The sequence below is a fragment of the Nocardia higoensis NBRC 100133 genome, assembly GCF_000308595.1.
In the GTDB taxonomy this organism is placed as follows: Bacteria; Actinomycetota; Actinomycetes; order Mycobacteriales; family Mycobacteriaceae; genus Nocardia; species Nocardia higoensis.
On sequence record NZ_BAGA01000058.1, the window covers coordinates 56,369 to 171,711 of the forward strand.

Annotated in this window: 82 protein-coding genes and 1 other RNA gene (2 of these 83 running past the window's edge); 36 read left to right on the forward strand and 47 right to left on the reverse strand. The window is 69.0% G+C overall.

What is annotated here, in order from left to right; translation table 11 throughout:
• The 3 genes from ON26_RS07430 to ON26_RS07440 all read left to right on the forward strand — a co-directional run.
• Positions 1 to 310: the final stretch of a zinc ribbon domain-containing protein gene (locus ON26_RS07430; protein WP_040795245.1), read on the forward strand. Its footprint begins 428 nt before the window's first position; 310 of the gene's 738 nt are visible here — the last part of the coding sequence; its start codon lies off the left edge, out of view; the stop codon is at positions 308 to 310.
• Positions 311 to 314: 4 nt separating this feature from the next.
• The gene (locus ON26_RS07435) at positions 315 to 1,598 is read left to right on the forward strand and encodes a bifunctional RNase H/acid phosphatase (RefSeq protein ID WP_083883852.1); all 1,284 of its coding nucleotides are present in this window, start codon (positions 315 to 317) and stop codon (positions 1,596 to 1,598) included.
• 194 nt (positions 1,599 to 1,792) lie between these two features.
• Complete coding sequence (locus ON26_RS07440; protein WP_040795246.1) at positions 1,793 to 2,482, forward strand: S1 family peptidase; 690 nt, start codon at positions 1,793 to 1,795, stop codon at positions 2,480 to 2,482.
• A 77-nt stretch (positions 2,483 to 2,559) separates the two neighbouring features.
• On the opposite strand, the gene ON26_RS07445 is transcribed toward ON26_RS07440, so the two are convergent.
• The gene (locus ON26_RS07445) at positions 2,560 to 3,447 is read right to left on the reverse strand and encodes an alpha/beta hydrolase (protein ID WP_040795247.1); all 888 of its coding nucleotides are present in this window, start codon (positions 3,445 to 3,447) and stop codon (positions 2,560 to 2,562) included.
• An 84-nt stretch (positions 3,448 to 3,531) separates the two neighbouring features.
• Between ON26_RS07445 and rnpB the strand changes: the two genes are divergently transcribed.
• Positions 3,532 to 3,947, forward strand: an RNA gene (gene rnpB / locus ON26_RS31530) — RNase P RNA component class A.
• A 25-nt stretch (positions 3,948 to 3,972) separates the two neighbouring features.
• Here the strand turns inward: rnpB and ON26_RS07450 are convergent.
• Positions 3,973 to 4,341 (reverse strand): hypothetical protein, encoded by a 369-nt coding sequence (locus ON26_RS07450; RefSeq protein WP_040795248.1) that lies wholly within the window; start codon positions 4,339 to 4,341, stop codon positions 3,973 to 3,975.
• A 435-nt stretch (positions 4,342 to 4,776) separates the two neighbouring features.
• On the opposite strand from ON26_RS07450, the gene ON26_RS07455 reads away from it, so the two are divergent.
• Together ON26_RS07455 and ON26_RS07460 are read left to right on the forward strand one after the other, a co-directional pair.
• Positions 4,777 to 5,109, forward strand: coding sequence for a hypothetical protein (locus tag ON26_RS07455; protein ID WP_040795249.1), 333 nt, complete (start codon positions 4,777 to 4,779; stop codon positions 5,107 to 5,109).
• A 25-nt stretch (positions 5,110 to 5,134) separates the two neighbouring features.
• Positions 5,135 to 6,568 (forward strand): RNB domain-containing ribonuclease, encoded by a 1,434-nt coding sequence (locus ON26_RS07460; RefSeq protein WP_040795250.1) that lies wholly within the window; start codon positions 5,135 to 5,137, stop codon positions 6,566 to 6,568.
• A 153-nt stretch (positions 6,569 to 6,721) separates the two neighbouring features.
• On the opposite strand, the gene ON26_RS07465 is transcribed toward ON26_RS07460, so the two are convergent.
• From ON26_RS07465 to panB, 4 genes are all read right to left on the reverse strand, one after another.
• Positions 6,722 to 7,600: a CHAD domain-containing protein gene (locus ON26_RS07465; protein WP_040795251.1), complete on the reverse strand. Its 879-nt coding sequence runs from the start codon at positions 7,598 to 7,600 to the stop codon at positions 6,722 to 6,724.
• Positions 7,597 to 8,526 (reverse strand): prolyl aminopeptidase, encoded by a 930-nt coding sequence (gene pip, locus ON26_RS07470; RefSeq protein ID WP_051026802.1) that lies wholly within the window; start codon positions 8,524 to 8,526, stop codon positions 7,597 to 7,599. The genes ON26_RS07465 and pip overlap by 4 nt, the downstream gene beginning before the upstream one ends.
• 90 nt (positions 8,527 to 8,616) lie before the next feature.
• Entirely contained in the window at positions 8,617 to 9,060 is a 444-nt protein-coding gene (locus ON26_RS07475; protein WP_040795253.1) for a hypothetical protein, read from the reverse strand.
• Between the two features lie 110 nt (positions 9,061 to 9,170).
• Positions 9,171 to 10,022 carry a 3-methyl-2-oxobutanoate hydroxymethyltransferase gene (gene panB, locus ON26_RS07480; protein WP_040795254.1) on the reverse strand — a complete coding sequence of 284 codons (852 nt, stop codon included), beginning with the start codon at positions 10,020 to 10,022 and terminating at the stop codon, positions 9,171 to 9,173.
• Between the two features lie 319 nt (positions 10,023 to 10,341).
• Here panB and ybiA point away from each other — a divergent pair, with 319 nt between their 5' ends.
• The 3 genes from ybiA to ON26_RS07495 all read left to right on the forward strand — a co-directional run bounded on the left by ybiA (position 10,342) and on the right by ON26_RS07495 (position 12,479).
• On the forward strand, positions 10,342 to 10,923 hold the full coding sequence (ybiA, locus tag ON26_RS07485) for a riboflavin biosynthesis intermediates N-glycosidase (protein WP_040795255.1): 582 nt from the start codon (positions 10,342 to 10,344) through the stop codon (positions 10,921 to 10,923).
• Between the two features lie 36 nt (positions 10,924 to 10,959).
• Positions 10,960 to 11,766 (forward strand): acyl-CoA thioesterase domain-containing protein, encoded by an 807-nt coding sequence (locus ON26_RS07490; protein WP_040795256.1) that lies wholly within the window; start codon positions 10,960 to 10,962, stop codon positions 11,764 to 11,766.
• Positions 11,767 to 11,894: 128 nt separating this feature from the next.
• Positions 11,895 to 12,479, forward strand: a complete 585-nt coding sequence (locus ON26_RS07495; protein ID WP_040795257.1) for an NAD-dependent epimerase/dehydratase family protein — start codon at positions 11,895 to 11,897, stop codon at positions 12,477 to 12,479.
• Positions 12,480 to 12,486: 7 nt separating this feature from the next.
• Here ON26_RS07495 and ON26_RS07500 read toward each other — a convergent pair whose 3' ends face one another.
• From ON26_RS07500 to ON26_RS07510, 3 genes are read right to left on the reverse strand one after another with little or no spacing between them, the layout of a single operon-like run.
• Positions 12,487 to 13,755, reverse strand: coding sequence for a CaiB/BaiF CoA transferase family protein (locus tag ON26_RS07500; RefSeq protein ID WP_083883879.1), 1,269 nt, complete (start codon positions 13,753 to 13,755; stop codon positions 12,487 to 12,489).
• A 12-nt stretch (positions 13,756 to 13,767) separates the two neighbouring features.
• Entirely contained in the window at positions 13,768 to 14,940 is a 1,173-nt protein-coding gene (locus ON26_RS07505) for an alpha/beta fold hydrolase (RefSeq protein WP_040795258.1), read from the reverse strand.
• A gap of 41 nt (positions 14,941 to 14,981) precedes the next feature.
• Complete coding sequence (locus tag ON26_RS07510; RefSeq protein ID WP_040795259.1) at positions 14,982 to 16,073, reverse strand: homogentisate 1,2-dioxygenase; 1,092 nt, start codon at positions 16,071 to 16,073, stop codon at positions 14,982 to 14,984.
• Between the two features lie 187 nt (positions 16,074 to 16,260).
• Here ON26_RS07510 and ON26_RS07515 point away from each other — a divergent pair, with 187 nt between their 5' ends.
• The 5 genes from ON26_RS07515 (at position 16,261) to ON26_RS07535 (ending at position 23,737) form a co-directional block, all read left to right on the forward strand.
• Positions 16,261 to 17,034 (forward strand): TetR/AcrR family transcriptional regulator, encoded by a 774-nt coding sequence (locus tag ON26_RS07515; protein WP_245545760.1) that lies wholly within the window; start codon positions 16,261 to 16,263, stop codon positions 17,032 to 17,034.
• Between the two features lie 9 nt (positions 17,035 to 17,043).
• Complete coding sequence (locus ON26_RS07520) at positions 17,044 to 17,607, forward strand: TetR/AcrR family transcriptional regulator (RefSeq protein ID WP_040795260.1); 564 nt, start codon at positions 17,044 to 17,046, stop codon at positions 17,605 to 17,607.
• Between the two features lie 125 nt (positions 17,608 to 17,732).
• Positions 17,733 to 19,265 (forward strand): alpha/beta hydrolase, encoded by a 1,533-nt coding sequence (locus ON26_RS07525; RefSeq protein WP_051026786.1) that lies wholly within the window; start codon positions 17,733 to 17,735, stop codon positions 19,263 to 19,265.
• A gap of 98 nt (positions 19,266 to 19,363) precedes the next feature.
• Positions 19,364 to 20,704 (forward strand): type I glutamate--ammonia ligase, encoded by a 1,341-nt coding sequence (gene glnA, locus ON26_RS07530; RefSeq protein WP_040795261.1) that lies wholly within the window; start codon positions 19,364 to 19,366, stop codon positions 20,702 to 20,704.
• Between the two features lie 18 nt (positions 20,705 to 20,722).
• Positions 20,723 to 23,737 carry a bifunctional [glutamine synthetase] adenylyltransferase/[glutamine synthetase]-adenylyl-L-tyrosine phosphorylase gene (locus ON26_RS07535; protein WP_040795262.1) on the forward strand — a complete coding sequence of 1,005 codons (3,015 nt, stop codon included), beginning with the start codon at positions 20,723 to 20,725 and terminating at the stop codon, positions 23,735 to 23,737.
• Here ON26_RS07535 and ON26_RS07540 read toward each other — a convergent pair.
• Positions 23,680 to 24,006 (reverse strand): hypothetical protein, encoded by a 327-nt coding sequence (locus ON26_RS07540; protein ID WP_157171810.1) that lies wholly within the window; start codon positions 24,004 to 24,006, stop codon positions 23,680 to 23,682. The genes ON26_RS07535 and ON26_RS07540 overlap by 58 nt on opposite strands.
• A gap of 103 nt (positions 24,007 to 24,109) precedes the next feature.
• Between ON26_RS07540 and ON26_RS07545 the strand changes: the two genes are divergently transcribed.
• On the forward strand, positions 24,110 to 25,048 hold the full coding sequence (locus tag ON26_RS07545; RefSeq protein ID WP_040795264.1) for an endonuclease/exonuclease/phosphatase family protein: 939 nt from the start codon (positions 24,110 to 24,112) through the stop codon (positions 25,046 to 25,048).
• 168 nt (positions 25,049 to 25,216) lie between these two features.
• On the opposite strand, the gene ON26_RS07550 is transcribed toward ON26_RS07545, so the two are convergent.
• The 6 genes from ON26_RS07550 to ON26_RS07575 form a co-directional block, all read right to left on the reverse strand.
• Positions 25,217 to 25,678, reverse strand: coding sequence for a 6,7-dimethyl-8-ribityllumazine synthase (locus tag ON26_RS07550; RefSeq protein ID WP_040795265.1), 462 nt, complete (start codon positions 25,676 to 25,678; stop codon positions 25,217 to 25,219).
• A 9-nt stretch (positions 25,679 to 25,687) separates the two neighbouring features.
• Positions 25,688 to 26,527, reverse strand: coding sequence for an alpha/beta hydrolase (locus ON26_RS07555; protein ID WP_040795266.1), 840 nt, complete (start codon positions 26,525 to 26,527; stop codon positions 25,688 to 25,690).
• Positions 26,524 to 27,921, reverse strand: coding sequence for a M20/M25/M40 family metallo-hydrolase (locus tag ON26_RS07560; RefSeq protein ID WP_051026805.1), 1,398 nt, complete (start codon positions 27,919 to 27,921; stop codon positions 26,524 to 26,526). Before ON26_RS07560 ends, ON26_RS07555 begins: the two co-directional genes overlap by 4 nt.
• Positions 27,922 to 28,115: 194 nt before the next feature.
• A complete protein-coding gene (locus tag ON26_RS07565; protein WP_083883854.1) occupies positions 28,116 to 29,687 on the reverse strand; it encodes an MFS transporter in 1,572 nt (523 codons plus the stop codon).
• Positions 29,688 to 30,006: 319 nt separating this feature from the next.
• A complete protein-coding gene (locus ON26_RS07570; RefSeq protein ID WP_083883856.1) occupies positions 30,007 to 34,467 on the reverse strand; it encodes an HAD-IC family P-type ATPase in 4,461 nt (1,486 codons plus the stop codon).
• 196 nt (positions 34,468 to 34,663) lie between these two features.
• Positions 34,664 to 34,969 carry a DoxX family protein gene (locus ON26_RS07575; RefSeq protein WP_245545761.1) on the reverse strand — a complete coding sequence of 102 codons (306 nt, stop codon included), beginning with the start codon at positions 34,967 to 34,969 and terminating at the stop codon, positions 34,664 to 34,666.
• A 119-nt stretch (positions 34,970 to 35,088) separates the two neighbouring features.
• On the opposite strand from ON26_RS07575, the gene ON26_RS34885 reads away from it, so the two are divergent.
• A complete protein-coding gene (locus ON26_RS34885) occupies positions 35,089 to 35,220 on the forward strand; it encodes a hypothetical protein (protein ID WP_281032373.1) in 132 nt (43 codons plus the stop codon).
• 130 nt (positions 35,221 to 35,350) lie between these two features.
• Here the strand turns inward: ON26_RS34885 and ON26_RS31510 are convergent, their stop codons facing one another.
• From ON26_RS31510 to glnA (ON26_RS07590), 3 genes are all read right to left on the reverse strand, one after another.
• Complete coding sequence (locus ON26_RS31510; RefSeq protein ID WP_169333690.1) at positions 35,351 to 36,040, reverse strand: hypothetical protein; 690 nt, start codon at positions 36,038 to 36,040, stop codon at positions 35,351 to 35,353.
• A 259-nt stretch (positions 36,041 to 36,299) separates the two neighbouring features.
• Positions 36,300 to 36,827 carry a hypothetical protein gene (locus tag ON26_RS07585; protein ID WP_245545762.1) on the reverse strand — a complete coding sequence of 176 codons (528 nt, stop codon included), beginning with the start codon at positions 36,825 to 36,827 and terminating at the stop codon, positions 36,300 to 36,302.
• Between the two features lie 489 nt (positions 36,828 to 37,316).
• Positions 37,317 to 38,753: a type I glutamate--ammonia ligase gene (gene glnA / locus ON26_RS07590; RefSeq protein ID WP_040795269.1), complete on the reverse strand. Its 1,437-nt coding sequence runs from the start codon at positions 38,751 to 38,753 to the stop codon at positions 37,317 to 37,319.
• A 297-nt stretch (positions 38,754 to 39,050) separates the two neighbouring features.
• On the opposite strand from glnA (ON26_RS07590), the gene ON26_RS07595 reads away from it, so the two are divergent.
• A complete protein-coding gene (locus ON26_RS07595; RefSeq protein WP_040795270.1) occupies positions 39,051 to 39,500 on the forward strand; it encodes an RDD family protein in 450 nt (149 codons plus the stop codon).
• 85 nt (positions 39,501 to 39,585) lie between these two features.
• Here ON26_RS07595 and ON26_RS07600 read toward each other — a convergent pair whose 3' ends face one another.
• The 4 genes from ON26_RS07600 to ON26_RS07615 all read right to left on the reverse strand — a co-directional run bounded on the left by ON26_RS07600 (position 39,586) and on the right by ON26_RS07615 (position 43,498).
• Positions 39,586 to 40,332, reverse strand: a complete 747-nt coding sequence (locus tag ON26_RS07600) for a DUF4191 domain-containing protein (RefSeq protein WP_040795271.1) — start codon at positions 40,330 to 40,332, stop codon at positions 39,586 to 39,588.
• Between the two features lie 19 nt (positions 40,333 to 40,351).
• Positions 40,352 to 42,532 (reverse strand): elongation factor G-like protein EF-G2, encoded by a 2,181-nt coding sequence (locus tag ON26_RS07605; RefSeq protein ID WP_040795272.1) that lies wholly within the window; start codon positions 42,530 to 42,532, stop codon positions 40,352 to 40,354.
• 119 nt (positions 42,533 to 42,651) lie between these two features.
• Positions 42,652 to 43,101, reverse strand: a complete 450-nt coding sequence (locus tag ON26_RS07610) for a hypothetical protein (RefSeq protein WP_040795273.1) — start codon at positions 43,099 to 43,101, stop codon at positions 42,652 to 42,654.
• Between the two features lie 142 nt (positions 43,102 to 43,243).
• Positions 43,244 to 43,498, reverse strand: coding sequence for an excalibur calcium-binding domain-containing protein (locus tag ON26_RS07615; protein WP_040795274.1), 255 nt, complete (start codon positions 43,496 to 43,498; stop codon positions 43,244 to 43,246).
• A gap of 209 nt (positions 43,499 to 43,707) precedes the next feature.
• On the opposite strand from ON26_RS07615, the gene ON26_RS07620 reads away from it, so the two are divergent.
• The 4 genes from ON26_RS07620 to ON26_RS07635 all read left to right on the forward strand — a co-directional run bounded on the left by ON26_RS07620 (position 43,708) and on the right by ON26_RS07635 (position 49,813).
• Entirely contained in the window at positions 43,708 to 45,990 is a 2,283-nt protein-coding gene (locus ON26_RS07620) for a hypothetical protein (RefSeq protein WP_040795275.1), read from the forward strand.
• A gap of 336 nt (positions 45,991 to 46,326) precedes the next feature.
• Positions 46,327 to 48,459, forward strand: coding sequence for an ATP-binding protein (locus tag ON26_RS07625; RefSeq protein WP_051026790.1), 2,133 nt, complete (start codon positions 46,327 to 46,329; stop codon positions 48,457 to 48,459).
• An 8-nt stretch (positions 48,460 to 48,467) separates the two neighbouring features.
• Positions 48,468 to 49,016: a DUF742 domain-containing protein gene (locus ON26_RS32135; RefSeq protein WP_083883862.1), complete on the forward strand. Its 549-nt coding sequence runs from the start codon at positions 48,468 to 48,470 to the stop codon at positions 49,014 to 49,016.
• A gap of 38 nt (positions 49,017 to 49,054) precedes the next feature.
• Positions 49,055 to 49,813, forward strand: coding sequence for an MHYT domain-containing protein (locus ON26_RS07635; RefSeq protein WP_040795276.1), 759 nt, complete (start codon positions 49,055 to 49,057; stop codon positions 49,811 to 49,813).
• Positions 49,814 to 49,924: 111 nt separating this feature from the next.
• Here the strand turns inward: ON26_RS07635 and ON26_RS07640 are convergent, their stop codons facing one another.
• The 9 genes from ON26_RS07640 to ON26_RS07680 all read right to left on the reverse strand — a co-directional run bounded on the left by ON26_RS07640 (position 49,925) and on the right by ON26_RS07680 (position 70,746).
• A complete protein-coding gene (locus ON26_RS07640) occupies positions 49,925 to 51,832 on the reverse strand; it encodes a TerD family protein (protein ID WP_085998963.1) in 1,908 nt (635 codons plus the stop codon).
• Between the two features lie 210 nt (positions 51,833 to 52,042).
• Positions 52,043 to 54,256 carry a 3'-5' exonuclease gene (locus tag ON26_RS07645; protein ID WP_040795278.1) on the reverse strand — a complete coding sequence of 738 codons (2,214 nt, stop codon included), beginning with the start codon at positions 54,254 to 54,256 and terminating at the stop codon, positions 52,043 to 52,045.
• Positions 54,256 to 60,603, reverse strand: a complete 6,348-nt coding sequence (locus ON26_RS07650; RefSeq protein WP_040795279.1) for a DEAD/DEAH box helicase — start codon at positions 60,601 to 60,603, stop codon at positions 54,256 to 54,258. Before ON26_RS07650 ends, ON26_RS07645 begins: the two co-directional genes overlap by 1 nt.
• A gap of 341 nt (positions 60,604 to 60,944) precedes the next feature.
• Entirely contained in the window at positions 60,945 to 61,835 is an 891-nt protein-coding gene (locus tag ON26_RS31515; RefSeq protein ID WP_051026791.1) for a hypothetical protein, read from the reverse strand.
• The gene (locus ON26_RS07660) at positions 61,825 to 67,317 is read right to left on the reverse strand and encodes a WXG100-like domain-containing protein (RefSeq protein ID WP_040795280.1); all 5,493 of its coding nucleotides are present in this window, start codon (positions 67,315 to 67,317) and stop codon (positions 61,825 to 61,827) included. Before ON26_RS07660 ends, ON26_RS31515 begins: the two co-directional genes overlap by 11 nt.
• Positions 67,318 to 67,702: 385 nt before the next feature.
• Positions 67,703 to 68,233 (reverse strand): DUF3558 family protein, encoded by a 531-nt coding sequence (locus tag ON26_RS07665; protein WP_040795281.1) that lies wholly within the window; start codon positions 68,231 to 68,233, stop codon positions 67,703 to 67,705.
• A complete protein-coding gene (locus ON26_RS07670; RefSeq protein WP_051026792.1) occupies positions 68,230 to 68,685 on the reverse strand; it encodes a hypothetical protein in 456 nt (151 codons plus the stop codon). Before ON26_RS07670 ends, ON26_RS07665 begins: the two co-directional genes overlap by 4 nt.
• On the reverse strand, positions 68,682 to 69,917 hold the full coding sequence (locus ON26_RS07675; RefSeq protein WP_040795283.1) for a hypothetical protein: 1,236 nt from the start codon (positions 69,915 to 69,917) through the stop codon (positions 68,682 to 68,684). The genes ON26_RS07670 and ON26_RS07675 overlap by 4 nt, the downstream gene beginning before the upstream one ends.
• A 19-nt stretch (positions 69,918 to 69,936) precedes the next feature.
• Complete coding sequence (locus tag ON26_RS07680) at positions 69,937 to 70,746, reverse strand: DUF8017 domain-containing protein (protein WP_157171812.1); 810 nt, start codon at positions 70,744 to 70,746, stop codon at positions 69,937 to 69,939.
• A gap of 482 nt (positions 70,747 to 71,228) precedes the next feature.
• On the opposite strand from ON26_RS07680, the gene ON26_RS07685 reads away from it, so the two are divergent.
• Positions 71,229 to 71,774, forward strand: coding sequence for a DUF3558 domain-containing protein (locus tag ON26_RS07685; protein WP_040795285.1), 546 nt, complete (start codon positions 71,229 to 71,231; stop codon positions 71,772 to 71,774).
• 21 nt (positions 71,775 to 71,795) lie between these two features.
• Positions 71,796 to 72,200: a hypothetical protein gene (locus ON26_RS07690; protein ID WP_040795286.1), complete on the forward strand. Its 405-nt coding sequence runs from the start codon at positions 71,796 to 71,798 to the stop codon at positions 72,198 to 72,200.
• On the opposite strand, the gene ON26_RS07695 is transcribed toward ON26_RS07690, so the two are convergent.
• Positions 72,193 to 72,483: a hypothetical protein gene (locus tag ON26_RS07695; RefSeq protein WP_040795287.1), complete on the reverse strand. Its 291-nt coding sequence runs from the start codon at positions 72,481 to 72,483 to the stop codon at positions 72,193 to 72,195. The genes ON26_RS07690 and ON26_RS07695 overlap by 8 nt on opposite strands.
• 31 nt (positions 72,484 to 72,514) lie before the next feature.
• On the reverse strand, positions 72,515 to 72,712 hold the full coding sequence (locus tag ON26_RS07700) for a hypothetical protein (RefSeq protein ID WP_040795288.1): 198 nt from the start codon (positions 72,710 to 72,712) through the stop codon (positions 72,515 to 72,517).
• A gap of 191 nt (positions 72,713 to 72,903) precedes the next feature.
• Between ON26_RS07700 and ON26_RS07705 the strand changes: the two genes are divergently transcribed.
• The 6 genes from ON26_RS07705 (at position 72,904) to ON26_RS33200 (ending at position 76,674) form a co-directional block, all read left to right on the forward strand.
• Positions 72,904 to 73,890: a helix-turn-helix domain-containing protein gene (locus tag ON26_RS07705; RefSeq protein ID WP_051026794.1), complete on the forward strand. Its 987-nt coding sequence runs from the start codon at positions 72,904 to 72,906 to the stop codon at positions 73,888 to 73,890.
• The gene (locus ON26_RS32140; RefSeq protein ID WP_083883864.1) at positions 73,880 to 74,086 is read left to right on the forward strand and encodes a DUF397 domain-containing protein; all 207 of its coding nucleotides are present in this window, start codon (positions 73,880 to 73,882) and stop codon (positions 74,084 to 74,086) included. The genes ON26_RS07705 and ON26_RS32140 overlap by 11 nt, the downstream gene beginning before the upstream one ends.
• A 171-nt stretch (positions 74,087 to 74,257) precedes the next feature.
• Positions 74,258 to 74,608: a YbaB/EbfC family nucleoid-associated protein gene (locus tag ON26_RS32145; protein ID WP_083883866.1), complete on the forward strand. Its 351-nt coding sequence runs from the start codon at positions 74,258 to 74,260 to the stop codon at positions 74,606 to 74,608.
• 16 nt (positions 74,609 to 74,624) lie between these two features.
• On the forward strand, positions 74,625 to 74,885 hold the full coding sequence (locus ON26_RS35065) for a hypothetical protein (protein ID WP_373280928.1): 261 nt from the start codon (positions 74,625 to 74,627) through the stop codon (positions 74,883 to 74,885).
• Positions 74,886 to 74,914: 29 nt separating this feature from the next.
• A complete protein-coding gene (locus tag ON26_RS31520) occupies positions 74,915 to 76,123 on the forward strand; it encodes a DUF6973 domain-containing protein (protein ID WP_157171813.1) in 1,209 nt (402 codons plus the stop codon).
• Between the two features lie 2 nt (positions 76,124 to 76,125).
• On the forward strand, positions 76,126 to 76,674 hold the full coding sequence (locus tag ON26_RS33200) for a hypothetical protein (protein WP_157171814.1): 549 nt from the start codon (positions 76,126 to 76,128) through the stop codon (positions 76,672 to 76,674).
• A gap of 139 nt (positions 76,675 to 76,813) precedes the next feature.
• On the opposite strand, the gene ON26_RS33205 is transcribed toward ON26_RS33200, so the two are convergent.
• From ON26_RS33205 to ON26_RS07725, 4 genes are all read right to left on the reverse strand, one after another.
• Complete coding sequence (locus ON26_RS33205) at positions 76,814 to 77,500, reverse strand: hypothetical protein (protein ID WP_157171815.1); 687 nt, start codon at positions 77,498 to 77,500, stop codon at positions 76,814 to 76,816.
• A 445-nt stretch (positions 77,501 to 77,945) separates the two neighbouring features.
• Positions 77,946 to 82,556: an Eco57I restriction-modification methylase domain-containing protein gene (locus ON26_RS07715; protein ID WP_040795337.1), complete on the reverse strand. Its 4,611-nt coding sequence runs from the start codon at positions 82,554 to 82,556 to the stop codon at positions 77,946 to 77,948.
• A 2-nt stretch (positions 82,557 to 82,558) separates the two neighbouring features.
• Positions 82,559 to 85,447: a helicase-related protein gene (locus tag ON26_RS07720; RefSeq protein ID WP_040795289.1), complete on the reverse strand. Its 2,889-nt coding sequence runs from the start codon at positions 85,445 to 85,447 to the stop codon at positions 82,559 to 82,561.
• Between the two features lie 189 nt (positions 85,448 to 85,636).
• Positions 85,637 to 86,077 carry a DUF732 domain-containing protein gene (locus ON26_RS07725; protein ID WP_040795290.1) on the reverse strand — a complete coding sequence of 147 codons (441 nt, stop codon included), beginning with the start codon at positions 86,075 to 86,077 and terminating at the stop codon, positions 85,637 to 85,639.
• 225 nt (positions 86,078 to 86,302) lie between these two features.
• Here ON26_RS07725 and ON26_RS07730 point away from each other — a divergent pair, with 225 nt between their 5' ends.
• The 3 genes from ON26_RS07730 (at position 86,303) to ON26_RS07740 (ending at position 94,219) form a co-directional block, all read left to right on the forward strand.
• Positions 86,303 to 87,406 carry a hypothetical protein gene (locus ON26_RS07730; RefSeq protein ID WP_051026796.1) on the forward strand — a complete coding sequence of 368 codons (1,104 nt, stop codon included), beginning with the start codon at positions 86,303 to 86,305 and terminating at the stop codon, positions 87,404 to 87,406.
• 32 nt (positions 87,407 to 87,438) lie between these two features.
• The gene (locus tag ON26_RS07735) at positions 87,439 to 88,884 is read left to right on the forward strand and encodes a serine/threonine-protein kinase (protein WP_245545763.1); all 1,446 of its coding nucleotides are present in this window, start codon (positions 87,439 to 87,441) and stop codon (positions 88,882 to 88,884) included.
• 169 nt (positions 88,885 to 89,053) lie between these two features.
• Positions 89,054 to 94,219 carry a PDDEXK-like endonuclease domain-containing protein gene (locus tag ON26_RS07740; RefSeq protein WP_051026797.1) on the forward strand — a complete coding sequence of 1,722 codons (5,166 nt, stop codon included), beginning with the start codon at positions 89,054 to 89,056 and terminating at the stop codon, positions 94,217 to 94,219.
• A 74-nt stretch (positions 94,220 to 94,293) separates the two neighbouring features.
• On the opposite strand, the gene ON26_RS07745 is transcribed toward ON26_RS07740, so the two are convergent.
• Positions 94,294 to 96,558 carry a DEAD/DEAH box helicase family protein gene (locus tag ON26_RS07745; protein ID WP_157171817.1) on the reverse strand — a complete coding sequence of 755 codons (2,265 nt, stop codon included), beginning with the start codon at positions 96,556 to 96,558 and terminating at the stop codon, positions 94,294 to 94,296.
• A 223-nt stretch (positions 96,559 to 96,781) separates the two neighbouring features.
• Between ON26_RS07745 and ON26_RS07750 the strand changes: the two genes are divergently transcribed.
• Both ON26_RS07750 and ON26_RS07755 read left to right on the forward strand, forming a co-directional pair.
• Complete coding sequence (locus tag ON26_RS07750; protein ID WP_040795292.1) at positions 96,782 to 100,141, forward strand: hypothetical protein; 3,360 nt, start codon at positions 96,782 to 96,784, stop codon at positions 100,139 to 100,141.
• Positions 100,138 to 105,054: a DEAD/DEAH box helicase family protein gene (locus ON26_RS07755; protein WP_040795293.1), complete on the forward strand. Its 4,917-nt coding sequence runs from the start codon at positions 100,138 to 100,140 to the stop codon at positions 105,052 to 105,054. The genes ON26_RS07750 and ON26_RS07755 overlap by 4 nt, the downstream gene beginning before the upstream one ends.
• A gap of 27 nt (positions 105,055 to 105,081) precedes the next feature.
• On the opposite strand, the gene ON26_RS07760 is transcribed toward ON26_RS07755, so the two are convergent.
• Positions 105,082 to 107,319 (reverse strand): 3'-5' exonuclease, encoded by a 2,238-nt coding sequence (locus ON26_RS07760; protein ID WP_040795294.1) that lies wholly within the window; start codon positions 107,317 to 107,319, stop codon positions 105,082 to 105,084.
• A gap of 352 nt (positions 107,320 to 107,671) precedes the next feature.
• On the opposite strand from ON26_RS07760, the gene ON26_RS07765 reads away from it, so the two are divergent.
• Together ON26_RS07765 and ON26_RS07770 are read left to right on the forward strand one after the other, a co-directional pair.
• Positions 107,672 to 108,043 carry a YciI family protein gene (locus tag ON26_RS07765; RefSeq protein ID WP_040795295.1) on the forward strand — a complete coding sequence of 124 codons (372 nt, stop codon included), beginning with the start codon at positions 107,672 to 107,674 and terminating at the stop codon, positions 108,041 to 108,043.
• Positions 108,031 to 109,422 carry an RNA polymerase sigma factor gene (locus tag ON26_RS07770; RefSeq protein ID WP_083883870.1) on the forward strand — a complete coding sequence of 464 codons (1,392 nt, stop codon included), beginning with the start codon at positions 108,031 to 108,033 and terminating at the stop codon, positions 109,420 to 109,422. The genes ON26_RS07765 and ON26_RS07770 overlap by 13 nt, the downstream gene beginning before the upstream one ends.
• 92 nt (positions 109,423 to 109,514) lie before the next feature.
• Here the strand turns inward: ON26_RS07770 and ON26_RS07775 are convergent, their stop codons facing one another.
• The 7 genes from ON26_RS07775 to ON26_RS07805 all read right to left on the reverse strand — a co-directional run.
• On the reverse strand, positions 109,515 to 109,907 hold the full coding sequence (locus tag ON26_RS07775) for an SRPBCC family protein (RefSeq protein WP_051026798.1): 393 nt from the start codon (positions 109,905 to 109,907) through the stop codon (positions 109,515 to 109,517).
• Positions 109,908 to 110,019: 112 nt separating this feature from the next.
• Entirely contained in the window at positions 110,020 to 110,694 is a 675-nt protein-coding gene (locus ON26_RS31525) for a TetR/AcrR family transcriptional regulator (RefSeq protein WP_157171818.1), read from the reverse strand.
• 60 nt (positions 110,695 to 110,754) lie between these two features.
• Positions 110,755 to 111,099, reverse strand: a complete 345-nt coding sequence (locus ON26_RS07785; protein WP_040795296.1) for a hypothetical protein — start codon at positions 111,097 to 111,099, stop codon at positions 110,755 to 110,757.
• A gap of 330 nt (positions 111,100 to 111,429) precedes the next feature.
• On the reverse strand, positions 111,430 to 112,737 hold the full coding sequence (locus ON26_RS34890) for an AAA domain-containing protein (RefSeq protein ID WP_040795297.1): 1,308 nt from the start codon (positions 112,735 to 112,737) through the stop codon (positions 111,430 to 111,432).
• The gene (locus tag ON26_RS07795; protein WP_040795298.1) at positions 112,734 to 114,212 is read right to left on the reverse strand and encodes a hypothetical protein; all 1,479 of its coding nucleotides are present in this window, start codon (positions 114,210 to 114,212) and stop codon (positions 112,734 to 112,736) included. The genes ON26_RS34890 and ON26_RS07795 overlap by 4 nt, the downstream gene beginning before the upstream one ends.
• Positions 114,209 to 115,297: a hypothetical protein gene (locus ON26_RS07800; protein ID WP_040795299.1), complete on the reverse strand. Its 1,089-nt coding sequence runs from the start codon at positions 115,295 to 115,297 to the stop codon at positions 114,209 to 114,211. The genes ON26_RS07795 and ON26_RS07800 overlap by 4 nt, the downstream gene beginning before the upstream one ends.
• Positions 115,294 to 115,343 carry the final stretch of a hypothetical protein gene (locus ON26_RS07805; RefSeq protein ID WP_051026800.1) on the reverse strand. 772 nt of this gene lie beyond the right edge of the window, so the window shows 50 of its 822 coding nt (coding positions 773–822); its start codon lies off the right edge, out of view; it ends in the stop codon at positions 115,294 to 115,296. Before ON26_RS07805 ends, ON26_RS07800 begins: the two co-directional genes overlap by 4 nt.

The window sequence follows — 115,343 nt, forward strand, 5'->3', positions numbered from 1 at the left end:
CGAGCTGGCCGAGGCGCAGCGGATGCGCGAGGAGGCGCTGGCCGATCTGGACGTCGCGCAGAACCGCTGCGAGAACGATCGCGCGGCGTTGCTCGGCGCCTTCCCGGCCGAGCTGCTGGCGATCTACGACCGCCAGCGCGCCCAGCAGGGCGTGGGCGCGGCGCTGTTGCAGGCGCGCCGGTGCGGCGCCTGCCGGATCGAGCTGGATCGCGGCGAGATCGCCCGGATCGCGAAGGCCGCGCCCGAGGCCGTGGTGCGCTGCCCCGAATGCGGTGCTGTCCTGGTGCGCACCAAGGAATCCGGTTTGTGAGGCCATGTCTCACAAGAAGGTGATCGTCGAAGCCGACGGCGGGTCGAGGGGCAACCCCGGCCCGGCCGGCTACGGCGCGGTCGTGTTCGACGCCGACCGGACGGTGCTGGCGGAACGGCGCGAGGGCATCGGTATCGCGACCAACAATGTCGCCGAATACCGGGGGCTGATCGCCGGTCTGGAGGCGGCCGCCGAACTCGGCGCCCGCACCGTGGACGTGCGGATGGACTCCAAGCTGGTGGTCGAGCAGATGTCGGGCCGCTGGAAGGTCAAGCACGCGGCGATGATTCCGCTGGCCGACCGCGCCCGCAGGCTGGTCGCCGGCTTCGACCGGGTCACGTTCACCTGGATCCCGCGTGAGCGCAATAAGCACGCCGACCAGCTGGCGAACGAGGCCATGGACGACGCGACCCTCGTGAGCGAGGTCCGGGCGGCCCGCGCCGACGGACATGCCGCGACCGCTCTCGGCGCGAGCCGCGGTGCGCAGTCCGCTCGCGAACGCTCGGGCGGCGGTGCCGAGCAGAGCGCCCCGCGTCCGGGGGCGGGCGAGGGGTCAGGCAGCGGGATCGCCGACAGCAGCGCGCCTACCGCGGGCAGTGGGAAGGCGGGTGGCACCGAAGCGACGCGACGTCAGGAGGCCGCGCACTCCGCACCCGGCTGGACCGGCGCCCTCGGCCGCCCCACCCGGCTGCTCCTGCTGCGCCACGGCCAGACCGAGCTGTCGGTCCAGCGCCGCTACTCCGGCCGCGGCAACCCGCCGCTGACCGAGCTGGGCCGCGAACAGGCCACGCGGGCGGCGAAGATGCTGGCAGCCAAAGGCGGTGTCGAAGCGGTGATCACCTCGCCGCTGACCCGCGCCGTCCAGACCGCCGAGGCCGCCGCGACGGCGCTCGGCGTGCCGATGCAGACCGACCACGGCCTGATCGAGACCGATTTCGGCGAATGGGAAGGCTTGACCTTCGCCGAGGCGGCCGAGCGTGATCCCGAGCTGCATTCGTCCTGGATGGGCGATCCCTCGCTGCCGCCGCCGGGCGGGGAGAGCTTCGACGCGGTGCGGACCAGAGTGGACGCGGCGCGGCGCGATCTGTGCGCGCTGTACCCGGGACGCAATCTGGTGATCGTCAGCCACGTGACGCCGATCAAGACGCTGCTGCAGCTCGCGCTGGGCGTGGGCCCCTCGCTGCTGTACCGGTTGCACCTGGATCTGGCCTCGCTGTCGATCGCGGAGTTCTACCCCGACGGCGGCGCCTCGGTGCGGCTGGTCAACGACACGTCGTATCTGAGCTGACAGGTCGTATCCGAGCTGAGCCACCGCTCGGTCTCGGTCGGAAGTTTCATGCGATTCGGCTACCGGTCGCGGCCGTCTCGTGACAAGGTGGACGCCATCGTGGTGGGGCGGTTCGTACCGGGTGTGGGTCCGGCGCGAATCCGCCCTTCGTCGTTCGGGATTCGAGAGGAAGTACTGCTTTGAGGTTCAGGTGGATGGCGGCAGCGGCGGCCGTCGTCGCAGGTGTGGGCTCAGCCGTCGCGGGGACGGCGCAGGCGGCGCCGGAGGCCGCGGTGCTCGGGGGTGGTTCGGGACTGGTGTTCGACAACAATTCGGCGTGCTCGCTGACCGCCATCGGTCACGACAACGCGGGCAGGCTGGTCGGGCTGACCGCGGGGCATTGCGCCCCGACCGGCTCCCGGCTGGCCGCGGAGGCGTCGCTGCAGCTGGGCGTGATCGGCACGGTTGCCTACTCCGACAACGGCAAGGGGCTGGATTTCGCTGTGCTGCAGCTGGATCCGGAGAAGGTGAACCCGGTCCGCACGGTCGGCCGGACGACCATCAACGGTGTCGGGGCGACCCCGAGCCCCGGCACCACGGTCTGCTTCAACGGCCGCACCAGCGGCGGCGGCTGCGGAGTGGTGTGGGGGAATCTGGACGAGACCCTCACGTTGAATCAGGCCTGCTCCAAGCCCGGTGATTCCGGCGGCCCGGTGACCGTCGGCGACCGCCTGGTCGGCATGAACCAGGGCAGACTGACCGGCATGGCGGGCATCCCGTTCGATCTGCCGTGCGCGGATGCCGCCAACCCGATCCACTCGCCCGCCTACTTCGCCCCGATCGATGTCATCCTGACCGCCGTCGACGCCATCGGCGGCGTGGGCGCGGGCTTCCATACGATCTGAACGCCGTTCTCCGGAGAATTCACCGCCGCACCCGCCCGAAGGGGAGCGGCGGTGATTTTCGTTCGCGGACAGGCCGATCAGGGGCGAAGGACCGAGACCAGGAATTCGGTCTGGTCGTAGACGACCTGCTCGAAGACCTCGTCGAAGTACATGTCGAAATGCCCGACCGGATAGCGCTTGACGACCGGATGCTTGGTGCGCTCGGCGGCTTTGAGTGTGGGCCCGACCGGGGTGACCGTGTCGTTGTCGGCGATCGCGTAGAACACCGGGGTCTTGATCGCCTTGGCGTGCTTGCCCGGTGCGTCGAACAACAGCGAGAATGCCGCCCGCGCGGGCATTTTCGGCTGGTAGGTCTCGCTCTCCTCGGTCAGCCTGCCGAAGCCCTCCGGGACGTCGGGCGCGCTCATCAGCGCGGCGGACCTCTTGCGCCCGGCCACCCGCACGCGCACCGGCTTGCGGCGCAGCGGGCCGAACAACAGGTCGGCCACCGCGATGATGGTGACCTTGGCCAGGCTGATCGGGCCTTTCGCCCTGGCCGAGGCCCAGCCGCTGGTGAACGGCACCTGGGCCACGACGGCGGCGATGTAGTCGTCCTCCGGGGCGACGCTGAGTACGTGACCGCCGCCGAGGGAGGTGCCCCACAGCGCGATGCGGGTCTTGTCGATGCCGCGCAGGGTGCGGGCGTAGGCGATGGCGGCGCGCCAGTCGTCGCGCTGGCGGGAGATGTTCAGCAACTGTCTCGGCTCACCCTCGCTGGTGCCGAAATGCCGGTAGTCGAACACCAATACGGCCATGCCCGCCGCGGCGAATCGGCGGGCATATCTGTCCAGACCCATGTCCCGCGTGCCCCCCAGGCCGTGCCCCATCACCACGAGCGGGCGGGGCTTGGGGACGCCTGCGGGAGGATACAGCCAGGCGGCGCACTGGCGTCCACCTGAGGGAAAACTGACCTCGAGACGTTCCATGAGGCATAACCGTACTGGCGTGTCCGGCCGAACAGGGGACCTGCCCGGCCCTCCCCGCCCGAGCAGGTACTCTGTTCGGGCGGACGAGTTGGTCGGGCGGCCGCGGCGAAGGGAACGGGCACGTCGGTGTCGCCGCCCTTCGCCGAGGAAAGTCCGGACTCCACAGAGCAGGGCGGTTGCTAACGGCAACCCGGGGTGACCCGCGGGACAGTGCCACAGAAAACAGACCGCCCACGGCCTTTCGGGGTCGTGCGGTGAGGGTGAAACGGTGCGGTAAGAGCGCACCAGCGCCCCGGGTGACCGGGGCGGCTCGGTAAACCCCGCCCGGAGCAAGGTCGAAGGTCGCATTCGCGAGAGTGCGGCTGCGCAGGTGTTCGAGGGTTGCTCGCCCGAGCCTGCGGGTTGACCGCTCGAGGTACCCGGCGACGGTGTGCCCAGATGGATGGTCGCCACCCGGTGCGAACCGGGGACAGGATCCGGCTTACAGACCGACTCGTCCGCCCCGCCGGGCACACCCGCCGCGGTTCAGCACATGTAGCGGGCGGTCGCGTAGATCGCCAGCGCTTCGTCGGTGGTCGCCGCGGAATCGGTGCGCTTCACGATATCGGCGACGACGGCGTCCTGCGATTCACCCGCCGCGATGCCCCCGCAGATGGCGCCGAACAAATCGGCGATCTCGCTGTCCGCTCGCCCCTCTGTCAGGGCGGGGAATGCGTTTCGATAACTGACCACGAACATGCCCGCCTTGACATTGTCGACGGCGCCGGTCGGGGCGGTGGAAGTGGTTGTGGCTGCGTTTTGTCCGGAATCGCCGGAATCATCGCCTCCGCAACCGGTGAGCAACAACGCGAGAACGGTGGAGCCTGCCGCGAGGGCGGCGGAGAATCTGGTCACGAAGCGCGATCGTAGCGCCGTGCAAACGAAGCCGCCTCCCGTGCGGAGTGAACGGAAGGCGACATTCCGATGACCTCGAACGAGGAGGTCAGGAGGGTTCGACCAGGAGAACCTGCGCCCAGTAGGCGGCCTGCTCCGGGCCGACCAGAGGCATCAGGTAATCGAAGATGATCGATGACATCAGTGCGGTACTCCAATTGTTCGACGTAGTGGGAGCTGACGGAAACGGGGCGAAATTTTACGGCCCGCACCGGAATCGAACATTAGCAGTGCGGAAAGGTCGCTGCCGAGGCCCTTGTGAAACCGCTGAGGAATTTGTGCCTGGCTGGCACGAATGGTGATCGACATCATAGAGTGGTCGCCGTTGGCAAGTGCCCCGGCGCAGGGCAGTTCCGGGGCACTCGGACATCGATGCGGAAGCAGGTCTCAACACATATGCGGGTAGTTCGTTCCCTGGTCGCCGGTGCACTCGTCGCCGGAGCCGCTTCAGTTCTCGCCGTGCTCGGTGCGGGCTCCGCGAGCGCGGTGGCCGTCACTCCGCTGCCGGGCGGCGTGCAGGTCGACCTCAGCCCCAGCGACACCAGGTGGGTCGCCGACACCGGTTTCGGCCGGGTCGTCGCCGGCCTTCCTCATCAGTCGGCGCCGTCGTTCGGCGAGGCGCTCGACGCCGCCGCCCAGTTGTCCGCGCAGTATCCGAACGGCCGGGTGACCTTCACCGTCTTCGGTCCGCTCGACCAGCTCAACGGCACCATGCTGGCGCTGCAGTAATTCCCACTCCAGTAACCTCCGGGTTGTGGAATTACACCAGCGGATCATCTCGGCGCCGGTCGACTTCGGCGCCATCCGATCCGAATTCGCGTTGGCCTCGGCGTATCCCGCCGCGGCCGTCGCCGAAGCCCGCGACGCGGTCGACGCGTTCGCGGGCACTCGGGTGGATCGCACCGATATCGAACTGGTCACCATCGATCCGCCCGGCTCGCTCGACCTCGATCAAGCTCTCTGCCTGCGACGCACCGCATCGGGCTTTCTGCTCCACTACGCCATCGCCGACCTCGGCGCCGTGATTTCCCCCGGCGGCGCGCTGGCGAAAGAGGCCGGAGTGCGCGGCCAAACCTATTACCTGCCGGACGGTTCCGTGCCGCTGCACCCGCCGATCCTGTCCGAGGACTCCGCCAGCCTGTTGCCCGGCCGCACCCGTCCCGCCGCGCTGTGGACCATCGAACTCGACGCGGCCGCCGAACCGGTGCGCTTCGAGGTGGTCCGGGCGTCGGTCCGCTCCCGCGCCCGCTTCGACTACGCCGGTGTGCAGGCCGACGCCGACGCGGGCAGGCTGCATCCCTCGATCGCGGCATTGCCGGAATTCGGTGCGCTGCGTATCGCCGCGGGCCTCGAACGCGGCGCGATCGGGCTGCGCCTGCCGGCGCAGAGCGTCGTCGGCGACGGCGCTCCCGACGGCCACTGGCGGCTGGTGCTGGAACCGCGCACCGCCGCCGACGACTGGAACGAACAGGTCTCCCTGCTCACCGGCATGTGCGCGGCCAGGCTCATGCTCGACGCACCGGCGAGCGAGCGCACCGGCCTGCTGCGCACCATGCCGCCGCCGCAGGACTCGGCGATCGAGTCGCTGCGCCGCACCGCGGCCGCGATGGCGGTGGACTGGCCGGCGGACCTGCCCGTCGGCCGGATGCTGGCGGCACTGGACGCCAACAGTCCCGCCGGGCTGGTCCTGATGTCGGAAGCCACCGGCCTGCTGCGCGGCGCCGACTACACCGTGCTGACCGGCGCCGACGACGAGAAGAACCTGCATCACAGCGCCATCGGCGCCCCCTACGCGCACGCCACCGCGCCGCTGCGCCGCCTGTCGGACCGGTTCACCCTGGAGATCTGCCTGGCGCTGTGCGCGGGCGTCCCGGTGCCGGGGTGGGCGCGCGCGAGCCTGCCCGAAGTCGCCGAGACGATGAAGCGCTCCGGCTCCGTCGCAGGCAAGGTGGATCGCGCGTGCGTCGACCTCACCGAGGCGACACTGCTGTCCGAGCGGCTCGGCGCGGTCTTCGACGCCGTCGTCCTGCGCGAGGCCGAGGGGAAACGTCCCGCCGAGATCTTCGTCGCCGAACCGCCGCTGCTCGGCCCGTGCGACGGGGACCCGCCGGAAGGCAAGCATCTCCAGGTCCGCCTGACGACGGCGGATCCCGCCGAGCGCAGAATCGGCTTCACCCACCCGGTCTGAGGGCCGCCCTGTCGACCGGGGCGGTCGGCGTAGCCCGGCGATGTCGCCGAGGCAGGGACCTCATCGAGGCGACACCGCTGTCCGAATGGCTCGCCGCGGTCTTCGACGCCACCGTGATGCGAGGCCGAGGGGAAGCGTTCCGCCGCTTCCGGCTCACTCCGTGAACGCGCGCGCCGCTTCCGGATAGCGGGTGAGCTCCTGTTCGCCGGAAGCTTCCTCGGCGGCGGCCAGCCGTACGTAGATGTCGGTGTCCGGGTGTGTGCCGGTGCCTTCCGATTCGGTCGCCGAGGCGAGAATCACCCGGGCCGCTTCGATGGCGTCGCGATGATCGCCCAGCACCGATTGCACCCGCTTGGCCTGGGCGCGCAGTTCGTCGGCGTGGTCGCCGAGGACACCGACCGCCGCTTCGGCGCTGTAGCGCAAACGTTTGGCAGCCTTGCGGATATCGTGCAGCGCCTCCAGCCGTTCGTCGGCCGTGTGATCGTGTTCGGCGAGTTCGTGTTCGGTGCGGATCCGGGTTCGCAGCCGTTCGGTGTCACCCTCGAGCACCGCGCGGAAGACTTTTTCGGCCGATTCGCGGCCGCGCTTGCCGCGCACGGGCGGGTCGGTCCGCCAGCGCTCGACCGTCTCGCGCAGGGCGGCACAGCGATCCGAATCGAGCGCTTCCAGCACGGCCGTGTGCGCCTGCGCGTAGGCGGCCCGCTGCGCTTCGGCCAGCCGGTTCACCACGGCCGCCGACGCCTCGTCGCCGCGGTCGCCGGCGGGCAGTGCGGCGAACCGTTCGGCCCGCACTTCGGCGTCGCGGGCGACACCGAGCAGCCCGGCCAGCCACTTCAACTCGGCGTTGAGCTCCGCGGCTTCGGACTTGCGGAACAGCTTCCGGTAGGAGCGCAGCAGGCTGCGCAACCGCCGGGTCGCCACCCGCATCTGATGTACCGAGTCCTCGGCGTCTGCCCGCACGTCCGGCTCGACCGCGAGCATCCGGTCGATGTTCTCGGCGAGGCCCGCGGTGACGGCTTCCCTGGCTTTCACGGCCTGCTCCCCGCCTGGGCGAACTCGTCGGCGGCCTCGACGAGACGATGCACGATGCCCGGCTCGTCGGCCGCGTGCCCGGCGTCGTCGACGATGTGCAGCCTCGACCCCGGCCACGCCTTGTGCAGATCCCACGCGCTGACCGCTGGGCACACGATGTCGTGCCTGCCCTGCACGATCACCGCGGGCAGATGGGTGATCCGGTCGATGTCACGCAGCAGCTGCCCTTCCGCCAGGAAGCCGCCGTTGCGGAAGTAGTGGTTCTCGATACGCGCGAACGCCGTGGCGAAGCGGGGATCGGCGTTCTCGGCGACGCGTTCCGGGCGCGGTAGCAGCGCACTCGTCGAGCCCTCCCAGACCGACCACGCCACCGCCGCGGCCTCGACCACCGCGGGATCGGGGGAGTGCAGCAACCGGTGGTAGGCCGCCACCAGATCGCCGTCGCGTTCCTCCACCGGGATCGGTGCCAGGTACTTCTCCCACTCGTCGGGATAGACGTAGCCTGCGGGGCCGTTGTAGTACCAGTCGATCTCCTTGCGCCGCAACAGGAAGATGCCGCGCAACACCATTTCGGTGACCCGCTCGGGATGGCTCTGCGCGTAGGCCAGCGCCAGCGTCGAACCCCAGGAGCCGCCGAACACCTGCCAGCGTCGGACACCCAGGTGCTCGCGCAGCTTCTCGATGTCGGCGACCAGATGCCAGGTGGTGTTCACCGCCAGGTCCGCGCCGTCGGCGATGTGCGGGGTGGAACGCCCGCAGCCGCGCTGGTCGAAGAGCACGATCTTGTAGGCGGCCGGGTCGAAGAACCGCCGGTGCATCGGCGAGGTCCCGCCGCCGGGCCCGCCGTGCAGGAACACCACCGGCTTGCCGTCGGGGTTTCCGCTGATCTCCCAATACACCGACTGCCCGTCGCCCACGTCGAGCATGCCCGACTCGTACGGTTCGATCGGCGGATACAGTTCGCGTCGCGTCACCCCATCACCATGACACAACCGCGACCGTCGGGCGGCCGGCCGTCACCGGCCGACGATCACCGTCGCGAGGTCGGGGACCTCCAGCGCCTCGATGGCCTCCTGACGCACCTCGGGGCAGGTCGCGGTGGTGACGGTGTCGACCACGGTCTTGTTGTTGAGCACGTCGATGCCGTTCTGCAGGCCCCACGGGTGCACGATCAGATTCATCCCCACCCGGCCCAGCGTCGGACCCTGCACCCGGAAGTTCGACAGCTCGGAGCGGATCGCATCGCACAGGCTCTGCGCGGCCGCGTCGCCGACCGCGGGCTCGGCCTCGGCCGTGGTGGTCGGTGTCGCGGTGGTGGTGGCCGTCGCCGAGGGTGACGTGCCGGTGTGGGCGGTGTGGTCGGGCTCGCCGGACGAGCCGCAGGCGCTCAGCGTGCCTGCGATCGCCAAGGCGGCGGCAAGCACGAGGGGGCGGCGGGAGAACCAACGGCTGTGCGGCATCGATTACCTCTGGTCGAGTCGAGAGTGTCGATTCCGAGTCTGCCACTGCGCCGCGAGTGCGGTGCATCTCCGGTGCCGGGCCGGGCCGAGGCCCCGCCCGGCGGCGTCGATCAGAAGCTGTGCTCGGGAGCCGGGAAGGTGCCCGCACTCACCTCGGCGGCGTAGGCGGCTGCGGCCGAACGCAACTCGTCGCCGACATTGCCGAAGCGCTTGACGAACTTCGCCGTCTTACCGCTGGTGTAGCCGGCCATGTCCTGCCACACCAGCACCTGCGCGTCGCAATCCGGACCGGCGCCGATGCCGACCGTGGGAATGGTGAGCTTCCGGGTGACCTGCCCCGCCAGTTGCGCGGGCACCATCTCCATGACCACCGAGAACGCGCCCGCCTCCTGCACCGCGATCGCGTCCGCGATGAGCTGCTCGGCGCCGTCGCCGCGGCCCTGCACCCGGAATCCGCCCAGGGTGTTCACGCTCTGCGGGGTGAACCCGATATGGGCCATCACCGGGATACCGGCCGCGGTGACCAGCGCGATCTGCTCGGCGACCCGCTCGCCACCCTCCAGCTTCACCGCGTGCGCGCCGCCCTCCTTCATGAAGCGGGTGGCCGTGGCCAGCGCCTGCTGCGCCGATCCCTCATAGCTGCCGAACGGCAGATCCGCGACGACAAGCGCGTTCGGCGCACCGCGCACCACGCCGCGCACCAGCGGGATCAGCTCGTCCACCGTCACCGGCACGGTGGTGTCGTAGCCGTAGACGACATTGGCCGCCGAGTCGCCGACGAGCAGCACCGGGATGCCCGCCTCCTCGAACAACCGCGCCGAGGAGTAGTCGTAGGCGGTGAGCATCGCCCAGCGCTCACCGGCGGTCTTCATCTGCTGGAGGTGCGGGATGCGGGTCTTGCGTCGTGCCTGCGCGGGTTGCGCCGCACCGTAGGCAGGGGTTTCCGAATCGGATACGGACATCGTCGTCCCTTTCGTGTGGTCTCCTCGAGGCCGCTGTCGGGTCCCCGGGTGCACTGACGCCCTCCAGTGTGCCACCCGCCGTCGCGCCCGAGACAGGGGCGGCGGCCGGTGCGATTGGTCACAACACCTGCCCCGGTGCCCGCCACACACGTATCGGCAGGCACCGGCTTCGGCCGCCGAAGCCCGTCACCGGGCACGGAAATTCCCTCGATCGTGTCGGAGCCCACCGATACGCTCCTCGTGACGGGGCCGCCGAAGCGGCGATCGCGATCGTGCACGGGTTCTCCGCCGTCGGGAGGATCTGTTCGGGGAGGGAATCATGTATTCGAAGCAATGGCTGCTCGACGAGCTCGCGCGCGGTGAACAGGTGAAGTACCAGTTCTTCTGGGGGCATCAGCCGAAGCCGAATCGGAGTGTGGGGCAGGAGTGCCTGAGCCAGTGGTGGCCGTCGGCGTTCGAGGTCGACGGGTTCTGCTTCCGGACGGCGGAGCACTTCATGATGTGGAGCAAGGCACGCATGTTCGGCGACGAGCGGGCCGCCGAGCTGGTGCTGGCGGCCGAACACCCCGGCGAGGCGAAGAAGATCGGGCGCATGATCGCCGGCTTCGACGAAAAGCTGTGGGAGGAGCGGCGGTTCGAGGTGGTCGTCGCCGGTAGCGTCGCGAAGTTCGGGAGCGACGACCAGTTGTCCGCCTATCTGACCGGGACACGCGATCGGGTGCTGGTGGAGGCGAGCCCGGTCGATTCGATCTGGGGTATCGGGCTGGCGGCGAACGATCCCGCGGTCGCCGAGCCCGCCGCGTGGCCGGGGCTGAACCTGCTCGGGTTCGCGTTGATGGCGGCGCGCGACGTGCTCGCCGGTCGTGCCGAACCACCCGCGCGGGCCGAACTCAGCGCATAGCCTTGCCACACAGCAAGATCGACGGAGGTGCGCGGGGTGCTCGGATTCTTCACCAGGCAGGGCGAGGAATTCCTGCCCACGGAACTGTCGGTCAGCTGGTGGTCGCCGAATCAGTTGAGCGGGGTGCCGGTCTGCGGGCTGCTGGGGCTGGGGCTCGAGCAGCACTGCCCGGCGGGCTTCGTGCCCGCGCGGATGACGGTGGATCTGTATCAGCCGGTGTTCGACGCGCCGACCCGCGTGCGGACCGTCGTGGTGCGGCAGGGTTCGCGCATCGTGGTCGCCGACGCCTGGATCGTGCAGGACGGACAGGACCGGGTGCGGGCCTCGGCGGTCTTCCTGCGCACCGGGGAACAACCGCCGGGCGCGGTGTGGTCACCGACGCTCGACCTGCCGGTGCCGCCGGAGGGGTGCGTGTCGCCGGACGGCGCGCGCCCGCTGTTCAAGAGTGGTGACGGCGACTGGACCAGCGATTTCGCCGTCACCCAGAACGCCGAGCGCAAGGCGGCCTGGCACAGCATGCCGCCACTGGTCGCAGGCGAGCGGATGACGCCGTTCCAGCGTGCGGCGATCACGGCGGACACGACCAATCAGGTATGCCACTGGGGAACCGCGGGTGCGGGCTACATCAACGCCGACGTGACGTTGACCCTGTCGCGGCTGCCGGTCGGCTACGAGGTTGGTATGAAGGCCGACAACACCTTCGCCGACAACGGCATCTCCGTCGGCACCGCGGTGATGTACGACCGGTCCGGGCCGCTCGGGACCTGCACCGTGACGACGCTGTCCAACGCCAAGCGGCAGATCGACTTCGCCGCGTCCGAGAACCGCATCATCCTGAAATGATCGAGTTCGATGCTTTGGCGCCGGGTGCACAGCGTGGCGACCGACGCCGTTGGTGACCTCGTCGCGCATGTGGATCGCACGCCACGACGACGGCCCGTTCGGCTGCCGGATCGCGTTAGGGTGGTCCGATGCGCATCTTCCTCGCCGGCGCCACCGGCGTCATCGGGATCCGCCTGCTCCCGCTGCTGACCGCGGCAGGTCATCAGGTCGCGGGCATGACCCGGTCGGCGGGGCGCAGCGCGGCGATCGTGGCGGCGGGCGCGCAGCCCGTGGTCTGCGATGTCTACGACCGCGGCGCACTGACGGCGGCGGTGGTGGACTTCCACCCCGACCTGGTGATGCACCAGCTCACCGACCTGCCCGACGATGCCGCCCAGCTGGCCGAGCGGGCCGCGGCGAACGCCAGGATCCGCACCGAGGGCACGGCCAATTTGATCGCCGCCGCGAAGGAGGCCCGGGCGCCACGGTTCCTGGCGCAGAGCATCGCGTGGGTGCCCGCGGGGCGCGCCGAAACAATCGCCGGATACGAGCGGGCCGTACTCGACATCGGGGGAGTGGTGGTCAGGTACGGGCAGTTCTACGGGCCCGGCACCTATTACGAAACCGAACCGCCCGGGCACCCGCGCATCCATGTGGACGACGCGGCGGCCCGGACGGTCCCGTTGCTCGACGCCCCCAGCGGCGTGGTGGTGCTGGCCGAACCGCAGGAGTGAGCGCGGGCTAGAGCACGCCCGCCGCGCGCAGCTTCTCGATCTCGTCTTCGCTCTTGCCGAGCAGGCCCTGGTAGACCTCCTCGTTGTGCTGCCCGGGCCGCGCCGAGCCCGCGTTGCGGATCGCGCCCGGCGTCTCGGAGAGCACCGGAATGATGCCGGGGCCGAGCACATTTCGGCCGATGCGCTCGTCGTAGTGCTCGGCGATCATGCCGCGCGCCCGCAGCTGCGGATCCTCGACCACCTCGGCGACGGTGTTGATCGGCCCGCTGATGACACCGGCCTCGTTGAGCGTGGCGATGATGTCGCCGGGCTGCCGGGCGGCCGCCCATTCGGCGATGATCGCGTCCAGCTCGTCCTGGTTCCGGCCGCGTGCGAGGTGATCGGCGAACCGCTCGTCCTCGGCCAGTCCGGGCTGCCCCATCGCCGCGCACAGGCGGCGGAACACGGTGTCCTGGTTGGCGGCGATCACCACCCAGCTGCCGTCGGCGCTGCGGTAGATATTGGACGGCGCGATGCCTTCCAGCCGGGTGCCCGACGGCCCGCGCACCACGCCGCCGATGTCGTAATCGGGGATGGTGGATTCCTGGATCGCCAGGCAGGCCTCGGTCAGCGCGGCATCGACGATCTGGCCCTCGCCGGTCACCGAGCGGCGGTAGAGCGCGGCCAGCGCGCCCTGCGCGGCGAACATGCCCGCCAGGCTGTCGCCGAGCGAGAGCGCCAACCGGGGAGCGGGCCCGCCGGGGAAGCCGTTCATGTACCGCAGGCCGCTGGCCGCCTCGGCGACCGAGGCGTAGCCGGCCTTGTTCGCGTCCGGGCCGGTCTGGCCGTATCCGGACACCCGCACCAGGATGATCCCGCGATTGCGTTCGCGCAGGGTCTCGTAACCCAGGCCCCACTTCTCCAGCGTCCCGGGGCGGAAGTTCTCGACGATGATGTCGGAGCGCTCCACCAGTTCCAGGAACAGGTCGCGGCCCTGCGGTTCACGCAGGTTCAGCGTGACGGCCTTCTTGTTGCGGGCCGCGACCGTCCAGTAGAAGTGGTGGCCGTCGAGTTCGGCCTGACCCCAGGTGCGCAGCGGATCGGGCCGGTCGGGCAGCTCGATCTTGAGCACCTCGGCGCCCATGTCGCCCAGCAGGCGGGCGGCGAAGGGCCCGGAGATCAACGTGCCGACCTCCAGGACGCGAATGCCGTCGAGAGCGCCGATCGGCGCCGACTCGGGGGTGGCCGAGTCGGGAGCGGCCGAATCTGGGGTGGCTGATCCTGGTGTGTGGGTCATGTCCGAATTCATTCAGGTAGTGGGAGCCAGTTGGTGCTTCGCGAGCCAGTCGCCGATGATCCGCACCGCTTCGGTGAGGGGTTCGCGCTGGTCCGGTCCCAGATAGTAGTGGTTGGCTCCGGCGATCTCGTGCAGTTCCTTGTCCTCGGTGCCGATGGCTCCGAAGATGGCGTGCGCGTGGCTCGGGGTGCAGATGTTGTCGGCGGCGTTGAAGATCACCAGCGTCGGCACCGCGATGTCGGGACCGCAGTCGACGATGTCGCCGCGGGCGTCGTCGTAGCTCCACTGCGACAGCCAGCTGCGCAGCGTGGTGAAGCGGGCCAGCCCGAACGGGCCCTGGTTCACCTCCTGCGGATCACCCAGGTAGGACTCGCCGGGGTTGCGGTCGTTGGCGTCGATGGTGGGATCGAGCCAGCGCGGGTCGGCCATGGTGCCGTGCACGACGAAACCGAACTCGTCGTTCGGGCGACCGGCGGCCTTCAGCTCGGCCAGCTTGTCCTTGACCCACGCGGTGATCTTGCGGTTGCGCGCGATCTGGGCCTGCCGGTAGCGCTCCAGGAACTCGGCGCTGTAGGGCGGCTGGTTCGGGTTGTCCGGGTTGTAGAGATCGAGCTCCGGATCGCGCTTCGTCGGATCGGACTCGTCGAGGATGGAGGCGTCCATCGATTCGGTGAGCGTGTGGTGGCGGCTGATGTGCGCGGCCACCAGGGCGATGCCGTCCACGGGCGGCAGATCGGCCTTGGTGAGGTCGGGGCCGTCGCCGGACGGGCTTGCGGTGAGCGTCGGCTTCGCGGCCTGCTGCTGGTAGAACACCGACAGCGAGCCGCCGCCGGACCAGCCCAGCAGCACGACCTTCCGGTAGCCGAGCCGGTTCTTGGCATCGCGGATGGTTTCACCGAGGTCCTGGACGACCTTCTCCATCAGCAGCGCGGCGTCGGCGCCGCGGTAACGGCTGTTGCCGACGATGACGTGGTGGCCGGCCTTGGCCAGCGAGCCCACGATCGGCAGGTAGGTGCCGCTGGACACCGGGTGCATGAGCACCAGCACGGTGTCGGACTCGTGGTCGCGTGGCTTGATCAGCTGGGATTCGAGGGTGACCCATTCGGTCAGCCCGCCGTAGGCGTCGCGGCCGCCGGTGGTGTTCGCGAAGGCGACGACGTGCGGGATGCGCTCGGTACGAGACATGATGCCTGCCTTGATGTTTCGGTGGGTGTGCCGGAGGGCGATCAGTGGGCGCCGAGGTCGTTGGCGAGGTACTCCGGCGAGGGGATCAGCCTGCGGCGGGTATCGATGGCGATGGTCGTCCAGCCGATGCGGGGGAATTCCTCGCGCTTGCGGCGGGAGCGCTCGCGCATCTTCTCCGGCGCGCCGTGGTGCACGCCCTGCGGCGCGTGCGAGATCAGGCCGGGCGGCATCGGCACGCCGTACATCTCGCCGCCGTGGAAGAAGGCGATCTCGTCGTAGTCGACATTGCGGTGGTACCACGGGATGGTCTCGGTGCCGGGCGCGGATTCGGCGAGTTTGGGCAGGAAGTTCATCACGTAGACGCCGGTGGCCTCCATGAACAGGTGCACCGTCGGGGGCAGGTGCACGCTCTCGGAGAGGATCACGTTGTAGTCGGCGATATTGAAGGTGAACGGGAAGCTGTCGCCGCGCCAGCCCTCCACGTCGAGCGGGTGGTGCCGGTAGTACAGCTTGGTCGGGCCGCCCTCGTGGAACAGCACGATCTCGTAGCTCTCGCGGCCGTCGTCGTCGTGCGCGGCGGGCTCGGGGATGGTCACCAGGCCGGGATCGAAGGGGAAGTGCCTGCCCAGGTAGCCGGCCTCGGGGACGCGGAACTCCTCGGTGGCCTCGATCATCAGCAGCGTGGTCTCGGCCTCGGGCACCTGGCGGAACGTGCAGCCCTTGGGGATGTAGATCCAGTCGCCCTCGCGGTAGTTCAGCGGGCCGAATTCCGTCTCCAGCAGACCGGAGCCGGTGTGCACGAAGGAGAGCACGTCGCCGTCGACATAGCGCACGAAGTGCGGCATCTCCTCGCCGCGGCGGCTGAGCAGGATGCGGCAGTCGGCGTTGTGGAACAACCGCAGCGGCGCGCCGGCGGGGTCGGTCGCGTCGGAGGGCGTCAGCGAGCTCGCCAGCACGTCGGTGGGACGCAGCGGGCCGACCGCCTTGTACTGGGTCGGATCGTTGCGTCGGTAGAGGCTGGCGGTGCGGCCGGTGAAGCCGCCGCGGCCGAGCTCGTCGTCCTTGAGGCCGTCCAGATCGGCGTGCAGGCGACGGGGAGTAGTGCCTTTACGCAGGTGCACAAACGATTCCATGTCAGCTTCCAGTCCTCGTGCGGGGCCACGTCGATCCGCCACCGCGAAGCGTCTTGATGGCAGTCAGAGTTTCAGATAAATTGATTGCCGTCAATATCTTTTGGGCAGTTCCGAGGCAATTCTCGGACGGGCCGCCGGACAGCTGTCCGGCCGTCGCCCGGCGGGTAGCGCAGTAGTGGAGGACACCGTGGAATCCGTGCAGGCCCAGCCCGCCTCCCCGGCCGCTCCGGAGCCGGCCCGGCCCAGGAAGTCGCGCGGCAGGCCGCCCGCAGGCGGCTCGCCCGCCTCGACCGACGAGATCATGGCCGCCGCGCTGCGGATCTTCGCCCGCGACGGATTCGCCGGCGCGTCGGTGGCCGAGATCAACCGGGAACTCGGCGTCAGCCACAACCTGATCCACCAGCGCTTCGGGTCCAAGGAGGGGCTGTGGTTCGCGGTGGTGGACTGGGTCTTCGGGCACGCCGCCGCGCTGGTCGCCGAGGGCGCCGCCGCGGAACTGCCGCCGCTGGAGGAATTCCGGCGCGGCATCGTGCGCTTCCTGATCCTGCAGGCCGACTACCCCGACGCCGTGCGTCTGGTCAGCATGGAATCGGCGATCGAGGGCCCGCGCCTGGCCTACCTCTACGAGCGTCACATCGAGCCGATCCTGATGCGGCTGGCCGAGCCGCTGCTGCCGCTGGTCCGCCGGAAAGTGCTCAGCCGCAACGATCTGCGTTCCATCCACTTCCTCATCGCCCACGGCGCGACCGCACCGTTCTCGGCGCTGCCACTGGCCAGGCGGATGGCGCCCGGCGACCCGCTCTCGGCGCAGGCGGTGCGGCGGCACGCGCGCTTCGTCGCGGACATGATCGTCGCGGGTGTGCAGGCCAGGGCGGCCGCGCACCGGGACGGCGAAGCGGCCGACGAACAGGGCGAACCGGCCGGTCCGCGGAGCGCGGAAGACGAGCGATCGCGCCGCTAAGCTGAGCCGGTGGCGCGGGCGCGGGGTGCCGTCCAGTTGACGGTGGACGACTGGTTGCAGGCCGGATACACGGTGCTGGCCGAAGAGGGTTTCCGCGCGCTCAAGATCGATGTGCTGTGCACTCGACTCGGTGTCACCAAAGGCAGCTTCTACCACCACTTCCAGGACATCACCGCGTTCAAGAACGCGCTGGTCGACTCCTGGGGACAGTGGAGCGATGTCGATCACCAGCGCATGGACGCCCTGGCCGCCAAGCCGCCGCGCGAACGGCTGATCACCATGATCGGCCTGCTGGTCAGCCCGCGGCACTGGACGCTGGAACGCGCGATGCGGGAGTGGGCCCGCTCCGACCCGCGCGCGGCCGCGAGTGTGCGGGCCTCGGACAAACACGCCAGGCACGCCGTGCGCCGGGCCTTCGCCGATCACGGCTTCGATCCGGAGACGGCCGCCCGGCGCGCCGAATGGACCTTCGCGCTCGGCATCGGCGCGCTGCACCTGTCGAATACGGCGCGCGGCGGGCGGCCCTCGCCCGCCGAACGCGAGGAACTCGTCGACTTCCTGCTCCGGCCCTGAGCCGTCGCCGCAGTGCCGCGAGTGTCGACCCGTGCACCGGTCGTGATCGCGGCCCCGATCGCGGAGGTGGCGGTCTGGCGTGCCGGACGTCCGGGGCCGGCATCGGTGCTGGCAGGATCGTAGGTATGGGTGTGCGGCGGTGGTGTGGGATAGCGGCGGCGGTGTCGATCGTGCTGGCGTCGGCGGGCTGCGGCGTCGACGGGAACGAGCCGGCCGCCGCGATGCCGCCCGCGCCCGACGGACTGTCCCGCTTCTACGAACAGACTCCGCAGTGGACCGACTGCGCGGAGATCGCCGGGGAGGGCGTCGGCCTGCCGCCGATCGCGGAGTGCGCCAGGGTCGAGGTGCCGATCGACTACGCCGACCCAGGCGGGCTCACCGCGCAGCTCGCGCTGTCCCGTATTCCCGCGAGCGGAGCGAAAATCGGCTCGCTGCTCATCAATCCAGGTGGACCGGGAGTGTCGGGCCTGGACACCGTGCTGGTCGGCAATCAGACCCCGCTCGCGCAGCGTTTCGACCGGGTCGGCTTCGACCCGCGTGGTGTGGGGGCCTCCACCCCCGCCGTCACCTGCCTGACCGCGGCCGAGGCGGACGCCGAGCGCGCCGAGCCGCCCGAGGACAGCACGCCCGAGGGGATCGCGGCCACCGAGGCCGAGAATCGCGATTACGCGGCCAAGTGCGCCGAGCGCAGTGGAAAAGAGCTGCTCGAGCACATCGGCACCCGTGAGGTCGTGCAGGACATGGACGTCATCCGCGCCGTGCTGGGCGATTCGAAGCTGACCTATCTCGGCTACTCCTACGGCACCAAGATCGGCGCGCTGTATGCCGAGAAGTTCCCCGACCGGGTGCGCGCGATGGTGCTCGACGGCGCCGTCGACGCCTCGGTGGACCCGGTGCAGGAGGCCCTGCGCCAGGCCGTTGGATTCCAGCGCGCCTTCGACGCCTACGCCGCCGAGTGCGCGCAGGACGCCGACTGCCCGCTCGGCACCGATCCCGCCCGGGCCGTCGCCCGGTTCCGCGAGCTGGTCGACCCGCTCTGGCACACCCCCGCCGCCACCACCGACCCGCGCGGCCTCGGCTACAACGACGCCATGACCGGCGTGACCCAGACTCTCTACGCCGACGAGCTGTGGCCGCGCCTCACCCTCGGCCTGCAGGAATTGAAGGAGGGCCGCGGCGACACCCTGCTGTACCTGGCCGACATCTACGACGGCCGCAACGACGACGGCACCTACAGCAATATCCAGGACGCGTTCAACGCCATCCGCTGCGTGGACGATCCCCGCGTCACCGATCCGGCCGTCGCCGCCCAGCTCGACGCCGAATACCGCAAGGCCGCGCCCTTCCTCGACGACGGGCGCGGCACCGGCGCCGCGGCGCTGGAACTGTGCGCCAGCTGGCCGGTGCCCAATTCCGGTGAGCCGCACACCATCGCGGTCGACGGGCTGCCCACCACGGTCGTGGTCTCCACCACCGACGACCCGGCCACGCCGTATCAGGCGGGCGTCGATCTGGCGGCCCAGCTCGACGCCGCCCTGGTCACCTTCCAGGGCAACCGGCACACCGCCGCCCTGGTGGCGGGGGACCAGTGCCTGGATTCCGTCGTGGTCGCCTACCTCGTCGACCTCGTCGAGCCCCCGCGGGACCTCACGTGCTGAGTCCGGCGTCTGTGCGATACATCACCGCAAGATCACCGCAAAAATTTGATGCGCCTCATGTAACACAGATTTAACTCCGACTGACTACGGTCGCGCGTATGGATCGCCAGAAGGAATTCGTGCTGCGGACGCTCGAAGAGCGGGACATCCGCTTCGTGCGTCTCTGGTTCACCGACGTCTTGGGCTACCTGAAGTCCGTCGCCATCGCACCCGCCGAGCTGGAAGGCGCGTTCGAAGAGGGCATCGGCTTCGACGGGTCGGCCATCGAGGGCTTTGCCCGGGTATCCGAGGCCGATATGGTCGCCCGGCCCGATCCTTCGACCTTCCAGGTGCTGCCGTGGGCCTCGAGTAAAGGCCACCAGCACTCCGCGCGCATGTTCTGCGACATCACCATGCCCGACGGCTCGCCGTCCTGGGCCGACCCGCGCCACGTGCTGCGGCGTCAGCTCAACAAGGCGGGCGATGTCGGGTTCAGCTGCTACGTGCACCCCGAGATCGAGTTCTTCCTGCTGAAGAACGGCCCGAACGACGGCACCCCGCCGGTGCCCGCCGATTCCGGCGGCTTCTTCGACCAGGCCGTGCACGACTCGGCGCCGAACTTCCGCAGGCATGCCATCGACGCGCTGGAATCCATGGGCATCTCGGTGGAGTTCAGCCACCACGAGGGCGCGCCCGGCCAGCAGGAGATCGACCTGCGTTACGCCGACGCGCTGTCCATGGCCGACAACGTGATGACCTTCCGTTACCTGATCAAGGAAGTGGCCATCGACGAGGGCGTGCGCGCGACGTTCATGCCCAAGCCGTTCGCCGAATACCCGGGCTCGGCGATGCATACGCACATGAGCCTGTTCGAGGGCGAGACCAACGCCTTCCACGATCCCGACGACCCGCAGAACCTCTCGGCGACCGCGCGCGCGTTCATCGCGGGCATTCTCGAGCACGCCCCGGAGATCAGCGCGGTCACCAACCAGTGGGTGAACTCCTACAAGCGCCTGATCCACGGCGGCGAGGCCCCGACGGCCGCCTCGTGGGGCCGGTCCAACCGGTCGGCGCTGGTCCGGGTGCCGATGTACACCCCGAACAAGTCCTCCTCGCGGCGCGTCGAGATCCGCAGCCCTGATTCGGCCTGCAATCCGTACCTGACCTTCGCGGTGCTGCTCGCCGCCGGTATGCGCGGCATCGAGAAGGGCTACACCCTGCCGCCGGAGGCCGAGGACGACGTGTGGTCGCTGACCTCGGCCGAGCGCAGGGCGATGGGCTTCCGCGAACTGCCCGGAACCCTGGACGAGGCGCTGGGCGCGATGGAACGGTCCGAGCTGGTCGCCGAGGCGCTCGGCGAGCACGTCTTCGACTTCTTCCTGCGCAACAAGCGCCGGGAGTGGGCCGGCTACCGCAGCCAGGTCACCCCGTACGAGCTGAAGGAATATCTGGGGCTGTAACACGGTAAGTTCAGGTCTATGGTTCGGCCCCCTACCGCTCGTTCCGCTGTGCCCGGTGTCGGACGGCTCGGCTTGCTCGATCCGTCCGCCCCCGCCTCGCTGCGCACTCTGGGCTGGGACAATGTCGAGAGCATCCCGGTGCTGTGGTCGCTGTCGCGCGCGCCGGACCCCGACCTGGCGCTCAGCGCGATCATCCGGCTGAGGGATGCGCTGGGATCCGAATGGGCGCAGGTCGATTCGGCGATCCGCACCGATACCTCGCTGCGCGGACGGCTGTTCGCGCTGCTGGGATCCTCCTCGGCGCTCGGCGACCACCTGATCGCCGAGCCGTCGACCTGGGAACAGCTGCGCCGCGACAGCCTGCCGGACAAGGACGAACTGGTCGCCGACCTGCTCGCCGTGGTCTCGGCGGTGCCCGAGGAGGGGCCGAACGCGAGCCCGGCGCTCTACCGTGCCGGCCTGTTCGGTCCCGACGTGGTGGCCTTGCTCCGCCGCCGCTATCGCGATCACCTCATGCTGCTGGCCGCCCTGGACCTGGCCGCCACGGTCGAGAACGAGCCGGTGCTGCCCTATCGGGTCGTCGGCAGGCAACTGGCGGACCTGGCCGACGCGGCGCTGACCGCCGCACTGGCGGTGGCGGTGGCCAGGGTGTGCAAGGACAAGCCGTGTCCGGTGCGCCTCGCCGTCATCGCGATGGGTAAGTGCGGCGCGCGCGAACTGAACTACGTCAGCGATGTCGACGTGGTGTTCGTCGCCGAGCCCGCCGACGCGACCGCGACCAGGCTCGCCGCCGAGATGATGAGCATCGGCAGCCAGGCCTTCTTCGAGGTCGACGCGGCGCTGCGCCCGGAGGGCAAGGCGGGCGCGCTGGTGCGCACGCTGGATTCGCACCTGGCCTACTACAAGCGCTGGGCGCGCACCTGGGAGTTCCAGGCGCTGCTGAAGAACCGCCCGATGACCGGCGATCTGGAGCTGGGCCGCCGGTACCGCGACGCCGTCATGCCGATGGTGTGGACGGCTTCCCAGCGTCCCGACTTCGTCTCCGACGTGCAGGGCATGCGCCGCCGGGTCGAGGATCTGGTGCCCGCCGAATTGCAGGAGCGCGAGCTCAAACTGGGTCGCGGCAGCCTGCGCGACATCGAATTCGCCGTCCAGCTCCTGCAATTGGTGCACGGCCGGGTCGACGAGACGCTGCACGTGGCCAGTACCGTGGACGCGTTGACCGCGCTGGCCGCAGGCGGTTACGTCGGCCGCGACGACGCCGGGAATCTCACCGCCTCCTACGAGTTCCTGCGGTTGCTCGAGCACCGCCTGCAGATGCAGCGCCTCATACGCACCCACACGCTGCCCGCCGAAGAGGACGAAGAGGGCCTGCGCTGGCTGGCCCGGGCCGCCCACATCCGCCCGGACGGCAGGCAGGACGCGGTCGGCGTGCTGCGCTCGGAGATCCGCCGCAACGCGGTGCGGATCCGCCGCCTGCACACCAAGCTCTTCTACCGGCCGCTGCTGGAATCGGTCGTCAAGATGGACCCGGACGCGCTGCGCCTGAGCCCCGACGCCGCGATCCGTCAGCTGGCCGCCCTCGGCTACGTCGCCCCGGAGAACGCCCTCGGCCACCTCAAGGCTCTGACCGGGGGAGTCTCACGCAAGGGCCGCATCCAGGCGCTGCTGCTGCCGACGCTGCTGCAATGGCTCGGCGAGACACCGAATCCCGACGCGGGCCTGCTCGCCTATCGCAGGCTCTCCGAGGCGCTCGACGACCAGATCTGGTTCCTGCGCGAACTGCGCGACGAGGGCGCGATCGCCGAACGGCTGATGATCGTGCTCGGTTCCTCGGAGTACCTGCCCGATCTGCTGATCAACGCCCCCGAAACCATCCGGATGTACGCCGACGGCCCCAGCGGCCCGGCGCTGCTCGGTCCGCAACCCGAGGACGTCGCGCGCGGCATCCTCACCGCGGCCGCCCGCTACGACGACCCGACCCGCGCGGTCGCCGCGGCGCGCTCGCTGCGCAGGCACGAACTCGCCCGCGTCGCCTCGGCCGACCTGCTCGGCCTGCTCGATGTGCCGCAGGTGTGCCTGGCGCTGTCCTCGGTGTGGGTGGCGGTGCTGGACGCCTCGCTGGCCGCGGTGATCCGGGCGAGCGAGGCCGAGACCGGTGAACCCGCGCCCGCCGATTTCGCGGTCATCGGCATGGGCAGGCTCGGCGGCATGGAGCTGGGCTACGGCTCCGACGCCGACGTGCTGTTCGTCTGCGATCCCCGGCCCGGTGTGGACGAGACCAAGGCCGTGAAGTGGGCCAACGGCATCGCCGAACAGGTGCAGCGATTATTGGGCGCGCCGAGCACCGACCCGCCGCTGCACGTCGACGCCGGCCTGCGCCCGGAGGGCCGCAGCGGCCCGCTGGTCCGCACGCTGGCCTCCTACGAGGCCTACTACGAGCAGTGGTCGCAAGCGTGGGAGATGCAGGCGCTGCTGCGCGCGCACCAGGTGGCGGGCGATCAGGACCTGGGCGTGCGCTTCCTGCACGCCATCGACAAGGTCCGCTACCCGGCGGGCGGCGTCTCCGAGGAGGCGGTCCGCGAGATCCGCCGTATCAAGGCCAGGGTCGATTCCGAGCGGCTGCCGCGCGGCGCCGACCCGGCGACCCACACCAAGCTCGGCCGCGGCGGCCTGGCCGACATCGAGTGGACCGTGCAGCTGCTGCAACTGCGCCACGCCCACGAGATCCCCGGTCTGCACAACACCTCGACCCTGGAGGCGCTGGAGGTCATCGAGAAATCCGAACTGCTCTCCGCCGAAGATGTCGCCCTGCTGCGCGATTCCTGGCTGACCGCCACCAAGGCCCGCAATGCGCTGGTCCTGGTGCGCGGCAAGGCGATCGATCAGCTCCCCGCCCCCGGCAGCCTGCTCTCGGCGGTGGCCGCGGTCGCGGGATGGCCGAACAACGACGGCGGCGCGGAGTTCCTCGACAACTACCTGCGGATCACCCGCCGTGCGAAGGTGGTGGTGCAGCGCGTGTTCGGCGGCTGACCGGCCCCGATCCCGCCGAAGCGCGCGGCGAACGCCCGCAGCGCCGCGCGCTCGGATTCCCGATCGGGACCTTCGACCGTCACCGACACGAGGTCGCCCTCGGCCACGGGCAACTCGTCGCGGCAGAACGGCAGCACGAGGGCATGCACGCTGCGCTCGTGGCAGCTGAGCGTGACGCGGCAGGGCCGGTGGCTGCCCGCGACAGCGGCAAGGTCGTGCGCGTCGCCCTCGGTCATCGGCCCGGCTGCCCGCAAGTGTTCGACATGCATGTGCGCACCTCTCGTGTGGATGCCGATCAGTGTAGGGCCGGCCCGCGGGGCATGGACCCGCTCGCACGCGATCGGTGAGCGGGGCTCGAATAGGGTTGATTCCATGCGTGAATGGATGATGCGGGCGCTCCTGGCACTGGGGTGGTGCGGCCTGCTGGTGGGGATCGCCGGAATCGTATTGCACACGAGGGGATGGCGGTCGCAGACCTTCTCCCTCGTCGCCTCGGGTGCGTCCTACTTCATGCTGGCGGCGTTGGTCTCGCTGTTGCTGTTCCTGCTCGCGCGCGGCTGGCGTAGCGCGGTGGCGGCCGGAATCGTGGTGGCGGCGGTGGCGTGGACGCAGCTGCCGATCTTCGTTCCCGACGGCAACGCGGCGGGCGGGCCGGAACTTCGGGTGCTGCAGTCCAATCTGCTCTTCGGCGGGGCCGACGTGATCTCGGTGGCCCACCACGTCGAAGCACGCGACGCCGACGTCCTGACCGTGCAGGAACTGACACCCGACGTCGAACCCCGGCTGACCGCGGCACTCGCCGCCGAGCTGCCCCACCACTACCTCGAACCCATGCACGGGGGCGGCGGCACCGGCATCTACAGCCGCTACCCCCTGCGCGACGCCGTGAAGTTCGACGGCTTCCTGCTGACCAACCTCGCGGTCACCATGGATCACCCCGAGCGCGGCGCGGTCACCGTACTGAACTTCCACCCGGTGCCGCCGACCGCGAACTTCCCGGCGTGGAGTTCGGAGATGCGCCGGGTCCGCGAGATCCTCGCGGCGCAGACCGGACCCGCCGTGGTCGGCGCGGACTTCAACGCCACCCGCGATCACGCCCTGTTCCGTGACCTGCTGCGCGGCCGGTTCGCCTCGGCCGCCGAACTCGCCGGCGCCGGGCCGATGCCGACCTGGCCCGACGACCGCGCGTGGGGGCCGGTGATCGGCATCGACCATGTCCTGGTCGCCGACGGCAGCGCCGAGCACGCGGAGAGCATCCGGATTCCCGGCTCGGACCACCGCGCGGTCTTCGCGGTACTGCACCTGGCCTGAGCCGGACCCCGGGCGGCGGCGAGCACGCGGGCCGCCGCCGCGCCTCAGGGAACGAGCTGCCACGCCACGGTCCGGAGCCCTCGCGGCATTCCCTCCGGCCGCTGTTCGACAGCATCCGAGTCCGGCGTGCTGTGGCACCGCCGACCCGAGCGACGGTCGCCGAGGGCGTCAGGCGGTGGGCAGCGTGCTCAGCGAGGCGAGCGTGCCCGACACCGCGCGGGCCGCTTCGGCGCCCTTCTTCACGAAGTGCTCGGTGTAGTAGTCGACGTGCTCGCTGTGCTCGTGGAAGTGATGGGGGGTGAGCACCACCGAGAACACCGGCACATCGGTGTCGAGCTGCACCCGCATCAGTCCGTCGACCACCGCGGAGGCCACGAAATCGTGCCGGTAGATACCGCCGTCGACCACCAGCGCCGCCGCGACGACCGCCGAGTAGCGGCCCGTGCGGGCCAGGCGCTGGGCGTGCAGCGGGATCTCGAACGCGCCGGGCACCTCGAAGACGTCGATGCCCTCGGCGTCGAAACCGAGCCGGGCGAATTCGGCGGTGAAGCCCTCCAACGCCTTGCCGACGATGCCGCTGTGCCAGGACGCGCGGACGAACGCGACCGATGCGTTGGATGTCGAAGCCATGTCGTGAGCTTACTGGGCGGGCAGATGCGCCTGAATCCACCGTTGGACGTCGGCGAGCACGGTGTCGCGCTCGGGCTCGTTGAAGACCTCGTGGTAGAGACCGTCGTAGCGGATCACCGTGAGATCCTTCGCGCCCGCGCCGCGCTCGAGCATGTCCGAGCTGGACGGCGCGGCGAGGGTGTCGGAACTGCCGTGCAGTACCAGCGTCGGCACGGTCAGCGCGGCCAGCCTGCCCTTCACCGTGCCGGTGGCGGCCAGGATCTCGGCGCCGGTGCGCGCGGGCAGCTTGCCGCGGAACACCAGCGGATCGTTGTCGTAGGCGGCCACCACGGCCGGATCACGGCTGATCGTCGACGAATCGAGCTGGAGCACACCGAGATTCGGGGTCAGCTTCGACAGCACCGGCGCGAACAGCCGTTGCAGCGGGTTGCCGACCGGGATGTCCAGCGGCGGCGCGGAGACGATGATCCCGGCCACGTCGATCGGCGCGCGGGTCGCCAGGTACAGCACGATGAGGCTGCCCATGGAATGCCCGAGCAGGAACACCGGGACGTCGGGATGTTGCTGCCGGGCGATCGCTCGCAACTGTTCGACATTGTCCGCGGCACCGTCGACGGAGTCCAGATTCGCCGGGTGGCCGCCGGACCTGCCGTGCCCGATGTGGTCGAGCGCGTACACCGCATACCCGGCCCCGGCCAGCGTCTCGCCCACGTATTCGTACCGGCCCGAGTGCTCGGCGACGCCGTGCACCAGGACGGTCACCGCGCGGGCCGATCCCTCGGGAAGCCGAGCCCGCCAGAAGATCCGGCCGCCCCGGCCCTCGAACGCGTCTTCCCTGGTCTGGCTCACCGCAGTTCCTCTCCGATCGGACCGGCCGCGAGCTCCTCGATCAGTCGCCGGTCGAATTCGATGAGGCGAGCGTAGTTGAGTCGCGAGATCCGTTCATCGGTTCCGTGGATCGTCGCGAGGTCGGCCTCGGTGAGCACGATGGGCGCGAAATTGCAGCGCGTCGCCGCCAGCCCGTCGTAGTGCCTCGAGTCCGTCGCGCCCGGCACCAGACCGCTGGTGGCCGCGGCGCCGGGGACCACCTCGCGGGCCAGTCGCGCGACGAGCTCGAACGCCGGACCCGGGCTCTCGGTGCGCGACGGCTCCGAGGACATGCCCGCCAGCTCGACGGTCACACCGGGATCGCCGATCACCCGGCGGCAGTGTTCGAGCACCCCGGCCACCGAATCACCGGGCAGGATACGGAAATTGATCAACGCCTCGGCGTGCTGGGGCAGCACATTGGCCTTCACGCCCCCGCGGATCACCGTGGGGGCGGTGGTGGTGCGGACCATCGCCTCGGTCTGCGGCCGCGCGGCCATCACCCGCGTGATCAGCGGTCGCGCCGCTCCCGCCGCGCCGAGCAGCAGCCGTCGCGCCGGCGGCAGCACCCCGCGCAGCCGGGCCAGCATGTCGGCGGTGACCGGCGGGACCCGCAACGGCATCGGCCGGTCCTGCACCCGCGCCACCGCCCGGGCGAGCCGCCCCACCGCCGTCTGCTTGCCCGGCATCGACGAATGCCCGCCGAGCTCGCGCACCGACAACCGCACGGTGGCATAACCCTTTTCGCCCACCATGATCGAGGCCACCGGGACGTGCACGCCGTCGGCGATGCCCTCGGTGATCACCCCGCCTTCGTCGAGCAGCAGATCCGCCCGCACTCCCGCCTCACGCAGGTGCTCGGCCATCCGGACCGCGCCCGCGTCGCCGAACACCTCTTCATCGTGCCCGAAGGCCAGGTACACCGTGTGCTTCGGCCCGATACCGGCCTCGAGCGCGCCCTCGACGGCTTCCAGCAGGGCGATCATCCGGCTCTTGTCGTCGATCGCGCCGCGACCCCAGATGAACTCCTCGTCGACGACACCGGCGAACGGAGGACGCGACCACCCCTCGCCCACCGGCACCACGTCCTGGTGCGCGAGCAGAATCGCCGATACCCGCTCCGGCTCGGCGCCCGCCCAGCGGTAGAGCCTGCTGTGCCCGAACGTCCGCAATTCCAGTTCGGCGTGCACACGCGGGAAGGAAGCCTCGAGGTGGGCGGCCAGCCGGACGAATTCCCCGTCGGCGCTCTCGTCGGGTTCCTCACCGATCCCGGAGACGGTCGCGCACCGCAACGCGGCGGCCAAGCGCTCGGCGACCGCGTCGTCGACCGCTTCGAGAGTCCGGGGGTTCCCCGTCCCCGATGCCTGCGCTGTCATCGCCACATCCCGTCCAGGTCGCCCGCCGTCCACTGCCTCGTTCATACCGCACCGGACACGTCTGCGGGGGAGATCAGGTCGGCCCGAGCGCGCCGCGGACGCCCGGCCGGCGCGCGGTTCCCGAGATCGACCCGGCAGGACGATCGGATCGACGGGGTTCCGGTTCCGGTGACCCTGGGGAATATCGGAACGGACTACCCGGCCCCGTGGTGGCCGGACCGGCGAGGAGAGCGACGGCGTCCCCGGTGGAACGACGCCGAGACAGACAAGGCCGCCGCGGCGACGAGGAGCGGCAGGATGCTGACCGTCAGCATGGTGAGCCGCAGCGCGTCCGCGAAATCCTGCCCGAGGTGCAGTCCGGACGCCTGCCGAATGAGGTTCGGATCGAATCCGCCGCTACCCGGGCTGAGTGCCAGGCTGTTGCGCACGGCGTCCACCGTCCGTTCGGCCTCGGTCGCCGACAGCCCGCGTGATTCGGCGTCGGCCAGCCACTCCTGCCGGAAGAAGATCCGCAGCAGGAGCAGGTAGACGGTGGGCCCCAGCGCGTAGCCGGTCATCCCCGAGGCCAGTTGCGCCGAAGCCACCGCGCCGGAATGCCCGGGTGGTGCTTCGGCGAGGACCGTCTCCGACACCGCGGTCGAGGTGACCAGTGCGCCCAGATTGCACAGCCAGATGGCCGCGACCAGCAACCAGAGCGCCATCGTCGGGCTGACCGTCCCCGCCATCAGCAGCCCGCTCACCGCCAGCACCACCAGACCGGTGACCAGAACCGGTGCCGGGCTGTGCTTTTCGATCACGCGCCCGGCCAGGATCAGCGCGCCGGCGATCAGCAGGGTACCGGGCAGGTACAACAGGCCGATCGATTCGGGTGAGAGCGCGAGCACCACGCTGCCGAACTGCCCAAGGGCGATGCCAAGCCCGGCGGCCAGGAAGTTCAGCGTGAGGGTCGCCACGAGCGCCACGCTGAACGCGCGGCTGCCGAACAATGCCGGATCCAACGCCGGTTCGGGGGTGCGGCGTTCATGGCGCACGAAGAGCACGGCGGCCACCACGGCGATCACCATCGGCAGCACGGTCTGGGGCCGCGATATGCCGTTCTGCGCCGCCGCGAGGCCGATGACCAGGGCGAGCAGAGCCGCTCCGACCAGGATCACGCCGGCCACGTCGAGCCGGCCGCGTTGTTGCGCCGGAGCCTCGGGAACATACCGGGAGGTCAGCCACAACGACATCACGCACAGCAGCGGGGCGAGCAGGAACAGCACCCGCCAGCCCGCCGCCGCCACCGCCCAGCCGGTCACCGCGGGGGTCACCCCGCACAGGACCATCTCGACGGCCATGAACGCGCCGATGGCCGCGGGTCTCTTCTGCTCCGGCACCGAGGTTTTGAGCAGCGCCAGCGGCACACCGAGCAGCGCCGTCATCCCGACTCCGGCCAGCAGGCGCATCACCAGCAGGAAGCCCAGGCCCGGCGAGAACACCGACAGCAGGTCGGCGATCATGACGACGACCAGCCCCCACCTCAGCAACCGCTTCAGCCCGAAGGCGTCCCCGAGATTGCCCGCGGCCAGGACCGCGGCAGCCATCACCAGCGTCGCCGCACCTCCCAGCACCCCGATTAGCTGCGCCGGGACGTCCAGCGCCCGGCTCACCGCGGGCAGATTCAGGTTGAGCACCAAGGGGTCGACGACGGTGATGGTGAAGGCGATGGCGAGCGCGAGGACGATCGGCGTCGTCTTCGCATCGCCGCGCGACCTGATCGCGGGCACCGTGCGCCTCCTGTCCCGTCCGAGCCGGAGGTGGCGGCGTCGGCGCCGTCACCGGAGCGTGGGGTGTTCACCCCGGCCCGAATGTCACCACCAGAACGTCGCGATATGTGGTCCGGGGCGAGCGCGTCCCAGTGGGCATGGAACCGCTCCCAGATGTCGTCCGTCGCGCCGAGCAACGATGTCGTGACAGCCGCGGGGACGAGATGGACGCCGCGGGTCACCAGATCCCCGCGCACCGTCGCCACCCGCCGATCCGGGTTTGCGGCTTCGGGAGCCGCCGCGGCCTTCGGCGCCGCCGGCGAGCCGCTGGTCGTGCCGTTCATGGAAGCGCGCCGTCCACCGCGCGCCCGGCGACATCGAGGCCGGGCATCCGGGCCAGCAGCCCGGGGGCGAGTCCGGCGGCGGCGGTCGCGGCGGCGGCCGATCCCAGCGCCAGGGCCCAGCCGACCGGGCCGACGGGCACGCAGCCGAGGAAGTGGCTGATCCCGGGGGTGCTGATCAGCACGCCCATGACGACGAGGGATCCCGCGGCGGTCGAGACGACGAGCGGGCTGCGGGAGTCGATGAGCGTTTGGCCGAGCTGGCTGCCGACGAGCGCGATCAGGGCGACGGTGGACGCCCGTCGCGGCCGTCCGGTGAGCCGTGCCGCAGCCCACGCCGCGGTGGCTCCGGCAGCGGTGGCGGTGCCGCGGATGGCGATGGTGCGCAGGAGTGCGGACTGGTCCGTTGCGTGCGCGGCGCCCGCCGCGTAGTGGTTCCCGTTGTGGTCCTGGGCGTTGTGCTCCGGGGAGGCGACGGCGAGGGCAGCCGCGGGCAGCGCGTCGGTCAACATGTTCACCAGGATCAGTTGCCGCGCGTTGAGCGGCGAGTGTCCGGTGATCAGGCTGCCCAGCAACGCGAAAGCCACTTCGCCCGCGTTTCCTCCGAGTAGCACGGCCACGGCGGCCTCCACCCGGCGCCACAACTGGCGGCCCTCGTCCAGCCCGTCGAGCAGGGCGCCCACCCGGCCGTCGAGCAGGACGATATCGGCGGCGCCGCGGGCCGGGTCGCTGCCGCGGGAGGCGACCCCGATGCCCACGCTGGCCGCGCGGATGGCGGCGGCGTCGTTGGCGCCGTCGCCGACCATCGCGGTCACCCGTCCGGTCCGCTCCAGGGTCTGCACGATCTGCACCTTGTTCTCCGGAGACATCCGGGCGAAGACCAGGTAGTCCGTGACGGCGTGTTCTTGTTCGGTCTTCGACAGCGTGTCCCACTCGGCTCCGCTGATCACCTGGTCCGGGGTGATCGGCATGCCGAGTTCCCCGGCGATGGCGAACGCGGTGACGGGATGATCTCCGGTGATCAGGCGGACCGCGATGTTCTGCTCGCGCAGAGCCGGGATCAATCCGATGGCGTCGGCGCGCGGCGTGTCGGACAACCCGAGCAGGCCGACCGGTTGTAGCCGATGCTCCGCCAGTTCGCCGAGGATGCCCGGGTCGGCGGCCGATGCCTCGGCGTGACGAGCCGTGATCTCGCGTTGGCCGACAGCGATGACCCGCAGTCCGGCGGCGGCCATCGACCGCACCCGCGCGGCGATGCCGGGATCCGGATCGGTGTAGGCGGCGAGCACGGCTTCGGGGGCGCCCTTGACGGCGAGATGCGTCCCGGCGATCGCCGCCGCGTAGGAGCGGCCCGACCGGAACGGCAGGTACGCCTCCCGCCGACCTTCCTCGTCCTGCACGTTCGCCGCGTCGGCGGCTTCGACGATCGCGATATCGGTGGCGTGGTCGGGCGGACCGCCGTTCTCCGACCGTGCTGTACGCGCCGCGTAGGCCAGCACCTGTTCCCGGGAGAACCCGGGCGCGGGTTCGACCGCCGAGACGCGCAGCCGGTTCTCGCTCAGGGTTCCGGTCTTGTCGAAGCACACCACCTCCACGCGGCCGAGTGCCTCGATCGAGCGCGGTTTGCGGACGAGGGTGGCGGACCTGGTGAGCCGGCGCGCGGCCGACGCCTGTGCCAGGGTGGCCACCAGTGGCAGACCCTCCGGCACCGCGGCGACGGTGATCGCGACACCGCTGATCACCGCGGCCCGTAATCCGGTTCCGCGGAGCAGGCCGAGTGCGGTCACCAAGGCGCCGCCGCCGAAACTGATCGGCAGCGAGCGCCGGGTCAACACGCTCAGCTGTGACTGCAATCCCACCTCGCGCACCTCGGCCGGGGCCATGGCGGTGGCCCGCCGCGTCTCGGTGGCCTGCCCCACGGAGGTCACCAGAACCGTTGCCGTGCCGGTCAACACCGTGGTGCCCGCGTAGAGCATGCAACTGCGTTCGGCCGGCGGCGCACCCGGCGTCGGCTCGGTCTGCTTGGTCACCGGCAATGATTCGCCGGTCAGCGACGACTCGTCCACTTCGACGCCCGGCGCCTCGAGCAACCGGCCGTCCACCGGGGCCACCTCACCCGGCCGGACTTCGATCACGTCGCCCGGCCGCAGCGCCGCGGCGGCGACATCGCGGTAGCGATCCGGGCCGATGATCCGCCGGGCGGGTGGATCCTGCACGGCGAGAAGTCTTTTCAGCACCCGTTCGGCACGCAGTCGTTGCGTGGCCGAGATCGACGCGTCGAGCATCAGTACCGAACCCACCAGCACCGCGTCCAGCGGCGACCCCAGCACGGCGCTCGCCGCGGCGCAGGTCGCCAGCACCGGGGTCAGTGGATCGGAGAGTTCGCCGCGCACCGCGCGGACGAAGTCCCTGGTCGACATCACCGGGCGGCTGCCGAGCAGCCGCGTCATCGGTGCGGTGACCAGTGCGACGGGGCTCGCGCCTTTGGCGGCCGAGTCGGCCTCCGGCGGGGTGGGGAGCAGTCGGCGGGCTTCGGAGATGGGCATCGCGTGCCACTCGTGACCCGACCGCGATACGGGAAGCGGTGCGTCGAGCACAGCGCGGGCCAGTGCGTATCCGGCCCACAGTCCGCCCGCCGCGCCGACGGTCACCGACTCCGCCCCGGTGCCGGGCACCCCGGGCAGCATCAGCAAGGTGCCGAGCAGGGACGCGTTCAGCGAGGCCTCGACGCCGCGTCGGCTCGCCGACCGGGCGGCCGGAAGCGCTCGCAGTACCCGCCAGACGCCGGTCAGGTCCGCGGCCAGCAGGTGCGCTCCCCACGCCGGGGCGAGTCCGTCACGGGCGACTCCGATGCCGACGTCGGCCAGCGCGAGTGCGCGCGGCGCGTCCGCCGCCACCACGGCGACGGTGGCGCCGTCGCGTCGGAGTTCCGCCACCACCTCGCTCAGCGTCCGATCGAGCGACTCACCGAGTGGACGCAGATCGTCGAAGCCGTTGCGCAGGGAGCGGAGCGCGTCGTCGTCGACCGAGATCACCTTGACGCCCGCCCGGCGAGCCTCGGCGATCACCGCCGAGGCGTATCGGTCGTGGACGGAGCTGACCAGGATTCGCGCGTCGCCGTCGGCCTCCTGCGGGGCGCCGGGCACCGCGGAGATCGGATGCCAGCCGGGCCCCAGCGCGTCGCACGCCACCGAACGACGCGCGGTTTCCCACACCAGGGTGCGGTTGTGCTCGGGAACACCGAGAACACGGCTGACACCGAGTCTCGCGGTGTACAGGGCTCGCGGGTCGATCACCACCGTGTCCACCCGGTCGAGGCGTCGCAGCGCGGCCGGTCGCAGTGTCAGCACACCGTGCCGCTCGTTCAGGCCGCGTCCGAGGGTGGCGGCGAACAATTCACGTGCCGAGCGAGTCGCCCTCGGTGCGGCCACCATCGCCGCGGTGCCCGCGGTCACCGGGTTGCGGGAGAGTGCGCCGAGCCCGGCCGCGGCGGCGAACCCCGCTCGGCCGGCTCGATCCGCATAATGCTCGACCAGGCCTTCCGGCCCCGCGTCGGAGCGGACCGGCGGCGGGTATTGCTCGGCGGGCACCCACGGCGCGAAGGTCGGCTCGAGCTCCCGCCATGCCCGCCGACCGGAGAGCGCCTCTGTCAGCAGTGCCACCCGAGTCGTCGCGTCCACGGCCAGCGACGCCGGTGACAGGCTCAGGGTGTACACCGCCGCGCTCGCGACCGCGAAGACCACGTCGGCTGCGTCCGTGCCGATCGCGTGCTCGACGACGGCCCGTACCCGTGGTTGGTAGTCGGCCGCGATCACCGGGGCGGCCACGGCTCCCGGCAGGTGCGGCAGCCGCAGCAACCGCCCGCCGAGAGTTGCCCACAGCGCGGCGAGCGTGGTGCCCGCGGCGATCAGGTGACCGGCCAGGATGACGTCGTCACCGGGCAGGTTGCGTGGTCCGCCACCCGAACCGCGCGCGCCGCAGGACTTTTCGGCATCGTCGATGATTCGGCACAGCGCCTCGGGGGTGGGGCCGGATCCATCGGAGGTCACCACGATTCGCGACCACGGCCGGTGCAGTTCGGCTCGTCGGACCCCCGGCGTCGAACGGACCGTCTCGAGCACCCGCTCGCCCAGTGCACGCCCGTCGGAGCTGTCCAGGCCGCGCACTTCGACCCACGTGCTGTTCCTGCCGGACCCATATCGTCGTGCGGGCGCACCTCCGACGGACTCGCGCGCAAGGCCCGCCAGCGGGCGGACGACGTCGGGTGGCAAGGCTGCGGCTGCCGCGACAACCCCGGTCGGTGAGCGCAGCAGGGCCCTGCTCACACCGGCCACCGTCCCGGCACCGATGAGCGTGGTGTCGACGGTGATCGCCACTCCGGCGGTGGCGGCCCGCGCGCCGGTGCGTACGCATCGTGCCGGCAGTGACGCGATTTCCGATATCAGGTGCCCTGCGATCATGGTCGCCCGCCCTACCTGTCCGAATCCCGTATCCGAAGCTCTGCGCCCGGCGCCGATGCGTCTCCGGCACCCTGGGATGGATCTCGCGGTGTTCTTCATGCCCCCGACGACGCCGTCGATGGCGTCACGGGCGGGCCGTTACTCGATATCGATACCGCCGGTTGTCGTAGCGGTGACGACTCTTCGAATGTACCGGTCAGGACTGCCGGTCGGCGGTGGAGGCCATGGCCGCCGTCGGCTCGGACTCCGAGTCGGGCGCGGGTTGCTGCTCCGGCTTCGCGGCAGCGGCCCGAGCACCGTCGGGGGAGGACTTGGCGTGTTCGGTGATCAGGAGTTGACCGACGCCGATCGCCACGGCGGCCGGCCATTCGAGCAGACCCGCCGCCACCAGCGCGCCGAGCCCGACGAAGTAGGCCATCTGCTCGGGCCGGGGAATTCCGACGTGGCCCATGCCAGGGAGGCGTAACGCGAAGCGTTCGGCGTCGCGGGCCAGGTCCGACATGGTGCGGTGTGATGAAATGGGCTGGTTCGATCGCGGGAGAGATTGTTCTTCGGCCATGGTTTCCCCTTTCGTAAACTGCGCGTCTCCCGGGGCCTACTCGAGCATTTTAGTGTCGAGTCATGTCGAATCCCATGGCCGTTGCCGGTCCGGACGCGGTCGTCGGGGCCGTGGTCAAGCTGCTCACTCCACCGCTGTGCGAGCTGTACGCCGTGCTGATGCGCGTCGGCGTCGTGGTTGTCCTCGACGATTGAGCCGGACGTCCGGCGCGCTGGAGGCAGCGCTTCGACCACCGCCGGGCGCCGCGCCGTGGGAAGGTCATGTGGTCGGGCGCGGCCACGGATCGCCCGCCGCCTGCCGCGCCGGGCGGATCCGCGGGAAGGCTCAGGGCAGCGCGCGCGTGCAGAGCGACAGGACGTCGAGTCCTGTCGAGGCGCGTTCGGGCACCTCGATCGAGTAGACCAGCTCGGTTTCCGGATGGTGCATGGCGCAGAAGGCCTCGCCGATGGCCATCCACGTCGTGGCGAGCACGCGTGCCGACGCGCGCGGGTCGTCGCACGCCACCTTGTCGAGCACCGGCGCGATACGGCTCTCGTCCGGACCGCGCAGATCGCGCAGGCAGTCGCCCGGCAGCAGCCACCCGGCGGTGGACGAGGCGGTGGCCACCTCGACGGTCAAGCCGTTCGCCGTCACCCGGGAACTGCGGGGTTGGGCCGCGCTCGTCGCGGCGCCTTCGCGTTCCTGGCGGTCCGCGAGGTCGGTCTCCGGCATCAATCCGGTGAGAACGGCCCCGGTCGCGATGATCACCGGCATCACCATGCCGATGATCTGCGGGCGGTGGGTCAGCGGCTTCCCCGGATCGAGCGGCGGGTGCGGCGCGCCGGGTACCGGCGCGGGTAATGCCGCGACCGTCGTGCGCTCGCCGAGATTGCCCAGCAGGATGATCGGGTTGACGATCACCGACAGCGCGCTCCACCAGCCCTGCCACAGGCTGTCGCCCTGCATCGCGCGGAAGGTCGCCGTGCCGCAGTCCCGGCAGAACAGCCCAGCGTGCTTGCCGAACCGCATGCCCACGAGGAATCCCTGATGTCTGCGGAAAGTGGCGAACACGGCGGGCGTCGACCCGCACACCCAGCAGTAGAGACCGTTCCCCGTGGCGCCGGCGGGAGCCGCTCCCGCCGGCCGCGACCGATCCGTCACGCGCGCACCTGACTACTCTCTTCGAACCGCGAACTGATCATGGAAGCACAGCATTGCGCACGCGGCGCGAAATTGCTTGATCAGCAAGCCGATTCAGGGTAGCCGAGGGAAATGTCGCGGTCCGGACGTCCGGTCAGGAGGGGCAGTGGACGGTGTAGGTCCAGACGGTGTCGTCCAGGCCGGTGACGCGGACCAGCACCGAACTCGCCGTGCCCGCGGGCAGGTGGACCACCACCGATCCGGTGCCCTCGTTGGTGTTGTCGCCGACGTACCCGGTGTCGGCGACCTGCGTGCCCTGGTAGAACACCTGGATGCGGTCGGGGACGTTCTCGGTCTCGTAGCTGAGCACGAACGAGGTCGGGCCGCTGGTGCCGAGCTGATGAACGGTCTCGGTGACCCCCTCGCCACCGGATTCGGTCGACTGGTTGCACTGCTGGGTCTGCGGCGCTCCGTTGCCGAAGCTGCCGCTTCCACTGCCGAGCACACTGCTGCCGAAGTCCAGCACACTACTGCCCAACCCGATGCCCGTGTCGATCACGGTGCTGCCGGTGCTGCTCCCCGGCGCCGCCGCCGCGACAGCCCCGCCCGCCATCGTGGCCGCCAGCGCCACCGCGGCACTCGCCGCGACGAACCGTCCCTGAATCATCCTCGTGCCCAACACTTTCGACCTCCACTGATCACCGCACGAATATCGTCCCTCGATGATTTCAGTGGGCGAGGCCGTTGTATGTCCGCCGTCCGCACGACAGCACTTCTTGTGACACAGAGGGATTCGCCCGAGCCGGGCGGACCGGGTCAGTCGCGCGGCAGGACGACCGCGAATCCGAGCGGGGCCGCGCTCTCCGTCATTCGGGAAGCCCGAGCGCGAAACCGACGGTGATGATCAAGCAGCTGACGAGCGCGACGATTGCGATAATCCACATGCCGCGAACACTACGAGCTGTAGTAGACGTCGATCAATCTTGAAACGGCGTAAATGACCAGGTCAGGGACTAAAGAGGCCGCTGGTCCCACCGGCTGTCGACCTTGGAAATCGAAGAGCTGATGACCCGGGGCCCTACCGCGCGCGCTTGCGTCTCCTGCTCCGGAAAGGGCCGAGCCCTCCCCGTGCGAACACGGGAAGGGCTCGGAAACCGGGCGCTACGACGATTTACACGTCGAAGTAGAGCTCGAACTCGTAGGGGTGCGGACGCAGGTTGACCGGGGCGATCTCCTGGGTGCGCTTGATGTCGATCCAGGTCTCGATCAGGTCGGGGGTGAAGACGTTGCCCTCGGTCAGGTAGTCGTGATCCTGCTCGAGACGGTCGATGACCGACGCCAGGCTGGTGGGAGCCTGCGGGATGTTCTTGGCCTCCTCCGGCGGGAGCTCGTAGAGGTCCTTGTCGACGGGGGCGTGCGGCTCGATCTTCTTCTTGATGCCGTCCAGGCCGGCCATCAGCATGGCGGCGAAGGCCAGGTACGGGTTGCCCGAGGAGTCCGGCGCGCGGAACTCGATGCGCTTGGCCTTCGGGTTGTTGCCGGTGATCGGGATGCGGACCGCGGCCGAGCGATTGCGCTGCGAGTACACCAGGTTGATGGGGGCCTCGTAGCCCGGCACCAGACGGTGGTAGGAGTTCACGGTCGGGTTGGTGAACGCCAGCAGCGACGGCGCGTGGTGCAGGATGCCGCCGATGTAGTGGCGGGCGATGTCGGACAGGCCACCGTAGCCGGCCTCGTCGTGGAACAGCGGCTTGCCGTCCTTCCACAGCGACTGGTGGGCGTGCATGCCCGAGCCGTTGTCACCGAAGAGCGGCTTCGGCATGAAGGTGACGGTCTTGCCTTCCTGCCACGCGGTGTTCTTCACGATGTACTTGAACAGCTGCAGGTCGTCGGCAGCGCCGAGCAGGGTGTTGAACTTGTAGTTGATCTCGGCCTGACCGGCGGTGCCGACCTCGTGGTGGCCGCGCTCGAGCTCGAAGCCCGCGTTCTGCAGGTTGGTCGAGATCTTGTCGCGCAGGTCGACGTAGTGGTCGTAGGGCGCGACGGGGAAGTAGCCGCCCTTGTTGCGCACCTTGTAGCCGCGGTTGAGGGTGCCGTCCGGGTTGAACTCGGCGCCGGTGTTCCACGAGCCGGAGATGGACTCGATCTCGTAGAAGGAGCCGTTCATGGACGAGTCGTAGCGGATCGAGTCGAAGATGTAGAACTCCGCCTCGGCGCCGAAGTACGCGGTGTCGGCGATGCCGGTGGAGCGCAGGTACTCCTCGGCCTTGCGCGCGATGTTGCGGGGGTCGCGGGAGTAGGCCTCGCGGGTCAGCGGGTCGTGGACGAAGAAGTTCATGTTCAGCGTCTTGGCGGCCCGGAAGGGGTCGATCCGTGCGGTGGAGAAGTCGGGGAGCAGGAGCATGTCCGACTCGTCGATCGACTGGAACCCACGGACGGAAGATCCGTCGAAGGCCAGGCCCTCTTCGGCGAGGTCGGCGGTGAAGGCCTTGGCGGGGATCGAGAAGTGCTGCTGCACACCGGGAAGATCGCTGAAGCGGATATCGACGTACTCGATGTCCTCTTCCTTGATGTACTGGATGACCTCGTCGGCCGTGCTGAACGTCACTTGTTCTCCTTACGGATCGGTCCCAGCCAGTATGGATTGCGTGGGTTCGAGAGCAGACGCTAAGGATGCGGTGTTTCCCAGCAATCAAGGCTGTGTTTCGCCGGTGTTACACGTGCGGAGGTGGGTGTGAGGTCTCCCTCCAGTCACCGGATAGGTCTTCATCCTGCCACTGCCCGGTCGGGGCCGCGACAGCGGGGACCCGTGCGCAAACGACCGGCATGCCGGATTGCCGGAAGGTAGCCGGGGCGGATCGGGCCGGGTGCGACGACGACCGCTGCCGCCGCCTATCCTGAGGTCATGGCACGTATCACCGGCTCCTGGCTCACCGGACCCGAGGCCGACGGCGATCCGTCGGCCTCCGAGTACCCGGGCGAGTTGCTCGGTCTGCCCCGGGAGGGCGCCGGGTCGCTGGCCTCGATGATGCGTCGCATCGCCGCGCTGTTCGTGGACTGGATGATCTGCGTCGGCATCACCGCGCTGATCGTGCAGGGCGTGAACGCGAACCTGACCCTGCTGATCTGGTTCCTGATCGGCGTGATCTCGGTGACGCTGTTCGGCTTCACCCCCGGCCAGTACTTCCTGCACGTGCGGGTGGCACGTATCGACGTGGCCGCGCCGGTCGGATTCGTGCGGGCGCTGGCCAGGCAGGTACTGCTGGTCTTCGTCATCCCGGCGCTGTTCACCGACGGCGACGGCCGCGGCATGCACGACCGCGCCACCGGGACAGCGCTGATCAACGCCCGCTGATCGCGCCGCTGCGCGCCGGCCGCGACACCCGCTGACGCGAACAGCCCGGGACAGGTCCCGGGCTGTTCGGTGTATCGGCATTCGGTCAGCGGCGGCGGATGGTGCGCTGCATGCCCTTCATCTTCGCGCCGGCGGGCATCGGACCCTTCGGCAGCGCGGGGCCGGTGCGCTTGCTCAGCGCCGACAGCCTGCCCTCGATCAGATCCATGCGCTTGGCGTCGATGTTGGGCGGCAGCTTGGTGAGACGCTTCTGCAGATCCTTGAGCGGAATCTGGCCCTCGTCGTTGCCGATCACGAAGTCGTAGATCGGAGTGTCGCCGATCAGGCGCGCGGTGCGCTTCTTCTCCTGGGCGATCAGCGGCTTGAGACGCTGCGGCGAGCCCTCACCGATGAGGATCACACCCGGGCGCCCGATCACGCGATGCACCGCGTCGAGCTGGGTGGTGGCGGCGACGCCGTTGCTCACCCGCCACTTGCCCTGCAGGTTGTCGAGCACCCACGCGGCCGCGCCGGCCTGGCCCTCGGCCTTGGCATAGACATTGGCCTGCACGCGGCGGCCGAAGATGATGAACGCCACCAGCACGCCGAGCAGCAGGCCGATCGGCACCAGGAAGAACCAGCTGATGCCGAAGATCAGGCTGATCGCCAGGAACACCACGGTGATGCCGACGAGCGCGCCGATCATCAGCGGCAGCAGGAGCTTGTCTTCCTTGCGCTGCATCTGGAACGCCTGCCAGAGCTGCTGACGACGCTCCTTCGACGCCTGCTTGCGTGCCGCCTTCGCCGCGGCCTTCGCTTCCTTCGACGGTTTACCGCCCTTACCTGCTGCCATGGCACTCAGGATAGTGGGCTCATGTCGCGGCCTCGTCGAGCACCGTCCGCGAGACCGGTGCGGGCATCGGCTCGTGGCGGAGATAGCCGCGGTGGAACTCGCCGGTTCCGCGTGCGAGCGAACGCAGGTCGACGGCGTAACTGCGCAACTCCCGCTCAGGCACCTCGGCGTCCACTCTGGTGCGACCGGAACCGTGCGGTCCGGTTCCCAGAACGCGCCCGCGCTTGCCCGACAGATCACCGAGCACAGCGCCCAGATAATCGTCGGCAACCACGATCGACACCTCGTCGATCGGCTCGAGCAGCACCACCCCGGCCGAGGCCGCCGCCTCCCGCAGCGCCAACGCCCCCGCGGTCTGGAACGCGGCGTCGGAGGAATCCACCGAATGCGCCTTGCCGTCGACCAGCGTCACCCGGACATCGACCAGCGGATATCCGGCCACCACCCCCCGCGCGGCCTGGGCGCGCACGCCCTTCTCCACCGATCCGATGAACTGCCGGGGCACCGCACCGCCCACCACCGCGTCCACGAACTCCAGCCCCGACCCGGTCGGCAGCGGCCTGACCTCGATCTCGCACACCGCGAACTGCCCGTGCCCGCCGGACTGTTTGACGTGCCTGCCGCGTGCCCGCGCGGGCCTGGCCAGGGTCTCCCGCAGCGCCAGCCGGTACTCCTCGATGTCGACGGTGACGCCGAAGCGGGTGCGCAGCCGTTCCAGCGCGACATCGCGATGCGCTTCGCCCAGGCACCACAGCACCAGCTGCCCGGTGTCGCGATTGTGCTCGGCGCGCAGCGTCGGATCCTCGGCGGTGAGCCGGGCCAGACCGGCGGAGAGTTTGTCCTCGTCGGACTTGGCGTGCGCGCGAACGGCGACGGGCAGCAGCGGTTCCGGCAGCGGCCACGGCTCGATGAGCAGCGGGGTGCCGGTGGCCGAGAGCGTGTCGCCGGTCTCGGCGTGGGCGAGTTTGGTGACGCAGGCGATATCGCCCGCGATGGCCTGGCCGAGCGGACGCTGCTGCTTGCCGAACGGCGCGGTCACCGAGCCGACCCGTTCGTCGGCGTCGTGCTCGGGATGGCTCGGGTCGCCGGGGGCGGCCAGGCCGTGTCCGCGCACGTGCACGGTGTCGTCGGCGTGCAGGGTGCCGGAGAACACCCGCACCAGCGAGACCCGACCCACATAGGAGTCCGAGGACGTGCGGATCACCTCCGCGGCCAAGTCGGCCTCCGGATCGCAGGCCAGTGGCCGGGCGGAGCTGCCGTTGCCGCCGGGCGCCGCGGCGACCACGTGTTCGGCCGGGGTGGGGAAGCCGCCGACGATCAGGTCGAGCAGCTCCACCGTGCCGAGCCCGTTCCGCGCGCCCTCCGGTGCGGACGCGCCGATCAGCACCGGGTGGAAACCGGCCCGTGCCACCGCCCGTTCCAGGTCGGCGGTCAGGGTGTCCGGGTCGATCTCGGCGCCCTCGAGATAGCGCTCCATGAGCGACTCGTCCTCGCTGCCCGCGATGACGGCCTCGATCAACCGGCCGCGCCCCTGCTCGGCGAGGCGAGCCTGCTCCTCGGCCGGTTCCCGTGGCGTGGGATCCCCGCTCGTGTAGTCGATCACGCGGTCCGACAGCAGGTCGATCAGCCCGGTCACCGGCCGGTGACCGTCCGCGCCCGCCGGGCCGTGTACCGGAATATGCAGCGGCAGAACAGATTCGGATGCGCCGTCGCCGAGGAAGAGCGCGCAGGCGTGCACCATCTCGTCGAAGTCGGCGCGCGCGGCATCGAGGTGGGTGAGCACGATCGCGCGCGGCATGCCCGCCGCTTCGCACTCGTCCCAGACCGCTCGCGTCGCGCCGCCGACCCCGGCCGGGCCGTCGGCCGCCGAGATCACGAACAGCGCGGCGTCGGCTGCGCGCAAGCCGGCCCGGAGCTCGCCGACGAAATCCGCGTAGCCGGGGGTGTCGATCAGATTGATCTTCGTCTCGCCCCACCCCACCGGCACCACCGAGACCTGCACGGACCGGTGCTTGCGCTGCTCGATCTCGTCGTAGTCGGACAGGCTGGTGCCGTCCTCCACCCGCCCCGCGCGATTCAGTGCGCCGGTGGCCAGCGCAAGAGCCTCCACCAGCGTCGTCTTGCCCGCTCCGCTGTGCCCGACCAGCGCCACGTTCCGAATGCGCTCCGGTCGGTCAACGGTCACCACACCGTCGGCCATGTCACGCTTCCTCGCCTCGACATCGCGGTATATCGAGCTTCCCACCATCGCCGCCGCAAGTCCACGTTCCCGGCGGGGAGGGCGGCCCGGGCGGCCGGCCGTGGCGCGTCAGTCGCCGGTCAGGCCGTGATCCGCCCCGACCACATGGTGAAACCGCGACCGCCTGCGGTGCAGCCGAACGAGCCGTGGAATCCGACGGCACAGTTCACGCCCGCGTATTCGATGATCGGGCCCCACTGTCCGTCGCTGGTCCTCACCTCCGACAGCGGCGGGTTTCCGCCGGGAAGTGTGTAGGCGGCGCCCGGGGTGAAGGTGGGGTGTGCGGGCAGCCAGGGCAGGTCGATCACGATCTCGCTGACCGGAAAGCTGAACGGCAGCTGCCCGTAGGTCAGCGGCGTGGGGGAGGGCAGGTCGCATCCGACGGTGCCGTTGCCGAAGATGGCGCACTGCACCGAACCCACCGAGAAGTGCTTGGTCGCCGGTTCGGCGCTCGCGCTCGCGGCGAAGAGAACGGGGACCGCGCACGCGACCCCCAGTATCCCGGCCACTCGCGTCGTGTTTCGCTTCATCCGAACTCCTCACCTGTCGAGATGTCGAGGGCGACAGTGATGCCGAAAGCATCATCACTGTCGCACAGACCGTCGTAGGGGCTGTCGGAACGAGGCGTTATTTCGTTTCCGCGCGTGGCATTCTGCGTGCCCGCTCGGCGCGTTACTCGCAGCCGATGCCGTCGCCGTCGCGGTCCAGGCCGTATTCGTCGGGGCCGATGACCGTCACGCGGCCGGTGTAGACGGGACCGTTGCCGCTGCCGCCCGCACAGTCGACATCACTGGTGATCGGCAGGCACGGGGTGTAGGAGGGATGGCACTCGGCCGGCTCGGCGGTGGCCGCGGGGGAGGCGGGCGAGGTCAGGACGAATGCCGCGGCGGCGAGGGCGGATACGCCGAGCGAGAAAGCGAAACGCATGGTGCTCCTATCTGGGTACAGCTTCGCTAGTGTGCCACGAGTTCGCCCGCTCGACCAACGCTGCCGCGAGCGGCGCGGGCACGCTGCCCGGCGACCGCCTCGCCGCCGCCAATACCCCGCTGTTACAGTGCCTTTCGGCGATACGGAGCCACGGCGACGGCCTACCGTTGAGCCCGTCGATAGTGGGACGGCGATGGAGGGCGGCCGCGATGCTGGTCATCGACGAGGCGACTGCGGTCGCGTATTCCGAACAGCGAGTTGTCGACTGGATGCGCGCCTGGTCCGGCCAGTTCATCATCGTCGGCCTGGCGATCTCCGGCGCTCGCCTGGGCGGTCACGAGCACACCGACCTCGTCGTTCTCACCCCGCGCGCCACCCTGGTGATGGAAGTGCGCGGGACGGTCCCCGAAGCGAGGGACGGCGTGCTGTCGGTGCGCTCGGACGGTCGCTGGAAGCTGTCCGGCTTCGACGGCGACCCGCTCGAAGACTTCGAAACCCTCGACGATAGAAGGCCTTTCGATCGGGTATCGAGCAGCATCTCCGCGCTGGCCGAGACGGTGCGCGGCCACAACCCCGACGCGCACGTCGAGGGCCTGATGGTGGTGGTGCCGCCCGGCGAAGCCGACATCACCGTTCGTGGCGGCGCGGGGCGCCCGCGCTGCGGCGTGGTGGTCGCCGAGTCCGCCGCCGACCTGCGCGCCTGGTTCCACCGCACCGCCAACCGGCCCGTCGTCTGGAGTGCGGAGGGCGCGCACGACCTGCTCACCGCACTCGGCGTCGGGGAGCGGGTGTCGGTCGAGGATCTGCTCGCGGAAGGCTTCCCGTCCCGCGCCCGCCTGGAATACCTGGCCAGTCCCGAATACGTGGCCGCGGTGTCGGCGGCGCGCCGGTACACCGAGGAGCGCAAGCAGGCTCGTGCCGAACCGGAAGGGCCCGACGGTGTGCGGAACGGCGATCTGCGGGCCGGGGAGGAGATGGTGCCCGCGGCGTTCACGGTCGGCGCGCCGCCCGCGGCCCGCGCCCGCCTCCTCGGCCGGGAGCGGGATCTCGCCGACCGGGATCGCGATGCCCTGTCATCGGGAGCGAGCATCTCCGAGCGAGTCTCCACCGCACCGGATTCCGTCCCGATCGCCGCGTCGGCCGTTGCGTCGCCCGCCCTCTCACCGGCAGCCGCGCCGATCATCGAACCGCCTGCGCCACCGATCGCCGCGCCGATCGCCTCGCCACCGGCCCCGCCGGGCGCCGCGTCGACAGCTACCCCGCGAAGTGCCGGGGCGGCCCCCGAGTCGCCTGCCGCGCCGATCGCTTCGCGGTCTGCGTCGCCGACGGTTGGGTCGGCTGATGCTTCGCGCAGTGTCGCGGCGCCTACCGCGTCGACCGTCGCGCCGATCGCTTCGCGGTCTGCGTCGCCGACGGTTGCGTCGACTGACACTTCGCGCAGTGTCGCGGCGGCTGCCGCCTCGACCGTCGCGCCGATCGCTTCGCGGTCTGCGTCGCCGACGGTTGGGTCGGCTGATGCTTCGCGCAGTGTCGCGGCGCCTACCGCGTCGACCGTCGCGCCGATCGCTTCGCGGTCTGCGTCGCCGGCGGTTGGGTCGGCTGATGCTTCGCGCAGTGCCGGGGCGGCCGCCGAGTCGCCTGCCGGGTCGACCGTCGCGCCGAGCGCTTCCCCGCCGGGTGTCGGGGCGGTTGCCGCGCAGGCCGCCGATCCGTCGCAGGCGTCCGGGCTTCTCGGCATCGGCGCGACCACGGTCGAACCCGGCTCGACGTCGATGGCGCCCGCTGCGGCGCCGATGTCGGCTGTCACGACCGCGAGGGCACCGGAACCCCGCGGGTCCGAAGGGCACCGGCCCGAACGCCCGCATGGCGGCGTGGTGGTCGGAGATCCGTTGCCCGACGCCGACGGCGAGTCCTCCTTCACCGACGACTGGTCGTCCTGGATCGGCCCGCAACGACTTCGATTCCGGCACACCGAGATCCTGCGGCCGACGTGGCTCGACGATGCCGCAGCCGCCGAACCCGCCGCCGGCCTCTCGGCCGCGTTCGCCCCGCCACCTGTCCGACCGGTCACCGGCCGGGACACGAGGACGGGCGGACGGCTCGGGCAAGGACTCGGCGATGCCACCCATCGCGTGCTGAGCACCGGGTCCGCGCGGGTGCGCGAGACCACGCAGCGTTGGCTTGCGAACGCATCTTCGCGTTCCCGGCCGGTGCGGTCACGCGGAGTACCCGCGTCGCTCGGGATCGGCGAACCGGCCGCGCCCAACGCGCACCGGCGTCAGCAGATGGTGGCGCTGACGCTGATCGCGGTGCTGCTCACCACTTTCTGGGTACTGGCCACGGCGTGCTCGACACCGCATCGCAATGCGGAGAACACCCGCGGCCTCGACGTCGCCGTCGTGTCGGAGTGGGATGCCCGATCGTGTTCGCCGAATCCCGGTCGCCACTGTGCGTGCCCGCCCGGCGAACTTGGACTGCTGACCAATTACTGAGCGGGAAAGGTGAATTCGCCCGGAGCGGTCCCGCGCCTCGACTCCGGACCTTCATCGGCCGCCCTTTAATCGACTTCAACGTTCAACACTTCCGGTGGTTTATCTTTGAAGAAGGAAATCCGTACTAATTATTCGAAATGTCGACCGCGGGTAGCTGCGCGTTCTCGACCGCTTCGCCGGGATACTCATATCTACTGCTCATCTATAGTGACTCATATCACGATTCAGTGAGGCGCACTCGGTTGAGCTGCTGATCTTGGGCGGTTATGGTGCAAGCGCCGGCATTTCAGTTGCTGGCAGATTGCTTGTTTTTCTCGAACCATGCGGAGTGCTCTCGTGGAAGATCAGAAGCGCAAGAGCCCTCCAGGCGCGCTCGGTGGCATTGTCGATCTGCTCGGCCGATGGCGTCTGCGTCGGAAAGTCGCGGCCGTTCTCGCGCTACCGGTGTGTATTGCCGCGGTGCTCGCGGCGAGCCGTATCCAATACCAATTGGCCGAGGCCGCCGACTTCCGTTCGGCCGTCGAGGCCGCCCGCATCGTGCCCGTCGCGGTCGAAACCGGCTCGGCCATCGACACCCTGGCCGTCACCCGGATCTCCGGCGGCGACACGACCCGCGAGCGGGCGGCGGCCGACGACGCGATCGCCGGCCTGACCCGCCTGCTCGACGGATCGGCCCACGCGCGAGCAGAATTCGAACCCGCGCTCACGGCGATGGGGGAGCTGCGCGACCGGCTGCTCATCGCCGAGCCGCCCACCGACCTCGCCGACCGGGTCGAATCGGTGCATGTGGCGCTGCTGGCCGCGCTGACCAGGGCCGCGAGCAGCGGCACCGACCTGAATGTCGATCAGTTCACCGCGCAGTTCAACAGCGCCTGGGAAGCCCGCCGCGCGTTGACCAGCCAGCGCATCCTCTTCGACGCTGTCACAGACATCGCGGACAACGCGGATGCCGTGGTCCGCGTGACCTTCCCGATGGGCGCCGAAGCCGCGGCCATCGACCGCCTGGTGAGCGCAGGCGTCGAATCCCCCGATCTCACCCTGGTGGCCACCTCGAACGACCTGCGCCGGGAGCTGTTCCTCGGCCGGTCCGTCGCCGAGCAGACCGACCTGCTGCGCGACGCGCTGACCGCCTCCGCCGAGAACTACGACGCGCTGCTCGGCCAGCTCGCCGCCGATCTGGTCGACCGCGCCCAGGTCAGGGCCGGTGACGCCGAGGCCGCCGCCCTGCGCGACACCGCTTGGGTCATCGGCGCGCTGCTGGCGGCGCTCACCTTCGCGCTGCTGGTCGCCCAATCGCTGATCGTCCCGGTCCGCCGCCTGCGGGAGGGTGCGCTGCGCACCGCGCGCCGCGAACTGCCCGCCGCCCTCGAACGCATCCGGACCGGCGAGTCCGGTCCCGAGCAGGAGGCGAAAGCCAGTGTCGCGCTGGGAACCGGTGAGGAACTCGACGAACTCGCCCAGGCCATCGACCAATTGCACGGCCAGGCGATCCGGTTGGCCGGTGAACAGGCCGAGACCCGTCGCCAGGTCAACGATATGTTCGAGACCCTCTCACGGCGCAACCGCGCGCTGATCGACCAGCAGCTCGGCCTCATCGAGGAACTCGAACGCGACGAAGCCGATCCCACCCGCCTGCGCAGCCTGTTCCGTCTCGACCACCTGGTCACCCGGATGCGCCGCAACGGCAACAATCTGCTGGTGCTCGCCGGTACCAAGGTGCGTCGCAACCGCACGGCTCCGGTGGACCTGGCCGAGGTGCTGCAGGCCGCCATGTCCGAGGTCGAGGACTTCCATCGCGTGCGGCTGCGCTCGGGCACCGAGATCGACATCGTCGGCACCGTCGCCCCCGATGTCGTGCACCTGCTCGCCGAACTGCTGGACAACGCCCTGCGGTTCTCCTCGCCGGAGAGCCGCGTGGACCTCACCGTCGCCGACGCCACCACCGGCGGCCTGGTCCTCGAGATCGTCGACTCCGGGATCGGCATGGCCGATGCCGACATGGCCCATGCCAACCGCACCCTGGCCACCGGCGGATCCATCGGTGTCGAAACCGCCCGCCGGATGGGCTTGTTCGTGGTCGGCAGGCTCGCCAACCGGCATCGGATCAGCGTGACCCTGCGCCGCACCGACCCCGAGACCGTGCGCGGTGGGGTGACCGCCGCCGTGCGCATCCCGATCGGGGTGCTGGTGCTCCGTCCGGTCGCTCAGAACGCACGAGCCCACGGAGCGGGCATGGCGGTCCTGCGCCCCGCGGGTGTGGAGCACGTCGCCAGGAATCACGGGCCCCGCCCGACCCTGCCGCGCCGGGTGCGCAACGGTGAACCGCAGCCGGAGCCCGCGGTCTCCGATCGTCCGGCCCGCGTCCGCGACCCCGAACACATTCGCAGCGGCCTCACCCAGCTGCGCTCCGGCGTCGACCGGGCCCGGCAGCGCGGCGGCTACGACGACTCCACCGGTCCCGGTCGCTGAGTACCGACATGTCCGACTCTTTCGGCGAGAATGCGTTCGGCAGCAACGTTTTCCGCGGCGGCGCCCATGACGCCGCCCATGACGCCGCCTACGACAGCGGGCCTCACGACAGCGGGCCCTACGACAGCGGGCCCTACGACAGCGGGGCTTACGGCGGCGGTCCCTATGACGACGGCGCCTACGGCGGGTCCTACGAGGACGACGCCTTCGACGACGATTTCAGCCCGCGCCTGGCCCGCCCCTATGCCGTGACCGGCGGACGCACGGAAGCGGCCGTCGACCTGCCGGTGGAAGCGCTGATCGAAACGATCGCCGACGTGCACTTCGACGCCTTCCAGCAGTCCCAGGCCCGCATCGCCGACCTCTGCCACACCCCGCTGTCGGTCGCGGAGATCGCCTCGGCCCTCGGTATCGCCCTCGGCGTAGCCCGGGTCCTGATCGGAGACCTCATCCTCGACGGCGTCGTCCGCAGGCACCAGACTCTCTCGCCGGACGCCGACCGCGACCAGTGGAGAAGTCTGCTCGAGCGTACTCTCGCCGGACTACGCGCCCTCTGACCTTCCCAGCAAACCTCGATTTCCAGGAGATCCATCCGATGCACCACCAGGTCCACGACGTCCATCACTTCGAAATGGGCGCATGGCTGATGTGGCTCGCCTACGTCGTGTCGGTCATCGGCTCCTTCGTCGGCCTGGCCGCCGCGCGCCGCTCGGTCGGCGCCCGCACCGAAGGGCAGCGGCAGGGCTGGCTGGCCATGTCGGCCGTCGCCATCGGCGGCGTCGCCATCTGGCTGATGCACTTCATCGCCATGCTCGGCTTCGCCGTCCCCGGCGTCCCGCTGCGCTACGACATGACCTGGACCGCGGGCTCGGCGATGCTCGCCATCGTCGCCGTCTACGTCGGCCTGAACGTCGTCGGCAAGTCCGTCGTCCCGGTCCGCCTGCTCGCCGGCGGCCTCATCACCGGCCTGGCCGTCAACGCCATGCACTACGCGGGCATGAGCGCCATCCGCTTCCAGGGCGAAATCCATTACGACGCATGGCTGGTCGTGCTCTCGATCATCATCGCCGTGGTCGCGGCCACCGTGGCGCTGCTGTTCACCGTCATCCTCGACTCGCCCGTGTTGCGGCTGCTCGGCGGCCTGATCATGGGCATCGCCGTGGTCGGCATGCACTACACCGGTATGGCCGCGGTCAGCGTCACCGTCGACCAGACCTTCCCCTCACCCGACGGCGTCGAGGTCTTCTCGTTCCTGTTCCCGGTGTTCGTCATGGGCCTGCTCGGTCTGGCCGTCCCCATCACGGTGCTGCTGATCAGCGACCCGGACGAGCCGGCGCGGGTCACGGCCGGGTAGGTCCGGTCAGAGGTTTCCGGGGGCGGATCCGCCCCTGGAGGGTGGTCAGGTGCGCAGGGGGCACCTGGTCCCACCACAGCGGGAGTTTTCAGGCTACTGACCGCTACAAAGTCATTCGAGTCGCCGCCAGGCGGTAGCGACCTGGATGTGCGTGCCGTGCCTGCTGATCTCGGACCACTGGGCGAAGTCTCCGAAGGGAAGATCCACCGCGGTTCCTTCTGTGACCGTCGTGTACCAGTCGCCCTCCACGCGGCCGCAATCATCGATGTTGACCGCGGCCAGGTAGACCGCGCCGATCGTGAATCGCACAACGGCCTTGCACTCGCACACGCGTGTGTCGCCCTGCGCGGCAACGGGAGCCCACTCGGTGGCGATCTCGAACGTGCGGACCCGTGGCGCCAGGTTCTGCCACGTCATCACGTCCTCGATCGAGCCCGTGCTGCTCGACGTGGTCTCCCAGTGATTTCCACGCCGGACGGCGACATAGGTGTAATGGCCACCCATCGTGAACCGGACGACGGAGCCGTCCGGTGGTTCGACCGGAATGGGCCTGGGTGGTGGAGGAGGTACCACAGGCAGGGGAGCGAGGTGGGCTCGCAGAGCGGTCAGGTCGTAGGCCAGTGGGTCGTGCAGCGCGGGCCGGAGCGCGGGGATGGTGACCGGCGGTCCGTCCAGGACCTCGGGGCTCGCCTCGTTGGCCTTGATCGCATCGATGCGGACCTCCGCGGCAACCGCCGACCCGGTGATGTCGCCCCAGCACGACGTGACCAGTCCGCGTGCCTCCAGATGCCGGATCATCGGCAGGAAACGCTGACTCATCTGTGGGGTCAACTGCCCGATCCGCTCCCCGTCGATGCGTACTTCGACGTGTGGCTTGCCCCGGCTGCCCGCTGCCTCGTTCTCGTGCAGGGTGGCGAAGAGCAGCCCTGTCCCGCCCTCGGGCACGAACTTCAGCAGCACGTCGAAGTGCTCGTTTTCCTTGGTCACCTGCACGATCCCCGAGCGCGGCAGCATCGTGTACGCGACGGAAGGCGGATCGTTGATCGGGACGGCCAGTGCCGGCTCTTCCAAGCCGATCACCACGTTCGCCCGGAGTTCGGTTCCGCCCTCCCAGTTGTCGAATTCGTGGGCCCAGATCTTGGCTGCTGTGGTCGGGACGAACCCCGACGCCACGATTCGCCGGAGCACTCCTGCCCACTTCCTGGCCTCCTCGGCATCGAGATACCCGATGGTCCTGTCCCGAGCCCGAACCGATACCGCCCACTTCCCGCGCGGCCCGTCCGGCTCCGGGACCAGCTGCACCTCCGGTGTCAGGGCGATGCCGCGTTCGGGAAGGGGCTCCGGATACAGGCTGCGAACCGCAGGCAGGAACTCCTGCTCGACGGTGAGTTCGTGTCCGAGCCAGCTCCTGTTCTGCCCCCACAGCCGATAGGCCGAGCCGACCGGATGCGCCGACGGCCCGGTCTCCGTGCCCGCGGTCTCCGTGCCCGCGTCGATCGTCACGCCGAAATCCGTTGCCAGACCAGCGAGCCCGGAATTCCAGCCTTGACCGACAGCACGAACCTTCCAGTCGTCGCCCCGCCGGTAGACCTCGCCGAACAGGAACGCGGACTCCGTGGTCGCGTCGGAGGTGACGAACTCGGCCAGCGTCCGGCCCGCGTCGTCGCGGATAGTCAGCGAGAGTTTGCCGAGCGCCCCGAAACCGCCGGTGTCGATGCTGCCCACGAGGGCCACGGTGTGCACCTTCTCCGGCACCGCCGCCAATTCCACGGTGATCCGCGCCCGGCGTCCCGCGCCCGCGTCACCGACACTGTGGAACCGCACGGACCCGTCCGGCGATCGCGGCTGGTTGTAGAAGACGAAATTCGCGTCCGACTCGACCTTCTGGTCGGCTCCGAGCAGCAGCGCCGAGGCATCCACTTCGACCACCGACTCCGCCCAGCCGATGACGGCCTCTATGCGGGACGTGCCCGCGGGCAGGGTGATGTTCTCACCGCGTGACAGCATCGGACCAGCCACAGTGCCGAACCTTCCCGAGTCGACGAAATACGTTGTCCAGGAAGGATGCAAGGAGTTCCCGGCGACCGCCAGAGTCGATTCGCACTACACGGGACGGTCAGCCGGCCCGGCCCTCCGGCGCGTTCGTCGCTCCGACGTCGGTCGAATCGCTGTTCGCGCACCCCGCGAGCCCGAACAGCGACCCCGCAGCTCGGGCCGAGCGGCCGGGGCTCATTTCCCGAGCAGCTCCGATCTGCGTCCACTCCACGTGACCACCACCTGATCCCGCGCCCGGCTCGCCGCCACGTACAGCAGCGACCGCTCGCGCAGCCGCGCCTCGTCGAGCTCCTCCTCGGGCACCCCGTTCAAACTCGCCTTGGCGGGCACGCGGTTCTCGTCGACACCGGCGAGAATCACGCGGGAGAACTCCATCCCCTTGGACCGGTGCATGGTCAGCACCTGGACGTGGCCGGGCACCGCCTGGTTGTCGTCGAGCGCGCGGGCGCTGATCCGGCGCTCGGCCAGCGCCCGGACGAACTGGCTGCGCTCCCCGAGACCCCGGGTGAGCACGGCGATCGTGGAGGGTTCGATCGCGGGATCGGCGAGCCAGCCGTTGACGAACCGGGCGACGACCTCGAGTTCCGCGGCGACCGAGTCGCACTGACGCAGCACGGGTTTCGGCCCGGTGCGGGCGGAGCGGTACTGCTCGACGGCGAATTCCCGGCCCTCCTCCAGATCCTGGTAGTCCGCGCCGCTGAGCACGCCGACGGCGAAGTCGAGGTTCTGGGCGGTGGTGCGGTAGTTGAGCGTCAGCCGCCGGGAGCGGCCGACGATCTTGATGCCCAGCCGGCCTAGGACCACCGGCTGGCCGTAGATGCGCTGGTGCGAGTCCTCGGCGATGAACAGGTCGTTGGGCCCTTCGGCGACCAGGGCGCGCAGCATCAGCCAGTGCGTGGCATGCAGGTCTTGGGCCTCGTCGACGATGACGTGATCGGCGAGGCGGGCGGCGTTCACGGCGGCGCGCTGTTGCAGGTGTTCGGCGGCGATGGCGAGAACCTCGGGGAAGCTGAGGGTTTCGTCCATGCGGCTGCGCCTGCGATAGGCCTCGACGAGTTTCCAGATCGCGAGCCGCTGCTGGCGTGACAGCCGCACGCCGCGACCGGCCCTGGCGACCCGCGCGTACCGCTCGACGGTGGTCACCTTGTTGGCGAGCACCACCGAGGTGTACTCGGTGTCGAGGAACCACGGAGTGGCCAGGCGCGGTTCGAGGCCGTGGTCGATGGTGTCGACCAGTTCCCGCCACACCTGATCCTTGGTGCGCGCGGACGGCACCTCGGTGCGCGTGCCGAGCACGGCTTCGGTGGCGGGGCCGATGTCCTCGGCCGCGCGCACGATGTCGCTGGCGAGTTTGTCGATGCCCGCGACGTAGACGCCCGGCAGGCCGGGCCTGGGAGCGATCCGGATGTCGGGATCCAGCGCGCGCAGATCGGTTTCGAGGTTCTTGGCCAGCGTCTTGTTGAACGTGGTCAAGACGATCCTGGCCTCGGGATTGCGGGCGAGCAGGTTGCGCGCGCGATGGATCGCCACGACGGTCTTGCCGGTGCCCGCGCCGCCGGAGAGCCGGAACGGTCCGCTGTAGTCCTTCTCGGCGTATTCGCGCTGTTCGGGATGCAGGAACACGCGCCAGGCGGCGAAGTCGCCGCCTTCGATGACGCGGCGCAGTTCCTCGCTGCCGTCGATGTAGGTGAACTGGATCTTGGAGGCCGGATGTTCCAGCGCCTCGATGATCCGGTCGTCCTCGTCGGCGCCGGTGTCGACGGGCACCTCGGTGAACCGGTACTTCTCCCGGATCTCGTCGATGCTCACCCCGCAACCCAATTCGAGCAGGGCGTCGGCCTGCCAGCCGGTCACGCCCGCGGCGATGTCATTGAGTTCGAAGTCGTCGGCGGCCGCCAGCGCGCGCTTGGCGATCGTGGCGTCCATGCCGAGCTGGTCGGTGAGCTCGGCGAGGGTGAAACCGGCCTCGGCCAGGAACCCGCGCGTGGTCTGCTCCGGCGCGGTCGGCCGCGAGGCGGCGGGCTCCGGCGTGGCGGGCTCGGCGACGGGGTCGCCGATGATTCCCTCGAGGATGCCGTTGACCGGATTCACCCGCAGGATGGCGCGTTCGGCGATGGAGTTGGCGACGTCGTGCTTCCAGGTGCCGAGGTAGACGTAGGTGGTGCCGCCTTCGTTGGGGTCGACGCGGAACAGCACGGCGCGATGGTTGAGGTCGACCCGACCGGTGCGCACGCGACGGTCCACCGCGCCCTTCATCGGCTCGATGTGCAGGCCGGCGGCGGTGTCGTCGGCCTGCAGTTTCGCCAGGAAGCTGTAGACGCGGGTGACGATCGAGCCGTCCACGGCGGCGAGCGACTTGTTCTGATTGGTCATGACGATATTCGCCACTACATCACTCCGTTCGCGGTCAGGGCGGCGATGATCGAGGCCGTCTCCGGCGGGCAGACGGTCCACCCTTGGTCGGCAAGCGTATGGGTCGCCTCGGCGCCGTCGTCGAACAGCACCCCGACGCGGGCGCCGGGCCAGGCGATGTCGACGACCTCGCCGTCATCGGTCTCGTGGCCCTGGGCGGGCAGCGGCGTTCCCGCCTCGGCCAGCGCGAGGACCAGGCTGCGTTCGGCCTCGGAGATGCTCTCGTCGTAGAGGGCCTGCCACTGCGCGCTCAGCTCGGCGCTCGAACCGGCTTCGACACGAGGTCCGGGGGCGGCCGGTTCGCCCGCGAGCAGGCTGCGCGTGGTCACCAGATGGGTATCGCGCAGGCCGAACCAGTTCGACAGGCGCAGCCATTCCCGCCAGCCGTCGCCGTCCCGGGCGTCGAGGGCCTCGTCGCGGTCGTCGAGGACGAGGACCGCCGACACGGTCTTGGTCTCCGGCCGCAACGCCACGGTGACGGCCAGCGGCCCGTCGATGTAATAGGCGCAGGCGTGGTTGCCGGGCGGAAGAGTGGTCTCGTGGCCGTCGAGCAGCGCCAGCGCCCAGTCGGCGAGCGCGGGGTTGTCGGCCCGGAAGCGCTTGTCGCGGAGGAACATCAACGGCAGCCAGTGTCCGACCTTCGCCCATTCCTCGAAGTCGGGGTCTTGTACGAAGGCGAACAGTTGGGTGATCGGATCGCGGGTCAGCTGGTCGAGGACAGGCCGGCGCAGGTCGCCCTGTTTCAAGACCAACTGGCGCATCTTCTCCGTATGCCACGAGGGCCCGACGAATGTGTTCGCCTCGAAACGCTCCAGATCCTGATGGCTGAACGACCACACCATGACCCCGCCGGAACGCAGGATCGCCCGCTTGCGCGCGTCGTCGGCGACCCGGTTGTGCTCCGGTGACGCGTGGTACCTGCGCCCGTCGGCGAAAATCGCGATGACCGGGATCTCCGGGTCCAGCGTCTTCAGCTCGAAGTCCGGCACGCAGTTGCCCATCTGCATCTGCGGCGTCAGCGTCCAGCGACGAATCCTGGTGCCCGGCACGGTGATCGTCGCCTTGTTGGCATAGGTGCCCGGTGTCTCCTTGATCGTCGCACCGAGGGTGCGCAGCCGATCGAGGAACGCCTTGTAGAAGCGACGCTCGAGCGGCGACTCCTTGGTGACGACCCCGTTGTCCGGCTCTTCCTCCACGATCGACTCCGACCACCGCGTCCACGACGGCTCGGAGTCCTTGGCGTCGAGGATCGCGTCGAGAATCTTCGACGCGGTCTTGCGCGACACCTTGTCCAGTTCGTGCGGCGGCGTGAACGGCAACAGGCAGTTGTGGCAGGCCAGCCGCGACTCCTCCGCGCACGAGCAGTGCCGCAGCACCTCCCGCGCCGCGGCCAGTACCGACCACACCTTGTTCGGATCGGCGAACTCGGCGAGATACCCGGTGCCGCCGGGCACGGTGTCGTGGATGAGCAACGCCTGCTGGTCCGGCGCGTGTAGTGCGTCGGGAACGGCGACGACGTCGAGATGCTCCGGCGCGCCGCCGATCACCTGCCGCAACCCGAGCAGCACCGCCGCGCCGAGGCTCGGATAGGCGTAGGTGTCGTAGCGCAGTTCCGGCGGCACGTGCAGCAACACGGCCTGGGTCCGCAGCGTACGTGCCAGCGCGATATCGCGGACATGGCGTTCATCGGTGGCCTTGCGGTACTTGCACCAGGTGCGGTGCTCGTAGGCCTCGTTGCGCCCGGCCACCTTGTCGAGCTGGCCGCAGCCCGAGCACACCCGGAACAGCCCCGTGGTCACCTCGGTGCCCGCGATGGTGCGCTTGCCGCCCTGCGAGGTGCGCTTGCCCATGTTGAGCCAGCGAATGTCCACGTGGCGCAGGTACTCCGCGCCGAAGTCGTGGCCCGCGGCGAACCAGCGCCGGGTCACATTGCCCTGATCGATATCGGCGGCGGTCACCACCGAATAGATCTCCCGATGCCGTTCGTCGCGGGAATCGGTGATGGCCGCTTCGTCGCGGCGCACCTCGGCCGAGACCTTCGACATCTCCACCACCCGCACCTGCTGGCTGACATCGGCGATGGCGGACTCGTTGCAGCGCGGGCAGTTCCCGCGATGTCGCGGCGCCTCCCCGCCCGCGCTGATGTCGGCCCACCCGCAGCGCGGACACAGCCGCCAGGTCTGGATGGCGGCCGCACCCGCGCCGAGATCCACCGCGTCGATCCGCACGGCCAAACCCTGTGCGTAGAAGGTGGATCCGGGCGCCAGCTCGGTGAGCGCGACACGGGCGCCGCGCTGATAGGTCTCGGTGTCGCCGTGGTACTCGTTGGTCTCCGGGTCGATCCAGGTGATGCCGACGTCCAGCGTCACCGAGTCGTCGAGCAGCGTGTAGTTCGGCAGCACGCCGTAGCGTTCCAGCACGCCGACCCAGTGTTCGTTGGTGAGGTCGCTGATGTGCTTGCCGAGCAGACGCAGCGTGCCGCGCGCGGAGCGCAGGTTGCGGCGGTCGTCGTCGGTGGCGGCGGGGGAGTTGGCGCGCTGCTCGAACTCCGGCAGGGCGGCGTCGACCGCGGTGCGCCGCTCGCTCAGTTCGGTGACGTCGCGGTTCCAGCGGTGCACCGCCTCGCGCAGTTGCCGCACCATCGCGCCGGGCTCACCGTCGTCGCCGGGGCTCGCCCAGGTGCGCAGTCCGTCGAGGGTGGCCTTGTCGAGCAGCTCGCCGAACTGACCGGCGAACCCGTCGAGCAGCTCCTCGGCCTCGGTCTCGGCGGTCTCGATCAGCCGGGCCATCCAGGTGCCTTCGTCGAAACCGCCCAGCACCGCGCGCGCGTCGACGGGATCCTGCGCGCCGGGCCTGCGCGCCAGCCGGTCGATGATGTGCGCGACGTACTGGCGCTGCAGGATCTCCTCGGCCGTCAGGAAGGTGGCGGGTGGTCGCACCTCGCCGGAGATCACCGAGAGCGGATCGTAGAGCTTCGGCAGGTGCTCGCCGCGCCCGCGCACGAAGGCCAGCACCAGCGAGTTCCCGGTGAGACGTCCCGCGCGGCCGACCCGTTGCAGGTAGGAGGCCACGGTGCGCGGCATGGAGCCGAGCATGACCGTGGACAGGTCGCCGATATCGATGCCCATCTCCAGCGTGGGCGTGGCGACCAGGACGTTCGGCGCGGTCGGGTCAGCGCCGGCCGACTTGAACTTCGTCTCGTATTCCAGCCGCGTCGTGGTCGGCAGCAGCGAGGTGTGCTCGCGCGCCACCACCCGTTTCATCTCCGAGCGGTCGTAGAGGCGGCGATAGAAGTTGTCGGCCTTGTGCGCCCGGTGCAGCGTGCCCGGGCAGCGGGTGAGCAGGCACGGCGCACCGTCGAGCTGATCGACCACGGCGGCGCTGCCGGGATTCTGCGTCTGGCACACCCCGCACACCAGCAGATGCCTGCCCGCCTCCAGATCGGCCTTGTCCGGCGCGCCGACGAGCACCCCGTCCTCGCTCAATTGGTAAGCGGTCAACGACTTCTCGGTGCTCACCGAGGTGAGGATCCGCTCCTCGGCCAGCACGGCGAACAGCGATCGCGCCAGGAACCCGCCCTCGAACGGCGAGACCCCCAGGCAGCGCGACGCCCACCGCGCATACCACGAGGACGGCGCGGTGATCGGGTCGAACCCCTCCGGAACGGTGCGCGCGCCCAACGCCGGAAAGGCCGGAGCCGGACGGCCTTTCGGGAACGCTGGCATGCCTTCCCCGCGCGGCCGTCCGCCCCACACCCAGCGCCGGTTGGCGTCGCGCTGCACGAAGCGGTCCAGCCACACGTGCCGGATCGCGCCCTGCGTGCGCATCCGCTCCACCGTCCCGCGCACCCACTGCGTGACCGCCGCGGCATCGGGCTCGGAGAACGCCATCTGATGTTCGGCCCCGTCCAGGGCCTGCCTGCCCAAGCTCGCGACCCGCTCCGGCGAGCCGAGCGCGACCTCGGCGACGACACTGCCGGTCAGCTCCAGCGTGCGACCCAGCCGCGACTGCAACCCGAACTCGAGGTCGATGTCGAACTGCACCCGCCGGGCGACCTTGCGTTGCGCTGCCTTGCGCTGCGCCGCGGGCTTGTCGGCCTGCCAGTAGGCGGTGAACTCCTCGCGTTCGACGATATCGGGCGCGAGCAGGTGATAGCGCCGGACCGGGTCGTCGCCGGCCCGGTCGAGCACCGCCTCGCACAACTCGGTCAGAGTCAGCATCGACGTGCCGGAGGTCTTCGCGCCCAGCGCATTACGCAGCGTGGAGCGCAGACTGAGGGTGTGGGAGCGCGCCTGCACGAACCCGGCCCGGTGGGCGGCGTCCTGCACGCTGTCGGTGAACATCAACGCCTTCTTCTCGTCGGCGTCGAGATCGGCGTCGCCGAACATGTTCGACAGCGCCACCGACAGCTGCGTGGCGATCGCGCTGCCGAGGAAGCGGATCCCGTCGGCGGAATTACACGCCGGGCACACGTCCTTCTGGGAGTCCTCCTCGGCATTGGGCCCGTGTAGGACCAGAACCGGCAGCGCGCGGCCCTCCAGGATCTCCGGGCTGTCGGGGGCAGGCGTCTCGTCGCCGAGTTCCCGATCCTCGAGGCGCAGCCAGCGCAAACCGTCGACGGGGAGGTCGAGCTGGGCCTCCAACGGCGCGGAGATCAGCGCGCGAATCCGCGTGTCCCCGGTGACGTGCAGGGTGCGCACCGAATCCTGATCAGGATCGAGCACACTGCCGGTCGGCGCCATCCGCACGCCCCATCCCGAACGCCCGCAGTGCCGGCAGTAGAGAGCGGGCTGGTACTCGATCTCGACGCTCTCGTCGGCCCCGTCGTCGGCCCACCGGAACTGCGTGGCCACATCCAGCGCCCGGTCGATCCGCGACAACTCCCGAACCCACAGGTGCACATCCACATTCAACGCCGAGCGGCCGATCTCGGCCCGCAGATGCGACAGCGCCGCGAACACGAAATCCAGATACCGATGCCGCGTCGCCCGCGCCCGCGGATTGTCGCGCTCACCCGTCGGCGCGGGCAGCACCGCCGAGGCCAGCTCCGCCAGCGACACCGCCTCCGCCGACCGCCGCACCAGCTGCACGAACAGGTGGTGCCGCTTCAGCAGGTCCAGCTGCTCGCCGTCGTCGAGCCGCCGCAACTCCGCGGCCAGCGCGCCGAAGCCCGGATCGTGCTCGCCCCTGCGCTCGAACAACGTCGCCAGCACCGCGGCCGTGAGATGAGCGTTGCTCACCGACGACTTCTTCAGCCCGTCGAGAAACCCGACAGCCTCCTCCACGCTCGGCGCGACCGGCTCGTACAGCCGATCCAGCTCGGCGCTGCGATCACCCAGCCACTCCTCCAGCCCCCGCCGCGTCTCCCCGACCAGTGACTCCGGGGCGAACTCCTCCCCGAACACCGTGTGCGCGAAATCCAGCATCGCCGTCGGCTCACCGCCGCCGCCCAGCGTCGCCGAGGTCGCCACCGGCGTGATCCGTCCCAGCGGCCGCGCCCGGTCGTCCTCGCTCACCCGCGTCGATTCGGTCCAGTACGACTTCACCGCCAGCCCGAGCCGCCGCAACAGCATCGCCACATCCGTGCCCTGCGCGCCGTCGTAGGTGTGGAACTCGTCGAGCACCACGTACTGCAACGACTCCGCCGACTGCCGCCACATGGCCGCCCGATCCGGCCGTAACAGCAGGTGATCGAGCATCTTGTAGTTGGTGAGCAGGATGTCCGGCGGCGAATCGTGCATCAGCCGTCGATCGGTGATCAGCCCGTCCGCCGACACCATGGTCCGGCCGCCCGAGCGCTGCTCACCGGTGTAGAGGCCCGCGGTCACCCCCGACAGCTCCGGATGCTCGACGATCATCCGCGCCAACCGCTGCTCCTGGTCGTTGGCCAGCGCGTTCATCGGGTAGATGATCAGCGCCTTCATCCCCGCCACGCCCTCCCGCTTGGCGCGCAGCACGTGGTCGAGGATCGGGATCAGGAACGACTCGGTCTTACCCGAGCCGGTACCCGTGGTGACCAGCGTCGGCAGCGGCCGCTCCTGGAACTTGGTCGACAGCCGCTCGAAGGCTTTGGCCTGGTGGCCGTAGGGGACGAAGCTCTTCGGCAGCCAGTCCAGGTGCATGCCCCAGTTGCCGCGGGCGGGAGCGAAGGGCAAGCGGAGCCGGACATAGGGGCCCTTGAACATGCCCTCCTGCGGGTGCCCGACGAAATCCGTCAGCGCCGCCTGGGTGTCGGGGTCGGTGAGCGCGAAGGTCGTCGCGAGGTAGTCGGTCAGGCCTTCGCGCAGGTGGTCCGCCTGCAGGGTCGGCAGGAGTGCCCCCATGTGTTCTGTGCTCCTCGGCTGGTGGTCCGATCACCCGGTAGTGCTGGTCGGTCGACCCCTGGACGCTATCGCACAGCTATGACGGGGGGCATCGTCCGCTGGATCGACAGCGGGGTTCGGGGCGGGACGCACCGGGCCGAGTCGTCATGGCGCGAGATTCGTCGAGATTTCAGAAGTGCGGGCGGCTCTGCAGGGGACAGTGCCAACCCGTCCCTCCTCACTGGCCTTTTCGGCAGCTCTGACAATTTCTTCGACGAAATTTGTGTCGTTGGCGGGGTCGGGACCACCTCGGCTTTCCAGCGAAATCGGGGTGGAGAGAGCGTTGGCGTCCGGCGCGTCGGTTACCGCAGCAGATCCGTCATCCACTCCGGCGTGTATTCCGGTGTGCGCGGATACAACTCGAACTCTCGGCGGAGGTCTGCCGCGGCTGCCGGTGGCTCGAGTGGCTCTGTTCCGCGGACGTAACCGACCGAGTAGTGAGAAGGGAAGGTCAGTGTGTAATCGACGGACAGCCAGGTCCCTCGATCGGGGTGCGACATCGCGTGTTTGAGGTACGCGAACAATTGGGATATTTCGTCGGGTGCGTTCCATGTGTACGGCAATGTCGCACCATGATAGAAAAGGAAGCCGCGACAGCCGCCGTAATCGTTGTCGCCGATTTTGCTGTAGCGCAAGCGTAATTCCTGCCAGCACGGTGGGCCGACGGCCAGTATTCTGGTTGCGATCAATTCCAGGATCTGTCCCTGGGCTTCCGGACCTGCGGGTGCGTTGAACATCTGATCAGCCCTGTCGCCGGCCGTCTGAATTCCGAGTAGTTGCCGAAGCCATAACGGAACATGGCGTTCTTCCCGGGGGAATTCTTGCAGATCGCGGACCCATTCGGCGGGATCGATGCCGACCTCGAATCGCGGGTCGTTGTCGTAATCGTAAACTGCCGTGTGCGTCATGTCCGCGTCGAGATAGAGCCGGAGTTGGAACCACGTGCCCGCGCCCGGCCGGTACATGATTCTGCGCATTTCCTTCAAAGTCTCACCGAGCGCGGTGGGAATGCTCTCGATCGCTCGGATGTCCCCACCCGGCCAGGCTCCGTTGAACCATTGTTCGACGGTATCGCCCACGGTCAGAAAGAGGAGGTCGAGTCTTTCCCACCCGTCCGGAGCCGTCTCCGCCAATATCCGGCACACCTCCCGGGTGAGATCGTCGGCGCGCACGCTGTGGGCCTCATGGGACATTGCGGAAGCTCCTCACATCGATGACTTTCTCGTCTGTGCCGTTCTGAGCGGATGGTCTGGTCACGACGTACCTTACGTGCAGGAGATCCGGGGTGACGATGTCGGGAGTCAGCCGTTCGGCGAAGACGTCGATGCGGTCGATTCCGGTCCCGGCAGCCCTGCCGATGGCTGCTTGATCGCTTTCCATGCGACGCCAGGAGTCGCTGGTCGGGCGTTCGTCCAGTCGCCATCCGCTGTTCTCGTATGCCCATTGCGGAACATGATTGATGCGCTCGCCCGGCCCGCCGGCTTCGAAAGGGATCAGGTGGCCGCCGGCGAAACGGTAGAGTTCCGGATTGTTCGGATGTCCGCTCGGATCGTATTCGCCGGGGATATAAGTGCCGTGCCGGTCCCGGCCACCACCGGCGATATTGCCCACGTCGGTCTGGAGGTCCGTGGAGCCGCCCAGACCGCGGCGTGGGCCGAAATGGTCCTCGGCCCGTGTGCCGGGTGGCGAGTAGCTCGGAAGTCCCGATGCGGCGATGGTGTCGCCATGCTCATCGGTACGGAACATCTGACGCGGTTGTTGTGGGTCGAGCCCGAGGGCCGAGAGATGCCGGGGGCCCACAGCGAATGTGGTGTTCGGCGCCGGTACTCGTAGACCGGCGTCCCACGTTTCTCCGGTGCCCAGTTCGGGATTGAAGCCGTGTCTCTGGTTGCCGGACCAGGTCTGAATGTGTGAGAAATGACCGTCCGCGTCCGTGTAGAAAGTTCCGTGCCAGTGTCCTTCTGTGTCGTAGACGTCGTACCGGGTGTGCGGCTCCCTGGGCCCGGTCAGTGAGAACGGACCGTCGGCGCCGGGGGAAGGATCGTAGTCTCTGATCGGCGGGGCATTGTGGTACATGCCGTCGCTGTCCCCAGGCGGGTTCCAGTCGACCGCCGGCGCGACGGGCCCGCCTTGGAACTCGTGGAAACGCTGCGTGGGCACACGTTCCGGTTGCTGCGTGGCGGGCTGATCGGCTTGCGTGTCCGCCTGTGCGGGCTGTTGAGGTGCGGCCTGGTGTCCGGCGTAGGTGTGTTCCGCGGTGACCTGAGGGTGACCTGGCGCGGCGAGCCAAGGACCGATGACCCGATAGGTCACGCCCGGTTCCGGTCGGGCGATGTCGGGGGCGGCAGTCCCGATCGAACTGGCGGAACGACCATGTCCGCTGTTGACTGCGACGAGGTCGGCGTGCGTGATCCTGCGCTGGTCGTCGGTGTAGAAGGTGCCGATGAGGCGACCGCTCGAGTCGGTGAACACCATCGCCGAATTCGGTTCCAGCTGTGGTGTTCCGCTGAGATCCATGACGCGATGGCCCACCGGAATGGTTCGTGGGACGACAGGAAGCGGACTGCCGTCAGGGTTCGCGGGCGGATTCCAGTCGGCACTCTGTTGCGGTGAGGGGTTCCGCTCCGCGGAATCCGAGCGTGGCGGGACCGGTCGAGCTCGGTCCACGGAACTTTCGCTGTCGATGTTGCCGGACGTTCGGGTACCCGGTGGGTTGGCGTCGGGTCCGGTGGGTGTGGTTGTTCCGTTGGGGTGGTGGGTTTGCCATTGTCCGTCGGGTGGGATGCGGGGGTTGCGGGTGCCGTCGGGGTTGGTGACGGGCGTGGAGCTGAAGATGTTCCCGTTGGTGTCGGTCCAGGCGGCGTGGGTGGGGGCGAGGACGTCGACGCCGAGTTCTTGGGCGAGTTGTTGGGCGAAGCCGTTGGTGGAGGCGTCGCAGCCGATGAGGCGGATGGGGGTGACGCCGTCCCAGCCGGAACGGCGTAGTAGTTCGGCGTATTGCTGGGGGGTGAGGGTGTGGTTGCCGATGCGGGCCATGCCGTCGGGGGTGATGTGGGTGTCGGCGGTGAAGTGGTTGGGGTCTGGGGGGACTCGGTGGGGGAGGTCGCCCATGGTGGGGTCGCCGCGGTGGTGGGAGATGCCTGCGGGGGTGTGTTCGGCGTGTTGGTTGTGGATGGCGTCGAGGTCGATGGGTGTGTCGGTGTCGACGGTGGGTGTGGGGTCGACGTCGGTGTCCGGGGTGCTCGGGGTGTGTTGGTCGGCCCAGGTGGGGTGGGTGTCGCGGGCGAGGTTGGCTCGGTCGATGTCGCTGCCGATGCGGACGACGTCGGTGGGGGTGAGGGCGGGGTTGGCTCGGGGTGGGAGGCCGAGGTGGGTGCGGATGGTGTTGGCGATATCGGTGAGGGTGGGGTTCGTGGCTGCGTCGATGGTGAGGTCGGCGGTGGTGGGGTCGGTGGTGGGGACGATGTCGACCATGAGCCAGTCGCCGGTGGGGAATTGGTTGCCTTGGTTGAAGGTGAGGTCGGTGGCGAGCTGGGTGCTCTCGGTGACCGTGCGAACCGTGGCCGGTGGCGTGTTCGGTGAAGGCGTGACGGCGGTGGTGACCCGGACGACCTGGACCGGTTGGACGAGGGCGTGGGGGTAGTTGGCGGTGAGGTAGGGGCGTCCGGTGGGCGGTGTCACCCGCAGGGTCTGGGCCGGGGCGATGGGGCGCAGGGATTCGCGGGCGTGCCGGGCGCGGTTGGCGTTGTCGATGTCCAGCGGGGTGAGAGGAGAACCCGTGGTCGGGTGTGTGGCCGGGCGCTGGGACGGCGGAGTGTTCGGCTGGGTCGCGGGGGTGGTGGGGTTCGGCGTCCCGTTCTGCGGTGTCGGGATGTCGATCGGCACAGACGGATTGGCCGTCGGGTTGGTGGGTGTCGCCGGCGTCGGGGAGGTGTTGCCGGTCGGCACGTCGGGGCGACTGCTGATGGGCGGAGGGGGTGTCGTCGGCGTGGTCGAATCGGCGAGCCTCGGGATCGGCTGCGCGGGCGGTCCTTGCGGTGCTTGCGGTGCCGGCGTGCGCGGAGGTGGCGACGGTTGTGCGGTATTCGGAGTGGAGGGCGAGGCGGCCGTCGGCGCGGAGGGCGCGGCGGCTGTCGGCGCGGCGGTGGGCGGGACCACGCCGGAGACCGGGCCGGCGGGCGGCGCCGGGGTTACCGGGGTTGCGGAGGTGGCCGCGGGTGTCGCTGCGGCCGGTGGGGATGCGAGGGTGGACCCGGGCGTCGCAGCCGCCGTCGTGGTGTCGGTGGACTGAGGCTGCCGGTCGGCGGGCTGCTGGACGGTCGGGGGGCCCGCCGGGGTCGATGGCGTGCCGGTGCTGGCCGGTGGTGTCGTGCCGGGGGACGTTGTGCCGGGCGAGGCGGGGGTCGACGTGGTGCCGGGAGAGGTGGGGGTCGAGGTCGTGCCGGGCGAGGTGGTCGAGGACTGGTCGTTCGCCGGGGTGGCTGTGGTGGTTCCGGGGTTGCTCGGAGTCGTCGGATTCGGCTCTGTAGCAGTGGAATCCGCTGGCGTCGGCTGCGCGGGATCCGATGCGGTGGGGTTGGATCCGGCGGGGGTCGCGTCCGCGGGGCCGGAGTCCGCGGAGGTGGCCGGTGGTGTGTCGACCGGCGGCAGGTCCAGGGAGGACGGGTTCGGGGTCGACGGTGTGGTCGGCGTCGGCTGTCCGGACTGGTCGTCGGCGGGCGCGCTCGCGGGTGACGCCGGGGTGCCGGGGTTGCTCGGCGTCGACGGGCCGGTGTCGGCCGGTGAAGACGGGGTGGTGTCGGCCGGTGAAGACGGGGTGGTGTCGGCCGGTGAAGACGGGGTGGTGTCGGCCGGTGAAGACGGGGTGGTGTCGGCCGGTGAAGACGGGGTGGTGTCGGCCGGTGAAGACGGAGTGGTGTTGGTCGGTGAAGACGGGGTGGTGCCGCTCGGGCTGGACGGAGACGAGTCGCTAGGACTCGCGGGGGCCGGACTGTTGTGCGCTGCCGGTGTTTCGGTGCCTGTCGGCTGACTCGGCGAGGCCGGGCTACCCGGCGAACCGGGGGCGTCGGTGTTCGTCGGATTGCTCTGTGGCGCCGAAGTGTCAGCGTTGGTAGGCGCTTCGGTGGCGGAAGGACCTGCCGGTGCGGACGGTGTCGAGGGCGTGCTCGGGCCGGCGTCGCCGGGAGTGCTCGGAGCAGAGGAGCTGTCGGCGGGCGCGGACGGAGTGCCGGCCGGGGCCGTGGGCGTGCTGGGGGAGCTGTCGTCGGGACTGCTCGGCGCGGACGGCTCGCCGGGCGAGCTGTTCGAAGCGGGAGAGCTGGGCTGACCAGGACCGGAATCGCTGGGTGCGCCGGAATCCGGCGTGCTCGAGCCGGGGTTCTGTGAACTCGGGGTGCGCTCGCCCGGTGTTGCGGAGTCCGTGGCGTTGTCGCCGGGGGCGTTCGTGTCGGAGCTGGAGTTCGGGCTCGGTGCGCCCGCCGGTTGGGTTCGGCTGTCGCCGGGCGCCGATGGCGTGCCGGTGTCGTTCGACGGTGCCTCGGAGGAGGGTGTGTTCGATGCCGGTGTGGTGGAGCCGGGATCTCCGGTGTCGCCGGGGGAACTCGGTGTGTCCTGTCCGGGGGAATCGGGGCTGTCGGGGTTCGAGCTTCCCGGGTCTCCGCTCGTACCCGCGGGATTGGTGGGGGTGTCGGTTCCGTTGGGGAGGTTGCCGAGGTCGGGGACGTCGGGTGCCGGGCCGTTGTTGCTGTTGTGGCTGCCGGATTCGGCGGCGTTCTGTATGCCGCCGAATCCGGCGCTGGTGAAGGTGTCGGTGCCGATGTCGAGTTTGAATTCTTCGCCGGTGACCATCGAGTTCAGTCCGGTGGCTGCGACCTGGGCGGAGAGGTCGGCGGCGAGTTCGGTGCCGGTGCCGGTGACGGCGTTGGTGACGAACTTCGACACCGGTTTGGTCGCGAGGTCGCCGAGTTCGTTGAGTGGTCCGCCGAGCCCGCCGCCGACGAGGCCGCCGACCGCGCCGCCGGAGGTGGCCAGTCCGAGGTCGTACCAGCCGAAGTCGTCCATCGAGCGGTCGCCTTTGGCGACTTGGATGACGCGGGCGGCGGCGTCGATGCCGCCTTCTTCGAGGGCTTCGAAGAAGGCGCCTTTCAATGCCATCCGGGCGAGGGCTTTGGCGGCGCCGCGGGTGAGCATGCGGGTGATGAGTTGTCGGATGGCGACGCGGACGGCGACTTGGGCGGCCACCCGTGCGGCGACTCCGGCGGCGGCGCCGACTCCGGTCCAGGAGGTGGCGATCGCGGCGCCGATTTCGACGGCGGCGACGATCATGGTGCCGATGATGACGAGTTTGGTGTGTTCGATGTCGTTGGCGCCGTCTTCGAGGATTTCGGCTTGTTTCTCGCACCATTTGCGGATGGCGGTGAAGGCGGCTTGGTCGCCGGAGAGCAGTTTGTCGCGGTAGACGGTGATGGCGTCGTGGGTTTCGCCGGCCGAGAGGGCGGTGAGGGCGGCGTTGAGGGCGGTTGCGGCGGCGTCGTCGACGGTGTCGAGGGCGTTGGCCATGGCGGTCCAGCCGTCGGCGAGGCGGCGCATGGCGGTTTCGTCGCCTTCGGGCCAGTCACCGGCGCCGAGGATGTATTTCGCGACCCATTGCAGCGATTCGGGGATCTCGATGCCCATGCGCGGCGGCCCCTACGTCCCGAGCGAGGTCTCGCACGGCACGCTGTGTGCTGACGCCACTGTCCAAAGCCGCTCGGCCACTCTGCATCCCGCCACTGAAGAAGAAACTGACGAGAGGTTGGACGCAGGCGGAAGGCAGGAGGGTTCCCCGTGTGCCATAGATCGCAAATGTGGATGCAGAGCTATAGGTCTGCGGCTCTCGGTCAGGTGATGCCTCAGCGCTGAACGAATCGGTTGCCCTGCATGGTCAGCGGCTGACCCGTGGCAGCAGCGTCAGATCCGCACGGCTGCGAGTGGGGGGCGCCGTCCGGGTCCGGAGCCGCTCCCACAGCGAATGTCGCTTCGGCAGGTGCCGCACCCGATGCGGATGGGATCGGGCGAGCGGTCAGCCCGTGAACAAGGGCAGCAGTGGTTCCGCGATGCGCTGCAACTCGTCGCAAGGCGCGGCGTCGGACCCCGGCCCACCCGGCACGATCCGCGTCCACATGAGCACGACTTGCGACTCCAGATCGACAGCCGCGTAGCAGCGTTCGGCCGTGTCGGGATCCAGGGCGTCGGCGATGGTGGTGGCCTCGCTGCCGGCAACGGTCGTCGACCCCGTGGCGGAGTAGTCCCGGTACCGATCCTGCGTGAGCATCGCATCGGTCGACTCCGCACCGACATATACGGCGAAATCCACCGCGCCGCCTGCTACCCGCCAGATGCAGCCCTTCCAGTCGCTGAACTCGACGCCGACGGTCCCGGACTGATAGGGCGGCGAAGTCAAGCCCGCACTTGTCAGCTCCGTGTCCGGAACGGCGCAGGGGTCCGCCCGCACGATGGCAGGATCTATCACCGGCTCGCTGGAATCGGTGCCGCAGGCCGCGACGGTCGACGCCAGGGCAGCAGCCGCGACGAGTGTCCGAATCTTGTTCATACCAACCACGACCTCTGCGTAGGGTAGTCCTCGTAATCGTCGGGCCAATCGCTCGGCCCGACCACCCCGGACTGCTGTATCCGATACTCCGACTGCGCCGGCGGTGCAGTCGGAGTCGTCCATACCCACGTGTAGCGGGGAGATGTCTTCAATTCCGCCACTTCTGGTGGAACCGGGCGCGCGCTGGTTTCGATCTCCGACCATGTGCATTCGCCTCGATCTACGCGCGCTGCGAACGCTTTCAGCTCCATGGAAGCGATCGGCATGGCGGCAAGGCGCCGCATCAACTCGTCGGTCACCAGGCTGGGTTCGGCCTGTAGCTCGTCAAGGTTCGTACGCTCGACCCGCAGACCGACGGTCTCCAGATCCGCCACAGCGGAGAGGACTCGGCGAGCCATCGCCTCGACATGCGGGTCCAGGTATGGATCGGAAATGGACTTTCGCGTGGTCACCCATTCTCCCATGGTTGAGCGCCGCTGCCGACTTCGAAGGCTTCTTTGGGCCGCTCCCGCGTGTCGTTCACATCGGCTATCTTTCTCACATCGTTCGCCTGCGCCGCCTTGGCGGCGGCATCCTCCACCCGGCTCGTGAAGGGTTCGAGCTTCTCCTCGACCCACCCCTGCGCGGTGACGAACGGGTCGGCGATGAATTCCAGGAACTCCATCACCCGATTCCTGAGATCCGTGATCTTTTCGACTATTCCGGTAGCGAGGTCGACGACCTCCCAGATCGTCTTCGCCAGGTTGAAGATCTCGACGGCGGTGCCGATGCCTGGGATCTTCTTCACCAACTGCTTGAAGACTGCCTTCGTGCTACGGAAGTCGACGAAAGAAGCCACGAAATCACGTAGCAGCTCGCACACACGCCGCACACCGTTCCTGATCTCGTTGGCAACCTCGGTGAGGATGTCCGAGATGATGCGCCCGACGGGACCTTCCCACTTCAACGCCTCGCTCTGGCGGCGTGCCCAGTCCTCGAATGAGATCGCGGCCTTGCCGTCCCAGTGGGGGCCGAGCTGTCCGAGGGCGGCTTCGAGATCGTTCCCGCTCTGCTCCATGGCGTTACCCGCCACCTTGTAGCACTCCCCGATCCGGCGCAGCTCGTTCCAGTTCGCGGTGATGGGGGTGAGCGCTTTCTCGAGTACGTTGACCTCGTTACCCGCCATACGGGTGACGTTCTTGATCGCTTCGTTCACGTCGCCCACCGCGCCGCTGGCCTCGGCGATCAGATCGGCAATTTCCGGAGGTGCCGCGGAAGGCGGATCCAGGTTCGGTGCGGCAACATTCAGCGCTACCGGGGCGGGGTAGTCGGCGACCAGGCCGAGGTTCTCACGGTTGGGGTCGACATCGACCGGCTGTCCGGTGACCAGATCGGTCGTCGCACGATTCAACGCTTCGTAGGACTGTCGGTCCTGCTCGTGGTAGAGCCACGCGGCGCGGTTGAGTTCGTCGCCGGTGTTCTTCGTGACATCGGAGATGTTGCGAAATCTGTCACGGGTCCGATCGGCCGCGATCCGGAACGGAGTGGTGAGTGGATCCAGGATGGCGCCACCGAATCCCTCCGGTGCCACCGGGCAATGCTGATCGACAAAGCTCGCGATGTCGCCGGTATTGCTTCCGATGTTTTCCGTCGCGACTCCCATGCCTGCGATCCAGCTGGGATCTGCCTTGAACAGGTCGGTCATGGCGTGTGTCCTCGAGTTTCTATGAAGATTGCCTCAGAGACTGAATGATTTCTTCGACGGCTTCGTCGGTCAGCGAATCCGGATGCCCGGTTCGGTATTCGACGACCAGGACCGTCACTTCCGCGGATATGGACGATTCGACTGCAAGGACGTCGAGTCGCGCCGTATCGGGCACACATGCCGGTGTGCCCGGAATATCGCGAACTTCAGCCTTGTAGCGCACGGCCGCCATGCCACTGATACTCATGTGGTGCGGACCGGACCGATCGACTCGGGGGAGTTCTCCCGGGCCGTTTCCGAACATCTTCTCGGCGGTGGATGCGATCTCGGCTGCGGCATCCTCGGGGGTTGTGCCGTTTCTACCCGTCACCCCGACCATCGCAAGCGATTCGGAATCTTCTTCGGCGCAATAGCCGTAGTTGTAGTCGCTGACCGCGCCGATACCCAGGATCAATCCCTCGTCGTCGTTCCAGCCGGCCACGGCGGAGTTGGACGCCCGCCATTCCGGCGTGTTGGGGACGGAATAAGTGATGCCGTACCTGGTGGGGACCGGTTGATCAGTATCGGCCGACACCACGGGCATCGGTGGCGGAAACTCCATCGTCGGAAACCCCTGCGGCAACGGTGCCTGGGGTTTCGCTCGGGGGAGAGAAGGCATCGTCCAGGCCGCGGTCGCGTCGGAGGAGGATTTGTCGACAGTGCGTCCACCGTCGAACCACGCCACCCCATACATTAAAATGCCCACACCCACGAGGAGAACCCCGATTTTGGCGAGTTGCGCAAGAAGATTCGATCGGCGGAGGAGCGAAATAACGCGGTCGATCGGCATCACAGAGTTACCGCACGACCGAAGGGCTCATCTAGATCTCCGACCGCAACTCCGGCTGGGCAGCGAAGAAAATTCATCGAATCCCCCGTTTTTCATCCATGGCCCGGTCGGTCGAAGAGTTTGGTCGGTCGGTCGCGGCATGTCAAGCCGGCTGAAAATCATCGCCCAGTGCTCGAACCTCGTCGACGGCAACCTCGAGGTGGGCATCGTGAAACTCGACGAAGCCCACAGCATCCCCGGAATCGACGTCGCGAACAACAACTATCAGGTCGCCCTCGCCTGCTCGCAGGGGCAAGCCGCTTTCGAGGGCACGATCGCTGATACCTCGAACGGGACTGCCGCCAGATCTCTCGTCGTGTGTACGTCGTCTTCGAGCACACCGCGGTCTTCCCGAAGCCGGGACTCCGAGGCCGTCGACTGGGGACCCCGGCCTCTGCGTAGCGTCCTATATCGTGGACGGGCTGTCGGAAACAGGGAGGGACATGCGCGCCATCAATGCCGCACGCACTGTGATCGCGGGGGTAGCCGTTCTCGGGCTGGTCACCGGGTGCTCGGACATCGGTCTCGGTGGGTCCGAGGCGGGGACGCCAACCGCGGCGACGCCGGAGATGGACAACCTGCTCGATCCTTGTACCGATATCCCTGACGAGTGGCTCATCGAGACCGGTCTCGACCCGTCGACCGAGCAGAACATCGTCAACCCGGACAAGATCTCGTCCTGGCGGATCTGTGGCTGGGAACCCTCGACGCACACCTATCGGATGGACGTGCTGTCGACCAGTCGCACCATCGAGGAAGCCCGCGCCAACCCAACGGTGGTAACCCTACGTGAAATCACCATCGGCGACCGACACGGAGTCGTGAATAAGAACGACCTCGAGACCGGCAGGATCTGTTACGTCAATCTGCCCGCAGAGCAGGGCATGTTTGTGATCGGTGTCGGTTGGTACGGGAGTCGGACGGCGGAAGACGGATGCGACCAGGCGGTCAAGCACGCCACCGACCTCGAGCCTCACCTACCGAATTAGCTGAAATTGCTGGGGGACAACATGACTGACAACACAGAAGCACAGCTGAAGACCTGGCAGACCTTCAAAGAGCAGGGCATCAACGGCCAGTTCAAATTGGAGACCGCAGTCGGCGAGGCCTTGGTCGGCCACTGTGATGCTTTTTTGCTGGAGCTGGAGCGCATGAGAGGTAATGTCGAGAATATCCGGTTGCTCGCCGGGTACGGCGGTTTACCCTCCGCAATCGATCTGAAAACGAAGTTCGAGCAGAAGGCCGTGGGTGGTGGGACGCATGATCCCAATGACAACGCCCTCGCCCGCATCGACCAGCACATCGAGATCGTCACCACGATGCGCGATGCGTACAAGGCCGCGATCGGCAAACTCGAGGCAGTCGACCAGGAGACCGGCCAGACTGTGACGAACCAGGGCGACCAGATCAATTGAGCGCCTGTCGTCGACCAGGCTGTTCTTCGCTCGGCCGCCACCGCGTCAACACCGCACACCCCACCGCGAACTCCTCGACATCGCGAATAGCCCGCCCCGCAACGAGGTCCAGCTCGAACGAGCTCCCACCGCCCCCGGTCATCGCCGCGATCATCTGCCGCGCGGTGGCCCGGATCGCGGCCTTGTCACCGGTCACCGTCCACCGGTCCACGGCCGGCACGTGGATGAGCCACTGCGGCCCGCAGCAGTGCACTTTGACGTAGTACTGGCGCACGTCGTTCACGATCTCCTCGCTCGGGTGGGCCGGTGCCGGGTCATTCGGCCCATGACAGGGCTTCGGTGAGGGTCACCGGAGGCGGGGGAGGTGTCGGCACCCCGCCCCCGGGACGTTCGGGTGTGTCGGCCCACCGCCGCAGCGCGCGGGCGTAGCGCTCGAGCACGGGCAGCGGCACGGCCTTGTACGGGGCGCGTGGCCGGGGGAACGGAACCCGGTGCGGTAGTGCGTTGGTCATGTGTCCTCCCGCTGGTCGAGTGGCGGCGAACGGGGAGTCTCGCCGCGCCGATCACCCGCTCAGTGGAGCACCGGACGCGGGCGGTGTGAACATTCCCGCGAGAACTCGCGACAGAAACCGGCAAACGCCCTGGACACCTTCCAGCGACCCTGCACAATGGATTCCATACGGTCGAAATATGGTCTTCCACAATGTATTTCAGGATCTTCCAGTCAGCGCGTGCGGACATTCCACAGAAGGGAGCAAACGGTATGGGGGAGAGGGTTTCGAGCGCCGACGATCGGCAGCTCAAGGGCGACATTCGCGGGACAGGGGGCGTTCCACACCGCAGCCTCGGCCGCTGTCTGCGGGGGATGCGGCAGGAGGCGGGACTGTCGATCGAGGTAGCGGCGCGGGCGATCGGGCGCGGGGCGGGAACGTTGCATCGGTTGGAGACCGGTGCGCCGAACGTGGTCGTGCGGGATGAGGACCTGCGGCGGCTGTGCAAGCTGTATCAGCGGGTGGATATGTTGCCAGTGTTGAAATCGCTTGCTGCGCAGGGCAAGACACCCGCGTGGCTGGACGAGTTCTCCGACCAGGTGCATCCGACGTTCAACGCCTACCTGCAGATGGAGACAGCGGCTTCTCGTCTTACCGGCTATCGACCCGATCTGCTGCCAGGGCTCTTCCAGATCCCGGAGTACGCGCGGGCACTGGATCGGACCTACTTTCCGATGGACACCGCTGAGGAGATCGAGCGCCGAGTGCGAATCCGGCGCAATCGGCAAAGGCTGATCACCCGCGACGTGGCGCCGATGACAGCGGTACTCGTACTGGACGAAGCGGTGATCCGACGAGTTGTCGGCGATCCCAGAGTCATGGCGGCGCAACTGCGGCACTTGGCGGACCTGCCGCCGAACGTCCGGGTGCAGGTCCTTCCGTTCGGCGCGGGGTTCCCGCTGGGAACCTCCACTGGCCCGTTCACGATCCTGGACTTCGCGAGCGACGGGGACGGGCGGGTGTTGGAGCCGCCGGTCGTCTACGTCGAGAGCTACGCGGGCGACATCTACCTCGAACGCGAAGCCGCTGTACAGAGGTATCGAGCTGGAATGGAGGTCATGCGGCGGGTAGCGTTGGACGTTCCGAATAGCAAGCGGCTGCTGCGGCAGGTGGCGAAGGAGTTCGACTGTGTCCGTTGATCTATCCGGAGCGCGCTGGTTCAAGAGCACTCGTAGTTCCGCTGGCAAAGACTGCGTCGAAGTTGCGCACTTGGACGGTGGGCACGTAGGGGTCCGGGACTCAAAGGATCCTGGCGGTGGGGTGCTGGTGTTCACGCCCTCGGAGTGGGATGCGTTCCTGGTGGCGGCACGGGATGGAGAGTTCGATCGTCCCTGATGGCTGATCTGTGCGGCGCTTACCGAATCAGACCCACGTATGGCGCGCCTCATCGCTGGATACAGCGCCTGAACGGACGCCTGCGGCAATCGCGATGCGAACCAAGACGGAGGTGGCTCGAAGAACCCGCGGCTCCAGCACGGAAACCGGTTGCCGCGCTGCTGTCCTCATATGCTCAATGGTATCGTCGGGTCGACGCCGACATTCGGGCTGTGGATTGCTTCAACGGGGGAAAATACAGTGCCAGATCATCATCCGTCGCAAGATATCCAGAGGATCAACGAAAAGCTCGCAGCCATCCGAGGATCGGCGCGATCCCAGGATGGCAGCGTGATAATCGAAACTGATGTAGGTGGCCGCATCACGGATCTGTGGATTGCAGATTGGGCAATGGAACAGCATGGTCCGCAACGGCTGGCAGCGCTCATTATGAATAGGCATAAGGAAGCCCTGGCCGGTGCGCTGGATTCTGCAGCGCAAGCATTCGACGGGATCGGGGGAACAAATGCCACCGAATTTTAACGTCGACCCGGCAAAAATGCGGGAGCTTGCGCGGGGTCTCCGCAATCACGCGAGTTCAACCTCTGTGATTCAGCCGGTCGCGAAGGTAAGTCGAGACCTGGCGCGGAAAAATATGACTGATTCAAATTTCGCAGTCAAAGTAGAAGAGTCGTTGAAGGCGCTGGATTCAGTGATCCAGTACCATGTCCGCCGCATGAACGAGCATAGTGACGCGATTGATACTTCCGCGACCACGTACGAACAGGCTGACGATACCTGGGCCAATGGATTCAGATAGCGGGGAGAATTGTGCCTGAGTCTCTGACTGTGTCGACGGTACTCGGATGGGACCTCCGATACTTCGGTCAATGTATCGACATCATGCTTGCGGCGGCAAATACATTAGAGACCGAAGCGGGGGGCGCTGGCGGTAAAGTTGAGCAGTCCGAATCGTACTTCGAAAGCGTCGCTGGCGACGCTTCACGGAAGCGTGGTGCGGACGACAAGTCCGACGCTTTGGCAACTGCTGCGGTGCTCGAAGCGCTAGGTAACAGCCTGAAGTTCTACGCAGGCGAACTGGAATCCAATATCTCGACGATTCGTGAACAGAAGAAGCAGGCAGAGGACTCCATCTGGGATCTTTATGTCACCGAAGATGGGCATGTCATATCGCGAAAGTCGAATTGGGAGACATACAATGATTACGGGCTCTTCGGTAGTGCTGCGGTCGCAGCCAAAGAATTCTGGACACGGCGGTACGACAACCTGATTTCCGCTGCCCTGACATGGATCCAGCGTGTTGACCAAGAGGGTGCAGAGATCTACATTCGGAATATTGAGGGCCTGTCCGACAGGGTGAAAGAGGCGATGACGCCGGTGTCAGATGATCCCGAGCTGGCCAGGATTCTCAAGGAGTATCAGACAAGTTCATCGACTGAGCCTCCTCGGCTCTGGCCGGTCGGTCTGATCGCCGATCTTCTGAAGGAGAATGGTGTAGAAATTGATCCCTCTCTGTTCACGGCGGAGGAGATTGCCGCCATGGAGCAGTTATATCGAACTCAGGGAATCAATGCGGTAGGGCAGGCGCTGCAGATGCCGGAATTGGCGAATGCTGCATCGCTTGCGTATTCCCCTGAGACCAAGTCGGACGGTCACGGCGACGCGTTCCGTCACATGTACTGGAATGCCTTGATGTCCCAGAAATTCGGTGAAGAATGGACGGAGACCTACGCCACAGCGCATGAAAAATCGGGTGGCAATAATGCTCAGCGTGAGGCGATGGACTTATGGAACAATGAGCTCGGCAGGAAGATCGGCGCAGCCAATCCAAACGCCACTCCTGAGCAACTGCAGGAGTTGGTTCGTCAAGAGATCGAAGGTGAGAACGGCCGTGCGATCGTGATCACCGGGGCGGACGAGTCCGGTAAACCATTTACGTCTGATCAGGACAAAAAGATTTCATGGAGCACATCGACAGATCCTGGGCGGACCGGATCGCCAGCTGGTGTCGGTATCCCGCTGCCCGGAAGCAAGTAAGAATGCGCGTACTGCCGAAGATCGTCGGGCTGCAAATAGCCATCGTGCTTGCAGTCTCGATGTTGGCATCGGGATGCGGTGGTGATCGACCGAAAGCGAAGCCGGAATGTCCCGTATCGTTCGATTTCAAGTCGCCCCGAAAGCCTCTTGGTGACGGATCGGGACTGCTGACCTCCGCGAGAACGCACGCACTGGGCTCGGAGCCTGTGGCGATGAAAGCAGTCGTCACTGGTGGAGGATTGAGGGGGGATTGGGACCGGATGGTGGTCATCTTTCCTGGAACCACTATCGCCGACCTGAATGCCAACGCTGGCACGACGCAGGTTTGCTGGGAAAATTTACCTCGCTCCTATATCGATGATGTCCCGCTTAGGGCCTATTACCTGTTCCTCAAGTCAGGTGAGCCCCTTCAGGCTGTTTCGTGGTTCTATCCGAATGATCATGAACTGAATTTCAGGTCTTCCAAGACTATGGCAGTCTACCCGGATACTATGATGACCCCAGTCAATGGCCCGGGAGTGGATCCGTATCTTATATTGACTGCGGAGTAGGCGCTTCCGAGTAGGTAGTATTGTGTCAGGACGCGGCGATATACCGCAGCCGCTTTGGTGAACGTAATCGGGATGGGCAACGAATTCGGCGACGTTCCATGTGTGTGGTGTGGCAGTTGCTCTGCGTTGTTGTAGCTCGCTACTCGACTAACCAGTCTTGCGCCTGTATGGCATTTGTCCAGCTTGTTTGGAAGATGGATCCGTCTGGAAACATAACTACTTCGCGTTCGCGAGCGGTATCCAGTATTTCCAAAACGCGCTCGCCGAAGCCAACTGGATCGTTTGCTGGGGTCTCTCTTGTAAGTTCGGCAATTCCGCTCAAGAGTCCCAGCTGTACGCCGAAATCGCCAAAAGTACTCATCTCGAACGGCATGTCAAGAGCATGGATGGTGCCGGCCTCCCTGCCAGTTGCATAGGTGCCGGCTCCGAGCGCTTCAATGAAGGGTAGATAGTAGGCGTACAGGTAGCGGTCTCGCGTGAGATCATCGAGTCGGATCGCGTTCTCGTCTGGTGTTTCGGGGTCAAACGCATCGACTACCAGATCGCCGTTGGGGAAGGATGCTACGCATCCCAATGCAAGCCATGGCGGCGCGCCTTCGATCGACAGTACGGTGCGTTTCTGTTCGATGAGCTTTCCTCGAAGCTTAGGCTCCATGGCGCGTGAGCGTCCTTTGGCCTCAGCTACCACCCATCCTTTGGGAGCCTGGCCGATCAGGTCGGCGCGCTTACGGCCGTTCGCGAACGCGACCCCGAACGTCGCAGCGTATCGATCGATATGGAGTAGGTGACTTACATCCAACACTTGGTTGCAGAAGATCGTTGTCATCGCCATTCCGAGGGCATAGGACAGACTGACGAGTTCTGATCGATCGAGATTGTTCGTCAGAGTGGAACGAACTAGGGCGCCGCGGGGGCGGCGCCGAATATATGCGGGGATGATTGACGTGCGGTGCAGCCATTCCCATGTCGAAGATCTGCCATAGCGGTGTTGATCGCCTGGGGCTCGGCCGGTAGTGAAAAGCGCGTGTGCGAGTTCGTCTGTTCGAAAACTCAACTGACCGTATTTTCCTACTGATGCTGGGAATCTGTATGCGCGATAGTCCACCTCGAATGACGGCGAAATCGGTATTGTTACCATGCTTTTCTAGACTCGCAATCTTAGTGCATTTCAATCCCGAACGGACATAGGGTGTCGTCCGGTAGTTCTCTTACCTGCGGGCTATACGATCAATGCGATTTATTGCCTGGGTGGGCAGGTGTCTCGGGTGACACTACGGTGACATCTGCGTCGGGGGCAGCGAGCTGCTGCTGCGGTCACGGCAAACGTTGTGGAAAGCAAGTAGCGTGTCGCGCTCGCGGTCTACGGCGGAAAAGGGGGCAGCGTAAGTGATGCCGTCGACGGTGATGTCGGTGCGGCCGAGTCTGGGGTCCTTCCGGAGTTCGGAGGCGATCTTGGTTGGGAGTTGGTGGCCGTTGACGTCGTAGCGGGCTTCGTGTTCGTAGCGTTGGAGAACAGGGAATTGGGTGCGGTAGATGGTGAGGAGTTCTTCGGCGGTGATGCCGAGCATGACGGCGACGATAGCGTCGATCTCTATCAGAGCCTTCCGGCGGTCGGCAGCCCTGCGGAGGGGAGTGCGGACGTTCCAGGTCGGGGCGATATCGCCGAGAGAGGTAGTAGCATTCTTGCCTAGCTCCGGCGTCCACGAGTCGTACTGCCAGGACTCTTGATACAGCGAGTTCCACAGGTCAGCAAAGGGGTTGACCAGGCAGTTCAGCCGTAGCGTTCTGAGGATCAGGCGATCCTCGAGTGGGTGCCCGGTCGGGCAAGGAAACTGAAGCCATGTAGAGGCTTTGATGTGCGCGTTGCCGATGACCTTGATCATGAAGTCAGCGATGAGGGAGTGGCTAACGCCGGCAAGTACGACGAGTCGTCTGTTGTCGCCGCCAGTCATTAGGCTGTGTACCGCGTGGACGTGGGTGGGACCTGGCGGTAACAGTGCGGATTGGAGTGTGCGCACAGTCGCGGTGTCGCACATCTCCCGCCAGGCCAATCGGTAGAAGCTTGAGCTCGGCTCCCCATCCCATCGCGGGTACGCCGCCAGATACTCGGCCGAGGGACGCGCCACCTGGTAGTTCGTTTGGGGAATGAAATCTCCGGGCAAAGTTTCTAGCTCGACTTGTGAGTAGTCTGCATTGCTGCGCATCGTGGGGTTGCCCTGCTGGTAGATCGGGGTGGCAACGGTGAAATGCGGCCCTTGTAGAATTGCATCGGCCCAGCGGATGGGGGCCGCAGATCGGACTTCGAAGTAGCCGAGTTTGCGATCCGCCGATTCGTGCCAGCCGGCAGTCCAATGGAAGCCTGTCGCTGGGATCCGGGGCGCCGCGGCGATCTTCTCCAGCACTTCGGCGCTGGCACGGTTTACCGGGTACAACATGCGGGCCTCGGCGGCAGGGGTACCCGGAGCATCCAGGAGATCTGCCCAGCGACCGAGTGCGGATTCGTCCACCTTGATAATTCGTTCGCGATGTGGACGGGTGTCCCAGTCATCGTTATAGCGAATTCCGGGCGAATCACCGCTTCCGTCGTGCACAAGCGAGCGTTCCACAACAGCGGGTTGGAAGATGGAGCCAGCGTGGAGAAAATTGATCTTGTCGCGTAGGCGGCCGGACACGTGTACACCGAACACCACTTTGTGACTGATTTCCCGGAAGACGTACGCGTTGTTCTTGAATCCCCAGTGCCTGCGCAGTCTGTGGTAGGTCTCCCGACGCAGAGTTTTCGCCCGCGCCTCGGTGAAGTGACTTTCTGGATGGATCAACGACACGATCCCATCCCGGGCTGCCGAACGCCAGGTCCGCTCCATGAAGCACCGGTACAGATCAGGCTGCAGCCCGGCCAGCACAGACCGGTCGATCCCTGATCCCAGATGTGCACTGAGTCCCGCCTGCTTCGACCGTTCGTTCAGGAACACCGTGCGCGCGTCCAGTAGAACCAGTGTCGAAACGAGTTTGTCCCTCTTGACTGATTCCGATGGCTTGTTCGCCAACTGCCACCACGGGTCGAAGTCAGCGAGCACCGCTGCTTCGTCCCAGTCCGGCCGTACCCACGGCGGATTACCGACCTGGAGATCGAAGCCACCGCGCTCGAACACCGGGGCGAAGTCGAGTTCCCAGTGATGGAAACCCTGGTCTTTCGCGATCTCGGCGGCGATCCTCAGCCAAGGGAATGCAGTAAATGCCTTGTCGATCGGCAGCGCTTGGGCGAACATGCGGTCGGTGTGCTCGGCGACATCGAGGTCGTACCAGTTCAGGTCACCAGCAATGCTGATCTGCCCATGCTTCTCGTACTTGCCGGCCTTGGGCGGGGTGCCGAGCAGTGCCTCCAACCCGCCCACCCAGAGATCCCAGTCCGGCGCAGGTACATCGATGGTCACCGACCAGGACCACAGCGCACACCAAGCATCCATCGCCCGTCGAAGACGTCGATACGCCCCATTTTCGTCGTACAGCACCGCCTCGATCTGCTCTCGCGTAACAGCAGGCCCAGCCTCGACAGCCTCCCCACCCCACAAATGCAGATCCCGCCGAATAGCCGACTCCGCAATCGTCAACCGCCGAAGAGTCAACTCCCACAACGTCTCCACCCGCTGCGCCAGCCCAGCAAGCCGCTTCACGATGTCCTTCGACGGCGACTTCCGAATCTCGTTCCGCCACAGCCGCAGCTCTTCCCGCTTCTCCGGCGCATACGTCTTCGCCTCGGCGGTATCGACCACCGCCCCCCACCCCTCGGCAGGCAGCAGGAAGTGATGAATCCCCGCCCCGACCTCCTCCCCGAGCGGCACATCCTTCGGCACGGTCTTCAACCACGCCTTCTTCGCCAGCTGCCCCGGCTGATACACCGCCCGCCGCGCCCCGATGAGTGAGTTGCCACGCCGCAGGTGCAGGCCGAACCACGGCGCTTGCAACCCGGCGACCATGGTGTCCAGCCACAGCGAGATCTCGGCGAGTTCGACTGCGGTGGCGTTCAGGTCGACGCCGTAGACCTGGTGAAGGGCGATGTGCGCCTTCACCTTCTGCAGTTCCACGGGGTACTGGTCGGCTTCGATGAGTTCGCCGAGGTCTTCCTGTTTGCGCTTCAAATACTCCCCGGCGAGCTGGCGGACGGCTTCGATGGCGAAGGCGCCGGAGCCGAGGGCGGGTTCGCAGATGGTGAGCTGGAGGATTTCCTCGGGGGTGGTGCGGTGGTCGTTCTGGTCGAGCAGTTCCTCGAGGGCTTGGGAGACGACGAACTTGGTGAGGACTTCGGGGGTGTAGTACGAGGCGGATTGCTGGCGTTCGCGGCCGGCGAGGCGGAAGACGAAGGTGCCCTTGCGGTGGACGACGGGGCGCATTTCGTGGGTATCGGGGTCTTCCTTGCGCACGAAGTCGGTTTCGGCGAGGTGGTCGGCGCGGTCGACGGGGACCACCCAGGAGCCCTTTTCCGGGTTGCCGTCCTTGGCGACCTCGTAGAGGTCTTCTTCGGCGAAGAAGCCGGTGTAGGACATCAGGCCCTCGTAGACGGCGCCGAGCTGGTTGATGCCGAGTTCGGCGTAGCTGATGAAGCCGCGGTCGGCGCCTTTGCGGCCTTTGCTCTCCTTACTGAGCAGCAGGTGTTCGAGGACCTGCTGGGTGGCTTCGTTGCCGAGGCCGACGTCGTCGATGAGGGCAGTCGCCTTGGGGGAGAACAGGTCGGCGCGCAGGGGGTTGAACTCGAGGCCGGGGGCGGGGTCGTCGGTGATGTTCTCGCGGGTGGCGGGGGTGTGGCCCTGGTCGACGAGGTCGAACAGTTTCTTCAGCGACTCATACAGGTGGGTGCCGGTGCGGGCGCGGTGGGAGACGAGTTCGGTGAGGGTGAGTTCGCGCAGGCGGTCGAGGCCGTAGCCCTCTTCGTATTCGGCGGCGCCGGTGGGCAGCACCTGCATTTCGGGGGAGGCTTCGGCGTAGAGGAGGAACAGGATGCGGTAGAGGAAGCGCAGGGACTGTTTGGCGAGGTCGTTGCCGTCGATGCCGTCCATGGTGTTGCCTTTGTCGAGGCGGCGGCGCACCACTTCGTTGGCGATGATCTCGATGGACAGGCGGATGCCTTCGCGCAGGTCCTTGGAGACGCCGACGGTGTGTTTGACCGAGTCCTCCAGCACGCCGGTCCACCAGAGGTTGCCGTCGGCGTCGGGGCGCAGGGCCTGGTGGCCGAAGATGGCGCAGGTGCGGTCGACTTCGCCGCCGCGGGCCTCGTGTTTGCGTTCGGCGACGACGAGCAGGTCGACGGCCAGGTAGCGGCCCTCGGCCCAGCGTTCGGCCTCGGCGAGCAGATGCCACTGGCCCGCCTGCACCACCACGAAGGCGGGCGGGGTGTCGGAGCGGAAGGCGGCGGAGACGGCCTTGGACACCGACTCGACCGGCTTGCCGTCCTCGGTGGCGGGGGTGAGGAGCAGGCCGGTCTCGGGGGCCAGCAGGTCTTCCAGCGCGGACACCGGGTTCGCTTGCAGGAACAGCACATTCGCGGTGTCGGGGAGCTGGGCGTCGGGGATGGACACCTCCGAGCCTGCGCGTTCGGCGGTGAAGGCGGACAGCTCGCCCGCGAAACCGAAGACCTCGCGGACCTGGGCGTGGGCCTTGGGGGCGGCTTCGGGGTCCTCGGCGAGGGCGGCCAGGGCGGTCTGCAGGTCGCGGGCGGCGGCGAGGAAGCGGCTGCGGACGGTCGGTCGGCCTTCCTTGGCTTCGGCGTCCCAGGATTTGCGCAGTTCCATGACCTTGCCGTGGAAGGACTCCTTCACCGAATCGGTGGTGAAGTAGTGCTCGCTGATCCAGTCCTCGCCGACGACGATGGAGTCGAAAGAAGGCATGGTCATTGATCCTTTTCGGGGACGATCACCAGCAGCGGGCGCACCAGCTGCTGGGTGGGGGCGAGGGATTCGGCGAGGCGCTGTTCTTCGGCGATGCGGCGGGAGAGCTTGTCCACCTTAATTTTCTGGCTGCCGAGCAGGTCGAGCTGGTCGGCGGCGGCATACCAGCGGTCGGCGCGGGCGCGCCACTGGGTGAGGCGTTCGGTGGCGGTGCGCTCCTGCTGGTCGAGGACGATGCTCATCGCGTGGGCGGCCTGGTCGACGGCGCGGGGGATGAGCGGGCGCAGGGATGCGACGTCGGCGAGCGGGCCGGGGTTGGCGGTGCCGGGCTGCAAACCGGTGTCGGTGAGCAGGAAGTCGAGATCCTGGTGGGTTTCGACCAGGGAGAACGACGGGTTCTCCGGCATCGGGAAGACGACGGTGGCGAAGACGCGGGAGACGAGCTGGCCGCGGCGGTTCATGAGGGTGCCCATGAGCAGGACGGTCGGCGCGTCCAGACTGCCTCGAATGGCGAAGACCTGGTTGCGGCCCAGAGCGCTGAGGGCGCGGTCGCCGGCCCAGTCGAGCACGGGGTGCAGGGGGCCGAGGAAGTGGGCTTCGGGCCAGGTGGTGTTGTCGACGCCCTTGCCCTGTTTGGCGGCGCGCAGCTGGGCGTCGCCCACCTGCGGGGTGGTGGCGAGTTTGAGGCGTTCGAGGACGCCGCCGTGCTGGAGGTAGTTCTGGGGGAGCTGGGCGAGGCGCTGTTTGAGATCTTTCGGGGGGACGAGTTCGGCGATGCCGTGGTTGGGATGGACGGTCCAGCCGACGCCGCCCGCGCCGGGGTCGGCGTGCGGGACGTCGTCGAAGGCGGCGGCCAGGGCCTCGTCGAGGAAGGTGAGGTCGTCGGGGTAGAGGCTCTGGCGAGGGAGTTCGGGCAGGTCGGGGGTCTGCTCGTCGAGGGCGTCGAGGGCGTCGAGTTCGGCGAAGAAGGCGTCGATGTCGTCGCCGGCGAGCACCTCGTCGAGGGTGCGGACCTCCTCGTCCAGGGTGGTCTTGCGGGCCAGCACGTCGCGGATGGCCGATTCCTCCTCGCTCACACTGTGTTTGCCCATCAGTGAGGCCACGTCGCCGAGGGCGGAGTGGGCCTCGTTCTCCTTCTCCAGCAGGCGCGAGAGGACGCGCAGGTCGCCGGAGAAGTCGGGGTCGGAGGGTTCGAGGATCAGGGAGGAGATCACGGGGGGCTTGCGCTGGCCGTAGCGGTCGATGCGGCCGTTGCGCTGTTCGATGCGGATCAGTGACCACGGGATGTCGTAGTGGATCAGGTGGTGGCACTGGGCGTGCAGGTTCACGCCTTCGGAGGCGACGTCGCCGGTGACCAGCACGCGGATGGGGGAGGTCTCCAATTTGAAGCTGTCGACGATCTCCTGCTGCTCCACATCCGAGAGGCCGCCGTGCAGCATGACGACGTTCTCCTGCTTCAGGCCCAGGGCGGGCGGGAGTTGTTCGGTGAGCCACTTCAGGGTGGCGATGCGTTCGGCGAAGACGACGGCGCGCAGGTCCGACTCGGGGCCGACGCCGATCTCGGTCAACCGCTCCACCAGCGCGGCCTGCTTGCCCGCGGCCTCGGTGAAGGCCTTGTCGTTGAGGTCGGCGAGGGTGTTCAGCGCTTCGAGTTCGACGCGCTGTTCGGGGGTCTGCGAGCTGCCCCTGAGCTTCGCCCGGCGCTGGTCGACGGATTCGCGCAGCGCGGCGGGGGAGGAGAGGAACGCCTTGGCCAGCGTCCACGGGAACAGGGCCTTGGTCTCGCCGGAATACGGGGAGGAGCCGGTCTCGGGATGCAGCCACACCTGCGAGAGTTCGCGCGCCACAGCGTCTTCCGTCGCCGAGGGCTGGACCAGGCGATGGACGGGCTCGGCGCGTTCGGCCCAGTCGCTGCCGACCTCGGCGGCCACCTCGTCGTGATGGCGGTGGCGGCGGATCAGCAGGCCCTGCACGTCCTGCTTGTCGAACGAGCCGTCCGGGGCGACCGCCGTGGGGTCGAGCAGGCGCAGCAGTTCGGCGAAGGATTCCTCGCGGCCGTTGTGGGGCGTGGCGGAGGCCAGGATCAGGGCCTCGGTGTTGGGGGCCAGGACGCGGGCGAGTTCGTTGTTCTGGGTGCCGACATTGGTGAGGTTGTGGGATTCGTCGATCACCACGGCGTCCCAGTGCTGGCGTTCGAGGTGGGCCTTGTAGCGGGGGCTCTTGAGGGTGTCGATGGAGATGATGGCGCGCTTGTAGTAGGTGAAGGGGTTGCGGGTGGCGGGGAGTTTCTGGCGCACCTTCTGAATGCCCGCGGAGTCCAGGCGGACGAACGGCAGGGCGAAGCGGCACCACAGTTCGTGCTGCATCTGCTCGAGCACGTGGCGGGGGGTGACGATGAGGATGCGTTCGCCGCGGCCCCGGCGCACCAGCTCCGACAGGATCATGCCGATCTCGAGGGTCTTGCCCAGGCCCACCGCGTCGGCGAGCAGGATGCGCGGGCGGATCAGCCGGGGATCGAGGGCTTTGGCGACGGCGGCGCGCTGGTAGCCGAGGGAGTCGGCGAGCATGCGGGTGGAGACGGTGAGGGTCTGGTCGCCGTAGGGGAAGGGGGTCTTGCGGAGCAGGGCTTCGAGCCAGAGGCGGGAGTCGCGATAGCCGGAGGAGCCGTCGGCGACGATCTCGGCGGCCGACGGGTCCTGCACTTCGATCTCGTCGAGGCTGGAGTAGAAGGTGGCGGTGGTGTCCGCGACCAGCTCGGACAAGCCGCGCACCCGCAGCAGCCAGCCGTCGGAGCCCTGTTCGGCGGAGGTGACCAGCCATTCCTCGTCGCGGACGACGACGATCGAACCGGGGGCGACGTTGAGGTCGGCACGCGGGGGCGCGGAGGTCATCGACGGGGCTCCTGCTGTGTGGGCGGTGGATCGAACCAACTTAGTACCGCTCGGGAACAGTGCGGCGTTTCGCTCCGTCATCTGTTCGGACCACTCACCGGCCACAGCGGCGTGTCGGAGGCGAGGCTGCCGGTGAATTCGAGTGCTCTGCCGATGCGCCGACGCGTTCGTCGGAGAAGGCGATGAGGGTCAGCGCGCGTTGTGCGGGCAGTAGGCGAGAGTGGCGGCGCGGACGAAGGTGTGCGGATAGTCGAGGGTGTCGCTCAGTTCGTCGGCCAGGATCAGGCGGTTGCGCGCGGTGCCGCCGTAGGTGTCGAGCCAGGTGCAGCTGCGGTGCGCGAGCTGGATGGCCGAGTCCTGCACGCTGCAGGACTCTTCGTCGAAGTGGGAGTCCTCGAGGAAGCGGTAGTCGGCGCCGGAGCGCGGGCCGCAGCCGCTGGAGGAGGAGCCGCCCGCCGAGCCGGTCGACGGTGCGGCGGTGGCGGCGGGCGCGGCGGCGAAGGTGGCGGCGGCGCCGAGGGCGAGCAGGGACGTGAGTGTGCGCAGGGCGATGGGCATGGTTTCCCCCGGGTGGGTTGGGGCTGCCCGGAAGGCGGTGATCGCGGTCGGGCGGCTGATGGTGTCACGCAAGCGAATTGGTTGCGCTGTACGTCGGAACCATAGCTGTGCGATGAAATCATTGTCAATCGTTGATCTGCTTTAGTTGTTGAACAATGTAAGCTGCTGCCCTGAGACCTGAGGCCGTGAGCTCTCCGCCGATCGGCGCCTCGGGGGCGGGCCCACGACCCGCGTGCTCGCCGGCGGCGCGCTGTTAGCGTGTCGCGGATGTGCCGATCGACCTGAGGAGGTGCCGAGGTGTGGCACGACTTCGCCGAGCAGACCTTCGGCGCGACGCTCTACGACCCCGGGTACTACGGGGACGACGGTGATCGGCGGTGGGGGTCGGCCGAGGGGGCGCAGGCGTGGGTGCTCCAATGCCTCTCGCAGGCTTCGGAATCGGGGGCGGTGGTGGTGCTCATGCCGACCGCGGCCATCGCGAGCGCGCAGGCCCGGCCGTTGCGGTCGGTGTTGTTGCGCGGGGGAGTCTTGCGCGCGATCGTGACCGGGCTGGCTGCCGAGCGCGACCTGTGGGTGCTCGCCGAATCCGATGGTGAACGGCCGGAGCATGTCTTGCTGCTGGATGCGGGCGGGGATCGCGCGCTGGTGGCTTCCGTCTGGGGAGCGTTCCGGTCCGATCCGGGGCATCCGGCGGCCGCGCGGTATGTGGTGCGCGCGATCGATCGGCTCGACGAGCGGGTCGATCTGAGCCCGGAGGACGCCCGCGTTCTCGAACTCGATCGCTACCCGGCGCTGCGGAGTGCGCTGGTCGATCGGCCCGGGGATCGGCCGCCGGTGCTCGAACCGGTGGAAGTCGTTGCGGCGGGGGCGGTCACGCTGGGCGAGCTGGCCGAGGCGGGGATGGTGGGCTTCCATCAGTCGCCGCCGACCGTTGGGGCCGCGGGCAGCGCGCCGATGTGGACGGCCAAGGATGTCCGGCTGGGGCGGGCGCCGTCTCGGCAGGGCGACGCGGCGGCGAGCGGGGCGGTGATCTGCCGGGCCGGGGACGTGGTGGTGGTTGCCGAGGACGCGGTCGTGCGGGTGTGCGGGGCGGACGGCGCGTTGCTCGGGCCCGGCATCGAGTTGGTGCGGGTGGAGTCGGAGGCGCTGATCCCGGACTTCCTCGCCGGCGTGCTGCGCGCCGCGATCGAGGCGCGCGGCTCCGATGGCATCGATCTCTATCGGGTGGCGGTGCCCCGCCTTTCGGCCGCAGACCAGCGCGAGTACGCGCGGGCTTTCGAGCGGCTGCGTAAGCTCGAGGACGGCTGGCAGCAGCGTCGTGCGGCCATCGAGCAGGTGGTTCGCCTCGGGTATCTGGGTTTGGCGACCGCCCGATTGCGGCCGGTCGAGACCGGCGAATAGTGTTTCGGTTCGAGATTCACGGAGGTGGCCGGGTGCAGGTCGTCGGGGGCCGTTACGACCTCATCCGGCAGGTCGGCGCCGGGGGAATGGGCGAGGTCCACGAAGGGTTCGACCGCAACCTCAAGCGCCGGATCGCCGTCAAGTTCACCCACGCCAGCCTCGACTCCGATCCGGAATGGACCAAACGCTTTCTGCGGGAAGCGGAGTTGATGGCCGCGGTCAACCATCCGGGCACGCCCGCGATCTACGACGCCGGGATCACCGACACCGATCCGATCCGTCCCTACCTGGTGATGGAGTTCGTCGACGGCGTGAGCTTCGAGGACCTGCTCGCCCGGCGCGGGCCGCTGCCGATCGGGATCGTCGCCGCTCTCGGCGCGCAGATCGCCGCCGTGCTGGCCGCCACCCATCGCCACCGGATCTACCATCGCGACCTCAAGCCGTCGAATCTGATGCTGTGCGGGAACGGGACGGTGAAGGTGCTGGACTTCGGGCTGGCCATCGCCCTGGACGTCGACCGCAGCCGCTACACCGCCACCGGGCAGACCATCGGCACCCCCGCCTTCATGGCCCCGGAGCAGATCGAATCCCGCGACGTGACTCCGCAGACCGATCTGTATGCGCTCGGCCTGATCCTGCACGAGCTGCTCACCGGCGAACGGGTCGTCACCGGCACGAACGCGTTCACGGTGTGGTCGAAGCAGGTCTCCGACCCCGCCCCCGACATCCGCGCCGGGCGGCCGGACATTCCCGCGGACATGGCGGGGCTGATCATGTGCATGCTCGAGAAGAAGCCGGAGAGCAGGCCCGCGGGGGCGGCCGCCGTGCACGCGGTGCTGATGCGGCACGCCACCGATGTCGCCGAGCTGATCGACGATGTGCACAGCCCGGCGCGGATGTATGCGCTGGCGGTCGGCGCGCCCGCGCGATCCCGGATGGCGGAAACGGTGCTCGCGCCCGGCCGGGCGGCGGAAACCGTGCTCGCGGAGACGCGCTCGGCCGGGGACGCCGACGCGGCCGCGGGCGGGGTCGTGCCCTCCGACGACCACAGTCGCGGCGACCTGCATCGCGCGGTGGAGAAGGCCCGCCACCTCGCCGACGAATCCCGCTATCACCCGGCCGTGCGGCACCTGCATCGCGCGGTCCACGCGGCGGTCCCGTTGCTGGGCGCGCGCGACGCCGATGTGGTGGACGCCAGGATCCAGCTGGCCGGTCTGCGCTTCGAATCGCAGGGCTACGAGGAGGCGGGCGAGCTGTATCGCGCTCTCATCGACGACCTCACCGCCGAGCGCGGCCCCTATGACGACCAGGTGATGTTCTGTCAGCGCCGGCTGGCCGAGTGCGTGCTGCACCTCGGGCACACCGGGGAGGCCGTCGATCGGTTCCAGCGGTTGAAGGCGCAGCTGGAGGCCAGGTTCGGGCCCGCGGACCGGCGGGTGGCCGAGGTGAAAGGCATTCTGGCGGATCTGCGGCGGTGAGCATCGGCGGAGCACGGTGCGCTGGCCGGTAGCCCGGGCAGCCGCGGGCCGGGGGCGGTAGCGTGCCGGGCAGCCGCGGCGACAGTTCTCGGTGAGCCGGGTCGAACGACCGGTCGAAGTCACGGGGCGAACCAGCCGGGTCGAGGTAGGAGGAAGGGCGTTGTCAGAAGTGCAGGGTGGGGGAGCGCCGCTGGCCGATCGCGGTGCCCGGCTGTTCGAATACCTGGCTCGCGTGCAGGCGATCGGCACCACGCGGGTGACCGAGGTCGAGAATCTCGGCTCGGTGATCTGGATGTCGGACCTGCCCGCCCACCAGGTCGTGCGCTACGAGCCGGAAGCCGCGGGCGGACCGTTCCTCGTGGTCGGCAAGGTGCGGGTGGAGCCGGTCGTGGAGTTGCACGACGCGCGGGTGCGCGAGTGGCTGGTGCCCGGACCCATCGACGACCCGGAGAACGAGCCGGAACTCCGGCAGACGCGCACGGGTCCGGCGGGGGTCGAAAAGCTCGAGGACCATCCGGAGGTCCTCGAGAGTTTTCATGGATGGCTGGTGCGGTGGCGGCCCTGGGCGGCCAAGGCGCGCCGGGATCTGCTCGCGCACAAGCTGTATCGCGAGCTCTACGACATCCACACCCGGCTGAGCGCGGCCTCGGAGACCACCGAGGCGGTGCTCGGTCTGGGCTGCCTGAGCTGGAAGCCGCCGCAGGGGGCGACAGTGCGCAGGCATGTGCTGACGGTGCCGGTGAAGGTCGATTTCGACGCGAGCACGGGCGCGCTGTCGGTGGTGGCCGACGCCGACGGTTCGGGGCTGACCGTCGAGCTGATGGACTTTCTGGAGAACAACCAGATCAGCAATCCGGGCATGGTGCGCGACGCGGAGAATTTCGCGCGGCAGGAGAACGTCTACCCGTTCGATCGCGGGGCGGTGGGCAATCTGGTGCGGCGGGTGATCAACGGCGTCGCCCCGGAGTCGGCCTATCTCGACCAGCTCGGTCCCGAACCGCCGCGCCGCGAGCCGACCGGCGCGTACGCGCCCGCGGTGATCCTGCGTCCGCGCGGCACCCGCGGGCTCGTGCGGGTGCTCAACTCGATCGCCGGGCGCATCCGCGATCAGGGCTCGGTGCCCGAAGGCATCCGCAACCTGGTCGACCCCGACTACGTGCCCGCCCGCGACGAGCCGAGCGACGAGGGCGCGGTGGTGCGCGACGGCGGCGACAGCTTCCTGCCGATGCCGCTCAACGAGGTGCAGCTGCGCATCCTCGACCATGTCGATTCCAGCGCGCACACGATCGTGCAGGGCCCGCCCGGGACCGGCAAGACCCACACGGCCGCGGCGCTCATCACGCATCTGCTGGCACAGGGCAAGCGTGTGCTGATCACCGCGCACACCGATCGCGCGCTCGAGGAGGTGCGCGGCAAGCTGCCCGAGGAGATCAAGGCGCTGTCGGTGGCGGTCGTCGGCACCTCACGGGATTCGTTCTCCGATCTCGAGGTCGCGGTCGCCCGGATCTCGGACGCGGCCGACGAACACGACGCACAGCGATCCGCGCGCCGGATCACCGCCGCGCAGCGCCGGATCGCGGAGCTGTGCCAGGCCAGGGCCGACATCAAACGGCGGCTGCGGGAGGCGCGCGAATCCGAGGTCAGGCAGTTCGATATCGCCGGCTACCGGGGCACGCTGACGGCGATCGTCGAGCGTCACCGGGACGACAGGGATCGGCTGGGCTGGATCGACGGGCTGGTGTCTCCCGGCCTGGACGCGGCGCCGCCGTTGTCCGCGCGCGACGCCGCGCACTGGCGGGAGCTGCTGCTCGACCGAACGCTGAACGATCCGGAGGTGGCCGCCCCGAATATCGTCGGCCCCTCCGAGCTGCCGCCCCCGGAGCAGATCGAACAGTGGTTCGCCCGGCAGACGGCAGCCACCGAGAAGTGCCGTGAATACCAGGAGATCGGCCAGACCGAGTGGGTGCGCCGGATCCAGCCGCTGCCCCCGGCGATCCGGACGGAACTGTGCGCGCTGGTGCAGGGCCAGGACCGCGCGGCGGCCGAACTGGTCGACCATCGCGAAAGCTGGATCGCGGACGCGCTTTTCGCGGTGCGCTCGGGCCGTCCGATGGAATGGCAGGCGCGCGGGGACCAGATCGCGGAGTTCCTGATGCACGCCGATGCGGCGGTCGCGGCCGTCGGGATCAGCGATGTGACGGTCAACAGCACCGATCTCGCGCCACTGGTGTCGCTCGCCGAAGCGGTGCTGGCGCATATCGCCAAGAAGGGCGAGATCAAGACCCAGGCCGACGGTTCGCCGAAGGCGGGCCTGACCACCGCCAAGGTGATCAAGGACGCCAAGCCGTTGTTCGATCTCGTCCGGGTCGACGGGCGGATCCCGACGACCGCCGAACAACTGGAGACATTCCGCAGCTACGAGAAGGCGGGACGGCTGCTCAACCAGCTCGACGCGGTGTGGCACGGCATCGCCGAACCCACCGGTGGGTCGCCGGGCTCGCGTCTGGCCCGGCATCGCGAACGGCTGAGCCGGCTGCGGTCGGTGCTGAGCTTCGGATCGCAACTGCGGGAGTCGGGGGACAAGCTGCGGCTGCACGGTCTGCCGGAGCCGGATTGGGCCGACCCGGGCTCGGTGCGCCGGATGGTCGAGGCCTTCGACGCGGTGACCGCGCTCGACGAGCTGCGCGCCGCCCAGGCGCCGATCGGTCAGCTGCTCACCAAACTGACCTCGTGGAGCAACGCGCCGCAGGCCACCGCGACCGTCCGCGATCTGCGGCTCGCGGTCGAGCGCGGCGACGTCCGTGGTTACCACCGCGCCCGCGCCCGCTCGGCCGAGCTGCGCGAACTGCGCGAGAAGCGCACGCGCCGAGACGATTTCACCGCTCGCATGGCCGCGGTTCCCGCGCTGCGCGACAGTGTGCTCGCCACGGTCGAGGATCCCGGCTGGGTGGCGCGGCTGGAGAGCCTGCCCGCCGCGTGGGGGTGGGCGGCGACGGGCCGGTGGCTCGCCGAACGCGTCGACGAACAGGTCAACGAACTGTTCCGGGAGCTCGACTCGATCGAGGACCGGTTGCGCAAGGAAGCGACCGAACTCGCTGTCACCCGTGCCTGGGATCGGGCGGTGGGGCCGGGCAGGCTGACCCCCTCCTCGCGGGCGGATCTGCTCCAGTATGTGCAGCTGGTGCGGAAGCTGGGTAAGGGCACCGGCATTCACGCCGGACGCAGGCGGGCCGATATCAAGCAGACGCTGGCGCGCTGCCGTTCGGCGGTGCCGGTGTGGATCATGCCGATCTACCGGGTGGTCGAACAGCTCGACATCGAGCAGGACATGTTCGACGTGGTGGTGGTCGACGAGGCCTCGCAGGCGGGGCTGGAATCGGTGTTCCTGCAGTACCTCGCGCCGCGCATCGTGGTGATCGGCGACGACAAGCAGGTCTCGCCGTCGGCGGTCGGCATCGATCAGAAGGAGCTCGACTCGCTGGCCGGGCAGTACCTGGCCGACGACAAGTACCGCGCGACCTGGCAGGAGGCCAAGCGCAGCCTGTTCGACGAGGCGACCATGCGCTTCCCGGCGCGGCTGACGCTGGTCGAGCATCGGCGCTGCGTGCCCGAGATCATCGGCTTCTCCAACAAGATCGCCTACGAGCCGCAGAACGTGAAGCTCATCCCGGTGCGGCTGTTCGGCGCGGACCGGCTCCCGCCGATCCGGACCGTGCACGTGCCCGACGGGGTGAGCACCGGGCGCAGCAATATCGTCAATGCCGTCGAAGCCGAGCGGATCGTCGCGCAGATCGCCGAGTGCATGCGCGATCCCGCCTACGACGGCAAGACTTTCGGTGTGATCTCGCTGTTGGGCAGTGCCCAGGCCAAGCTGATCTGGGACCGGCTGATGGCGCGGTTCCAGCCCGAGGAACTGGCCCGCAGGCAGCTGCGCTGCGGTGACGCGGCCGACTTCCAGGGCGCCGAGCGCGATGTGATCTTCCTGTCCATGGTGAAGTCCAAGGGCGAGGACTCGCGGCTGGTCGCGCAGAACCGCGAGGAAGCGGTGCAGCGCTACAACGTCGCGGTGTCGCGAGCGCGCGACCAGCTGTGGCTGTTCCACTCGATCACCCTCGACGATCTGCGCAATCACACCGACATGCGCTATCAGCTGCTGGACTACTGCCTGGACGGGTGGAAGAAGGGCGCCGAACAGCGGACCGGCCGGCCCGAGCCGGTGACCGAGGAACGCGTCGTCGCGCCCTTCGATTCGCTGTTCGAGCAGCAGGTGTTCAACCGGATCGTGGACCGGGGCTATCGGGTCACCGCGCACTACGACGCGACCGGCTACGAGATCGACATGGTGGTCACCGGTGACCACGCCCGGGTCGCGGTCCAATGCGACGGCGACCGCTGGGACGGGCCGACGGCGTTCGAGGCCGATCTCGCCCGGCAGCGGGATCTGCAACGGTGTGGGTGGCCGTTCGTGCGGATCAGGCAGTCGCAGTTCCTGCGTGATCCGGACGCGGCGCTCGAGCCGTTGTGGGAGACCTTCGACGCGTTGGGGCTGGAGCCGATCGGGCCGGAGCAGGATGTCGTCTCGACGGACGAGCCCGAAGATCCCGTGCGTTCCGAGGATGCCGAGCGGCGCGGGGGATATGGGCAGGCGGGGGAATCGCTGCCGACCACGACGTTGGGGCGACCCGTTCTGTTCGACGAGGCCGAGTTGCTCGATCAGGGGGTGCTGTTCGAGCGGTCCACGCCTGCCGGGGAGCCCGGTGGGTCCGCGCCGTCGGCGGTAGAGCCGGAACCGGCCGCGGCGGTGGCGGTGGCGGTGGCGGAATCGGCGGTGACCCCGTACCGCGCCTTCACCGAGCCGCTCGCCGGGCCGGAGGTGGCGTCGTCGGGCACGGTGGCCAAGGATCTGGTGCGCATCGTCGAGGTGGAGGGGCCGGTATCGGGCGCCCGTCTGCTCGCCGCCTACCTGCGAGCCGGCGGGGCGGCCGCCGACGAGGATCTGACGGGGACCGTCGAGCATCTGCTGGTGTCGGCGGTGGAGCGGGGCGATCTGCTCGTCGATGATCCGCTCGCCCTCGGCGATCCGGCGCTGCGGACCTATCGCACCCCGGATCAGCCGCTGACGGACCGGCGCACGCTCGGTCCGCGTTCGGTGGAGCAGGTGCCCGTGCGCGAACTCGCCGAGGTGCTGGCCGATGTCGCGGCGGAGACGGGTTGGCGCGACCGCAAGGACGTGCTACACCGCGCGCTGCGGATCCTCGGGCAATCCGAGATCACCGACCGTGCCGTCGCCGCCTTCGCGCTGGCGCTGCCCCTGGCGCGGCAGGCATCGGACTGAGTCGACCTGCTTACGGCGGATCGCCCCGTTCACCCGGTGCCGCGGTGATCGATGACGACTCGGCGCGTCGGTGTTCAGAGCAGGCCGGCGGGCGTGGTGCCGCGAAGGAAGGCCGCGATGCCGACGAGGCGGTGGCCGGGCACCCGGATCGGCGCCAGATCGCTCAGCACGCGCGGGAATTCGTCGATCGGATCGTCCGAATGCGCGGCCCAGTCGGCGATCGTGACGACCGCCGCGCGGCGCTGTGCGGCGGTGCCGCCGGACTCCGCGGACAGCAGGATCAGTTCTTCGGAGCCGGGTTCGATCTGCTGGAACTCCAGCCGTCCGGCGTCGGCGGCGGCGCTCACGGCGGCGAACATCTCCCTCGGGTCGGTGAGGCCGATGAGGTCGCCGAGTTCGTCGGCGGTCGCGACGCCGCCTTCGGCGCGGAGTGCGGCGGTGAGTTCTGCGGTCACGGTGTCGGCCTCCTGCTCTTCCGGTTCGGTGGATCGTTCGGGTACGGCGGCCACCACGGGGGCGATGGGACGCCGGGGTGTGATGAACCGCTCCGGCTCGACCGCGCGTTCGGGTCGGGCGAACCTGTCGGGCTCGGTGGCCACCTCGGTTCCGGCCGTGCCGGACTCGGCCGGGGCGGGCGCAGCGGTCGGCTCCGGAGGTGCGGGGCGCTCCGGTGCGGAGGTGGTGCCGGGCTCGGCGGCCGCTGCCGGGATCCACTGATCCAGCAGGCCGGGTAGCCCTCTGGCGTCGGTGACGACGACCCCCTCCGCGATCTGTGCGAGCCGGCGTAGATGCGGGCCCACTCGGCGCGGATCTTCCACGGTTCCCTCGGCATAGGCCAGCACCACGATCGGGGTGTGCGCACCGCCGTGGCGGATGATCCGGCCGAGCCGTTGCGCCAGTTCCGGTGCGGTGAGATCGGGGGAGAGGAACATGCCGAGTCCGGCGAACGGGAAGGCGAGGGCGGGGTCGAGCACCCGGCGTTCCACGATCGCGTGCAGGGCGTCTTCGCGCAGGCGGCGGGCGATGTCGCCGCGATCGGCCGCACCGAGCGACTCGCCGACCCGGGTGATCCGGTAGCCGTCGTGGCCGAGAAGTTGCACGGCCCGGTTCGCGGCGAGGGCCTGGTCGGTGAAGAAGATCGCCCGGGTGCGCTTCAGCGTGGCAGCGGGCAGCGCTTGCAGCAGCGTGATCTTGGCGCGGCATTCGCCGAGGATCTCGGCACGTTTGGTGAGGGCGTCGAGATAGCGCTTGGCGAAGACCGCGGCACGGCCCTTCGCGCGGAGGGCTGCTCGTGCGAATTCCGCGGCTTCGGCGGGCGTGTCCGGCGCGCCGTAGGTGCCGACGAGCGTGTCCAGGGCTTGTTCGGCGCGGTCCTCGACCGAGTTCAGTGCGCTGCGCTCGCGTTCGCCGAGCTGTAAGGGAACCTGGGCCAGGTGGATACGGGGCAGCAGGCCGGTCTGGACCGCGTGCAGGTAATCGCAGCCGGGAACGGTCTGCTCGAAGTAGGGCAGTACCACTGTGTCGACCAGATCATCGGGGCGGGCCAGGCCCGAGGTGAGGCCGAGGCGCCAGTCGAACCGCGGGAGCAGGGCTTTCGCGTAGGCGCCCGCGCTGTAGGTGTGCACGTCGTCGACGATCAGGGCGGTCGGCTGGCCGCCGGAGTGCTTGTCGAACAGGCGGTCCTGGATGGCGGCGTCGGGGGTGACGACGGTGACATCACCGTGGGAGGGCGTCCCGGCGCCCGACGCGACGATGCGGCGGGCGGGCAGGGCGGCGTGCAGGGCGTCGGTCCATCGCCGCCGGCCGTCCGCGTCCGGCACGACGACGAGAACGGGATGTCCGGCTTCGAGCGCTTCGGCGGCCGCCGCGACGCCGAGTGCCGTCTTTCCCGAGCCGTCCACGGCCTCGACCACGCCACGGTGGTGATGTTCCTGCCACGCCGAGAGCGCTTGCCGTTGCCATGCGCCCAGCGCTTCGCGTGGGCTCGCCGACTGTGGCGCTGAACCGCTGCCGAATCGAGCGGGGGAGGGAGCGGCCGACCGGCCGGAGGGGCGGACCGTGGGCGAGCTCGTCGGTGGAACTGCCGCCGGCCGGGAAGCCGGGACCGCACCGGAGCCGGCGGGTGCCGATCGCAGCGACCATCGTGGCGGCGTGTCGTCGGTCTTCTCGAACATGCCGTGCTGGGCGTGCAGCACGCTGTTGACGTCGGTCTTGGTCACCCCGGCGGCGTCGATGGCGGCGGCGAGTTCGCGCGCCGACCGCCCGGGCTCCTCCGCCAGCAACTCGCGGATTCGGCGCACCAACGACTCCCGCACCACGTCACCTTCCCGCTCGAACACCGGTGCGCCGAGCCTAGTGGGCCGCCCCTCCGCGCTGGTGTCCGGTTCGTCGTGCACCCGTTCAGAGCGCGGCAACCGGGGCGGTAGCGTTTGCCGGCCGATGAACGACAGGGTGCACGACAGACGTGGCCGGCGCGAGCCGGGCGCGTGGTGATGCGAAGATGTGCGGGCGTTCCGAGCAGGACGACGGAGCTCGGCGCGGTGGAGGTAAGGGGATCCGGCGATGGCTGAGTCGTTCCTGGTGCAGCAGGCGCGGGAGATGGAGCTGACCCGTGCCGAAGATCTGCGGCGGGTGTCGTTGTTCGTCGAGCTCAATCTCGATGCCGACGAGATCGCGCGATCGGCGGAACTGTTCGCGCAAATGGTGCGCAAGTACCATCGCTCGCTCGGTCCGGAGTTGGTCGTCCAGAAGTTTCCCGCGCTCACGCTGACCACCCTGATCGGTCACGCGGGCATGTACTACGACCGCAACCGGTATTGGGACAGCTTCTGGGAGGAGCTCGATCTCGCGCGCGATCTCGAATTCGAGAAGGTCCTGCGTGAGGAGCTCGAGTCGCTGCTGAGCAAGTTCGGCCTGCGCCGGTTCCCGGAACTGGACGGGCAGTACGTCCAGGCCATGGCGGTGCACGCCGGCATCCCGGTGCACTGTCTCGACGATCTCGTCGACGTGATCGACGAGCACATCGCCGCCGGGCGCGACGCCAACGGCGCGGCGGTGGTCGAATGGCTGACCGAACCGGGCATGGGATATCGGCTGAACCGGCTCGATGTTCCGGTGCGCAATTTCCTCCGGCTCGGCGGTGAGGTCGCCGTCGATATCGTCGACCGGATCATCGAGTTCGCCGCATACTTCGCCGAGCACCCGGAAGCCGCCAACGATCTCGACCTCGACACCGCCACCACCGGCCTGCCGAACCTCCTGCTCGACGCGCTGATCGACCGGCTCGCCCAGCGCCCGCTGGGTTCGGGGCCGCGGGAACCCGCCGCGGTCGTCCGCACCAGGAATCCGGTCGTCGCGTACTCGTCTCTCGATCAGCAGGTCGTGGTCGAAGTGCCGTATCCGGTCGCCGCGCCGGAGAGTCCCTGGCGGGTGTCCTTCGACGGCGCCGCGCATACCGTCTACGCCGAGCGCGCGTGGGGCACCGTCGAGGGCCAGGCACAACCGGCGACGCCTGTGCCGGTGCCGCGCCCGGTGCGCCAGATCGTCCTCGCCCACGAGTCGCTCGCCGAGCAGGTGCGTATCCCGTTGGTCGACAAGGACGACCCGCTGCTGTTGTTCGACGAGTCGGGTCGCTCGCTCTCCCGGCATCTGGCGCTGCCGCGCGGGGCGATCATCGCGGTCTGCCCGCACGACACCGCGCTGCTCGACACGCACACCCAGCTGCCGATGGAGCCGGTCGACGAGCAGACGCCGGTCGGCTGGAGCGAATGGCGGGCGCGGGTCTACGACCTGACCGAGGCCGGCGGCGTGCGATGGCGGCGCGGCAATCTCGTCGGCCCGGTGCGGCAGGTGCGGGCCGGGGCCGCCGCGCGCCTGGAACTCGGTGCTCCGGTCGAGGGTGTGACGACGCGCAACGGCCTGTCGGTCTACGGCGAGCGCCCGGCGGTGGCCCTGCCCGCGACGAGCGAACCGACCACCTGGCGGGTCCGCACCCGCCGCGCGGGCACCGTGGACTGGCTGACCGACGAGGAATGGGAATCCGGCGACGAGGCCACCGAACTCGATCCTTTCGACGGGGTCGCGTCGGGACTGCTCGGCATGTTCGACGTGGTCGTGAGCGGTCCGCTCGGCTCGGACCTGCGCCACTCGCTGTTCCTGGCCGAGGGACTCGACATCGGCTACACCTCCGAGTTCCGCAAGCCCGCCGCCGACGGGCTCACCCCGACCTCCTGCACGGTCACCGCCTGTCCGCCGCTGAGCGTCGACACCACCGGCATGCACTTCGCCGGAGATGTCCGCGACGCCGAGCTCCGGGTGGCCGTCGGTGGCGATGTGGAGCGACTGTCGGTGCGGCCGCCACACATCGAGATCCGGGTGGACGGCATCGGCGGCGTCGCGCAGTGGCGCACGACCGCGGCCGCCCTGACGATCGACCAGCTGGACGAGCACGCGACGGTGGCGGCCCGGATCCCCGGCGACGTGCAAGTCGACATCGCGCTCGTCGATCGGGACGGCGAGGTGCTGCAGCTGGAACAGCCGCAGGTCGTCGGCGGCAATGTCTTCCAGGTGCCCACCCGCGCGTTCCTCGACACCGCGCGGACGGCCGGGGTGTCCTCGTTGCTGGCCCGCATCGACACCCCCGACGGCGCGACGCATCACGTGACGTTGGCGCGAGTACGGCCGCCGGTGCTGTGCACGGGCGTCCGGGTGGCGGACGGGTGCCTGCTGTTCGACGGCGCGACCGGGGCGGATCTGGCCGCGTCGGTATGGGCCGATACCGCGCCCTGGCGCGAACCCGAGCACGTGGCGATCGAGAACGGACGAGCGTCGCTGCCGCAGGATCTGATCGATGCGGGACCGTTGACGGTCGAGGTGTTCGTCGACGATCCCTGGTCGGTGACACAGGTGCCGGACCGTCCGGGTGAGGACGCACTGTCGGTTTCCCAGCCCGGCTGGTTCACCGACCCGGACCCGGTGCGCACCGAACTGTCGCGCTTCCTGTCCGGACACGGCCCGGCCCCGGCCCACAGCGCCGCCGTGCCCGAGGTGTGGGCGGCACTGACGACGTTGCCGGAGAACGCCGGGCCCATGCGGGCCACGTTGTACGACGCCCTGGCCACCGATCCGCGCTCGGCCCTGGAGACCCTGGCGCAGAGCACGATTCCCCAAGAGGAGCACCCCGCACTGCTGATCGCGTCCGGATTGATCGAGCGGGATTTCGCCTCGCCCGTACGGGCGGGCGCACCGGAGAACCCGTGGATCGGATGCCTGCTCGACATCGCCGATCTCCCGGCCGCCGCCGATGACCGGGGGTCGGCGACCTGGCAGGAACTGCTCGCCAGGCTGACCGACGCGGGTGGCGAGCGGCTGCGGGAGTTGCTGTCCGGCAAAGTCGGTGACCCGCGCGAGGGCATCTTCGACCGGTCGGCGGCGATGCTGCACGGTTTCGACGCGGAGCAGGTCCACGCCCTGAAGGTGGCGTGTGAGATCGTGCCCGCCGCCCTGCTGGACACCGATACCCGCACCTCGGCCATGTTCGAGGCCTTCGAGCGGCGGCTCACCTGGCAGAACGACCCCGCCCGGCTCCGGCTGACCACCGGAACCCGCGACCTGCTCGCCGTCGCGCGCCGGGCTTCCCGCCCCGCCTACGACCAGGTCGTCGCCAGGAACGAGGCACTGGCGGGCATCGACACCAGCGCGCTGCCGTGGATGCTGATGTCGATGCAGTCGCTCCTGCTCGCCGTGGTGGCCCGGCTGACCGCTCGTGGCCGGATCAAGGGTGCTCCCATCTCACCGGGGCTGCGCGCGGACTGGGCCACGCTGGCGCGATTGTGCCCGTCGATGGTCTGCACGGACCTGCTGATCGCCGACGCGCTCGTCACCTACGGCCTGCACCGCGACCTGATCGGAGAGCCGCTGTGACCGACCGGCTGGATCCCCTCGCGGCCGGCGCCGCCATCGAATCGAGCTACAAGCGCTACCTGAAAACGCTTGTCGCACCCCGCGATCCGGAACTGGCCGAGGCGTTCGACCGGGAGGTCGACGGCACCGCACTGCTCACCAAGGGGCCGCTGCTCGAGCTCACCCCGCCGTACGAGCCGGGCGCGTCGCTGCGCGAGCTCGTCGCCGAGGGGGTGCTGCACCCGGATTTCGCCGCGTTCGACACGACCATGGCGCTGGATCGGCCGCTGTACCGGCATCAGGAGACCGCGATCCGCAAGGTCGTCGCCGGACGCAATCTGGTGGTGAGCACCGGTACCGGTTCGGGTAAGACGGAGAGCTTCCTGCTGCCGATCCTCAACGAGCTGATCGCCGAGAAGGCCGCCGGAACACTCGGCCTGGGGGTGCGGGCGCTGCTGCTGTACCCGATGAACGCATTGGCCAACGACCAGCTGAAACGTCTGCGTGAACTGCTGGCCGCCACTCCGGAACTCACCTTCGGCCGCTACACCGGCGAGACGAGGGACAAGCGCGCCGACGCCGAATCCGGCTACGCGCGAATGTATCCCGGCGTCGAACGCCTGCCCAACGAGCTGCTCAGCCGCGAGGAGATGCGGGCCGCGCCGCCGCACCTGCTGCTGACCAACTACGCGATGCTCGAGTACCTGCTGCTGCGCCCGCGCGATCTGGATCTGTTCGACGGAAAGCGCGAGGGCACCTGGCGCTTCATCGTGCTCGACGAAGCCCATGTCTACGACGGCGCGCAGGGCGCCGAAGTGGCGCTGCTGCTGCGCAGGTTGCGCGATCGGGTCGGCGGCGACCGGCCGCTGCGTTGCATCGCCACCTCGGCGTCGCTGTCGGGCAGCAGCGAGGACCGGCAGGGCATCGAGGCAACGGAATTCGCGGCCAAGCTCTTCGACGCCGAGTTCGAGTTCGACGCGGGCGATCCCGGCCGCCAGGATCTGGTCACCGCGACCCGGATGCGCCGTCGCGACGAACCCACCTGGACCATCGCCGACGACGACCTGTTGCGCCTGGCCGAGCCCGATGCCGATCTCGGGGACATCGGCGATCACGTCCCCTCCGGTGATGTCGCCGAGGCACTGTATGCCGAGCGGCGGATCGCCGACCTCAAAGCCCACGCGCACGCGGGCCCGATCGAGGTCGACGCCTTGGCCGCGAAGCTGTGGCCCGGCGACGAACAGGGCGCGCGCAAGCTGGAGGCGCTGGTCGCGCTCGGCTCGAAGGTCGTGGACTCGGGCGGGAATCCGGTGCTCTCGGCCCGGTATCACCAGTTCGTGCGTGCCACCGAGGGCGCCTACGTCAGCTTCGCCGACGACGGCCCACGGGTGTTCCTCAGCCGTCACGAGATCGACCCGCGGACCGGGCGCGCGGTGTTCGAGTTCGGCACCTGCCAGCGCTGCGGCGCCGTGCATCTGGCCGGGGAACGGATCGTCGAGGAAGGCGGATCGTTCTTCCGGCCCGCCACCAAGGACACCGCCGTGCGCTGGCTGGTGCTGACCGATCGGGCCTCCGGCGAGGTGGTCGACGAGGACGAGACGACGCTGGCCGACGAGGGAGACAATCCCGGCGAGACCGGAGCGCAGACCCTGTGCACCGGCTGTGGCGCCCTGGGGTCGCCCTGCCCGCGGGACTGTCCGGGCGGACCGGAGCTGCCGGTGCGCGAGCATCGCGGCGCCCGGCGGGTGATGAGCACCTGCACCGAATGCGGGGCGCTCGCCAAACAGGTCATCCGGCGCCTGCGTACCGACGTCAACGCCGCGCCCGCGGTCATCGCGACCGCCCTCTACCAGCATCTTCCCGCTGCCGAGGGTGAGGAGGCCGACCAGGTCGGGGGCGGCAGGAAGCTGCTGATGTTCTCCGACTCCCGGCAGGCGGCGGCCTTCGCGGCGCCGTATCTGTCGAGCACCTACGGCAGCATGCTCACCCGCCGCTACCTCACCGAGGCGCTGTTCGATCCGCGCAATGCCGGTGAGCCGCTGTCGGTGGAGGACCTCGCCGCCGAGGTGAAGCGGGTCGCCGAACAGGCCGGGCACTTCGACGAGGACGCCACGCGGTCGAAGAAGCTGCGCGAGGTGAACCCGTGGGTGATGGCCGAGCTCATGTCGATGGATCAGCGCCAGTCGCTCGAGGGGCTCGGCGTCTTGGCGGTGTCGCTGATGCGCACCAGGAAAACACCCCTGCCCGCGGGACTCACCCGGCTGGGGCTCACCGAGGACGAGCTGTGGGGCCTGTTCGCGGAGCTGGTGAAAACCGTTCGGTTGCAAGGAGTCCTGACCTTGCTTCCCGATGTCGACATCACCCATCCGCTGTTCGAACCGCGCAACGCCCGCATCCGCATGCGCTCGGCGGATTCCGACCGGCGTAAGCGCATCATCAGCTGGCGACCCGGCGGCAAGCCGGGCACGATCAACAACCGGATCCTGTTGGTGCGCAAAGTGCTCGCCGCGCTGGGCTCGGCCGCGCCGGCGGACAAGGTGCTCGACGCCTGCTGGGATTTCCTGAATGCCGCCGGCTATTTCGAGGCCGAACAGGATCGCGGCGCAGGCGTCGTCTACCAGCTCTCCCACGAGAAGCTGCGGCTGCAGCCGGGCTCGGATCGCAGCTGGTACCGCTGCGGGATCTGCCGCAGGCTCACCATCAACGACATTCGCGGCGTCTGCCCGCACGGCACCTGCACCGGCGCGCTCACCCCCTACGAGGTGCCCTCGCTCGAGCAGGACACCAACCATTACCGCACGCTCTACCGCACCCTGGCGAAAGTGCCGCTGACCGCGCAGGAGCACACCGCGCAGTGGGCGGCGAGCGAGGCAGCCACCGTGCAACGCGAGTTCATCGCCGGTGAGGTCAATGTGCTCTCCTGCTCGACGACCTTCGAGCTCGGTGTGGACGTCGGCGAACTGCAGGCCGTGATGCTGCGCAATATGCCGCCCAAGACCGCCAATTACGTCCAGCGCGCCGGCCGGGCCGGACGCCGCGCGGCGTCGGCGGCGCTGGTCGTCACCTACGCCAATCGCAGTTCCCACGACCTGTCGAAGTTCGCGAATCCGGCCGCCATGATCGCCGGCGTCATGCGGATCCCGTGGATTCCCATCGACAATGCGCGCATCGGCCGCAGGCACGCGCATTCCATCGCACTGGCCGCCTACTTCCGGGCCCGATACGACACGGACGGATCCGAATGGCGGCATGCCGGGCCGTTCTTCGAGCCCGGCGACAGCGGTGAATCCGCGGCCGCCGGGGTGCGCGAATTCCTGACCCCGGTGCCGGAGCGGGTGCGGCGATCGTTGCGCGCGGTGCTCCCGGCCGGCACGGCCGCCGAGATCGGCGTGGACGACGACAGCTGGGTCGAGGAACTGTGCAAGACCCTGGCGGTGGCCGAACTCGACATCACCAATGACATCGCGGTTTTCGACGCGTTGATCGAGGAGGCGGTCGAGGCCGGGAAGCTGTCGTTCGGCGGCAAATTGCAGAAGACCCTGCGCACGATCCGGGAACGTCAGCTGCTCGGCTACCTGGCGAACAAGAACGTGCTGCCCAAGTACGGCTTCCCCGTCGACACCGTCGAACTGCGGACCGCGCACTGTGACAGCGAGGTGGGCGCGAAGCTGGAGCTCTCGCGTGATCTCGGCCAGGCGATCTTCGACTACGCGCCCGGCAATCAGGTCGTGGCGGGCGGCAAGATCTGGACCTCGCGCGGGCTGCACAAGCTGCCCAAACGCGAACTGGTGGAACTGAAATACCGGGTCTGCCGGGAATGCAAGCACCTGGAATGCGGCCACGAGCTCGATCCGGGCGCACAGTGCCCGAACTGCCACCAGGATTTCGGCGCGATCCGGCACTGCGTGTTCCCGGAGTTCGGTTTCGTCGCCGAACGACTTCCGCAGGACGTGCGCTCGGAGACGCCACGGCGCACCTGGTCCGGAGCCACCTACGTGCAGTCCATCGGAGAGAGCTCGGACGTCTTCCCCTGGCAGTCGGCGGGCGGCGTGCAAGTGCGGGCCCGCGCGGGCACCAGGGCCAGGATGATGGTGATCGGGGAAGGCGCGGGCTCCGGGTTCGCGTTGTGCCCGTGGTGCGGGTGGGCCGACCCGTTCGTCGCGAAAGCCTCGACCAGGCACGACCATCCCGTGACGGGCGTGCCCTGTGCGGGCAAGCCGTCGGTGGTGTCGCTGTCGCACAGCTACGAAACCGATGTCGCGGAGTTCACCTTCTCCGACTTCAGCTACGACAAGGCCTCCGAATCGAAGTGGTTGTCGGTGCTCTACGCCCTGCTCGAAGGCGCCTCGGAGGCATTGGAGATCAGCCGCGACGATATCGACGGCACGCTGTCGTGGAGCGCTGACGGCGCCCGCAGCATCGTGCTGTTCGATACGGTCCCGGCCGGCGCGGGCGCGGCCGGGCAGATCGCCCGGAAACTGGACAAGGTGCTGAAGTTCGCCGCCGACCGGGTGGCGCACTGCGAATGCGGCATCGAGACCTCCTGCTACGGCTGCCTGCGCTCCTACCGCAACGAGCGCTTCCACCACCAGCTCGCGCGGGCGGGTGCGCTGGAAGTGTTCGCCGGGCTGGAACTGGTGAGCCCGGCCGCCGCGGCCGAACCGGCGTGGGAAGTGGCGGCCGTCCACGCCACCGAGGCGGTGCGCGCACTGCTCGCCGAACTGGCGCGCCTCGGCGTGCCGGAACCGGAGGTCGACACCGAGATCGGGCGGTATTACTGGCCGGTCGACATCGTCTGGCCGGAAGCGAAGGTCGTGGTGGTCCAAGGGGCGGACGACGACCGCGACACCGGCTTGGCGGCCGACGGATTCCACGTGGTGCCGATGGAATCCACCAGCGCGGCCGAGCTGGGCGAGCTGCTGTCGGCCCGCTGACAGCGGCTCACCCGCGCCGCCGCGGCCTCAGCGCAACAGCTCCGAGCGCACACCGGACCAGGTGACGACCAGCTCGTCCCTGGCCCGGCTGGCCGCGACATACAGCAGCGAGCGCTCCCGCTGCCTGGCGTCGGCCTGCTCCTCCTCGGGCACCTGCGCGGCCATCCTGGCGGGCACGTGCTCGGTGTCGATTCCGGCGAGGACGACACAGCGGAATTCCATGCCCTTGCCCCGGTGCATGGTCAGCACCTGCACCGCGTCGCCGGTCGCCGGGTCCTTGTCCAGCGCGGCGGCGGGAATGCCGCGCCTGTTCAGTTCCTGCACGAACCTGTCGCGATCCAGTGCGGCCCTGGTGAGGACGGCGACATCGCCCGGCATGGTGCCGGGCCGGTCGAGCCAGGCGCGGATGTTCTCGGCGACGACCCGGAACTGCTCGTCGGGTGAGGCGCATTGGATCAATCGGGGATCGGGGCCGAGCCGGGCGCAGGTGTAGCCCGCGGTGGTCTCCTCGCCCTCCTCGAGATCCCGGTAGTCGGCCCCTTCCAGGATGCTGACCGCGAAGTGCAGATTCTGGGCCGTGGTCCGGTAGTTCAGGGTCAGCCTGCTGCTGCGGCCACGGATATTGATGCCGAGCCGCTGCAACACCACCGGCTGGCCGTAGATGCGCTGGTGGGAGTCCTCGGCGATGAACAGGTCGTCCGGTCCCTCCGGCACCAGGGCGCGCAGCAGCCGCCAATGGGTCGCGTGCAGGTCCTGGGCCTCGTCGACGATGACGTGGTCGGCGAGGTAACGGTCCTCGGATTCGGCCCGCACCCGCAGCACGGCCGCGGCCACGGCGAGCACTTCCGGGTAACTGAGCCTGCCTGCGGCCCGGCCGAGCTTCCGGTATTCCTCGACCACTCGCCATACCGCGAGGCGCTGTGCCCTGGACAGCCGGACGCCGCGCCCGGCGCGCGGCACCCGCGCGTACTGCTCGACCGTGGTGACCTCGTTGCCGAGGATCACCCCCACATACTCCGGCGCGAGGAACCCGCTGGTGCGCAGGCGCGGGTCGAGACCGTCGCCCGCCGCCCGGACGGCCTCCGGCCAGCCCTGGTCGTCGCCGACCCGTTTGCGTCGCCTGCCACCCGAGCCGGGCCCGAGCACCTGTTCGGCGGCCGCCTGGTAGTGGTGATCGGGCGCCTTGCTCACCACGGCCTGCGCCAGACTGTCCACCCCGGCGACGAACACGCCCGGATCCCCGAGGTGGGCGGCGATCGGAATCGTCGGATCCAGCGCCCGCAGGTCGGCTTCCATGGTCATGGCCAGCGTCTTGTTGAAGGTCGTCAGAACGACCCTGGCGTTCGGATCACGGTCGAGCAGGTGCTTCGCCCGGTGCAGCGCCACCACGGTCTTGCCGGTTCCCGCGCCGCCGGACAGCCGGAAGGCGCCGCGATAGCTCCTCTCCACATACCGGCGCTGATTGGGATGCAGGAAGGTCCGCCATGCCGCGAAGTCACCCTCCTCGATCACCTGGCGCAGCTCGGCATTGTCGTCGATCAGCGTGAACTGCATCCTCGTCGCCGGGTGAGCCAGCGCGGCGAGGATCTGCTCGCTCTCGTCGAGGCTCTCGTCGACCGGCGTCTCGGTGAATCCGAGCGTGTCGCGGATGTCGTCGATCCGGCGACCGACCGCCAGTTCGAGCAGCGCGTTCTGCTGCCAGGCGACCTCGGTGCTCTGCGCGACCGCGAGCACCTCGTCCTGATCGGCGGCGGCCAGCGCGCTCGCGGCGAGTTCCGGGTCGAGGCCGAGCCGATCGGTCAGATCGACCATCGTGTAGCCGACGTGGCTGAGATAGCCGACCGGATCGGTCACCGCGAGCCGGGCCAGTTGCCCCGTCGGATCGGGAACCACCGAGCGCTTCTTGCGATCGGACCGCCCGTCGAGCTCACCGACGATGCCCTCGAGCACGCCGTTGACCGGGTTCACCCGCAGCGTCGACTTCTCCGCCAGCTTGTTGGCGACATCGTGCTTCCAGGTGCCGAGGTAGATGTAGGTGGTGTCGCCTGCCTTGCCGTCGATCCGGAACATGATGGCCCGGTAGTTGCTGTCGACCCGCCCGGTGCGGACCCGCTGATCGGCGGCGCCCTGGATGGGCTCGATGTGCAGTCCCGGCAGGGTGTCGTCGGCCCTGACCTTCTCGAAGAAGTCGTAGACCTTGTGCTTGATCGACCCGTCGAGCCGCGGCATCGACTTGTTGTTCGTGGCCAACACGACCAGCGCCATCCCCGAAACTCCTCGCCTCTGTCACCCCCGCTCGCGGCCGAACGGCCGCGCCCCCGGTTTCCGTCGATCCCGAGCATCCCAGGGCCCGGGCGCGCTTTCACATCGGGTCGCCGTCGCGGCCATCGGCGCTCGTCACGGTGACCATGATCTGCGACCGTACCGGGCGGTGACGCGTCGCCGTGTCGGTCGATCCATCGACATCCCGACCGCGATCGAGCCGGTGATCGGCCACGCGGGACGGCGGGGTGCGATCACAGCCGTCGGTGCTGTCGATTCGGCGCGGGCTCGATCGTCATCTCTGCGCGAGGGTTGATGCCGGATACTGGATCCGGCCCCGGCGAAGGAGAGACCGATGCGATACGCGTTCCTGATCCACAACGACGAGCCGGCCGAAGGCGAGATCCCGGCCGAGGCGATCGAGGAGATGCAGCAGGCGTTCGGCACTTACGGGCGCGCGCTGCACGAGGCCGGGGTGCTGGTCGGCGCGGACATTCTGGCGTGCCAGGAGGCGACGACCACGGTGACTCGGCGCAACGGGTCGTTGCAGGTGCAGGACGGGCCGTTCGCGGCGACGAAGGAAGCGCTGGCCGGGGTGTTCGTCGTCGACGTGCCCGATCTCGACGCGGCGCTCGGCTGGGCGGAGAAGTGCCCGGCGGCGAGTTACGCGATGGTGGAGGTGCGGCCCGTCGCGACCTCGTGTGTCGCCGGGGAATGGACGGCGTGACCGATGCGGCGTCGCGGGCCGCCGAGGCGGCCCGCACGTCCTACGGCCGGCTGCTGGCGCTGCTCGCGGCTCGCTGTGGTGATGTCACGGCTGCCGAGGACGCGCTCGCCGACGCCTTCGAACGCGCGGTGCGCAGATGGCCGGTCGACGGCGTGCCCGCCAACCCGGACGCCTGGTTGCTGACCGTGGCGCGCAATCGGGTTCGTGATGTCGCCGCGGGCGCGCCCGTTCGTCGCACCGTCGCGCTCGACCTCCGGCGTCATGATCTGCGCCTGCTGGACCGCATCGATCCGGACGAGCTCGAGGACCGTCGGCTCGAGCTCATGTTCGTCTGCGCGCATCCGGCGATCGACCCGGCTGTCCGGACGCCGTTGATGCTCAACACCCTGCTCGGCTGCACGGCCGACCAGATCGGCCGGGCCTTCGCCGTGCCCAAGGCGACGATGGCGGCCCGGCTGACCCGGGCGAAGACGCGGATCCGCGACGCGCGCATCCCTTTTCGCGTGCCCGATCGTGCGGAATTCCCGGCGCGGGTGGACGCCGTGCTCGAAACCGTCTACGGCGCCTTCGCCATCGACTGGCACAGCACCGGGCGGGAACTGCACGAGTCGCTGACCGGCGAGGCGCTCTATCTGGCGGAGGTGCTGACCGAGGTGCTGCCCGAGGATCCCGAGGCGCACGGGCTCGCGGCCCTCATCGACCTGTGCACGGCCCGCGCTCCGGCGCGGCGAGACGCCGAGGGGCGCTACGTTCCGTTGGAACGGCAGGACCGTGGCCGGTGGGACGCCGAACTCCTCGCCCGGGGGTACGCCCATCTGCGGCGCGCCTACGCGTTCGCCACGCTCGGCCGCTACCAACTCGAAGCCGCCGTTCAGGCAGCCGAAGGCGCGGGCGCCGACCCGGCTGTCATCCTCGACGCCCACCGCGCCCTGCACCGTCTCGCCCCGACACTCGGCAGCGCGACCTCGCTGGCCGCCGCGACCGCCCGCGTCCACGGTCCGGCCGCGGGCCTGGCCGTGCTGGACGCCGAAGTCGGCGACCGGCGCTTCCAGCCCGGCTGGGCGATTCGCGCCCACCTCTGCGCTGCGCTCGGGCGTGCGGAGGAAGCCCACGCCGCGTACACGCGTGCGATCGATCTGTCGCACGACAGTGCCGAACGGCGATTTCTGGCCGAGGCGAGGGACGCGCTCGACCTCCGGCGCTCGGCGGTGCCCGGCGCCGCGAGGCCGGCGCCGGGCTTCTGCGACGGGACTCCCGGCGTCATCGGACCACCGGGAACTATGGGGCCGCCCGGCACCCCGGGTTCCACCGGCCCGGGTGGCCCGTACCCGTCCGGGTCGTGCGGGCTGCCGTTTCCGGTGGCGCACCATTCGGAGTAGCCGGTCGTGCCGTCGCTCCACCTGGCCGTGCCGTCGTTCAGGCACCGCACCACACAGGGGCCGGTGCCGGGTGGGCGCGGGATCGGCTGTGACTACTGGGCGATCGTCGCCGGTTCGGCGGTGTGCGGTGCCCGGTGCGGGCGCGCGGCGAGCTCCCCGAGGCGGAGGAGGTCTCCGCGCAGCGCCTCGCGTCGGTCGTGGTGCGCCGGGGTGAGGATCCAGACGGCCCGGTCGAACCACCAGGGCATCGCGATCACGCGGTAGACCTGCGTGATACGTGTTCCGTTCCGGGTCGGTTCGAGGACGTATCGCCATTCGGTCCTGTCGCGGCCCGCGGTGTAGTGGGTGAGCCAGGCGATCTCGTGCGGTGGATCGGCGGTGAGGATGGTGTTGGTGGTGCTCCATCGGGAGGATGCGGAACGATTGTGGCCACGGAAGCGGGCGCCGACGGCTCGTGGTGATGGTGCAGGAAGTCCATCATCCACAGCAGGTGGTCGGCCAGAGCGACGCGCTGTTCATCGAAGGGGTGCGGCCAATCGAGGAGGACGTCGTGCGCCCGCGCGAGATCGCGGCGCATGGCGCGGTGGACGAGGTTCATCACTCGGGTGTCGGCGGGGGCTTCCGTGTCGACGGACATGAGGGTGACTCCTGATCGAGAGCGAGCAGCCGGACGATGGCCTCGGCCGCCCAGGTGGCGTACTGCTCGTCCGTCCACCTCGACTCCTCGGTGAGCTGGAGGTAGACGGTGTGACCGAGCACGGCGGCCATCGCGTCGAGTTCGGTAGCGGTGAGAGGGCGGCCTGCCACGCGGATGAGCATGGCCTCGACGGACACCCGGTAGTCACGCCGTGTGGTCGCCCAGACCTCGGCGAGTTCGGCGTCGGCCCGGCGGGCCTGGTCGAGCACGCGCTGCAATGCCGCGGTGCGCCGGTAGATCGCTGCTGCGAGCCGGGCACCGGCCATCGCGCGTTCACGCACGCGGCCCTCGGCCACGACCTGCAGTTCCGGACGTTCCAGGAAGGGAATCGGTTCGTGGTCGCCGACGACACCGATGTCGAGGGCGACCTTCAGCAGTTCGCGTTTGCCTCCGACGCTGGCATAGACGGTCTCCACCGCGCACCCGGCTTCCCTGGCGATATCGCGCACCGAGGCGCCTGCCCAGCCGCGGTCGAGGAACAAGCGGGTCGCGGCGGCGACGATGTCGCCGCGGGTGCTTTCGGCCATCCGGCGGCGGCGGGTGGAGTCGTAGCGACGAGGGGTGACTGAGGTCACATATCAATGATGGACCGCTGCCGTATTCAACACAAGGGTGTTCCGGCGAATATCGCGCGCTTACGGCACGTTGGGCGCCGCCGGACCGCCGAAGTCGCCCGGCACGTTCGGGACGCCGGGTCCACCGGGTAACGCCGGGGCGCCCGGCACGTTGGGCACGTTGGGGCCCGGCTGCCCGTAGTTGGGCGGCCCACCGCCACCTTCGACGCACGATTCGGAGTAGCGCGTGGTGCCGTCGCTCCACTGCGCCATGCCGTAGCCCCCGTCCAGGCATTGCACGACATAGGGATCGGTGCTGGGCTGCGTGAATTCGCCCGCGGTGGATTCGCCCGCGCCCGCGCCGGTGAGAACCAGCGCGGCCGCGCACGCCGCAGCGGTGGTGATCGCCCGGTGCCGAGCGCTCATGATGGCGGCCTCCTCTGTCTCCGGGACATGATTCGGTTCGGTGCGGCCGACGACGTCGATGTCAAGTTCGCACACGCCATGGTGACCACCGCCGACGCTCGTATGGGCGACTTCCACCGGGTCACCGGCGGCTCGAGAGGAAGGCCGCACCGGGGCTACCGTGAAGCCATCGACAGGTGATGCCGGGGCGGCGAGGTGACGGCGGTTGTACGTCCAGTGTGGAACACAGGGGTATCGGGCACAAGGGTCGGTGGGTCGGTGCGGGGGAGCCGCGCGGGACTGTCGCCATCGGCATGGTCCCGGCCGCGACCGCTCGGCCGGTCTGTCGCCTCAGGCCCGCACGCGGTGGCGTTCGAGGTGGCTCAGGATCGCCTGGTTGGCCTCCCAGCCGTCGGGGAACTTCACCGGCACTCCGAGATGCACCGGTTCGGCCGAGGGGTGGGCATCGAGGAGTTCGGGGATTCCGGCACGGCCGACCATGATGCAGGCGTGCCGGTGACGGGAGGCCAGCACGCAGAGGCGGCCCGCTTCGAGGTGGAAGGCGCTGGCGTCGCGGCGGCCGGAGAGCGGGTGCAGGATCACGGTGACGTCGTACTCGCGGCCTTGCAGACGGTTGGCGGTGTCGACGGTGACAGCTTCGGCGGGGGTGCCGCGCAGGGCGGTGCGGATGGCTTCGGCCTGGTCGCGGTGGGCGGTGCCGATGGCGACGCGGTCGATGGTGACGGTATGCGTGCCCTGCTCGGAGTGGGCGGTGGGGGCGCGCTCCAGGAGGCGGCGGGTGATGTCGGCGACGGCGCGGATGGCTTCGCTGTCGGTGCGCAGGGCGTGGCGGGCGGGGAGTTCGTACCAGCCCCAGCCGTGCTCGGCGGCTTCGTCGAGGACGGCGTCGACGGGCGTGGGCAGACCGCGGGCGGAGTAGGTCAGGGTGCGGGCGGCGGGGCCGGTACCCGCGCGGAACTCGTTGAAGGGGTAGAAGGCGGCGGAGACGACGGGGGCGGCGGTGGCCGACAGGCGCCAGGAGACGGGCAGGCTGTGCGGGCGGATGTCGGGGTTGTTGGCGAGCATGACCGAGACGGCGCTGGTGGTGGGATCCCAGGTGAGACCCGCCCAGCGGCCGGTGTCGACGGTGGCGAAGGGGTCGAGCTGGCCGGGATCGCCCACGAACAGGCCGCGGTCGAAGCGGTTGGCGATGCGCAGGAGCATGTCCGAGCGCATCTGGTACGCCTCGTCGATGATGGCGTGCTGCCACCGGCCCTCGTCGATGGTGGCCCATTTGGCGGCGGTGCCGATGACGACGGTGCGGTCGGCGAGGTCGGTGACCTTCTGCGCGACGGTCACATTCGGGCGGGTGACGCGTTCGGAGGGCAGGTAGCCGGCCGCGGAGACCCGGCCGATGGCCAGGCCGGGGTCGGCGGTGGCGAGGCGTTCGATGAGGTCGTCGACCTGTTCGTTGGTCTGGGCGACGATCATGTGCTGGTCGCCGGCTTCGGCGAGCTGGCGGGCGGCCTTGACCACGAGGGTGGATTTTCCCGCGCCGGGCGGAGAGTCGACGACGATCGCGCGGTTGGTGGAGGTGGCGAGGTCGGTGAGGATGCCCGCGACGGCGGCGTCGGCGGCGCGGCCGGTGTCGGTGGTCATGACTGCTCCTCGAAAGTGTCCGCGGTGGGCACCCATTCGGGCGGCGGTCCGCCGTGCGTCCAGGGGGTTTCCTCGCGGGTGGGCAGTTTCGGGGGCCGCGACGAGCCGCCGGGGGTGAAGCGCGCGAAGCCGATGGCCGCGCCGAGCTCGGGGACGGTGCCGGGATCGGGAACGAGTTTGCGGCCCATGCCGCCGGAGAGTTCCAGCGCGACGGTGTCGCCGTCGACCTCGAGGACCGTGCCGGACTGCTTGGGATGGTTGATATTGCAGAGCTTTTCGCCGGGGACGGCGGTGAACGGGTCGCTGGTTCGGACCCGCAGGTGGGGACGCAGCACCTTGCGGGAGCCCTTGGCCTCGGTGCGGGTCGGTTCGACGTCGACGACGGTGCCGGTGAAAGCCGTTCCGGCGAGGCGGTGTTCGAGCATGACGCGGGGGTCGTCGAAGGCGCGTTCGGCGTCGTAGCGCTCCAGAGCGCGTTCGCGGTCGAGCAGGCGACGGGCGGCCGAGACCGCGGAGTCGCGGCGGGGTTGCGGGGTGCCTTCGGGGATGGTGTCGAGGAAGTAGGAGAAGGCGGCGATGTCGTCGGACCAGCGGCCTTCGGTGTGCGGCGCGGTGGGCAGGGCGCGCAGCAGCGACATGCCCTGCCACACGAGTTGCCAGGTGGGTTCGATCTGCTTGTGCAGGGCACGTTCGATGCGCTGAAACGCGACCGAGCGCGCGGTCTCGTCGGTCGCCTCGTCGTAGGAGGCGATCAGGGGAGCGAGCTCCTCGTTGTCGAAGCCGGGATCGGTGGCGGGGCCGGCGGGCGGGACCGAGAGCGGGTCCTCGGCGCGGGCGGCGGCTTCCTGGCCGGTGCGGCCGGGCGGGGGCGCGATCCAGCCGAGCAGGGCGGCGAGATTGGCGTCCTCGAGCGGCGATTGGCCGCTGGCCCAGTGCGCGGACAGCACCGAGGTCATGGGGAGGGTCACGCTGGACCCCGGATGCTCGGCGCGGTCACGGAACCAGGTGAGCCAGCGGCCGAGCAGCGGGATCGACGGCGGCACGGGGTTGTCGCCGTCGGGGCGGTGGAAGCGGACCGAACGTCCGAGCAGGCCGAGGAATTCGACGCCGCCGGTATTGGGCACCCACAGTTGCGGGGCGTCCAGGCAGCGCTGGTAGGTCTCGCCCGCCTTGGTGGTGCGCTCCTCGGTCTCGAGGGTGTGCCGGGTGATGTAGGGCAGCACGATGTCGGCGAGCTCGGCGATGAAACGCAGGCGCAGCACGCGGTCGCGGGGCTGCGGCACGATCAGCAGGCGCGGGGTCGCGGCGTCCGAGCCGACCATGATCGCCAGGGGCGCGGCGGCCTCACCGGCCAGTTTGAGCGGCACCATGACCAGCGGGCGGTCGGACAGATGGGTGTGGCAGAGGTCGGCGATCGGCTGGGCGCGCCCGGCCCGCATCGCTTCCATGCGGGCCAGCGCGGTCAGCACGCTCATCCGGCGATCTCCAGGCGCAGCCGGTGCGCCTGCCGCAGGACCTCGGTGATGTCGGCGAACTCCTCGCCCAGTTCCAGGGATCCCTCGGCCAGGGACAGGACCACGTCGATATTGTCCAAGCCGCCGAGTTCGTCGCAGACGGTGCGGCCGAGCACGTCGACGCAGCCCTGGGAGCGGGCCTCGTCGCGGCAGGCGAAGGCCAGTTCGCAGGTCGACATGCAGTCCGGGGCGTAGCGGGCCGGGATGTCGGCCAGGGTGTCGGCGAGCCGGTCACCGAGGGCGAAACTCGCTTCCTCGGGCAGCCTGCGGACCAGTTCGTCGATCGAGGTCAGGCGGGAGAGCTGACGGGAGACCACCGCGATCTGCTTGCGCAGGTCGACCAGTTCGGCGGTCGGCCGGTTGCTGAAGTCCGTGGTGCACACCAGGATCACGTTGTGGGAGACCAGTTTCTCCGGGTCCGCGCCGATCTCGCGCATCAGCTCGCGCAGGGCGATCACGTAGACGGCGGACTGGCGCGCGGCCGCGGCGACCTGGGTGGGATCGGCCTGGCCGTCGACGACCGGGAACGACTTGATCTCGACGACATGGAACCGACCGCCCAGGCGCAGCGCGACGACATCCGGTTCCAGATAGGCGGTGGCCCCGGCGATTTCCAGCCGCAGCATCGGATGGTCGAACAGGGTGCCCTCGCCGGAGTCGACGGCCTGCTCGAACAACTGGCGGGTGCGGCGGTAGCGGATGGCGTTGGAGGTGTTGTCGCCGACGGCCTCGAGATTGTGATACGCCACCTCGGGAATGGTGAGGTCGAGCCGTTCGCGCAGCAGGGCGAGCAGGTCGGCGCAGCCGTTGGCCTTGACCATCGCCTCGAAGGCATTGCCGCGGGTGATCGCGAACTGCGACTGTCCGAAGGTCGGGGGGAAGCCGAGATGCCGCGCGACGGCGGCCTTGTCGACCGCCGCGGCGTCGAGCAGCGCACGCCGGGTGCACCCGGGATTCGCCGTCAACGCCGCGATCGTCCTGGCGTTGTGACGGCACGCCGGCGCCGCACCACGCAGTTCGTCCAGCCGTGCCGAAAGTGTGTTCATCCCACCTCTTTCCGTCGCGTGCCTGCCACATCGCCGTACCGGTCTG

Excerpts from the sequence above, each read along its gene's own strand:
- ON26_RS07680 (WP_157171812.1), bottom strand. The coding sequence starts at position 70,746 with ATGCCGATCGACCGCGTTATTTCGCTCCTCCGCCGATCGAATCTTCTT.
- ON26_RS07785 (WP_040795296.1), bottom strand. The coding sequence starts at position 111,099 with ATGAGCGCTCGGCACCGGGCGATCACCACCGCTGCGGCGTGCGCGGCC.
- ON26_RS07570 (WP_083883856.1), bottom strand. The coding sequence starts at position 34,467 with ATGATCGCAGGGCACCTGATATCGGAAATCGCGTCACTGCCGGCACGA.
- ON26_RS32145 (WP_083883866.1), top strand. The coding sequence starts at position 74,258 with ATGCTCAATGGTATCGTCGGGTCGACGCCGACATTCGGGCTGTGGATT.
- ON26_RS07575 (WP_245545761.1), bottom strand. The coding sequence starts at position 34,969 with ATGTCGGACCTGGCCCGCGACGCCGAACGCTTCGCGTTACGCCTCCCT.
- ON26_RS07760 (WP_040795294.1), bottom strand. The coding sequence starts at position 107,319 with ATGGCGCTGGTCGTGTTGGCCACGAACAACAAGTCGATGCCGCGGCTC.
- ON26_RS07505 (WP_040795258.1), bottom strand. The coding sequence starts at position 14,940 with ATGTCTCGTACCGAGCGCATCCCGCACGTCGTCGCCTTCGCGAACACC.
- ON26_RS07770 (WP_083883870.1), top strand. The coding sequence starts at position 108,031 with ATGGACGGCGTGACCGATGCGGCGTCGCGGGCCGCCGAGGCGGCCCGC.
- ON26_RS31515 (WP_051026791.1), bottom strand. The coding sequence starts at position 61,835 with ATGTCCCATGAGGCCCACAGCGTGCGCGCCGACGATCTCACCCGGGAG.
- ON26_RS07705 (WP_051026794.1), top strand. The coding sequence starts at position 72,904 with ATGTATTTCAGGATCTTCCAGTCAGCGCGTGCGGACATTCCACAGAAG.
- ON26_RS34890 (WP_040795297.1), bottom strand. The coding sequence starts at position 112,737 with ATGACCACCGACACCGGCCGCGCCGCCGACGCCGCCGTCGCGGGCATC.
- ON26_RS07750 (WP_040795292.1), top strand. The coding sequence starts at position 96,782 with ATGGCTGAGTCGTTCCTGGTGCAGCAGGCGCGGGAGATGGAGCTGACC.
- ON26_RS07665 (WP_040795281.1), bottom strand. The coding sequence starts at position 68,233 with ATGAACAAGATTCGGACACTCGTCGCGGCTGCTGCCCTGGCGTCGACC.
- ON26_RS34885 (WP_281032373.1), top strand. The coding sequence starts at position 35,089 with ATGTCGAATCCCATGGCCGTTGCCGGTCCGGACGCGGTCGTCGGGGCC.
- ON26_RS07690 (WP_040795286.1), top strand. The coding sequence starts at position 71,796 with ATGACTGACAACACAGAAGCACAGCTGAAGACCTGGCAGACCTTCAAA.
- ON26_RS07615 (WP_040795274.1), bottom strand. The coding sequence starts at position 43,498 with ATGCGTTTCGCTTTCTCGCTCGGCGTATCCGCCCTCGCCGCCGCGGCA.
- pip (WP_051026802.1), bottom strand. The coding sequence starts at position 8,526 with ATGCTCGACGTGGGCGACGGGCAGTCGGTGTATTGGGAGATCAGCGGA.
- ON26_RS07675 (WP_040795283.1), bottom strand. The coding sequence starts at position 69,917 with ATGACCGACCTGTTCAAGGCAGATCCCAGCTGGATCGCAGGCATGGGA.
- ON26_RS07435 (WP_083883852.1), top strand. The coding sequence starts at position 315 with ATGTCTCACAAGAAGGTGATCGTCGAAGCCGACGGCGGGTCGAGGGGC.
- ON26_RS07800 (WP_040795299.1), bottom strand. The coding sequence starts at position 115,297 with ATGAACACACTTTCGGCACGGCTGGACGAACTGCGTGGTGCGGCGCCG.
- ON26_RS07635 (WP_040795276.1), top strand. The coding sequence starts at position 49,055 with ATGCACCACCAGGTCCACGACGTCCATCACTTCGAAATGGGCGCATGG.
- ON26_RS07650 (WP_040795279.1), bottom strand. The coding sequence starts at position 60,603 with ATGGGGGCACTCCTGCCGACCCTGCAGGCGGACCACCTGCGCGAAGGC.
- ON26_RS07795 (WP_040795298.1), bottom strand. The coding sequence starts at position 114,212 with ATGAGCGTGCTGACCGCGCTGGCCCGCATGGAAGCGATGCGGGCCGGG.
- ON26_RS07540 (WP_157171810.1), bottom strand. The coding sequence starts at position 24,006 with ATGCATGTCGAACACTTGCGGGCAGCCGGGCCGATGACCGAGGGCGAC.
- ON26_RS07595 (WP_040795270.1), top strand. The coding sequence starts at position 39,051 with ATGGCACGTATCACCGGCTCCTGGCTCACCGGACCCGAGGCCGACGGC.
- ON26_RS07550 (WP_040795265.1), bottom strand. The coding sequence starts at position 25,678 with ATGGCTTCGACATCCAACGCATCGGTCGCGTTCGTCCGCGCGTCCTGG.
- ON26_RS07560 (WP_051026805.1), bottom strand. The coding sequence starts at position 27,921 with ATGACAGCGCAGGCATCGGGGACGGGGAACCCCCGGACTCTCGAAGCG.
- ON26_RS07720 (WP_040795289.1), bottom strand. The coding sequence starts at position 85,447 with ATGACCTCCGCGCCCCCGCGTGCCGACCTCAACGTCGCCCCCGGTTCG.
- ON26_RS07610 (WP_040795273.1), bottom strand. The coding sequence starts at position 43,101 with ATGAAGCGAAACACGACGCGAGTGGCCGGGATACTGGGGGTCGCGTGC.
- ON26_RS33200 (WP_157171814.1), top strand. The coding sequence starts at position 76,126 with ATGCGCGTACTGCCGAAGATCGTCGGGCTGCAAATAGCCATCGTGCTT.
- ON26_RS07605 (WP_040795272.1), bottom strand. The coding sequence starts at position 42,532 with ATGGCCGACGGTGTGGTGACCGTTGACCGACCGGAGCGCATTCGGAAC.
- ON26_RS07475 (WP_040795253.1), bottom strand. The coding sequence starts at position 9,060 with ATGCCGCACAGCCGTTGGTTCTCCCGCCGCCCCCTCGTGCTTGCCGCC.
- ON26_RS07545 (WP_040795264.1), top strand. The coding sequence starts at position 24,110 with ATGCGTGAATGGATGATGCGGGCGCTCCTGGCACTGGGGTGGTGCGGC.
- ON26_RS07445 (WP_040795247.1), bottom strand. The coding sequence starts at position 3,447 with ATGGAACGTCTCGAGGTCAGTTTTCCCTCAGGTGGACGCCAGTGCGCC.
- ON26_RS07600 (WP_040795271.1), bottom strand. The coding sequence starts at position 40,332 with ATGGCAGCAGGTAAGGGCGGTAAACCGTCGAAGGAAGCGAAGGCCGCG.
- ON26_RS07525 (WP_051026786.1), top strand. The coding sequence starts at position 17,733 with ATGGGTGTGCGGCGGTGGTGTGGGATAGCGGCGGCGGTGTCGATCGTG.
- ON26_RS07660 (WP_040795280.1), bottom strand. The coding sequence starts at position 67,317 with ATGGGCATCGAGATCCCCGAATCGCTGCAATGGGTCGCGAAATACATC.
- ON26_RS07715 (WP_040795337.1), bottom strand. The coding sequence starts at position 82,556 with ATGCCTTCTTTCGACTCCATCGTCGTCGGCGAGGACTGGATCAGCGAG.
- glnA (WP_040795261.1), top strand. The coding sequence starts at position 19,364 with ATGGATCGCCAGAAGGAATTCGTGCTGCGGACGCTCGAAGAGCGGGAC.
- ON26_RS35065 (WP_373280928.1), top strand. The coding sequence starts at position 74,625 with ATGCGGGAGCTTGCGCGGGGTCTCCGCAATCACGCGAGTTCAACCTCT.
- ON26_RS07685 (WP_040795285.1), top strand. The coding sequence starts at position 71,229 with ATGCGCGCCATCAATGCCGCACGCACTGTGATCGCGGGGGTAGCCGTT.
- ON26_RS07535 (WP_040795262.1), top strand. The coding sequence starts at position 20,723 with ATGGTTCGGCCCCCTACCGCTCGTTCCGCTGTGCCCGGTGTCGGACGG.
- ON26_RS07495 (WP_040795257.1), top strand. The coding sequence starts at position 11,895 with ATGCGCATCTTCCTCGCCGGCGCCACCGGCGTCATCGGGATCCGCCTG.
- ON26_RS32135 (WP_083883862.1), top strand. The coding sequence starts at position 48,468 with ATGTCCGACTCTTTCGGCGAGAATGCGTTCGGCAGCAACGTTTTCCGC.
- panB (WP_040795254.1), bottom strand. The coding sequence starts at position 10,022 with ATGTCCGTATCCGATTCGGAAACCCCTGCCTACGGTGCGGCGCAACCC.
- ybiA (WP_040795255.1), top strand. The coding sequence starts at position 10,342 with ATGTATTCGAAGCAATGGCTGCTCGACGAGCTCGCGCGCGGTGAACAG.
- ON26_RS07455 (WP_040795249.1), top strand. The coding sequence starts at position 4,777 with ATGCGGGTAGTTCGTTCCCTGGTCGCCGGTGCACTCGTCGCCGGAGCC.
- ON26_RS07765 (WP_040795295.1), top strand. The coding sequence starts at position 107,672 with ATGCGATACGCGTTCCTGATCCACAACGACGAGCCGGCCGAAGGCGAG.
- ON26_RS07510 (WP_040795259.1), bottom strand. The coding sequence starts at position 16,073 with ATGGAATCGTTTGTGCACCTGCGTAAAGGCACTACTCCCCGTCGCCTG.
- ON26_RS07440 (WP_040795246.1), top strand. The coding sequence starts at position 1,793 with ATGGCGGCAGCGGCGGCCGTCGTCGCAGGTGTGGGCTCAGCCGTCGCG.
- ON26_RS07500 (WP_083883879.1), bottom strand. The coding sequence starts at position 13,755 with ATGACCCACACACCAGGATCAGCCACCCCAGATTCGGCCGCTCCCGAC.
- ON26_RS33205 (WP_157171815.1), bottom strand. The coding sequence starts at position 77,500 with ATGACAACGATCTTCTGCAACCAAGTGTTGGATGTAAGTCACCTACTC.
- ON26_RS07700 (WP_040795288.1), bottom strand. The coding sequence starts at position 72,712 with ATGACCAACGCACTACCGCACCGGGTTCCGTTCCCCCGGCCACGCGCC.
- ON26_RS07620 (WP_040795275.1), top strand. The coding sequence starts at position 43,708 with ATGCTGGTCATCGACGAGGCGACTGCGGTCGCGTATTCCGAACAGCGA.